Source organism: Streptomyces sp. TRM68367 (genome assembly GCF_014495685.1).
GTDB lineage: Bacteria > Actinomycetota > Actinomycetes > Streptomycetales > Streptomycetaceae > Streptomyces.
Genome location: NZ_JACTVI010000001.1, coordinates 1 through 100,053, shown reverse-complemented (window position 1 = coordinate 100,053; position 100,053 = coordinate 1). Strand labels below are relative to the sequence as shown.

The window sequence follows — 100,053 nt, the reverse complement described above, 5'->3', positions numbered from 1 at the left end:
TGATCCTGTACCTGTTCGGCACCCCCGGTCAGGACCGGTTCTGGTTCATGTGGGACGACCTGGTACGCGGCGCCATCGGCGCGGTGGTGCTCGTGGACACCCGGCGCCTGGCGGACTGCTTCCCGGCCGTGGACTACTTCGAGAACAGCGGCCTGCCCTTCGTCATCGCGCTGAACGGCTTCGACGGCCAGCAGCCGTACAACCCCGACGAGGTCCGCGAAGCCCTCCAGATCGGCCCGGACACCCCGATCATCACCACCGACGCCCGGCATCGGGCCGACGCGAAGTCCACGCTGATCACGCTGGTGGAGCACGCGCTCATGGCCCGCCTGCGGTAGTCGGCACCATCACCTTGCGGCCCTCGTTCCTCCTGTGGGAGGGATGAGGGCCGTGGTTTCTTGCGGGGAGAGGTACGGGGATGCGCGCGGAGGCAGCCGCCTTACGGCTGGGGACGACCGTGGCACGGGCGGCGGCCCGGGCATGGCTCGGCGGGAAACGGCGCGAGCAGGCACGCCACATGTCGATGGCCGAGCTGGTGCGGCTGCGGGTCTCCGGCCTGCGGCTCCAGCGGAGCGTGCAGCGGCCGTTCGAGGAGATCGCGGACGCCGTGTTCGGACGTGAACCCGGCGGAGGTCGTGCGCCGGGTGACGGGTTCGGTGCGAGCGCCGGCCGGACCGAGCGAGCACGTCCTTGGGCGCGGAGATCGCCGGGGATCCTGGAGCGGTTGCCGGACAGGTCGCTGTTCGCCCCCGAAGGCACCGACCGGGACGGGGAGTTCAGGCGGCGGTATCACCTCCCCGGCGCAGAGGTCACCATCCTCTGACCGCACGCAACGGCCCCGCCCTCCCGAACAACAGAGAGGAGCGGGGCCGTACGCGCCCTACAGAGCTCAGCGCCAGCTGTGCGGGGCCCGGAAGCCCGGCTCGCGCTCCAGGCGGCGCCAGCCGGCCTTCACGCGGCCGCGGTGGGCCGGAGTCGGGTCCGTGGGCTCGGCCGCCGCGCGCGCCAGCAGGATCGCCGTGATGGCGGCGACTTCCTCGGGCTCGGCGTGGCCCTTCTCGACGCGGATGTCAGAGTTGTCCATGGGTGTCAGTCTCCGTGAGAGAGGGGTCCGCGGGGTTGCCGCGATGGGTCCGCTCGGTTACTGGGGCGGGTTGCCGTGCTTGCGGGAGGGCAGGTCGGCGTGCTTGGTCTGGAGCATCGCCAGCGAGCGGGCGAGCGCCTCGCGGGTCTCGGCCGGGTCGATCACGTCGTCCACCAGACCGCGCTCGGCCGCGTAGTACGGGTGCATGAGCTCGGACTTGTACTCCTTGACCATCTTCTGCCGCATGGCCTCGGGATCCTCGGCCTCGGCGATCTGCCGGCGGAAGATGACGCCCGCCGCGCCCTCCGCACCCATCACCGCGATCTCGTTCGTCGGCCAGGCATAGGTCAGGTCGGCACCGATGGACTGGCTGTCCATGACGATGTAGGCACCGCCGTACGCCTTGCGCAGGATCAGCGAGATCCTCGGCACGGTCGCGTTGCAGTAGGCGTACAGCAGCTTCGCACCGTGCCGGATGATCCCGCCGTGCTCCTGATCCACTCCCGGCAGGAACCCAGGCACATCCAGGAACGTGACGATCGGGATGTTGAAAGCGTCGCACATCTGGACAAAGCGCGCAGCTTTTTCCGAAGCCTCAATGTCCAGGACCCCTGCCAGCACCTGCGGTTGGTTGGCGATGATGCCGACCACCTGGCCGTCGAGGCGGCCCAGCGCGCAGATGATGTTGCGCGCCCAGCGCTCGTGGACCTCGAGGTACTCGCCGTCGTCGACGATCTCCTCGATGACCTTGGCCATGTCGTACGGCCGGTTGCCGTCCGCGGGGACCAGGTCCAGCAGGACGTCGCTGCGGCGGTCGACCGCGTCGGACGACTCCACCCGGGGCGGGTTCTCGCGGTTGTTCTGCGGCAGCAACGACAGCAGGTAGCGCACCTCGGCGAGGCAGGTCTCCTCGTCGTCGTAGGCGAAGTGGCACACACCGCTCGTCTCGGCGTGCACGTCGGCGCCGCCCAGGCCGTTCTGGGTGATCTCCTCGCCGGTCACGGCCTTGACCACATCCGGGCCGGTGATGAACATCTGCGAGGTCTCGCGGACCATGAAGACGAAGTCCGTCAGGGCGGGGCTGTAGGCCGCGCCGCCCGCGCACGGGCCGAGCATCACCGAGATCTGCGGGATGACCCCGGAGGCCTTCGTGTTGCGCTGGAAGATGCCGCCGTACCCGGCGAGGGCGGAGACGCCCTCCTGGATGCGGGCGCCCGCGCCGTCGTTGAGCGAGACCAGGGGCGCCCCGGCCGCGATGGCCATGTCCATGATCTTGTGGATCTTGGTGGCGTGGGCCTCGCCCAGCGCGCCGCCGAAGATACGGAAGTCATGGGCGTAGACGAATACCGTCCGGCCCTCCACCGTGCCCCAGCCGGTGACCACACCGTCGGTGTACGGCTTCTTGGCCTCCAGGCCGAACCCGGTCGCCCGGTGCCGGCGCAGCTGCTCGACCTCCCGGAAGGAACCCGGGTCGAGGAGGAGCTCGATCCGCTCCCGCGCGGTCAGCTTGCCCTTGGCGTGCTGTGCCTCGGTCGCCTTCTCGCTGGGGCCCGCCTGGGCCTGGGCACGGATCTCGTGCAGCTCGGCCACTCGCCCGTGCGCGTCCGTCGGCTCACCCGGCGCCTCGTCCAAAACGGTCATGTAGCGACCTTACGAAGCAAGCCAAGGAAAGCGAGCCGTTGACTCCGTACAGTCTCCGGCCCGTTTTCCTGGTACCCCTGAACAGAACCCCGACGGCATGCAGCCTTTCCGACTGCTCAGAGGGCGTGCGGCTTGTAGGGGTCGCACAAAGCTGTCAGCTGAGAGTCACCTCACATTCATGGTCGGCACATGCCCTCCCCGGAGTGACACGCAGGTGCAGTCGGGGGGTGGTGGCGAGGACCTCGACGCTGTCGTCGGCGCGGACGACCCGGCGCACCGTGTGGTCCCAGGTGATCTCCAGCGGCTGGCCGGTGCGCGGCGGCTCGCTCACGCAGAGGCTAGCGGTGCGGCGCCGGCGGCGGAGCAGGAGGGCGGCGCCGCCGGAGGCGGACAGCGGGCCCGCCGCGCCGGCCTGCCAGAAGGCGGCGGCGGTCAGGCCGAGGGAGGGGATGTCGACGGCTTGGCGTGTGCGGTCGTTGGCGAGGACGGACAGCCAGTGGCGGTCGGCGGCGCGGCGGGCGACCGAGGTGCGGGAGGCGCCGGGCATGAGGACGTAGGCGTACGTGGCGTCGGCGGGGTCGGTGCCGTGGTCCAGCCAGAGGGTCTGCCAGCGGCGGGTGCGGCGCTCGTCCGTGCCGGAGGTGTTGATGTCGGACCAGGCTCCGGTGCGGTCCTCGCGCAGGGTCTTCAGGTCGCCGTCGAGGACGATCCAGCCGCCGTGGTCCGCCAGGTGGGCCCAGCCGGGGCCGCGGACGAAGGCGTGGGTGCCGGACTCGCCGAGGTTGCGGTTGTCCACGATCGTCTCGACGGGGACGCCGTCGGTGCAGGTGATGCCGGCACCGAGGCAGATCACCGCGTCCGCCGTGCAGAACCACGCCTTGCGGGCGTCCAGGGTCGAGCCCAGCCCCTTCAGGTGCTGTCCGAGCACCGCGTACTCGCCGTTGGTGACGCCGCCGACCCAGCGTACGTCGGGCCTGGGCTCGCCCCATTCGCCGCCCGCCCGGTCGGGGAGTCTCTTCGTCGACACGGTGGTGCCGGGCAGGCGGTACCAGTCGACGGTGGGCCAGTACCAGTCTGTGTACTGATCGGACCGATCAGACTGATCAGACTGATCGGACCGGTCACTGCGGGCCTCGGGCCACCAGTACGTCAGCCCGGCGCCGGTGTGCCAGCCGCGCGGGTTCTCACCGTTGCCGCACTCGTAGTGGGCGATGCGGTCGCTGGCCATGGCGAGGCTCACGGTGAAGCCGGGGCGGCGGTGCACGGCACGGTCCATGGCGGCGAACAGGCGGTGGCCGGTGGGTTCGGGCGCGGGCGCGACCGGGGCGGCGGCGACGGCGTGCAGCCGGGACAGGTCGGCCACGCCGAACTGAGGTGCCGTCAGGATCGGGGTGGCAGTGTCTGCGGAGTCTCGCTCGATCCAGCCCTTGACGCGGGCGTACCAGCGCTCGCGCTCCGCCGGGCTCGCGCTGTCCGCGAGGAGGGCGATGGCGGCGATGACCGCCTGGCCGTGGTAGTGGTCGCTGCGCATGACCTGCCGGTCGTCGGACTTGAGGCAACCCCGGCTGATCGCACGGCCGTTGACGGCGTCCATCATCAGCCCGTCGTGGATGAGGGGTGCGAAGGCGTGCTCGACGCTGTCCAGGATGATCTGCCGGCCGGGGTCGGTGACCTCCCAGTCGGATCCGGCGAGCAGTGCGAAGAGGCGGCCGAGGCCGTCGAGCAGGACCTGCCCGTACGTCCCGGAGTAGGCGACCCAGGTGTGCTGCACGTACGAGCCGTCGGCGTACAGGCCGTCGCCCTTGTCGACGTACGGGAAGACCGGGGAGAGCGCGTCGCGGGCGAGGGCGAGCTTGGCCGGGTTGCGGCCGAGGGCGCCGCGCAGGGCGACGCTGCGGCACAGGTCGACGCGGTTGGCGCCGGTCGACGTGCCGGAGTAGTCGCCGAGCGCGGCGTCGGGGATGAAGTGGTCCACGGCGGCGCAGGCGGCGGTGACGCGGGCGGCGCCGAGGTGGTCGTGCAGGGCGGCCGTGATGTCCATCAGGTGACGGGGGCTGCCGATCTGCCAGTCCCACCAGTTGCCGTACGGGGTGGTGGACGGGTTGTAGACCGTGTCGGAGACGTGGTCGAGGCCGCGCAGGATGTCCGCGAGGAGGGCGGGGTCGCCGGTGGAGCCGGTGCCCTGCTGGACGTACGCCTGGGTCATGGTCCACAGGCGGCCGTGGCTGAGGGTGGTGCCGGAGGACGCGGCGAAGGGGTGGCCCGGCCAGAGGGAGGTGGGTGTCGGGGCCATGGTGGCACGCAGGCCCCGGGCGAGGGCGCCGGTCTCCGCAAGGCGGGAGGCGTAGGGCTCGGCCGCCGGATCGTAGCCGGTGCCGAGGCAGAGGGTGAGCCAGCGGTGGCGGAGGGTGTCGTAGGGGTCGGCGGTGGGGCGGGGTGCGGTGGTCCCGGGGGCGGTGGTGCGGGGTCCGGGCGTTGCGCCGGTGGCCGCCGCGAGGGCCGCCGTGGCGAGCAGGAGGGCGCGGCGGGTGGGGGTGCGGAGGGCGAGGGCGCGGCGCTTGGAGGTCATGGGCATGCGCTCTATCACCGCGGGGGGCGGGTGGGAACCGTGTCGCCCCGGAGTTCCACCAGGTCGGCCGAAAGCCGCCCGCGCCAGGCGGGAGAAGCGACCTTGCCGATGTGAACGCCCTGGGGCCGGCCAGCCTAAGGCTGTATCCGATATGCGGCTCCGCGGCGTGGGCGCGACCAGCCACACAAAACCCGCAGCCGCCGCACGACAGGACCCCCGAGTCAGTAGCGCCATGCCGAACTCAGGACGCCGCGTCGCCCGAAGCGTCCGTCAGCCGAACCGGTTCAGCAGCCGCCGGTACACCGTGGGGGCCAGGCCGCGGACGCGGCCCGGGAGGGTGAGCCAGCCTGGTACGTACGCGTCGTCGCGGCCGTGTTCTACGGCCTCCCAGACCGCGCCGGCGACCAAGCCGGGGGACGTGGGGCGCGGGCGGGAGCGCTGGTAGGGCCGGCCGCGGCGGGCGAAGAACGGGGTGTCCACGGGGCCGGGTACGACGAGCGTCACGCCCACCCCGGTGCCGCGCAGTTCCTGCCGCAGGGCCTCGGCGAACGCGGCCACCCCGGCCTTCGCGGCGGAGTACACCGCCTCCTCCCGTACACCCACGCTGCCCGCGACCGAGCCGACGAGCACCACGCGCCCGCGGCCGGCCGCCACCATGGCGGGGACCACCGCCCGTACGAGGTGGAGCGTGGCGTTGAGGTCCACGGTCAGCACCCGGTCGATGTCGGCGTGCGGCATGGTGACGAACGGTCCGGCCCAGCCGATGCCCGCCCCGGCGACCAGGACGTCGATCCGGTCGGTCGCGCGCAGCGCGGCCTCGGCGAGCCGGCGCGGGCCGTCGGGGACGGCGAGGTCGGCGGGCAGCACCACGGCGGACGTACCGGCGGCCGTCTCCTCCAGGCGCCGCCGGTCCCGCCCGCTGAGCAGCAGGCGCCAGCCGCCGGTGGCGAAGCGGCGTGCCGTGGCGGCGCCGATGCCCGAGGAGGCCCCGGTGACGAGGGCGACGCGCCGGTCCGCGCGGGGCGGCTGCCGGTCCCTCCGCGCCACCGCGGACGGGGTGGGCGCTGCCGCGGGCCGGGGCGTGGTGCCCGCCCGGGGTTCGTAGGTGGAGCCGGAGCCGGTGTGTGTCACGAGTTCGGTCTCCCTGAGCTGTCGGTCCGGTCGTCGTGGTGCGGGCTGTCGTCCTGGGGCCGGTCTGGGGCCGGTCTGCCGGCTGTCGTCGCGCGGCTGTCCCGAAGGTGTCGTGAGGCGGTTGTCCCGTGAGGCGGCGTACGGCGGTCGTCGTGGTCGCCGCGAGCTGTGGTGGTGCGCGTGGGCGTACTGCGTCCGGGCGGATTCCCGTCTTCCAGGACACCGCCAACCCCGTCCGGTGCGCCAGTGGTGGACCCGTCCGTCCGGGGTGCGGCTCACCCGAACCGACGCGTGCCGTTCCGGCGCCGGGACGGGGGGTAGCCGACCTTTCGGTTCCGTACCCGACGCGGCAGGACCACCCCTGCGGGCCGCGCGGTGCCGCCAGGCGGCGGTACGGGCGGTGCGGGGCGAGGCCTGCCGGGATACGAAGGAGACTGCGTTCCGACCGGTCCGGCTTTCCGGCTCCCGTGGCGAGGTGACCATGCGCGTACTGCTCGTCCACCCCAGCGCCCTGATGTACTCCGAGATCTTCCTGCGGCTCGAACCACTGGGCCTGGAACGCGTGGCGGGCGCCGCCCGCGCCGCCGGGCACGAGGTGCGCGTCGTCGACCTCCAGGTGACCGCCCGGGACCGGCTGCGCCGCGAGGTGCGGTCCTTCCGGCCGGAGGCCCTCGGCATCTCGCTGAACTACCTGGCGAACATCCCGGAGGCGATCGACCTGGCCGCGGAGGTGAAGCGGGCCGTGCCGGGCTGCTTCGTGTTCCTCGGCGGGCACAGCGTGTCCTTCGTCGCCGAGGACGTGCTTGAGCAGGCGGAGGGCGCGGTGGACGCGGTGGTCCGCGGCGAGGGCGAACCGGCGGTCGGGCCGCTGCTGGCGGCGGTGCAGGGCGGCGGCGTCCAGGACGTGCCGGGGATCGTCACGGCCGCCGGGCGCGGACCCGCGCCGCTGATGCTGCACGGCATCGACACCCCGCTGCCGGCCCGCGACCTGATGCGGAACCGGCGTCGCTACTTCATCGGCGAGCTCGACCCGTGCGCGTCCATCGAGTTCACCCGCGGCTGCCCGTGGGACTGCTCGTTCTGCTCCGCGTGGACGTTCTACGGCCGCAGCTACCGCAAGGCGTCCCCGGAGGCGGCGGCCGAGGACCTGGCGCGCATCCGCGAGCCGAACGTGTTCATCGTCGACGACGTGGCCTTCATCCGGCCCGAGCACGGGGACGCGATCGCCGCGGAGGTCGAGCGGCGCCGCATCCGCAAGCACTACTACCTGGAGACCCGCAGCGATGTGCTGCTGCGTCACCCGGAGGTGTTCGAGCGCTGGGCACGGCTGGGCCTGCGCTACATGTTCCTCGGCATGGAGGCCATCGACGCGGAGGGCCTCGAGCTGTACCGCAAGCGGGTCAGCCCCGACGAGAACCTCCGCGCGCTGGAGACGGCCCGCAAGCTGGGCATCAAGGTCGCCATCAATCTCATCGTCGATCCCGCCTGGGACGAGGAACGCTTCCGGGTGGTGCGGGAGTTCGCGCTGGCCGTGCCGGAGATCGTGCACTTCACGGTGATGACGCCGTACCCGGGGACGGAGATCTGGCACACGGAGTCCCGCCGGCTCACCACCCGCGACTACCGCCTCTTCGACATCCAGCACGCGGTGGTCCCCACGACCCTGCCGCTGGAGCGCTTCTACGAGGAGCTGGTGCGCACCCAGGCCGTGATCAACCGCAAGCACCTGGGCGTGCGCACCGCGTTCGGCGCGGCCCGGGTCCTGGCCCGCAACCTGCTGCACGGGCAGACGAACTTCGCCCGCATGCTGTGGAAGTTCAACCAGGTCTACAACCCGCGCCGGCAGCTCGCCGACCACGCCCGGCCCGTGCGCTACGAACTCCCCCTGCCGCAGCACCTCGATGTCGGCGACCGCCGGCAGCTGTACGTCCACACACGGGGTGCCACGCAGGGTGCGCCGGGCCGCCGGACGGCCGACTGACGCATGCCGGTCGCCGTCCTGGCCTCGCTCGCGGCCGGCGTGTGCTTCGCCGTGGCCGGTGTGCTGCAGCAGTGGGCGGCGGCCGCGCGCCCGGACGCGGAGGCGCTGTCGCTGCGCCTGCTGACCCATCTGGTCCGGGACCGGCTGTGGCTGTGCGGCATCGGGCTGGCGGTGCTCGCGTACGGATTCCAGTCGCTGGCGCTGGCCTTCGGGCCGCTGAGCCTGGTGCAGCCGCTGATCGTCGCCGAACTGATCTTCGCCGTGCCGCTGTCGGCGCGGCTGCACCGGATGCGGCTGGGCCGCCGGGAGTGGTTCGGCACGCTCGCGGTGGCCGCGGGTCTCGCGCTGGCGCTGGCGTCGGCCCGCCCGCACGGGGGCCGGCCGGGGGCGGCGGGGGCGCTGTCCTGGCTGCTGCTCGTGGGCGCGGTGGCCGCGCTGGTGTGCGGTGCGCTGGCGGCGGCGCGGGCTCTGCCGGGTCCGTGGCGAGCGTCGGCGACGGCGCTGGCGGCCGGGGCGGTGATGGGCACGCAGTCCGTGCTGCTGGCCGCGACGGTGGACCGGCTCAGGCACGGGCTCGACGCGGCGCTGGCCGCGTGGCAGACGTACGCGTTGGTGGTGGCGAGCGTGGGCGGACTGCTGCTGATCCAGAGCGCCTTCCAGCAGGGCCCGCTGGCCGCGAGCATGACGGTACTCGACGCGACGGAGCCGGTGGTCGCCGTGACGGTGGGCATGGCGGTCTTCGGCGAGACGGTACACGCGGGCTGGCCGGTCAGCACGGTGACCGCCCTCGGGCTGGCGCTGGTGGGGGCGGGCATCGTGAGCCTGGACTCGTCGCCGGTGATCGCGGCGTTGCACGGACGCGGGGCCGGGGTGGGGCAGGCGGGAGCTGAGCGCGGTGAAGGAGAGGCCAAAGGGCGGACGGATGAAGGGCGGTGAGGCGGTGACGGGTGGGGCGGGCCGGGGCCGATCCGACCACCTCCACCCCCGCGCTCCCAAGCCCGCCCCATGCCACAGCGACCCGATGACGGGACCGGGTGAGCGGCGGACCGGTCACGGGCAACGGGCAGACACGGACGCGCGGCATGCCGGGGCAATCTGTCCACCCGGCAGGCCTCCCCGGCGCCGCACCCGCAGCCCCGTGTCACGCCGCTCGTGCGGGGTCGCGGCGGCGGGACGGGGACGGGAGCGACCAGATCGGGAGCAGGTCCTCGGTCAGGACGCGGTCCCAGGTGGGGTGGGTGTCCCGGGCCGTGGACAGTGCGCGGCGGCTCAGGGTCTGCCGCAGCCACGGTCGGTCGGCCAGTGCGCACAGGGCGTCCGCCCAGTCGCGGGGGTCGTCGCGGCGTACGACGATGCCGTCCACGCCGGGCGCGGCCAGCCACCCGGTGGTGAGCGCGCCCTCGGGCAGTACCACGGCGAGGCCCGAGGCCATGGCCTCGGCGACGACGTTGCCGCAGGTCTCCGTGCGGGACGGGAAGGCGAAGACGTCGCAGCCGGCGTACACGCGGGCGAGCCGTTCCTGCGGGAGCGGACCGAGCAGGGTGGCGTCCGGGCCGAGGGCCTGCCGTACGGCGTTCTCCTCGGCACCCGAGCCGGCCAGGACGAGGTGCGCGGCCCGGCCGCGGTCGCGCAGCAGCCGCATGCTCTCGGTCAGCAGCGGCACGCCCTTGGTGGCGTCCAGGCGGCCGGCGAGCAGCACCAGCGGGCGGTCTGCCGGGACGCCGTACTCGCGGACCAGGGCGGCTCGGGCGGTGGCGTCGGGCCGGAAGAGGCCGTGGTCGATGCCGCGGCGCAGCGGCCGGACCCGGTGCGGGCCCAGCGTGCGGGCGAGTTCCGCGCGGCCCGCCGGGGTCGGGACCAGAACGTGGTCGCAGCTGTCCAGCAGGCGGTCGCGCCGCCGGCGCAGCCGGGTCTCGGCGTGGTCCGCGAGGTACCTGCCGACCGCCGGGTGGGATCCGGGCAGCCACCGGTCGGCCAGGTAGCGGGCGTAGACCGAGGCCAGCAGCGGGACGTCGGTGTGCACGGAGGCCACGAGCCGGGGCGCGGGGGTGGACCGGCGGGCGAACCGTACGGCGGTGGCGGCGAAGGCGAAGCTGTGGGTCAGGTGCCAGACGTCGTGCCGGGGCAGCAGCGCGGCCAGGCCCGGATGGTACGGGGCGAGGTCGCAGAGGTCCTCCGCGCCGTCGGCCGACATCAGGGCGGAGGTGCTGAGCACCGGGCGGAGCATGACGAGCCGCACGTGCGGGGCGAGGGTCTCGGCGCGCTCCCGCTCGCCGAGGAAGTAGACGGTGAGATCGAGTCCGGCGGCGTCCGGCAGGCGGGCGGCGCTCTCCGCGAAGCGCTCCCAGCACTTGACGTGGCCTCCTGACGTGCCGCTGCGCAACAACTCGACCAGGACCGCGACCGAGTACATGATCACTGAGTACCACTCGGACCCGTGATCCAATCGCGGCACCTTGACGGCACCGACCCGGCACTGTCCACCGGACTTCTTCAAGGCGGACGAGTTCCCGGCCATGACCTTCCGCTCCACCTCGGCGCAGGCCCTGTGCGGCGACGGTGGCGGGCGGCCGCGCGGCCTGGTGGGCGTATCTCGTCCCGCTGCTCGGCAAGTTCTCGCTGGTGGCAGCCACGTTCCTGGAGGGCCGGGCGCGCTCTGCGGTGCCGCCCCTGGTGGGCCTGACCGTCCACTGCACGACCAGCGCGGTCCTGTTCACCGCGCTCGCCGTGGCCGCCCGGCCCCGGCGCGGGAGCGGGCGTGCGCGTGGCGTGCGCCTGGCGTGCGCAGGACACGCATGCCCGCAACCAGGACGACTGCGCGTGCCCGCGGCCACGGCGGCATGTGTGCGTTCAGAAGCCGCCGCCGAAGTCGCCGCCTCCGAAGCCGCCACCCCAGTCGCCACCGCCGAAGTCGCCGGAATCGAAGTCGGCGCCGGAGACGTCGCCGCCCTCGTAGCCGCCGAAGTCGCCGTAACCGGCGCCGTAGTCGGCGGCGTAGGCGGACGTGGCCATCATGTTGCCGAGCATCGTGCCGATGAGCAGGCCGGGCAGGATGCCGCCGCCGAAGTAGCCGCCCGCCCAGGGGCCGTAGGCCGGGCCCGCGTCCCAGTACGGGCGGCGGCCGCCGTCGGTGTCGACCTCGCGGATCATCGGGTCACGGCCGTCCGCCAGGCGTGCCTGGTCGGCCGCGCAGACCGGCACCTCGCGCCGGGCGCCGCCCGCCGGGGTCCACTCGGTGTCGGCCACCGACGGGCCGTGCCGCGGGTCGAAGAAGCACGGCGCGCGGCGTTCGGGCAGCGGGCGGCCCTCGCGGCGCGCGGCGAGCTTGGCGATCGCGAACCGGCCGTCCTCCAGGGCCTGGGTGACGCCCTTGACCTGCTCGGGCCGATCGGCCGCCGCCATCAGCGACTTCGCCTGCTCGTAGGCGTCCAGGGCGTGCTCGTAGTCCTCGCGCATCGCGTCGTCGGCGCCGGGCTCGCCGGGGTGGAAGTCGAGGCGGTCCAGCTCCTCGCCGTACGCGGTGATGTCCTCGTCGACGACCACGCGCAGCTTCTCCAGCGCGGCCCGCCGCTCCTCCTCGTGGCGCCGACGGTTGCGCCGCGCCAGCGTGTACGCGCCCGCGCCGCCTGCCGCCAGCAACGCGCCGACCGTGACCAGCCCGGTGACCGGCACGCCGGCGTCGCCCTCGCTCCAGCTGCTCGGCGCGGAGCCGCTCGCGCTGCGCAGCGCGGTGTCGACGAAGTCGTTCAGCTGGGCCCTGGCGTCCGTCTCGCCGCGCACGGCCGTGACCAGGTTGTTCACACCCTGGTTGCTCAGCACGGCCCTGTCGGCAGCCGCGTTGAACCGGTCACCGACGCGGATGCCGTACAAGCCGGTGATGCCGGTCTCGGTGCGCAGGTTCTTGAGGAGACCCTGGGTGGGTTGGTCGGACGGCAGGACCGCCACGAAGACGGGCTTGTCCGCTTCCTTGATCTTGTCCGCGAGCGCGTCGGCGTCGGCCTGCGAGAGCTGCTCGGAGGCGGCCGGGTCCACGTAGACGGGGCTCTCGCGCAGTTGCCCGGCGACCTTCGACAGGTCCGTGGCGGCATGGGCCCCCGGCGCGCCGGCCAGCAGCAACGCCAGTGCGGCGGCGACCGGCACGATCAGCAGGCGTACGAGGTGGTGCACCAACGCGGCCTTCATACATTCGAAGCTACCTGAACCGCCACCAAATGGGCATCGGTCCCGGCAGGGAATTCCCCGCCGGGACCGATGGTGGAGACGGGTGCGGTTCAGGCCGCCGACCGGTACGCCGCCGTCAGCTTCTCCACCGCCTTCCCGTACCGGCCGGTCAGCAGCAGATGGTCGGCCTGGGCGAAGGGCTTGGCGACCCGTTCGGTGATCCGGCCGGCCGCGCGCTGCTGGACGAGCAGCCGGGCCTTGCCGACGAGTGCGCGTCCTGCCTGGTCTGCGCCGGCCCGTTCGGCCGCCGTCGCCGCGGCGCCGAGCGCGCGCAGGGTCGTCACGCCGCCCTGCGGGGCCTTCGTCAGCGTGGTCAGGCCCCAGCCGGACGGGAACAGCGGGTCGTACGACGCGTCGCCTACGCTGATCGGCAGCTGCGCCCCGGACTTCGGCCAGGTCACCGGCAGCTGCCCGGTGAAGCGCCGCATGCCTGACTCCGGAGGCGTGCTGGCGGGCGTCTCGGGGGCACGCGTAGCGCATGGGGTGTGGTGGGGCGGAGACCGCGGGTGCATGGGGGTACTCGTGGCCTTCCGCGGCGCGGATCCAGCAACCAGGCAGCCCTACCCGAACGCCGGCTCAACGCCGGACCACGTGGCCCACCTCATGCGGCGCCCAAAGTTACCGCGCCGGCTGCACTCCCGCCCGCAGCAGGCCGTAGGCATACGCGTCCTCCAGGGCCTGCCAGGACGCGGCGATGACGTTGTCGGCGACACCCACCGTGGACCACTCCCCCGTGCCGTCGGTCGTGGAGATGAGGACCCGGGTGGTGGACTGGGTGCCGTGCTTGCCCTCCAGGATGCGGACCTTGTAGTCGACCAGGTCCAGCTTGGCGAGCTGCGGGTAGATCTTCTCCAGGGCGACGCGCAGCGTACGGTCGAGCGCGTTGACGGGACCGTTGCCCTCGGCCGTGGCGACGATGCGCTCGCCCTTGGCCCAGAGCTTGACGGTGGCCTCGTTGGCGTGGCTGCCGTCGGGGCGGTCCTCGGTGATCGCGCGCCAGGACTCGACCTCGAAGTAGGTGAGGGGCTTGCCCTCGGCTTCGGCTCGGAGGAGGAGTTCGAAGGAGGCGTCGGCCGCCTCGTACGTGTAGCCCTTCAGCTCCCTTTCCTTCACGCGTTCGACGACCCTGCCCACCAGTTCCCGGTCTCCGCCCAGGTCGATGCCGAGTTCCTTGCCCTTGAGCTCGATAGAGGCCCGGCCGGCCATGTCGGAGACCAGCATCCGCATGGTGTTGCCTACCTGCTCGGGGTCGATGTGCTGGTACAGGTCCGGGTCGACCTTGATCGCGGAGGCGTGCAGGCCCGCCTTGTGGGCGAAGGCCGAGACACCTACGTAGGGCTGGTGCGTGGAGGGGGTGAGGTTGACGACCTCCGCGATGGCGTGCGAGATGCGCGTCATTTCGCGGAGCCTGCCCTCGGGGAGGACCATCTTGCCGTACTTGAGTTCGAGGGCCGCCACGACCGGGAACAAGTTCGCGTTGCCCACCCGCTCGCCGTAGCCGTTCGCCGTGCACTGCACGTGGGTCGCGCCCGCGTCGACGGCGGCGAGGGTGTTGGCGACCGCGCAGCCCGTGTCGTCCTGGGCGTGGATGCCGAGGCGGGCGCCCGTGTCGGCCAGGACCGTGGCGACCACCGCCTGGACCTGTGCCGGGAGCATGCCGCCGTTGGTGTCGCACAGGACCACTACGTCCGCGCCTGCCTCCGAGGCCGTGCGGACCACGGATTTCGCGTACTCGGGGTTCGCCCGGTAGCCGTCGAAGAAGTGCTCGCAGTCGATGAAGACGCGGCGGCCCTGCTCCTTCAGGTACGACACCGTGTCCCCGATCATCGCCAGGTTCTCGTCCAGGGTCGTGCGCAGGGCGAGTTCGACGTGCCGGTCGTGGGACTTGGCGACCAGGGTGATCACCTGTGCGCCGGCGTCCAGGAGTGCCCTGACCTGGGGGTCCTCCGCGGCGGTCGCTCCGGCGCGGCGGGTGGAGCCGAACGCGACCAGCTGCGCGTGCCGGAAGCCGATCTCCTTCTGCGCGCGGGCGAAGAACTCGGTGTCCCTCGGATTCGCGCCGGGCCAGCCGCCCTCGATGTAGCCGACGCCGAAGTCGTCCAGATGCCGTGCGATGGCGAGCTTGTCCGCGACGGTGAGGTTGATGCCCTCCCGCTGGGCGCCGTCGCGCAGGGTGGTGTCGAAGACGTGGAACGAATCGTCGAGCTCGCTGGTTGCGGTCATGGTCGTAAGGCTCCTGTGTCGGATCTCGGTCTACCGGAATAACCGGCTCCACCGTCCCCCTATGATCCCTTGCGCTCTCTTTCCGGCTGTGGGTGGGCCAGAAATGCGAAAAACCTCTCGCGGGTGCGAGAGGTCTGCGCGCGGGTCGAGGACGACGGTGTCCGCCCGTACGTTGTGGTACGTGGCGGTCACTGCGGACCGGCGCGCCTGCTGCCAATAATCGTGGCGAACGAGAGCACGGAGGCAGTCTGGCACACGCTGTCCCCGTGCTCACCGTCCGTCTCAGGATGCGAACAGTGCGGTACGTCACAAGGCGCCGGAGAGCCCTCGTAGCGGAGCTACCAGGGCTTTTAGGTGGGCCGCATACGTACTGCTGCGGCCCACAGCGCCGCAGCAGTACGTGGCAGGGCCGCCGCGGACGCAGCGTCCGGGGTGGCCCTGACCATCAGCGGCGAAGGTCAGCCGAGCTTGTGCATCCACCCGTGCCGGTCCTCCGTCACCCCGCGCTGGATGCCCAGCAGGGCCTCGCGCAGCCGGAGGGTGACCGGGCCGGGCGTGCCGTCGCCGTGGGTCCAGGCGTCCGTCCTGGTCTTGACGTGGCCGATGGGCGTGACCACGGCGGCGGTGCCGCAGGCGAAGACCTCGGTGAGAGCGCCGGAGGCGGCGTCCTCGCGCCACTGCTGGAGCGTGACGACACCCTCCTCGGCGGTGTAGCCGAGGTCGCGGGCGACCTGGAGGAGGGAGTCGCGGGTGATGCCCTCCAGGATCGAGCCGGTCAGCTCCGGGGTGACGATCCGGTCGCCGTAGACGAAGGCGATGTTCATGCTGCCGCTCTCCTCGACCTTGGTGCGGGTCACCGCGTCGAGGTAGACGACCTGGTCGCAGCCCTGCGCGGCGGCCTCGGCCTGCGGCAGCAGCGAGGCGGCGTAGTTGCCGCCGGTCTTGGCGTCTCCCGTGCCGCCGGGGACCGCGCGGACGTAGTCCTCGGAGACCCAGATGGTGACCGGCTTGACGCCGCCGGCGAAGTAGGCGCCGGAGGGGGAGGCGATCAGCATGAAGAGGTACTCGTTCGCCGGGTGCACGCCGAGCGCGGCCTCCGTCGCGAACATGAACGGGCGCAGGTAGAGCGACGACTCACCACCGTGCGGCGGGACCCAGTCGGCGTCCTGCGCGAGCAGCGCGTCCAGGGCCGCGATGAACAGCTCCTCGGGCAGCTCCGCCATGGCCATGCGCCGGGCGGAGCCCCGGAACCGGCGGGCGTTGGCCTCGGGGCGGAAGACCGCGACCGAGCCGTCGGGCTGACGGTACGCCTTGAGGCCCTCGAAGATCTCCTGGCCGTAGTGGAGCACATGCGTGGAGGGATCGAGGGAGATCGGCCCGTACGGGACGAGCTCTGCGTCGTGCCAGCCCCGGCCCTCGGTCCACTTGATCGTCACCATGTGGTCGGTGAAGTGGCGGCCGAACCCGGGGTTGGCCAGGACCGCCTCGCGCTCTGCGTCGGAGAGCGGGCTGGCGGAGGGCTTGAGCTCGATCGTGGGCTGCGTCATCAGTAGCGTCCTTCGCTTCCTGGCGAACGGCTGGGCAGTGCCCGGTCGTTCGGCCGGGGGTCCGGGGATTGTCCCCCGGAAAATGCAGTACCGGTTGTGTGTGACGAGCCGCGCTCACGCCCGTACTGCCAGTGGCCAGTGCTAGGACGTCCGAGCATTCCCTCATTCCGCGGCTCCGCGTTCGATTATCGCAAGCGGGAACCGTGGAAGAAATCGGCGTGAATGCGGCCCGGAGGTAGATGGTCCCACCCGGCGGGGACAGGGGAAAGCCGCCGGGTACGAGATGACCCGGCGGCTTCGAGAGTTCGAGTGGCGCGGCGGGGTCAGCCGGCTACTCGTACGGCGAGCGCGTCGCCGATCTGCGACGTGCTGCGGGTGGGCTGGTCGCCGCGCTCCGCGAGGTCGGCCGAGACCGCGTCCTCGATGCGGACCGCCTCGGCGTCGTAGCCGAGGTGGCGCAGGAGGAGGGCGACGGACAGGACCGTGGCGGTGGGGTCGGCCTTGCCCTGGCCGGCGATGTCGGGCGCCGAACCGTGCACGGGCTCGAACATCGACGGGAACTCGCCAGACGGGTTGATGTTCCCGCTCGCCGCGACGCCGATGCCGCCGGAGACGGCCGCGGCGAGGTCGGTGATGATGTCACCGAAGAGGTTGTCGGTGACGATCACGTCGAACCGCTCGGGCTGCGTGACCAGGTAGATGGTCGCCGCGTCCACGTGCATGTACTCGGTGGTGACGTCGGGGAACTCCTCGGCCACCTGGTTGAAGATGTTGGTCCACAGGTGACCCGCGAAGGCCAGCACGTTGTTCTTGTGGATCAGCGCCAGCTTCTTGCGCGGGCGGGCCTGCGCGCGGGCGAAGGCGTCGCGGACGACGCGCTCGACTCCGTAGGCCGTGTTGACGGAGACCTCGGTGGCGACCTCGTGCGGCGTGCCCTTGCGGATTGTGCCGCCGTTGCCGGTGTACGGGCCCTCGGTGCCCTCGCGGACAACGATGAAGTCGATCTCGGGCTGGCCGGCCAGCGGCGTGGCGACACCCGGAAGGAGCTTCGACGGGCGCAGGTTCACGTGGTGGTCGAAGAGGAAGCGGAGCTTGAGCAGGAAACCGCGCTCCAGGACGCCGGACGGCACCGACGGGTCGCCGATCGCGCCGAGCAGGATGGCTTCGTGCTTCTTGAGCGCCTCGGCGTCGGCGTCGGTGAGGGTCTCACCGGTGGTGTGGTAACGCCGGGCGCCGAAGTCGTACTCCTTGGTCTCCAGCTTCACATCCTGCGGAAGGACGGCGGAGAGGACCTTCAGGCCTTCGGCCACGGCCTCCTGGCCGATGCCGTCACCGGGGATCACTGCGAGATTGATGCTGCGAGACATGCGGGCACCCTACTCTCCCGTCCCATGGGATGACACGGCGCGTCCGCGATACGGACGCCCGTGCGGGGGGACGACTCCGGTGCGACGGATTCCGTTCACCCGGATACACCCGGATGTGGAGCGGGTGTTGGCCTTCGCCGGGAACTTCACCGTCATGGAGATCCCCGACTTCGGCATCCCGCCCGGGCTCGCACAGCGGATGAGCCTGGCGGAACAGCACGAGTACCTGCGCAGTCGGCTGTCCCGGCGCCGCACACTGGTGACGGCGAGCGCGATGGCGGGCGGGCTGCTGACGGGCTGTTCCGGATCGGGCTCCGGCGGCAGCGCGACGAGTCCGGCGTCTGCCACCGGTCCGGCACCGGCCACGTCCAGGGCGCCCGGCGCGCTCATCACCCCGTTCGGCCGCCATCTCGCCTTCGGCGCCGACCCGAAGACGCAGATGCGCGTCTCCTGGCAGGTGCCGCTCGCGGTGCGGAAGCCGTACGTGCGGGTGGGGCTGCGGCCCGACGACCTGGGCCGCAGGGTGGAGGCGGAGCTGCGCGACCTGCGCACCCCGGCGCTCGACGGGGTACGCCCGGCCGTGGAGCAGTACTACGCGCACGCGGCCCTGGACGGCCTGCGCCCCGGCACGACGTACTACTACGGCGTCGGCCACGACGGCTTCGACCCGGCCTCGCCTGCCCACCGCCCGACCATCACCTCCTTCCGCACGGCGCCCGCGAGCCCGCCGCAGCGGTTCGTGTTCACCGCGTTCGGCGACCAGGGCGTGGGCGAGGAGGCCGTCGCCAACAACCGTGTGCTGCTGGACCAGAACCCGGCCTTCCATCTGCACGCCGGCGACATCTGCTACGCGGACCCGGTCGGCAAGGGCGAGGAGACGAAGGGATACGACGCCACGCAGTGGGACCGGTTCCTGCGGCAGACGGAGCCGGTGGCGCGGTCCGTGCCGTGGATGGTGACGACCGGCAACCACGACATGGAGGCCTGGTACTCGCCGGACGGCTACGGCGGACAGCTCGCCCGTTTCTCGCTCCCGGACAACGGCTTCGACCCGCGCACCGCGCCGGGCGTGTACGCGTTCCGTTACGGCAACGTCGGCGTGGTGGCGCTGGACGCGAACGACGTGTCGTACGAGATCCCCGCCAACCTGGGCTACACGGACGGGCGGCAGACGAAGTGGCTGGACCGGACACTCGGTGAGCTGCGGGCGTCCGCGGACGTGGACTTCGTGGTCGTCTTCTTCCACCACTGCGCGTACTCGACGTCCACGCACGCCTCCGACGGCGGAGTGCGCGCCGAGTGGGTGCCGCTGCTCGCCGAGCACCAGGTGGACCTGGTCGTCAACGGGCACAACCACGTGTACGAGCGGACCGACGCCATCAAGAACGGCGAGGTCGGCCGGCGGGTGCCGATCGGCGCGGCGACGGATCCCACGCGGGACGGGATCGTGTACGTCACGGCGGGCGGCGGCGGCAGGGAGCTGTACGGCTTTCCGGCGGGCGTCGAGGAGAGCTACGAGGGCAACGGCGCCGGCGAGCGCGAGTCGGTCGACAGCTTCCGCTGGACCAGGTCGCGGCACGCCAGGGCGGAGCGGGTGGCGTGGTCGCGGGTGCGCTACCGGGGGTTCTCGTTCCTCGCCGTGGCGGCGGAGAGCGGCAGCCGGCCGCGGCTCAGGGTGTCGGCGCTGGCCAACGACGGTGAGCGGATCGACCACTTCGAGGTGCGGCGCGGCGGCTGAGGCCACGCCGCACCTCGGGTGCGGGTGCGGCTCCCGGAGTCCGGGTCCGGCTCAAGGCCGGTGCGTGAGTGCGGCTCAGTGGCCGGTCGCGCCGCCGTTGTCGCGGCGGTCGAGGGCGCGCTGGAGGGCCGCGGCGGCGTTCTTGCGGTCGGACTCGCTCGTACGGGAGACGTGCCGGACTCGGCGGCGGACGGTCGTCTCGGCCATGGGAAATCGACTCCTTCGACACACCGGTGGTGCGGGAAAAGGGATACGAGACGCCGGATGGGGCGGGGAGCGTGGGCCGCAGGGATTGCCTGCGCGGGGCCCGGCTCACGACCGCCATTCGCTTGATCGAGCGAGACGTTCGGCTCCTACAAAGCTAAGGGAGGACGGAGCGTCTGTCTCCACAATTACTCGGACTTCCTACTATCTGAGACGGCGCCCCGACCCGGACCCCGCTGACCTGCGGTGATCTCCTACAGCACGTCTCCGTCCCGCCAGTCGAAAAGCAACCGGCCCCGGCGCCGGCCACGGTGGGCCACGCTCCGAGCCGCCTGGTGTCCGGGCGGGTGCAGGAGGACGATGGGAGGGTCCGGCTTCGGGAGGGAGACCCGATGGCGACGGCAGATGCGCGGATGCAGGTGGTGACCCAGCGCCGGTTCGGCGGACCGGGGGTGCTTCAGGTCGAGGACCGGCCGCGTCCCGGCGAGATCCTCCTGCGGGTCCGGGCGGCCGGCGTCAACCCGGTGGACCGGCTGGCGCGTTCGGGGACGGCGCCGATCTACGGCGAGCCGCCGTTCACGCTCGGCCGGGACGTGTCCGGGGTGGTGGCGGCCATCAACGCGGAGGTGACCGGCCTCCGGCCCGGCGACGAGGCGTTCGGCAAGATCGACCGCGGTCGCTACGCGACGTACGTCACCGCGCCCGCCGGCCACTTCGCCGCCAAGCCCGCGACGCTGGACCACGTCCACGCCGCGGCCGCCCCGACGGCGACGCTCACCGCCTGGCAGGCCCTGATCGACATCGCCCGGGTCGGACCGGGCACGCGCGTGCTGATCCACGGGGCCGCAGGCGGCGTCGGGCACGCGGCGGTGCAGCTGGCCAAGGCGGAGGGCGCGTACGTCGTCGGCACCGCCCGCGCCGACCGGCACGCGTTCCTGCGCGACCTGGGCGCCGACGAGCTGATCGACTACACGACCGCCGACTTCACCGCGACCGTGCACGGCATCGACGCCGCCCTGGACCTGATCGGCGGCGACTACGGCCCGCGCACGCTGGGCACCCTGCGCCCGAATGGCCTGCTGCTGTGCGCGATCCCCGGCGATCCGGGGCTGGCCCCGGAGGACGTGGAGGCGCACGGGATGCGGTTCGCGCTGGTGAGGGCGGAGCCCTCGGGCGAGCGGCTGGGCAGGATCGCCGGGCTGCTGGCCGACGGCCGGATCCGCGTCCATGTGGAGGCGGCCCTCCCGTTCACGGAGGCGGCCAAGGCGCACGCGCATGGTCACAGCGCGCCACCGAGCAAGCGCCGTAACGGCACGGGCCCTGCTGTCACAGCACCCCCGCGACGGCCTCCCGGAACGCTTTCGGATCCTCCACCCACGGCAGATGCCCGGCCTCCGGCAGGACCACCCGGGTCACGCGCGGCAGGGCCCGCTCCAGGGAGTCCACGGCGGAGCGCGGGCGGATGTCCCGCTCGCCGTCGACGATCAGCACGGGCAGGTCGAGCGACCGGCAGGCGGCGTACAGCTCCGGTGTTCCCCAGGTGCGCTTCCGCTCGGCGCCCAGGGCCTTGTTGCACTCGGTGTTGATGCCGAACCACGGCTCGGCCATGCGCGCGGCGCGCTCCGGCGCCCGCTCGCGGTCCGCGAACTCGACGGACCACTGCAGGACCGCGCGCTCCCGCTCCTCCTCGTCGGACAGCTGCGGGCGGTCCGTCAGCTCCCGCCAGCGGGCGAGCCGTCCGGGATCCTCGCCGAGCCGGTCGCGCAGGTTCGCCTCGTACGCGCCGTGCCAGTCGGCCTCCGGACCGATGCCGGTGCCGGCCACATAGATCAGCGCGCTGACCCGCTCGGGGTGGGCCAGCGTGTACGACAGGGCGAGCTGCGCTCCCCAGGAGTGGCCGAGCAGGGCCGTCCGCTCCAGCCCGAAGTGCCGCCGTACGGCGTCCAGATCGGCCACGAACCGCTCGCTCGTCCACGGCCCGGCGCACCGCTCGGACCGCCCGCACCCGCGCTGGTCCCAGCGGATCACCGTGGCGAGATCACCCACCAGCCCCGCCACGTCGTCGAACATGTCCCACAGTCCGGGCCCGCCGTGGCACAGCACCAGCGGCTGCCCGCCGCGTCCCGACCGGCTCGCCCACAGCCGCACCCCGTCGTCGGCGGGCACGGTCACCGTCTCCCTCTCCGCCCAGGTCATGACGGAAATTCTGCCCGCCGCACAGGCGTGCGGGCCAGGGCGCCCCTCCTGGGACGGTGCCCTGGCCCGCGCGTGTGCCGGGGGTCAGCCCATGTGCGGGTAGGTGTAGTCGGTCGGCGGGACCAGCGCTTCCTTGATGGAGCGGGTCAGCGTCCAGCGCAGCAGGTTCTGCGGGGCGCCGGCCTTGTCGTTGGTGCCCGAGGCACGGCCGCCGCCGAAGGGCTGCTGGCCGACGACCGCGCCGGTCGACTTGTCGTTGATGTAGAAGTTGCCGGCCGCGTAGCGCAGCCTCTGAGCCGTGTACGCCGCCGCCGCGCGGTCGCCGGAGATGACCGAGCCCGTCAGGGCGTAGTCGGTCACGGCATCCATCTGCGTCAGCATCTCGTCGTACTTCTCGTCCTCGTAGACGTGCACCGCGATGACCGGACCGAAGTACTCCGTGCGGAAGACCTCGTTCTCCGGATCGGTGCACTCGATGACGGTCGGGCGGACGAAGTAGCCGACCGAGTCGTCGTAGGAGCCGCCCGCGACGATCGTGCAGGCCGGGTCCTCCTTGGCGCGGTCGATCGCGGCCTTGTTCTTGGCGAAGGCGCGCTCGTCGATGACGGCGCCGATGAAGTTCGACAGGTCGGTGACGTCACCCTGGGCGATGCCGTCGACCTCGGCGGCGAACTCCTCCTTGAAGCCGGAGTTCCAGATGGACGCCGGGACGTACGCGCGGGAGGTGGCGCTGCACTTCTGCCCCTGGTACTCGAAGGCGCCGCGGGTCAGCGCGGTCTTCAGCACGGCGCGGTCGGCGCTCGGGTGGGCGACGAGGAAGTCCTTGCCGCCGGTCTCGCCGACGATGCGCGGGTAGGAGCGGTACTTCTCGATGTTGTTGCCGACGGTCTTCCACAGGTACTTGAAGGTCTTCGTCGAGCCGGTGAAGTGGATGCCGGCCAGGTCGCGGTGCTCCAGGGCGACCTTGGAGACCTCGATGCCGTCGCCGGTGAGCAGGTTGATGACGCCCTTGGGCAGCCCGGCCTCCTCCAGCAGCTGCATGAGCAGCACTGCGGCGAGGGTCTGGGTCGGGGACGGCTTCCAGATCACGACGTTGCCCATGAGGGCGGGCGCGGTGGGCAGGTTGCCGGCGATCGCCGTGAAGTTGAACGGCGTGACCGCGTAGACGAAGCCCTCCAGCGGGCGGTGGTCGAGGCGGTTCCAGACGCCCGGGGAGTTGGCGACCGGCTGCTCGGCCAGGATCTGGCGGGCGTAGTGGACGTTGAACCGCCAGAAGTCGATCAGCTCGCAGGGGGTGTCGATCTCGGCCTGCTGGGCGGTCTTGGACTGGCCGAGCATGGTGGCGGCGGCGAGCGTCTCGCGGTAGGGGCCGGCCAGCAGCTCGGCGGCGCGCAGGATGATCGCCGCGCGGTCGTCGAAGGACAGCGCCCGCCAGGCGGGAGCGGCGGCCAGGGCCGCGTCGACGGCGTCCTGCGCGTCCTGCTGGGTGGCGTTGCGGAAGGTGCCGAGGACGGATTTGTGGTTGTGCGGCTGCACGACCTGGAAGGGCTCACCGCCGCCCATCCGCTTCTCGCCGCCGATGGTGCAGGGCAGGTCGACGGGGTTCTCGGCCAGCTCCTTGAGCTTGGCCTCCAGACGGACCCGCTCGGGTGAGCCGGGGGCATAGCCGTGCACCGGCTCGTTGACGGGGGTGGGGACCTGGGTCACAGCGTCCATGGTGTTCCGTACTCCTTGTCTTGAGCGGTGTTCTTGCGGGCTCAGCCCTTGGTCATCATGCTGCGGGCGAAGAACTGCAGGTTGGCGGGCTTCTCCGCCAGGCGCCGCATGAAGTAGCCGTACCAGTCGGTGCCGTAGGCGGTGTACACGCGCACGCGGTGCCCCTCGGCGGCCAGCCGGAGCTGCTCGTCGGACCGGATGCCGTACAGCATCTGGAACTCGTACTCGTCGAGCTTGCGCCCGGCACGCCGGGCCAGCTCCTGGGTGAGGGCGATCAGACGCGGGTCGTGGGACCCGATCATCGGGTACCCCTCTCCTTCCATCAACGCCCTCAGGATGCGAACGTATGCCCGATCGGTGTCGTGCTTGTCCTGGTACGCGACGGACGCGGGCTCCTTGTACGCGCCCTTGACCAGCCGGACCCGGCTGCCGTTCGCGGCGAGGCGGCGGGCGTCGGCCTCGGTGCGGAAGAGGTAGGCCTGGATGACACAGCCGGTGTCCGGGACGTCCTTCCGCAGCTCCTCGTGGATGGCGAACATCGAGTCGAGGGTGGTGTGGTCCTCCGCGTCCAGGGTGACCGTGGTGCCGATCCCGGCGGCGGCCTCGACGACCGCGCGGACGTTCTTCAGCGCCAGTTCGTGGCCGTCGGGGAGGGCTTGCCCGAACATCGACAGCTTCACCGACATCTCGGCGCGCGTGCCGAGATCCAGCGGTTTGAGCCGGTCGATCAGCTCCAGGTAGGCGTCCCGGGCGGCGGCGGCATGTGCGGGGGTGGTGATGTCCTCGCCGACGACGTCCATCGTCAGCTCCAGGCCGCGGTCGGTGAGGTCCGCGACGACGGGGACAATCTCGTCGACGGTCTCCCCGGGGATGAAGCGATCGACCACCTGCCTGGTCACGGGAGCCGCCGTCACCAGGCGTCGCATCCGGTCGCTGCGCGACGCGGCGAGAATCACGGGACCCAGCACGGGGCACCTCCACAGAACAATGGCAGAAGGCCGCCACCCGACGTAGCGGGTACGGCACGGAGAACCACCGTGAAACCTAAGGATCCCTCCGATCCGGGGCCATCGACAGCTGTCACGCATCCGTGCCGCAGATCTCAGACAGATGTATGAACGTGCCGGGAACATGCGGGAGAATGTCCCGGTGACGTCCGAATACAGGGGTGACTACCAGGAGCTGGTGGACGAGCTGTCGGAGCTGCTCGGCGCACCGGCGACGCTGGAGAACCGCGACTTCGAGCTGATCGCCTTCGGTGCGTATGACAGTGAGGGCGACCTCGATCCGTCGGCTCTGGACCCGGTGCGCACCCGCTCGATCCTCACCCGGCGCTCGACGTCCGCCGTCCGCGCCTGGTTCGAGGGCTTCGGCATCACCCGCGCGACCGGCCCCGTGCGCATCCCGCGCACCCCGGAGGCCGGCGTGTACCGGGGACGCATCTGCCTGCCGGTACGCCATCGGGGTGTCGTCCTCGGCTACGTCTGGCTCCTGGACGACGATCCGGGGCCGAGCGAGCGGCAGCTGGCGGCGGCCATGGAGGTCACCTCGCGCATCGGCGCGCTGCTCGCGGACGAGGTGCAGCACGGGGCGGACCTCAGCCGTGAGTTGCGCGCGGTGCTCACGGCGGACCGGGACTGGCAGCGGGACATGGCCGTCGCCGAGCTCCGCACCGCCCTCGGCACCCGCGCGGACGGCCTCCACACGGTGGTCTGCGTGGCCCCCTGGCCCTCGGCCGACCCCGACGACGCCCCCTCGGTTCGCACGGTCCCGGGCGCCACTGCCCTGTGCACCCTCCCCTGGGGGCCGACGGGCCAGTGCCTGTCCCTCCTGGTGCGACTCCGCTCGACGGACGTCCTGACCCCGGCGACCGCGGCAGCGGGACGGCTGCTGCAACTGGGGCGGGGGGCGGCGGGGGTGGAGGCCAAGGGTGGGGGCGGAGCAGGGGGTGGTGAGAGAGCGGGGGGCGGGGGTAGGGGCGCGGATGCCGGGGCCGGGAGCAGAGGGGCGGAAACCGCAGGCAGGAGCGCGGGCGCAGGAGCCGGGACCGGAAGCGGAAACGTCGGGGCCGGGAGCGGCGGGGCCGGAGATTCGGGCACTGGCGCCGAGATCGCCGCCGGTATCGCCGTGCCGCGGGTCGGGCTCGCCGAGCTGGGGGCGGCCTGGCGGGAGGCGTCGGCGGCGGCGCGGGCGGCGCTGGCCGAGCCCCGGTTCGGGCCGGTCGCCGAGTGGACCGACATCGGGCCGTTCCGGCTGCTCACCGCGCTGTCCCCGGACGCGGCCCGCGACCCCGTCGTAGGGTCCCTGCTCTCCCCCGCCCAACACGAGCTGGCCCGCACCGCCGAGGTCTACCTCGACTGCGCGGGCCAGGCCGGCCGCACGGCTGCCGAGCTGGGCATCCACCGCCAGACCCTGTACTACCGCCTCTCCCGCGTCGAACAGCTCACGGGCCTGGACCTCGACGACGGCGAGGACCGCCTGCTGCTGCACATGACCCTCAAGGCACACCGGCTGTGACGGACGTGCCGGTCTCGGCGTGAGCCCTTCGCACGCTCGGCCGGGGAGGCATGGTGAAGATTATTGAAAATGATTACCATCATGCTAATCTGCGACCGCTTGACCGTCCCTTTACCCAGCCATCGCTGGACAGCCCCCATCCGGAGAGTCCCGTGCGCCGCGTCCCCGCCCGCCGTCTGATACCCGCCACCGCCCTCACCGCGGCCTGCGCCCTCCTCACCGGCTGCTTCTCCGGCGGCGAGTCCGCCGCGGACGGCGCCGGAGGGGACGGCAAGCGCGTCCGCATCGCGATGATGCAGCCGCCCCGCTCGGGGCTGTCGCCGCTGTCCGACGACGCGTTCAAGCTGTCCCGCTGGTCGACGGCGCAGACCCTGGTGAAGCTGGACGCGGACGGCGACGCCCAGCCCGCGCTCGCCACCGAGTGGGCGCAGTCCGGCAGGACCTGGACCTTCACCCTCCGCGACGGCGTCACCTTCCACGACGGCACGAAGCTCACCGCGCAGACGGCCGTCAACTCCCTCACGAAGGCGACCCAGGCCTCCCCCAAGCCCCGCATCCTGGACGGCGTCGACCTGACCGCGAAGGCCGAGGGCTCCGGCACGGTCACCATCACCACCGCCACCGAGGACCCCCTGGTCCCGCAGCGGCTCAGCTCCCCGCAGCTGTCGATCCTGGCCGCCAAGGCATACAAGGGGAAGACGGTCGATCCTGTCGGCGCCGGCACCGGCCCCTTCGAGCTGACCAAGGTCAACGGCACCTCTTCCGCGATCCTGGACCGCTACGACGGCTACTGGGGCAGGAAGGCCAAGGCCCCCGGCATCGACGTGAAGTTCGTGCCGGACGGCACCGCCCGTGCCGCCGCCCTGCGCAGCGGCGAGGCCGACATCGTCGAGGCGGTCCCGGTGTCGCAGGCCGCGCTGCTCGACGAGAAGCTGATCACCGAGGTGCCCATGCCGCGCACCAACACGCTGTACCTGAACACCGGGAACGGCGCCTTCAAGGACGCCTCGCTGCGCGCCGCCGCCCGCGAGGCGATCGACGCCGAGTCGATCGTGAAGGGCGTGTACGAGGGCCGCGCCGACGTCGCCCAGGGGCTGCTGGGGCCTGCGCTGCCGTGGGCCGGCGAACTGCGCAAGCCCGTCCAGCGCGCCAGGGCCGGTGACCCCAACGGCAAGTCCATCACCATCGGCACCTTCACCGATCGCGCCGAGCTGCCCGAGGTCGCCGCCGCGCTGCAACAGCAGCTCCAGAAGGCCGGGTTCAAGGTGAAGCTGGACGTGCGCGAGTACGCCAACATCGAGTCCGACGCCCTCGCGGGCGCCTTCGACGCGTTCGTCCTCTCCCGCGCCACCGTCCTCGACTCCGGTGACCCGGCCGCCTACCTCTACAGCGACTTCGCCTCCGACGGCTCCTTCAACATCTCCCAGCTCGCCAACGACGGCGTGGACAAGGCACTGCGGAAGGCCGGCGAGACCAGGACCGGTGAGCCGCGCCGCCAGGCCATCATCGAGGCCGAGGCCGCCGTGCTCGGCACCGACGCGGCCGTGCCGATGCTCCACGAGCGGGTCATCCAGGGCGACGCCGAGGGCGTGACCGGCGCGGCCCACGACCCGCGCGAGCGGGAGCTGGTCACCGCGGACACCTACGTCAAGTGAGCGCACGTATACGCCGGCCGGCGGGCGCCGCCGGGCTGACCCGCCTGCTGTGCCTGGTCGCCGTGGTGGCCGCCGTCGGCCTGCTGCCCTGGCTCTCCGGCCGGGACCCGGCGCTGACCGTGCTGCGGGCCCGGTCCGCCGAGCAGGAGCCGACGAAGGAGGCCCTGGACGCCGTACGGCGCGACCTCGGTCTGGACGCCGGTCCCCTGTCCCTGCTCGGGGACTGGGCCGGCGGGCTGGTGCGCGGTGACTTCGGGACCTCGTGGGTGTCGGGCACCGAGGTGCTGCCGTCGGTGCTCTCCGGGCTCCAGGTGTCACTGGCGCTGATGGGTGCCGCGCTCGCCGTGGCGGTGCTGCTGGCCTGCGCGCTCGTCGCGCCCGTGCTGGTGCGGGGGCGGGCGTCGGCCGGGGCGTTCGCCGCGATGCTGGCCGCCGTACCGGAGTTCCTGCTGGCCACGCTCGTGCTGCTGGCGTTCGGGGTGTGGCTGGGATGGCTGCCGACCTCGGGCTGGGTGGGACCGCAGTACATGGTGCTGCCCGCCCTCGCCCTCGCCGTCCCGGCGGGCGGTCTGCTCGGCCGGCTGGTCGCGGACGCGCTGCCCGCCGTGCTGGAGGAGCGGTGGGCTGAGCTGTGGCGCGGCGCAGGAGTCAGCCGAGCCCGGATCTCGGCGGCCGCGCTGCGCCGCGTCCTGCCGCCGCTGGTCCCGCAGTTCGGGATGGTCGCCGTCGGACTGACCGGCGGCGCGGTCGCCGTGGAGACCGTGTTCGCGGTGCCGGGCATCGGCCGTACGGCGCTCGGCGCGGCCAAGTCGCAGGACCTGCCGCTGCTCCAGGGCGCCGTCCTCGCCCTGCTCGCCCTCGGCCTGCTGGCGGGCGCCCTGGCCGCGCTGGTCCGGCGCCGCCTGCTGGGCCCGGCGCTGCGGGACGCGGGGCTCGCCCTGCCGCCGTTGCGCCCGGTGCGCACGCCCGCGGCGATCCCGGTGACGCTGTTCGCCGGCCTCGCCGTGACCATCGGCTGGGGTCTGCTGCGCGACCCGTACGCGGTCAACACGACCGCCCGCCTCGCCGCGCCTTCCTGGGCGCACCCGCTGGGCACCGACGGCCTCGGCCGGGACGTGCTCGCCCGGCTCGGGCACGGCGCCGCCTCGACGGTCGGCACGGCGGCGGCCGTATGCCTGCTGAGCCTGCTGGTCGGGCTGGCGCTGGGCTTCCTGCCCGGGGTCGCGGCGGGCGCGGCCGACCTCGCCAACGCGCTGCCTCCGGTGATCGTCGGCATCCTGGTCGCGGCGGCGGCCGGTCCCGGCACCGGCGGCGCGGCCCTCGCGGTCGCGCTGATCTCCTGGCCGCCGCTGGCCGCGCACGCGGCGGCGCTGGTGCAGGAGGTGCGGGCGTCGTCGTTCCTGACCGCGCAGCGCGCCATCGGCGCACCGCCGGTGTGGATCCTGACCCGGCACGTCCTGCCGTCGGTGGCCGCCCCGGTCGCCCGGCACGCGCTGCTGCGGCTGCCCGGCATCGCGCTGGCCCTGGCCGCGCTGGGCTTCCTGGGCCTGGGCGCCCAGCCGCCCGCCCCCGAGTGGGGCCTGCTGCTGGACGAGTCCCGCGCCTATGTGGAACGCGCCCCCTGGGCCGCCCTCGCCCCGGCCGTCGCCCTCGCCCTGCTGGCCGGGCTCGCGGTGTCGGGGGCGTCGTACGCGCAGGGCCGGGGCATGCGGAAGGAGCGGCGAGGCAGCCGTGTCACCCGTCCGGTGAGGAAGGAGGCCCCCGTTGGAGCCGGAGTCTGAGGCGCTGCTGTCGGTTCGCGAGCTGCGGATCGCCTTCGACGGGGTGGAGGCCGTGCGCGGCGTGTCCTTCGACGTCCGCCCGCGTGAGGTGTTCGCGATCGTCGGCGAGTCGGGCGCGGGCAAGTCCCTGACGGCGCGGGCGCTGCTGGGGATGGTGCCGCGCGAGGCGACCGTGAGCGGGAGCGTCCTGCTGCGCGGCGACAGCGACCTGGCCGCACAACGCGGCCGCCGTATCGCGCTCGTCCCGCAGGACGCGCTGTCGGCGCTCTCCCCCGTGCACCCCGTGGGCGACCAGCTCACCGCCGCCGTACGGTCAGTGGCCCGCGTCTCCCGCAGCCAGGCCCGCACCAGGGCGGTCGCCGCGCTCGACCGGGTCGGCATCCCGGACGCCGCCCGCAAGGCTCGGGCGTACCCGCACGAGTTCTCCGGCGGCATGCGGCAGCGCGCCGTCATCGCCATGGCGACGATCAACGACCCGGATGTCGTCGTCGCCGACGAGCCGACCACCGCGCTGGACGAGGAACGCCGGGACCAGGTGCTGCGGGTGCTCGCCGAGCAGCGCGAGGCGGTGGGCGCGGCGCTCGTCCTCGTCACGCACGACATGGACGTCGTCGCGGGCCACGCGGACCGCGTGCTGGTCATGTACGCCGGGCGGCTGGCCGAACTCGGCCCGGCGGGGACGGTGTTGGACCGCCCCCGGGCTCCCTACACGGCCGGTCTGCTGGCCTCGCTCCCGCAGCACGCGCCGCCGGGCCGCCGCCTGCCCGCCCTGCGCGGCACCCCGCCCGCCCCGGGCGCGCTCCCGGCGGGCTGCGCCTTCGCCCCGCGCTGCCCGCTCGCGGACGACGCATGCCGGCACACGGAGCCGGAGCCGTCGGCCGCCGACGGCCGGCTGGTGGCCTGCCACCACTGGGCCGACCTCCCGCACCCGGCGACCGAGTTGTTCCACCAGGAGGAGCGGCAGCCCGCATGAGTGATCCCCTGCTCGACGTCCGTGACCTGGTCGTCCGCTACGGCCAGGTCACCGCCGTGGCCGGCGTCTCCTTCGCCTTGGCCGCCGGCGAGACCCTAGCCCTGAACGGCCCCTCCGGCTGCGGCAAGTCCACCACGGCCCTCGCGGTGCTCCAGCTGCGCCGCCCTGACAGCGGCGAAGTCCGCTTCGAGGGCCGCGAGTTGACCACCCTGCCGGAACGCGACCTGCGCCCGCTGCGCCCCCGCATGCAGCCCGTCTTCCAGGACGCGTACGGGTCGCTGAGCCCCCGGCACCGCATCCGCGACGCCGTGGCCGAACCCCTGAAGGTCCAGGGCCGCTGGGACCCGGCCACGGGCCCAGCCCGCGTCGCCGAACTCCTCGACCGGGTCGGCCTGGATCCCGCCTACGGCGCCCGCCACCCGCACGAGCTGTCCGGCGGCCAGTGCCAACGCGCCGGAATCGCCCGCGCGTTGGCGTCCGAGCCGCGCCTGCTGATCCTCGACGAACCGGTCTCCGCCCTCGACCCGTCGGTCCGGGCCGGCGTCCTGAACCTGCTCGTCGACCTCCAGGACGACCTGGGCCTCGGCTACCTGTTCATCTGCCACGACCGGGCGGTCGTACGGCACTTCGCGGACCGGGTGGCCGAGATGCGCGACGGACGCGTCATCGCCGCGTAGCGGCCTCGATCACCTGACGGAGTCCCTCGGTGAGCTGCTCACCGCCGGGCGCGGTCTTCGGATCGAAGGTCCACTGTGCGATGAGGCCGGTCATCAGGGTGATGTAGAACATGCCGAGGGTGTCCGCGCTCTCGTCCGACACGTCCTCCTCCCGCCCGCCCATGAGCAGCGGGATCAGTCCGCGCCCGGCCTCCCGCTGGGCCCGCGCCAGCTCGTCCCGGACGGCGGGCAGCTGGTCGCCCAGGGTGATGACCTCCATGCTGAGGCGCCACATCGGCTCGCGCAGGGTGCCGATGATGTTCGACCACACCTCCTGGAACCGCTCGACCGACCCGGGCTCGGTCGAACTCTCGGCGGTCCCGTCACCCTCGAAGGCGTCGCCCATCTCCGCTACCAGCGCCACGTACGCCTGGGCCAGCAACGCGTCCTTCGAGCCGTAGTGGTAGCCGATCGACGCCAGGTTGGTCCCCGACTCCTTGACGATGTCGCGCGCGGTCGTGCGTACGAAGCCCTTGGCCAGCAGGCAGCGCTTGGCGCCCTCCAGCAGATCCTCACGGTGTCCCATGCGGCCACCCTACCCTGATCCATACAACCGTCCTATACAACTGAATTAGACGATCGTACTAGACAATCGTTTAAGACGTTCGTACAGTCCTCGGCATGACGACGAACCCGAACCCTCCGGCCCGGGCAGGGCGCCGCGAGTGGACCGCGCTCTGCGTGCTGATGCTGCCGCTGCTGCTGGTCTCGATGGACGTCTCGGTCCTCTACTTCGCGATCCCCGCGATCGGTGCCGACCTGGAGCCGACCGGCACCCAGCAGCTGTGGATCTTCGACATGTACGGCTTCGTCCTGGCCGGTCTGCTGATGACCATGGGCTCGGTCGGTGACCGCATCGGCCGGCGCAAACTCCTGATGATCGGCGCGGCGGCCTTCGGCGCGGCCTCTCTGGCGGCGGCGTACGCGAGCAACGCCGAGATGCTGATCGCGGCCCGCGCGGTGCTCGGCATCGGCGGCGCGACGCTGATGCCGTCGACGATGGCCCTGGTCCGCACGATGTTCACCGACCACGGCCAGCGTGCCAAGGCGATCGGCATCTGGTCCGGCGTGATGACGGGCGGGGTGGCACTCGGCTCGGTGCTGAGCGGGGTGCTGGTCGAGCACTTCTGGTGGGGCTCGGTCTTCCTGGTCAACCTGCCCGCGATGGTGATGCTGCTGGTCCTCGCCCCGGTGCTGCTCCCGGAGTCGCGCGATCCCGCGCCCGGCCGCTTCGACTGGCCGAGCGTGCCGCTGTCGATGGCGGCGGTACTCCCCGTGATCTACGGCCTGAAGGAGATCCCGTCGGACGGCTGGAACGTCCGGTACGTCCTGTCGATCACCGTGGGCCTGCTCTTCGCGGCCCTGTTCGTCCACCGCCAGCGCACGACGGCGTCCCCCCTGATCTCCCCCACACTGTTCCGCGTACGCGGCCTCGCCCCCGCCGTTGTCCTGAACCTCGTCGCGCTGTTCGGGATGATGGGCTCGGCGATCTTCACCACGCAGTATCTGCAGTCGGTGCTCGGCAAGAGCGCGCTGGAGGCGGCGCTGTGGGGACTGCTTCCGTCGGTGGCGATCGGCGCGCTGGCACCGGTCTCGGCGCAGCTGGTCCAGAAGGGCGTACCGCGGGCCGCCGTCGTCACGGCGGGCTTCGTCATGGCGGCGGGCGGCTACGCGCTGCTGGCCCTCGCCGGCCCGGACTCCCTGTGGCTGGTGCTGACGGCCTGCGGTGTCCTCGCCGGCGGAGTCATCACGGCGACGACCCAGATAGCGGACCTCATGATGACCGCCGCCCCGGTGGAACGGGCGGGCACCGCGTCCTCCCTCTTCGAGACCGGCGCCGAGTTCGGCGGCGCCCTCGGCATGGCGGTCCTCGGCTCCATCGGTACGGCGATCTACCGCCACGAGATGCCGGCGACGGTCCCCGCCCCGGCCCGCGAAACCCTGGGCGGCGCACTCGCCGTGGCCCAGCAGTTGCCGGGGCGCGCGGGGGACGCCCTGACGACGGCCGCGCGGGAGGCCTTCACCCACGGCATGCAGGGTGCGGCGATTGCGGCGGCCGGGGTGTTGGCGGGGGCGGCGGCGCTGGCGGCGGTGACGTTGCGGAGGGTACGGGTGCGGGAGGAGGAGACGGAGGAGCGGGAGAAAGCGCTGGCCTGACACACCAGAACGCCGGACGAGCTGATCACCTCAGCTCGTCCGGCGTTCCCACAACCTCAGACCAGGTTCACCGATCGAGCAGACGTCGCCCCGATCTCGGTGGCGACCTCGGCCAGCACCCCGGGGGACACCGTGTCGTCGACCGTGAGGATGGCCAGCGCCTCCCCACCTGCCACCGACCGCGACACCTGCATACCGGCGATGTTGATCCCCGCCTCGCCGAAGATCCGGCCCACCGTGCCCACGACACCCGGCCGGTCCTCGTACCGCAGCACCACCATGTGGTCGGCGAGCGCGAGATCGACGTCGTAGTCACCGACCGCGACGATCTTCTGCAGGTTCTTCGGGCCGGCCAGCGTGCCGGACACCGACACCTCCTCGCCGTCCCCGAGCGTCCCGCGCACGGTCACGACGTTGCGGTGGTCGGTCGCCTCGGAGCTGGTCGTCAGCCGCACCTCGACACCCCGCTCCTGCGCGAACAGCGGTGCGTTGACGTACGACACCGTCTCGTCGACGACGTCCTCGAAGACACCCTTCAGCGCGGACAGCTCCAGCACCTTCACATCGTGCTGGGTGATCTCGCCGTACACCTCGACGTCCAGCCGCACGGCCACCTCGCCCGCGAGCGCGGTGAAGATCCGGCCCAGGCGCTCGGCGAGCGGCAGCCCCGGCCTGACGTCCTCGGCGATGACGCCGCCCTGGACGTTCACCGCGTCCGGGACCAGCTCACCGGCGAGCGCGAGGCGCACCGACCTGGCCACCGCGATGCCGGCCTTCTCCTGCGCCTCGTCGGTCGACGCACCGAGGTGCGGCGTGCACACCACCTGGTCGAACTCGAACAGCGGCGAGTCCGTGCACGGCTCCTTCGCGTACACGTCGAGACCGGCACCGGCGACCCGGCCCTCCTTGAGGGCGGAGTACAGCGCCTCCTCGTCGACGATCCCGCCGCGCGCGGCGTTGACGATGCGCACGCTCGGCTTGACCTTGCGCAGCGCCTCGTCGCCGATCAGACCGAGCGTCTCGGGCGTCTTGGGCAGGTGCACGGTGATGAAGTCGGCGACCTCGAGCAGCTCGTCCAGCGACAGCACCTTCACGCCCATCTGCGCGGCCCGCGCGGGCTGCACGTACGGGTCGTAGGCAACGACCTTCATGCCGAACGCGGACATCCGCTGCGCGACGAGGGCACCGATCCGGCCCAGACCCACGACACCCAGGGTCTTCTCGGCCAGCTCGACGCCCGTGTACTTGCTGCGCTTCCACTCGCCGTTCTTCAGCGCGGCGTTGGCCTGCGGGATGTTCCGGGCCGTGGCGACGATCAGGCCGCAGGCCAGCTCGGCGGCGGTCACGATGTTCGAGGTCGGGGCGTTGACGACCATCACGCCGGCCTTGGTGGCGGCGGAGACGTCGACGTTGTCCAGGCCGACGCCGGCGCGCGCGACGACCTTGAGCTTGTTCGCGGCGGCGACGGCCTCGGCGTCGACCTTCGTCGCGGAACGGATCAGGATGGCGTCGACCTCGGCGATGGCCGGGAGCAGCTCGGCTCGGTCGGCTCCGTTGCAGTGCCGGATCTCGAAGTCCGGCCCGAGCGCCTCCACGGTGGCGGGCGACAGCTCTTCAGCGATGAGTACGACGGGTTTCGAGCTCACGTGAGTCCTCACAAATCCAATGCTGCGGACGGCCGTCCCGACGGCCGCAGGCGGTGGAGGGTGGTGGCCGCGTGGAAGACGCACGACGCTGTGGGCCTGACGCGTATGTAGTACCGCAGTGTAGTGGTGCGACGGGGGTCGTCTTACGTCTGTGCGGAAGGATCACCCGGACGTGAAAGGTCCGGCCGCGGCATCGGTGCCGCGGCCGGACCGGGGGCTCACGCCTCCTCGTCGACCCAGCTCATGAGCTTGCGCAGCTCCTTGCCGGTGGTCTCCAGGAGGTGCTCGGAATCCTGCTGCTTGTACTCGTTGTACTTCTTCAGGCCGCCGTGGTACTCGTCCATCCACTTCTGGGCGAACGAGCCGTCCTGGATCTCGGCGAGGACCTGCTTCATCTCGGCCTTGGTGGCGTCGGTGATGATCCGCGGGCCGGTGACGTAGTCGCCCCACTCGGCGGTCTCGGAGATCGACCAGCGCATCTTCTCCAGGCCGCCCTCGTACATGAGGTCGACGATCAGCTTCAGCTCGTGCAGGCACTCGAAGTAGGCGATCTCCGGCTGGTAGCCCGCCTCGGTCAGGGTCTCGAAGCCCGCCTTGACCAGCGCGGCCGTACCACCGCAGAGGACGGCCTGCTCGCCGAACAGGTCGGTCTCGGTCTCCTCGGTGAAGGTCGTCTTGATGACGCCGGCGCGGGTGCCGCCGATGCCCTTGGCGTACGACAGGGCGAGCTCGAAGGCGTTGCCGCTCGCGTCCTGCTCGACGGCCGCGATGCACGGAACGCCGCGGCCCTCCTCGTACTGGCGGCGCACCAGGTGGCCCGGGCCCTTCGGGGCGACCATGCACACGTCGACGCCGGCCGGGGGCTTGATGAAGCCGTAGCGGATGTTCAGGCCGTGGCCGAAGAACAGGGCGTCGCCGTCGTTCAGGTTCGGGGCGATGTGCTCCTCGTAGACCTGGGCCTGGATCGGGTCCGGCACGAGGATCATGATGACGTCGGCCTCGGCGGCGGCCTCCGACGGGGTCACCACGCGCAGGCCCTGCTCCTCGGCCTTGGCCTTGGACTTGGAGCCCTCGTGCAGACCGACGCGGACATCGACACCCGAGTCACGCAGCGACAGGGCGTGCGCGTGGCCCTGGCTGCCGTAACCGATGACCGCGACCTTGCGGCCCTGGATGATGGACAGGTCGGCGTCGGCGTCGTAGAACAGCTCGGCCACTTTGGGTTCTCTCCTCGGGAGTGCAGGTGTTGCGTCCCACCGTATGACGGCGGGGGGACGGGAAGTTCCGGGGTCTCGGAATACGGGCGGTCGGCGCGCGCCGACCGCCCGTATGGAGTCTTATGCCGACCGGTCGAGGGCGCGCAGCGAGCGGTCCGTGATCGAACGGGCGCCGCGGCCGATCGCGATCGTGCCGGACTGGACCAGTTCCTTGATGCCGTACGGCTCCAGCATCTTGAGCATCGCGGACAGCTTCTCGCTGGATCCGGTGGCCTCGATGGTGACGGCCTCCGGGGAGACGTCGACGGTCTTGGCGCGGAACAGTTGGACGATCTCGACGATCTGGGAGCGCGTCTCGTTGTCGGCGCGCACCTTCACGAGAACGAGTTCGCGCTGAACGGCCGAACCCGGCTCCAGCTCGACGATCTTCAGCACGTTGACGAGCTTGTTGAGCTGCTTGGTGACCTGCTCCAGCGGCAGGTCCTCGACGCCCACGACGATGGTGATGCGGGAGATGTCGGGGTGCTCGGTGACGCCGACGGCGAGCGAGTCGATGTTGAAGCCGCGGCGGGAGAACAGGGCGGCGATCCGGGCCAGGATGCCCGGCGTGTTCTCCACCAGGACGGAGAGCGTGTGCTTGGACATGTCTCTTGGTCTCTCTCGCTCAGTCGTCTTCGTTGTCGCCGAAGTCGGGGCGGACGTCCCGGGCGGCCATGATCTCGTCGTTGGAGGTGCCGGCGGCGACCATCGGCCACACCATCGCGTCCTCGTGGACGACGAAGTCGACGACGACCGGGCGGTCGTTGATGGAGTTCGCCTCCTCGATGACCTTGTCGAGGTCGGCCGGGTCCTCGCAGCGGATCGCGTAGCAGCCCATGGCCTCCGACAGCTTCACGAAGTCGGGGACGCGGGTGCCGCGGGCGTCCGGGTTGACGTCGTCGGGCCCGGAGTGCAGCACGGTGTTGGAGTACCGCTGGTTGTAGAAGAGGGTCTGCCACTGGCGGACCATCCCGAGGGCGCCGTTGTTGATGACGGCCACCTTGATCGGGATGTTGTTCAGGGCGCAGGTGGTGAGCTCCTGATTGGTCATCTGGAAGCAGCCGTCGCCGTCGATCGCCCAGACGGTCCGGTCGGGCGCGGCGGCCTTGGCGCCCATGGCGGCGGGGACCGCGTAGCCCATGGTTCCGGCGCCGCCGGAGTTCAGCCAGGTGGCGGGCTTGTCGTACTCGATGAAGTGCGCGGCCCACATCTGGTGCTGGCCGACGCCCGCCGCGAAGATCGTGCCCTCGGGGGCGAGCTGGCCGATGCGCTCGATGACCTGCTGTGGGGACAGGGAGCCGTCGTCGGGCTGGTCGTAGCCGAGCGGGTAGGTCTCGCGCCAGCGGTTCAGGTCGGTCCACCAGGCCGCGTACTTCGGCCCGGCGGCCTCGCCCGGGTTGCCCTCACTGTGCTCCTTCTGCACGGCCTGGACCAGGTCGGCGATGACCTCGCGGGCGTCCCCGACGATCGGCACGTCGGCGGCGCGGTTCTTGCCGATCTCGGCCGGGTCGATGTCGGCGTGGACGATCTTGGCGTGCGGCGCGAAGCTGTCCAGCTTGCCGGTGACGCGGTCGTCGAAGCGGGCGCCGAGGGCGACGATCAGGTCGGCCTTCTGCAGCGCGGTGACGGCGGCCACGGAGCCGTGCATGCCGGGCATGCCCAGGTGCTGCGGGTGGCTGTCGGGGAACGCGCCGAGCGCCATCAGGGTGGTGGTGACGGGCGCGCCGGTCAGCTCGGCGAGGACCTTCAGCTCGGCCGTGGCCCGGGCCTTGATCACGCCGCCGCCGACGTACAGGACGGGCCGCTGGGCCTGGGTGATCAGCTTGGCGGCCTCGCGGATCTGCTTGGCGTGCGGCTTGGTCACCGGGCGGTAGCCGGGCAGGTCCATGGCCGGCGGCCAGGAGAAGGTGGTCCTGGACTGCAGGGCGTCCTTGGCGATGTCGACCAGGACCGGGCCGGGGCGGCCGGTGGAGGCGATGTGGAAGGCCTGCGCGATCACCCGGGGGATGTCCTCGGCCTTGGTGACGAGGAAGTTGTGCTTGGTGATCGGCATGGTGATGCCGACGATGTCCGCCTCCTGGAAGGCGTCCGTGCCGATCGACTTGGAGGCGACCTGCCCGGTGATCGCGACCAGCGGCACCGAGTCCATGTGGGCGTCGGCGATCGGCGTGACCAGGTTGGTGGCACCGGGGCCCGAGGTGGCCATGCAGACGCCGACCTTGCCGGTGGCCTGCGCGTAGCCGGTGGCGGCGTGGCCGGCTCCCTGCTCGTGACGGACCAGGACGTGGCGCACCCTGGTGGAGTCCATCATCGGGTCGTACGCGGGAAGGATCGCACCGCCGGGAATGCCGAATACCGTCTCGGCCCCGACTTCCTCGAGAGAGCGGATGAGGGACTGCGCACCCGTGATCTGCTCGGGCGCGGACGGCTGTCCAGAGGGACGGGGCCGCGGCTGCGGATGGTGGGCCCCGGAGGCCTGCTCGGTCATCGGCGATCTCTTCTCGATGCTGAGGGTTTATGCGAAGTTTGTACGACGTTGGACTCGTGTACGGGCTACGTACGGCTCGTGCCCATGCAACAAAAAACCCCTCGTGCCGTAGGGCAAGCGAGGGGAGCGCGCCGGTGAGGTCGCTGGGGTTTCCGGATCTTCTCCGGTGTGACCCAGCTCAACCGACGCGCTGTCCAAGTACGAGAATTCGGGTGCGCATGGCACTGACCTTCTCCCCGGCGCACACTCACTGTCAAGTGGGTGGGACGGGGGTCTCATTATGTGAGCGGAGGGTGGTACCACCGCCGAGGACGGCGGGCACGCTGCTGGTGTATACCCTCGGGCCCCTTTCCATGGCTCGTTCACCTCCCACACCGCCCGCGAACGCGGGCTCGGCCGGTCCGTGCGGCACCGGATAGTGGCCGGTACTGAGCGCCCGGCGCAACCGGTACTCGTCCAGCGGCCCGGAGAAGGCCACGCCCTGCCCGTGCGTGCAGCCCATCGCGCGCAGGGCGACCACCTGCTCGGGCAGGTCGGCCCCTTCGGCCACGGAATGCAGCCCGAGGTCGGTGGCGATCCGGAGCAGGCCACTGGTGATCTTGTGCAGTCGCGCGGACTCGACGATGCCCTCGACCAGGCTGCGGTCGAGCTTGAGCAAGTCGACGGGGAGCCGGCGCAGCGCCGTGATCGCCGCGTGGCCGCTGCCGAAGCCGTCCAGCGCGATCCGTACGCCGACCCGCCTGAGGGCACCCAGGCGGCGCTCCAGCTCGTCCAGGCCGACCCGGGGGTCGGTGTCGGCCAGCTCGATGACGAGCGCCCCGGACGGTAGCCCGTGCCGGGTCAGCAGGGCCTCCACCGAGCCGAGCGGCAGGGAGCGGTCCAGCAGCCGGCGTGCGCTCATCCGGACCGCCACAGGCACGGACAGGCCCGTCGCAGCCCGCTCGGCGGCCTGCTCGACGGCTTCCTGGAGCATCCAGCGGTCCAGCTCGGCGGTCTTCTCGCTGTCCTCGGACACCCGCAGGAAGTCGGCGGGGGTGAACAGCACCCCCCGCGAGGAGCGCCAGCGCACCTGGGCGGAGACCGAGGTGATCCGGCCGTCCGCCAGGCACACCACCGGCTGGTGCAGCAGCGCGAACTCGCCGTCGTGCAGCGCGGCGCGCAACCGCGTGGCCAGCTCCGCCTTGCGTACGACGTCCTGCTGCATCTGCGGCTTGTACAGTTCGACGCGGCCCTTGCCGCCCGCCTTGGCCCGGTACATGGCGAGGTCGGCATTGCGCAGGATCTCGCCCACGCCGAGGCCCGGCTCGGCGAAGGCGACGCCGATGGAGGCGTTGACCCGGACATCGTTGCCGTCGATGGCGTACTGCTGCGACAGCGTCGCCCTGAGACGGTCGGCGAGCTCCAGGATGTGCCGTTCACGGGCCGTGCGGTCGGGGGTGCCGTCGCCGACGATCAGAGCCGCGAACTCGTCGCCGCCCAGCCGGGAGGCCGTGTCCCCCTGCCGGACCGAGTCCTGGAGCCGGCGTGCGGCCTGGACGAGCAGTTCGTCCCCGGCCTGGTGCCCGATCGTGTCGTTGACGGCCTTGAAACCGTCGAGATCGATGAAGAGCACGGCCGTGCCCCGGTCGGTGGAGCGGCGGCCGGACAGGGCCTGCTGCACGCGCTTGGTGAACAGGGCGCGGTTGGGCAGGTCGGTGAGCGGGTCGTGCTCGGCGTTGTGCTGCAACTGCGCCTGCAGACGCACTCTTTCGGTCACGTCCCGGCTGTTGAAGATGAGGCCCCCGTGGTGGCGGTTGACGGTCGACTCGACGTTGAGCCAGCCGCCGTCGCCGGACCGGAAACGGCACTCGATGCGCGTAGTGGGTTCCTCGACCGGGTCGGCGGCGAGGAAACGGCGCACCTCGTGCACGACACAGCCCAGATCCTCGGGGTGGATGAGACCCGCCAGTTCCGTGCCGACCAGGTCCTCCGCCGGGCGGCCGTACACCCCCGCGGCGGCCGGGGAGACGTACCGGAGGACGCCGCCGGGCGTGGCGATCATGATGACGTCGCTCGATCCCTGCACCAAGGAGCGGAAGTGGTTCTCCTTCTGCGCCAGTTCCTGTGTGAGAGTGATGTTGTTGAGCAGCATGATGCCCTGGCGGACGACGAGCGCGAGCACGACCGTGCCGCCGGTGATGAGTACCACGCGGTCGACGCTGCGGCCGTTGAGGACGTTGTAGAGGATCCCCAGCGTGCACACGGCGGCCGCGAGGTACGGCGTGAGGGCGGCGAGGGAGCCCGCGAGGGGCCGGGCGGCCGGATACCGGCCGTGCTCGGCTTCCGGTGCGGGCGGGTGGTGCGCGCCGCCGCGCTGGCCGGGCAGGTGCTCGTGGACCACGCGCGTGTGCCCGTCCGTGTAGTGCCTGTCCGTGGGGTGTCTCGTGGGGTGTCTCGTGGGGTCCGGCTGGGCGGGCCGGGGCGCGGCCCAGGGGGCGTACGCCAGCAGCAGCGAGCCGGCGAACCAGCCCGCGTCGAGCAGCTGGCCGGATTGGTAGTTGTTGTGCATCAGCGGTGAGGTGAACAGGGCGTCGCACATCACGGTCAGCGCGAGCGCGCCGATCGCGGTGTTGACCGCGGTGCGGTTCACCGCGGAACGCCTGAAGTGCAGCGCCAGCAGCATGCTCACCAGGGCGATGTCGAGCAGCGGGTAAGCCAGCGACAGCGCGGTGTGCGCCACGTCGGGCCCCTCCGTCTTCGCCGCCTGGGCGAGCGCGAGGCTCCACGCCAGGGTGAGCAGCGAGCCGCCGATCAGCCAGGCGTCCAGCGCGAGGCAGCCCCAACCCGCCTTCGTGACCGGCCGTTTGGCGAGCACGAGCAGTCCGACGATGGCCGGCGGTGCGAAGCACAAGAAGAACAGGTCCGCGTAACTGGGGCTGGGCACGGGCCGGTCGAGCACGACCTCGTACCACCCCCAGACCGCGTTGCCGAGGGCCGCCATCGCCGAGGAGAGGGCGAACAGCAGCCAGGCGGGGCGAAAGCGGACACGGCGACTGCGGGCGTAGAGGAAGCAGGACACGGCGGCCGCCACCGCGGCGCCGGCCAGCCCGAAGTCGCCCATGATCAGCGCGAGGTGGGTCGATCCCCAGCCGAACGCGGAACCGAGGGCGTATCCCGCGCAGACCAGGGCCAGGACGATCTGCGGCAGCAGGGCCCGCCCGTTGCCGGAGCCCGGCGTGCGAGGCAGCGGCGATGTCCCCGGCGTGGGCTGTGCCCGCAGCCCCGCGTCGAGGGTGGTCGTGGAAGTCGGCGCGCTCACCGGTCCCTCCCGGTCCGCGCCGCTCCCCGGTCCCGCTGGTCCCGGTGCGCTGGGTGGGCCTGGCGCCTGCGGCTGCCGTGTCGTCGCTGGTGAGGACTGTGGTTGATGTGGTAGCCGCCGCGCCGACGGTGGCTGTGACTGCCGTGGTGGCCGCGTCTGCACGCGGCTGTGCACCAGGGTCGCCGTCGGCTGCCCTGCCGCGTCGGATCGCTGGTCCATAGGCCGTGCATCGCCCGTCGCCCCCCTCGCAGTCTGAAATGTCCATCCCCGGCGCCGATCGGTGCGCGGCGCTGCCCCTGTCTGGACGATACACCAGTCTCGTCACTCAGGGACATAGGTTCTCTACGCTCCGTAACGATCAACAGATGCATAAACACCCACCGCGTCCGGAAGGTTGCGGACGGTACCCGAGCGGATGCCGTCCTGGTGCGCTCCCGCGGATCAGACGCCGGTGGCGCCTGTCGTAAGGATCACGTTGCGCAGGGGCTCCCGGTTCACATAGCGGCTCAACTGGTCGACGAGCAGGCGCCGGGCGCGCGGCAGGAAGGCGGAGGTGGGGCCGCCCACATGCGGGCTGATCAGCACGCCGGGCGCACGCCACAGGGGGTGTTCACGGGGCAGCGGCTCGGGGTCGGTGACGTCGAGGGCGGCGGTGATGCGGCCGGTCTCCAGCTCGGCGAGCAGCGCCTTGGTGTCGACGACGGGTCCGCGGGCGACGTTGACGAGCAGGGCGCCATCCTTCATCCGGGCGAGGAAACCGGAGTTGACCAGGCCCTTCGTGGCCTCGGTGAGCGGGGTGGCGAGGACCACGACGTCCGCTTCCGGGAGCAGGGCGGGCAGTTCGGTGAGCGGATGCACCGGACCGCGCGCCGTGGTGCGCGCGGAGCGCGCGACGCGCGCCACCCGCGCCACCTCGAAGGGAACGAGCCGGTCCTCGATCGCGGCGCCGATCGAGCCGTATCCCACGATGAGGACGTTCCTGTCGGCCAGCGCCGGGCGGAACCCGCCGAGCCACTCCCCCTTGTCCTGGGCCCGTACGAAGTCGGGGATGCCGCGCAGCGACGCCAGGATCAGCGTGAGTGTCAGCTCCCCGGTGCTGGCCTCGTGCACGCCACGCGCGTTGCACAGCCGCACGCCCGGACGCAGCTGCTTCAGCCCGGGCTCCACGTGGTCGATGCCCGCGGACAGCGTCTGCACGACCTCCACGGCGCCCATCTGGGGCAGCGGCCGCTGCCCCACCTCCGGCGCCTTCATGTAGGGCACCACGTAGAACACGCAGTCGGCCGGGTCGGCGGGGAACTCCTCCTCACCGTCCCAGAAGCGGTACGTGGGCCCCTCGGGGAGGCCGTCGATGTCGTCCGGGGAGAGGGGCAGCCACACGTCAGCACTCATGCTCTGGAGGCTATGTCAGGAGCGTGAAGGCGCAGAGGTTAGGTTGGGGTGGCCAGGAGAGGGAGGGTCACGAGCAGGTGGAGCGCAGGACGATCGGCGCGGCGGCGCTCGCGGTGGGGGCCGTCGGACTCGGGTGCATGCCGATGAGCTGGGCGTACAGCGCGTCGCAGCAGCGCGGCGACGAGTCGCTCAGGGCGGTGCACCGGGCGCTGGATCTGGGGTCGACGCTGCTGGACACGGCCGACATGTACGGCCCGTTCACCAACGAGCTGCTGGTGGGGCGGGTGTTGAAGGAGCGGCGCGCGGACGCCTTCGTGTCGACGAAGGCCGGCCTGCTGGTGGGCGAGCAGCACATCGTGGCCAACGGCCGCCCGGGGTACGTGAAGCGGGCCTGCGACGCGAGTCTGCGCCGCCTGCAGACCGACGTGATCGACCTCTACCAGCTGCACCGCGCCGACCCCGAGGTCCCGGTCGAGGAGACGTGGGGCGCGATGGCGGAACTCGTACAGGCCGGGAAGGTACGGGCGCTGGGGCTGTGCGCGGTGGGTGCGCGGGCCGGCCGCCGGCCCGGAACGCGGCTGCACGACACGACGATCCGGCAGCTGGAGCGGGTCCAGCAGGTCTTCCCGGTGAGCGCGGTGGAGGCGGAGCTGTCGGTGTGGTCGCCGGAGGCCCTGGAGGCGCTGCTGCCGTGGTGCGAGGCGCGCGGCGTCGGCTTCCTCGCCGCGATGCCGCTCGGCAACGGCTTCCTGACCGGCACGCTGACGCCCGGCGAGGGCTTCGAGTCGGACGACATGCGCGCCCGGCACCCGCGCTTCACGGCCGAGATGATGGCCGCGAACCAGCCGATCGTGGCCGGCCTGCGCCGCGTCGCGGCCCGCCACGGCGACGAGGTCACGCCCGCCCAGGTGGCCCTGGCCTGGGTACTGGCCCAGGGCCGGCACGTGGTCCCGGTCCCCGGCAGCAAGCGGGAGCGCTGGGTGACGGAGAACACGGGGGCGGCGGCGTTGCGGCTGACGGCGGAGGATCTGGCGGAGGTGGCGCAGCTGCCGGCGGCGCAGGGGTCGTGGGACTGAGGCGGGGCGGGTTCGCGGGCTGACGAGCCGCGAGCAGTGGGACGGAGGTGGCGGCCATGGGGTACGGCCGTACGGTGACCGGAAACCGATCCTGTACGGCGTGAACCGTGCGCTCGGATGAGACGGGACGGTTCAACATTCACTGATCGGGAACCTGTGGGGCGCGAGCGGTGTAAGACAAGTAGGAACCGCCGCGTCGAAGGGACCATGATCGTGCGACGTCGAGCCGTGACGGCCTTGCTGGCCGCCTCCGTGCTCCTGCTGACCGCCGGCTGCTCCTCCGACGGCGGAGGGTCGCCGGGCGGCGAGGAGAGCGCCTCCCCCAGTGGTACGGCATCGCGGCCCTCGCCCACGCGGCAGGCCGCCGGACAGACCCCGCCGGCGCAGGGCTCGGTGAAGGTGGTGCGCACGGTCGCCACCGGTCTCGACAGCCCCTGGGGCCTGGCCCCGCTGCCCGACGGCGACCTGCTGGTCTCCTCGCGGGACGACAGGACGATCACGCGGGTCGACGTGGAGACGGGCCGCAAGACCGAGCTGGGCGAGGTGCCGGGCGTCGCCCCGGAGGGCGAGGGCGGCCTCCTCGGCATCGCCCTCTCCCCGGACTACGCCTCCGACCACATGGTCTACGCCTACTTCACCTCGGCCTCGGACAACCGCATCGTCCGCATGCTGTACGACGCGCAGAAGCCGTCCGGCGAGCAGCTGGGCGCGCCCGACGTCGTCTTCCGCGGCATCCCCAAGGGCTTCGTGCACAACGGCGGCCGGATCGAGTTCGGCCCGGACAAGATGCTGTACGCGGGCACGGGCGAGAGCGGGGACACGGGGCTGTCCCAGGACCGGGACTCCACGGGCGGCAAGATCCTGCGCCTGACCCCGGAGGGCGAGCCGGCCCCGGGCAACCCGTTCCCGGACTCGCCGGTGTACTCGTACGGCCACCGCAATGTGCAGGGCCTGGCCTGGGACGACCAACAGCGTCTGTTCGCGGCGGAGTTCGGCCAGAACACCTGGGACGAGCTGAACGCGATCAAGCCGGGCGACAACTACGGCTGGCCGAAGGCCGAGGGCCGGTCCGACGACCCCGAGTTCCACAACCCGATCGCCCAGTGGGGCACGGACGAGGCCTCCCCCAGCGGCATCGCCCACGCCGAGGGCTCCATCTGGATGGCGGGTCTGCAGGGCGAGCGCCTGTGGCGCATCCCGCTGAAGGGCACGGAGGCCGCGGCGGACCCGCAGGCCTTCCTGGAGGGCGAGTACGGCCGCCTGCGCACGGTGGTCCAGGTCGGCAGCGACAGGCTGTGGCTCACGACCAGCAACACGGACGGCCGGGGCAACCCGAAGGAGGGCGACGACCGGATCCTGGAGCTGCAGGTGAAGTAGTGGTTCGGGCGGGGTGGCGGTTCCGGCGGAGTGGTACCCCCTCACGCGTCCTCGTCGCTGTCACCCCCGCCCCGCGCGCCGGGATCCTGCGCGGGCGGCCGTACGACGACCTTCCCGGACGCCAGATCTATGGGCCCGCGGCCGGGGTCGTTGTCGCCGACGTCCTCGCGGGTCAGTTCCAGGCGTTTCTGCTCATCGCGGGTGTGTTTGCGACCGGGCGCGAACAGTTCTTCGAACGCGTTGAACACGGAGCCTCCCTCGGCCGGCGTCCCTTACAGCGTAAATGTCACCCTGCCGTCGGCGAGGTGAGCGTTTCGGCCGGGAACAGCCCCAGCCGGTGCGCCACCGCCGCAGCCTCGCCCCGGCCCGCGACGCCGAGCTTGGCGAGGATGTTGGAGACGTGGACGCTGGCCGTCTTCGGGGAGATGAAGAGTTCCCCGGCTATCTGGCGGTTGGTGCGGCCGGCGGAGACCAGGCGCAGGACGTCGCGTTCCCGGCTGGTGAGCCCGAGGTCCCCGGCGGGGTCGGGGGACGGCCGGGCGGTGCGGCTCAGGGTGAGGCGGGCGCGCTGGGCGAGCAGGGTGACGGCGTCGAGGAGCGGGCGGGCGCCGAGGTGGTCGGCGACGGCGCGGGCGAGGCGGAGCAGCTCGGTGGCGCGGGCGCGTTCGTCGTCGCCTCCGGCGGAGCCCAGCAGTGCCTCGGCGAGTCGGTGGCGGACGCGGGCGAGGTCGTAGGGGCGCTCCAGGGGTTCCAGCGCGGCGACGGTGGCGGACCACTCCCCGGGCTCGGACTTGCCGTCCGCGCACAGCAGTTCGGCGCGCAGCCACAGGGCGTGGGCCTCCCATACGGGCGCCCCGGTGGCCAGCGTCTTCGCGGCGCCGCGGATGCGGTCGAGGATCTCGGGGCGGCCGGATGCGGCGGGCGCGAGACCGTGGGCGTCGGCCTCGGCGCCGGCGGCGGCGATCAGCAGCGGCCAGCCATAGCGCTGGGTGCCGGGCGGGAAACCGGCGTCCAGGACGGCCAGCAGTTCGGTGCGGGCGTCCGGCAGTCGGCCCTCGGCGGCGGCGATCAGCAGCGGCCAGCCATAGCGCTGGGTGCCGGGCGGGAAACCGGCGTCCAGGACGGCCAGCAGTTCGGTGCGGGCGTCCGGCAGTCGGCCCTCGGCGGCGGCGATGCCGATCGCGATGTGGCTCATCGGCAGGGAGTACTGCGGCATGAGGTCGTGCGTGCCGAAGTATTCGCGGGCGGCGCGCAGATGGCCGGTGGCTGTGGTCAAGTCGCCCCGGACGAGGGCCAGATGGGCCAGCCGCATGGAGCCGCCGGTGCGCGGCTTGGCGCTCTGTCCCTCCCGCTGGGCGTTGGCGGCGGCCTCGGCGGCCTCGTCCCAGTGGCCGAGGGAGTGCAGGGACTCGGCGAGATTGCCCCACACCCAGCCCTCGGAGTCGAGCAGGCCGAGTTCGCGCGTGATGCGCACCCCCTCCCGGAGGAGCCCGACGGCCTCCTTGGAGCGGCCGAGGCCCTCCAGCACGGACGGCAGGTTCACATGGCTGCGGACCCGCACACTGATCGCGCCCAGCTTGGCTGCCTGCTCCTTCACCTCGTACATCTCGGCGAGCCCGACCTCGATCTGGCCCGCGTCGGCCTGGAGGCCGGCCAGGGTGAGCCTGGCGTTGAGCTCGATGTCCCGGGCGCCCACCATGCGCGCGTACTCGACGGCGCGTTCGGCGGCCGTCATCGCTTCGGGGCCCGGCTCGTGGAGCATGGACCAGCCCGCGACCATGGCCAGCACTTCGGCGTGCACCTCGGAGGGTGGCAGTCCGCGCACCAGGTCCTGCGCAGTGGCGAGTTCCTTCCAGCCGTCGCCGCGGGCCAGGGCCTGGGTCAGCCGGGCGCGCTGCGCCCAGAACCAGGCGGCGCGCAGCGGGTCCGGCTCCTCGTCCAGCAGTCGCAGCGCCCGCTTGGCGATCTTCAGGGCGCGTTCCCGCTCCCCGCACAGCCGGCCGGCGACGGCCGCCTCGGCCATCAGGTCGAGGTAGCGCAACGGAGCCGTGGTCGGGCCGCCGCCGCTGGGGGTCCCCCCACGCCGTTCTGGCAGTGGGGGAGGGTATACCTCGGCGTAGTCGGCGGGGCGCTGGGCGGCGCGTACGTCCTCGGGGACGGTGTCCCACAGCTCCATCGCCCGCTCCAGCAGCCGCAGTTGCTCGGAGTAGGCGTGCCGGCGGCGGGCCTCCACGGAGGCGTCGAGGACGGCGGGCAGGGCCCTGGCGGCGTCGTGGGCGTGGTACCAGTAGCTGGCCAGGCGCATGACGCGCTGGTGGGCGGGGACGAGCGTCGGGTCGGTCTGGAGGGCTTCGGCGTAGCGGCGGTTGAGGCGGGAGCGTTCGCCGGGCAGCAGGTCGTCGCTGACGGCCTCGCGGACCAGGGAGTGGCGGAAGCGGTAGCCGTCCTCGCCGGGCGCGGGGGTGAGGATGCCGGCGTTCACGGCGGACCTGAGCGCCTCGATCAGGTCGTCCTCGGCGAGCCGGGCGACGGCGGCGAGCAGCCGGTACTCGACGGTGGAGCCGCCCTCGGCGACGATCCGGGCGACCCGCTGGGCTGCCTCGGGCAGGCCTTCGACGCGGACGAGGAGCAGATCGCGCAGGGAGTCGGGCAGGCCCGTACGCGCGCCCTCGCGGGCGGCGACGGCGAGTTCCTCGACGAAGAAGGCGTTGCCGTCGGAGCGGGCGAAGATCTCGTCGGTCTGGGCCGGGTCGGGTTCCCGCGCGAGGATGCCGGCGATCTGGCGGCTGACTTCCTCGCGGTTGAAACGGCCGAGTTCGAGGCGGCGGACCGTGCGGAGGCGGTCGAGTTCGGCGAGCAGGGGGCGCAGTGGGTGGCGACGGTGGATGTCGTCGGAGCGGTAGGTGGCGAGGACCACCAGGCGGCCGGTGCGCAGGGTGCGGAAGAGGTAGGTGAGCAGGTGGCGGGTGGAGGCGTCGGACCAGTGCAGGTCCTCCAGGGCGAGGACGACGGTGTGGTCGGCGGCGATGCGCTCCAGCAGGCGGGCGGTGAGCTCGAAGAGGCGGGCCATGCCCTCCTCACCGGGGCGGTCGGCCTCGCGGGCGGCCACCGTGCCGAGTTCGGGCAGCAGCCGGGCGAGTTCGTCCTCCTGTCCGGCGGCCGCGGCGGCGAGCCGGTCGGGCAGTTCGCGGTGCAGGGTGCGCAGGGCGGTGGAGAAGGGGGCGAAGGGCAGGCCGTCGGCGCCGATCTCGACGCAGCCGCCGAGTGCGACGACAGCGGCCCGGCGGCGGGCGGCGGTGGCGAACTCCTCGACGAGGCGGGTTTTGCCGACACCGGCCTCGCCGCCGATCAGTAACGCCTGCGGGTTGCCTGCGGCGGCGTCGGCGAGGACGGTGTTCAGTGTGTCCAGTTCGTCGCCGCGGCCGACGAAGACGGGACTGACGGACCTGGTCTCCACGAGGCTGAGCATTGCACGGGGGTCTGACAATGCGGCACCGGTTTTCTGGCGGCGGAGGGGGCGGGAGGCGTGCGGTGTTGGTGCTGGCCGGGGGTGGGTGCGCTCGCCGCGCTGGTGGGGTGCCGCTACGCCCACCCCTGCCGCCCCAGCGGCACGACCGCCCGCGGCTATGTCGGCGTGGGGTGCATCGCCTGTGCACGCCGGTGGGGCCCCGTCGTCACGCCGCGCGGGTGAAGCGGCGGTAGCGGGAGTCGTGGGTATGGGGCTCGGTTCCCGAGGTGCCGTGCGTCGCCTTGCGGCGGGCGGTGCGGCGGGCTCGGAGGGCCTCGCGGACCAGGCGCTGGTGGTCGGCGCGGCGGAGCAGGTCGGCGGAGCGGTACTGGTGGAGCTCGTACTCGTACATGGTGTGTCCCCACTGGGTCGGTGGTCGGCTTCGCTTGGTGCGATGCCTCCACCTTCGTCTCCGAGGGGGGCCGGCCACATCGGGAGAGTTCCGCATCTTCGGGGGACGGTCCCGGGTCCGGGCACGCGTAAGGGGCCTCAGGTCCGCCGTAAGTACCCTGCGGAGGACCTAAGACCCCTGATGGCGCGCGCGGCTCAGCTGCTCGTCGAGGGCAGGCCGAGCAGGACGTCGGTGTACTTGAGGACGGCCAGGAACAGGCCGATGACGCCGAGCGCGACGCCCGCCCAGGAGACCGACTTGATCCAGGGGGCCTGCGACTTCCCGGGCGCACCGAAGGCGGGGCGGGCCAGCACGACCACGCCGACGACCAGGGCGGCCAGCGCGAACACGCCGGCCCACAGCGCGGTGGTCTGCCAGGCGTCGCCGTAGACCTCCTTGACCTGCGCCGCCACGCCCGCGTTCGCCGCGGTATGCAGCTGCCCGATGAGCTGCTCGCGCGCGGAGGCGACGGTGCCGAGCCAGCCGCCGGTGAGCGACACGAGGCCGAGCGCGACGGAGACGACCGCCCCCGCGCCCTGTCCGACACCGGACGGGCCCTCTTCCTGCTTCGCCTGGAACTCCTCGTCCTGCTCGTCGCCGTCCTCGGCGTCGGGCGTCTCGTCCGAGGCGTCCTGCACGGCCTCGCCGTCGGCCTCCGTCCCTTCGTCGGGCTTGGTGACGTCCACCGCCTCCTCGTCGTGCTTGGCCTCGGCGGCCTCGGTCTCATCCACTGTCTTGGTTCCCATGCCTCGCACCGTACGGACGCTCTCTGAGAGGTTGCTTAATGATCGTTGTGAGCTATGGAACGGGGTGAGCGGCACGCGTCGCGTGCGGCGCGCCACTCGGGCGCGAGCACGGACCACACTTCGAGGTCGTGCCGTACGCCGTGATGGAGATGGGCCTCGCGGCGCACCCCGTCCCGGGTCATGCCCAAGCGCCGGGCGACGTTGAGGCTGGACTGGTTGCCCGACGCGGCGACCCACTCGACCCGGTGAATGCCGCGTTCCTCGATCGCCCAGTCTAGGAGCACCCGCATCGCGCGCGTGACAAGGCCCCGTCCCGTCGCGGCGGGCTCCAGCCAGCAGCCGACCTCGCAGCGGCCCTGCTCCGCCTCGAAGTTCAGGAACAGCACCCCGCCCACGAGCTTGCCCTGCAGCCACAGGCCGTGCAGGGAGGCGGAGTCGGCGGCGCGCAGGTCGGCGTACCGCTGGAGCATGGCCCGCGCGGAGTCGACGTCGGTCTCCTTCGACCCGAAGTCGATGAACCGCCCGATGAACTCCCTGCCCCGCTCCAGGTGCGCGAAGAACTCCTCGGCGTGCCACGGCTCCAGGGGCCGCAGTTCCGTTTCGTCGTCACCCAGTCGTATCGCGTACATCCCGCTGCCGTGCCTCCTCCTCCGCCAGGACGTCCGCCACCTCGGCGTCCGTCGCGGCGGCCAGCCTCTCATGGGCGGCACGGCACTCGGGCGGCTCGATGCTGATGCGCGGCATGCACCTGTCGAGCCAGCGCGGCAGCCACCAGTTGGCGCCGCCGAGCATGTGCATCAGGGCCGGTACGAGGAGGGTGCGCAGGACGAAGGCGTCGAGGGCGACGGCGGCGGCGAGCGCGATGCCGAACATGGCGATCACCCGGTCGCCGCTGAGCACGAAGGCGAGGAAGACCGAGATCATGATGACCGCGGCGGAGTTGATCACTCTGCTGGTCTCGGCCAGGCCGACGCGGACAGCGCGCCGGTTGTCGCCGGTCTCCAGCCACTCCTCGTACATCCGGCTGACCAGGAAGACCTGGTAGTCCATGGAGAGGCCGAAGAGGACCGACACCATGATCACGGGGAGGAACGGTTCTATGGGCCCGGCCCGGCCGAGGCCGAGCAGTTCGCTGCCCCAGCCCCACTGGAAGATCGCGACGACCACACCGAAGGCGGCGGCGACCGCGGCGACGTTCATCGCGGCGGCCTTCAGCGGGATGCCGACGGACCGGAAGGCCAGCAGGAGCAGCAGACAGCCCAGGCCGATGACGACGCCGACGAAGAGGGGCAGCTTGTCGACGATGACCGCGGCGAAGTCGTCGTAGCCGGCCGTGACGCCGCCGACCTGTACATCGAGCGAGGTGCCGGTCTCGGCGCGCGGCAGCACGTCGTCGCGCAGCCGGTCGACGAGGTCGCTGGTCTGCTGCGACTGCGGCGAGGACTCCGGTACGACGGTCAGGTAGGCGGTGTGGCCGCCCTCGTCGTACGTCACCGGGGTCACCGCGGCGACGCCCTCGGTGCCGCGCAGGGTGCTGTCGAGGTTGTCCAGGGCGAGCTGGTCGGCGGCGCCGCCGACCTTCGTGACGAGGGTGAGGGGGCCGTTGACGCCGGGGCCGAAGCCGTCGGCGAGCAGGTCGTAGGCCTGGCGGGTGGTCGAGCCCTGGGGGTCGTTGCCCTGGTCGGAGGTGCCCAGGTGCAGGCCGAGGGTGGGCAGGGCGAGGACGGCCATGACGACCAGGGCGACGGCGCCGAGCACCTTGGGGTGGCGCTCCACGAACGCCGACCAGCGGGCGGCGAACCCGGTCGGCAGCTCCGGTTCCGGTCCGTGCTCGGCCAGCCGGCGCCGCTCGCGGCGGCTGAGCGCGCGCATGCCGATGAAGGACAGCAGGGCGGGCAGCAGGGTCACGGAGGCCGCGACGGTCAGGACCACGGTCAACGAGGCGGCGATGGCCACGCCGTTGAGGAAGCTGAGCCGGAGGATCAGCATCCCCAGCAGGGCTATGCAAACGGTGGCACCTGCGAAGACGACCGCCCGTCCGGTGGTCGCGACGGCGTTGGTGGCCGCCTCGGTGACGGACAGCCCGCGCTTCAGCCCGCGCCGGTGTCTGGTCACGATGAACAGCGCGTAGTCGATGCCGACGCCGAGCCCGATCAGCATGCCCAGCATGGGTGCGAAGTCGGCGACGGTCATGGCGTGCCCGAGCAGCGCGATCCCGGAGTAGGCGGTGCCGACGCCGACCAGCGCGGTGGCGATCGGCAGCAGTGAGGCGGCGAGCGAGCCGAAGGCCAGGAACAGCACGACGGCGGCGACTACCACGCCCACGATCTCGGCGAGATGCCCGCCGGACGACTCGGTGAGCCCGACGGCGCTGCCGCCCAGCGCCACCTGCAGCCCGTCGGACTCGGCGGACTCGGCGGTGTCGACGACGGACTGCGCCTCGGCCTTGCCGACGTCCTGCGCCTGGTCGTCGAAGGTGACGGTCGCGTACGCCGTACGGCCGTCCGGGCTGATCCGGCCGGCGCCGTGCTCGTCGTACGGGCTGGTCACGGAAGCCACCCCGGGCAGGTCCCCGACGCGTTCCAGGGTGCGGGTCATGGTCTGCTCGACGTCGCTGGCGCGGACCGTGCCGGAGTCGGTGTGCCAGACGATCCGGTCGCTGTCGCCGCCGAGGTCGGGGAAGCCGTCGTGCAGCAGCTGGGTGGCGCGGCCCGACTCGGTGCCGGGGACCTTGTAGTCGTTGGAGTACGCGGTGCCGGCGACGACGGCGCCCGCGGTGACCCCGCCGAAGGCGAGGAGCCAGAGCAGTACGGCTACGAGGCGGCGCTGGATGCACCAGCGTGCGAGTGCTGCCACGAAACGTGCTCCCGGGGGGACGATGTGGGGGGATCTTTGACCGGGAACAGTCGTCCATGGGATGAACGGCCCGCAAAGAACGCATGAGCAATGCGGAAGCCACTCTTACAGCTCGTGGAGATCGTTTGACGAATTCGTGGGCTTACTCACAAGAGTGGGAGACAGCTCACAGGACAGTCCGATGAACTCTGTCGCCCGGCGACTGAAGCCGCTCACATCAGTCGGACTGGTCCCCGAACGCCATGACCATCACGCCGGCGACCAGCAGCCACAGCGCCCGCCGGGTGCGGCCCTGCGAGCCCACAAACGCCGCGAGCGCGCACACGGCCGCCCCGACGGCGTAGGCGGCCGGGACGAGCGCGGGCGCGGATCCGGTGGCCCGCAGTGCCGCGGCGGCCAAGCCCGCGAGGGCCAGCAGCGCCCCGGTTCCGGCCGCCGCCCAGCGGGCCCGCCGCACCTCGTGCGTCGGGTCGTCCTCTTCCACCGGGTCTTCCCCTTGCGTCGGGTCCTCTTCTTGCGCCGGGTCCGGTGCCTCGTCTGCCGGGTCTTCCTCCTGCGCCGGTTCCGAGACGTCCTGACCTACCGGACCCGAGACGTCCTGACGCTCGGACATCTCGGAATCACCACGTCCGTTCATGCCGGGCGAGCGTAGCGCCTCCCGCTGAGAAACCCGGATGCGGGCGGCATGCCCCGGTGCTAGCCTCCGGGCCGTCCGCAGGCCCCGCCGGCACCCCGCCGCCGACCGAAGCAGGTGCATTGAATGACGGTCCGACCGAGCTCCGACGCACCCCTGTTCTCCATCAAGGACTCAAGGAGCCCGTTCACCGATGACCGACATCACATCGAGCACCTCGACCGACGAGCGGGCTAGGCGCCTGACGCACGACAGCTACCCGCGCGGCAGCGCCTACGACGCCCGCTGGATCATCGACAACCAGATGGGCCCGCACCCGCTGTGGCTGCTGGAGTGGCTGGCCCCCGCCCTCGGCCTCGACGCGCTGCGCCCCGGCGCCCGCGTCCTCGACCTGGGCTGCGGCCGCGCCCTGACGTCCGTGTTCCTGGCCAAGGAGTACGGCGTCCAGGTCACCGCCGCCGACCTGTGGATCAAGCCCGACGAGAACGCCGCGCGCATCGCCGAGGCCGGTGTCGCCGACCTCGTGCAGCCGGTGTTCGCCGAGGCGCACGATCTGCCCTTCGGCGCGGAGACCTTCGACGCGATCGTCTCCATCGACGCGTACCAGTACTTCGGCACCAACGACCTGTATCTGTCCGAGCTGGCCCGGCTGCTCAGGCCGGGCGGGCGGATCGGTGTCGTCGTCCCGGCGCTGCGCGAGGAGCCGGACGGCGTCGAGCCGCCCGAGCAGCTGAAGCCGTGGTGGGAGCCGGACTTCTGGTGCTTCCACACCCCCGCCTGGTGGCGCCGCCACTGGACCCGCAGCGGGGCCGTCGACGTGGAGGCGGCCGACTGGCTGCCGGACGGCTGGCGGGACTGGCTGCGGTGGTGCGAGATCACCGTCGAGGAGAGCCCGGAGGAGTTCCACGTGCGGATGGCCGGCCAGTGCGCGGAGATGCTGCGCGCGGACGAGGGCCGCGCGCTGGGCTTCGCACGGGTCGTGGGACGCCGTATCTGAGAAATGCCGAGGGGGATGCATCGGGCCGATGCATCCCCCTCGGGGACTTCGCGTCCGTCCTCGGGGACTCCGCGTCCCCGCGAAGACTCGCGGGCGTCAGCCCCCGCTTCGGGGGACCCGCGGGGCGTCAGCCCTCGCTGACACCCAGCTTCTCCAGGATCAGTTCCTTCACCCGGGCCGCGTCCGCCTGCCCGCGCGTGGTCTTCATGACCGCGCCGACCAGGGCGCCGGCCGCGGCCACCTTGCCGCGGCGGATCTTGTCCGCGATGGCCGGGTTGCCGGCGATGGCCTCGTCGACGGCGGCGGTGAGCGCGCCCTCGTCGGAGACGACCTTCAGACCGCGCTTGCCGACGACCTCGTCCGGGGTGCCTTCGCCCGCGAGGACGCCTTCGAGACACAAGCGGGCCAGCTTGTCGTTCAGATCCCCGGCGGCCACCAGCTCGGTGACCCGCGCGACCTGCTCCGGCGTGATCGCCAGCTCGTCCAGCGCCTTGCCCGACTCGTTGGCGGCGCGGGCCAGCTCGCCCATCCACCACTTGCGGGCGGAGGCCGCGTCGGCACCGGCGTCGATGGTGGCGACGATCGGGTCCAGCGCGCCGGCGTTGAGGATCGCCTGCATGTCGGTGGCCGAGATGCCCCACTCCTCGCGGAGCCGGTTGCGGCGCACCAGCGGCAACTCGGGAAGATCCGCCCGCAGATCCTCGACCCACTCGCGGGTCGGGGCGACCGGCACCAGGTCGGGCTCCGGGAAGTACCGGTAGTCCTCGGCCTCCTCCTTCACGCGGCCCGAGGTCGTGGACCCGGTGTCCTCGTGGAAGTGCCGGGTCTCCTGGACGATCGTCCCGCCACCGCTCAGCACGGCGGCGTGGCGCTGGATCTCGTAGCGGCAGGCGCGCTCGACGGACCGCAGCGAGTTGACGTTCTTGGTCTCGCTGCGGGTGCCGAACTTGTCGGAGGCCTTCGGCATCAGCGACAGGTTGACGTCGCAGCGCATCTGGCCCATCTCCATCCGGGCCTCGGACACGCCGAGCGCCCGGATGAGCTCGCGCAGCTCACGCACGTACGCCTTCGCCACCTCCGGCGCACGCTCGCCCGCCCCGACGATCGGCTTGGTGACGATCTCGATGAGCGGGATGCCGGCGCGGTTGTAGTCGAGGAGCGAGTGCGAGGCGCCGTGGATCCGGCCCGTCGCGCCGCCCACGTGCGTGGACTTGCCGGTGTCCTCCTCCATGTGGGCGCGCTCGATCTCCACGCGGAAGGTCTCGCCGTCCTCCAGCTGCACGTCGAGGTAGCCGTTGAAGGCGATCGGCTCGTCGTACTGGGAGGTCTGGAAGTTCTTCGGCATGTCCGGATAGAAGTAGTTCTTCCGGGCGAAGCGGCACCACTCGGCGATCTCGCAGTTCAGCGCGAGACCGATCTTGATTGCTGACTCGACGCCGGTCGCGTTGACGACCGGGAGCGAGCCGGGCAGGCCGAGGCAGGTGGGGCAGGTCTGGGTGTTCGGCTCGGCGCCGAGCGCGGTCGAACAGCCGCAGAACATCTTGGTCTTGGTGCCGAGTTCGACATGGACCTCGAGGCCCATGACGGGGTCGTACGACGCGAGCGCGTCCTCGTACGACACCAGGTCGGTCGTGGTGGTCACGGTGAAACTTCCCTCTCAGCCCAGCAGGACGTCGTCGTCGCCCAGCCGCTTCAGCTCGCGGTAGAGGATGGCGAGGCCGGTGACGATGGCGGCGGCGGACACGGTGGCGTCGATCAGGACCAGCGTGTCCTTCTCCGCGCGGGCCTTCTTCAGCCGCTTGGCGACACCGATCGCGCCGAACGCCGTGGTGGCGATGGACAGGTACGTACCGGACTTGGACTTCTTGAAGCCCTTGGCCTTGGTCAGTGCACTCACAGCGACGGTGCCTCCTCCAGCAGCGGGTGACCCCACTTTTCCACGAACGCGGCCTCGACGGCGGCACCCACCTTGTACAGCCGGTCGTCCTTCATCACCGGCGCGATGATCTGCAGCCCGACCGGGAGGTTGTCCTCCGGGGCGAGGCCGCAGGGCAGTGACATGGCCGCGTTTCCGGCCAGGTTGGTCGGGATGGTGCACAGGTCGGCGAGGTACATCGCCATCGGGTCGTCGGCGCGCTCGCCGATCGCGAAGGCGGTGGTGGGGGTCGTCGGGGAGACGATCACATCCACCTGCTCGAACGCCTTGTCGAAGTCCTGCTTGATGAGCGTACGGACCTTCTGGGCGCTGCCGTAGTATGCGTCGTAGTAGCCGGAGCTCAGGGCGTACGTGCCGAGCATGATGCGGCGCTTGACCTCGGGGCCGAAGCCCTCCTCGCGGGTGAGGGAGGTGACCTCCTCGGCCGAGTGGCCGCCGTCGTCGCCGGTGCGCAGGCCGTAGCGCAGGCCGTCGAAGCGGGCGAGGTTGGAGGAGCACTCGCTCGGGGCGATCAGGTAGTACGCCGACAGGGCCAGGTCGAACGACGGGCAGTCCAGCTCGACGATCTCGGCGCCCAGGTCGTTCAGCAGGGCCACGGACTCGTCGAACCGCTGGATAACGCCGGCCTGATAGCCCTCGCCGCGGAACTGCTTGACGACGCCGACCCGCATGCCCGCGACGCTGCCGCCCCGGGCGGCCTCGACGACCGGCGGGACCGGGGCGTCGATGGAGGTGGAGTCGAGCGGGTCGTGCCCGGCGATCACCTCGTGCAGCAGGGCCGCGTCCAGGACCGTGCGGGCGCAGGGCCCGCCCTGGTCGAGGGAGGACGAGAAGGCGACCATGCCGTAGCGGGACACGCCCCCGTACGTCGGCTTCACACCGACCGTGCCGGTCACGGCGGCCGGCTGGCGGATCGAACCGCCGGTGTCGGTGCCGATGGCGAGGGGCGCCTGGAAGGAGGCGAGCGCGGCGCTCGACCCGCCGCCGGAACCGCCGGGGATCCTGGTCAGGTCCCAGGGGTTGCCGGTCGGCCCGAACGCGCTGTTCTCGGTGCTGGACCCCATGGCGAACTCGTCCATGTTGGTCTTGCCGAGAATGACGACGTCGGCGGCCTTGAGCCGCTGGGTGACGGTGGCGTCGTACGGCGGGAGCCAGCCCTCGAGGATCTTCGAACCGACGGTCGTCGGGACGCCCTCGGTGGTGAAGATGTCCTTGAGCGCGAGGGGAACACCGGCCAGCGGCCCGAGCTTCTCACCGCGCGCCCGCTTCTCGTCCACGGCACGGGCCTGGGCGAGGGCGCCCTCCCGGTCGACGTGCAGGAAGGCGTGCACCTTCTCGTCGATGGCCTCGATTCGGGCGAGGTGGGCCTCGGCGACCTCGACGGCCGTGAGCTCACCGGAAGCGATCTTCGCGGCGGTCTCGGCGGCCGTGAGCTTGATGATGGTGTCCGTCATGACGGCTTACTCCTCCCCCAGGATCTGCGGCACCTTGAAACGCTGCTGCTCCTGGGCCGGGGCGCCGGACAGCGCCTGCTCGGGGGTGAGCGACGGGCGGACCTCGTCCGGGCGCATGACGTTCGTCAGCGGGAGCGGGTGCGAGGTCGGCGGTACGTCTTGGTCGGCGACCTCGCTGACGCGGGCGACCGCGCCGATGATGTCGTCCAGCTGGCCGGCGAAGTGATCAAGCTCTTCGGGCTTCAGCTCCAGACGCGCCAGCCGGGCGAGGTGGGCGACCTCCTCGCGCGTGATGCCAGGCATGCAGCGATCCTCTGGGGTGAGAGTGTGTGGTTTGGCCCAATCCTATGGGGCGGAACCCACTGCCCGTGAAACGGTTTCCCATCCACCCCACCCGCAGCCGCCAACGACGCGCACCCCCGACGGCAAACGCCCACCTTCCAGCTGACCCGCACGGGCGGGCAGGCGGGTGGGAAAACTACTCGTCCCCGGCGGCCGCGGGCAACGCCGCCGGCGCCCGCGCCCCGCGCGCCCGCAACCACGCCGTCGTCTCCTCCGCCGGCATCGCGGCAGCCACCAGCCACCCCTGCACGGCGTCACACCCAAGATCCCGCAGCCGCTCCCACGTCTCGTCGTCCTCCACACCCTCGGCCACTACCAGCAGCCCCAGGGAATGCGCGAGATCCACCGTGCACCGCACGATCTCCGCATCCTCCGTGTCGACCGCCAGCCGCGCCACGAACGACCGGTCGATCTTCAGCTCACTGACCGGCAGCCGCCGCAGATGCACCAGCGAGGAGTAGCCCGTACCGAAGTCGTCCAGGGACATCTTCACGCCGTGACCCGTGAGCGCGTGCAGCGTGTCCGCGGCCCGCTGCGGGTCCTCCAGGAGCACGTGTTCCGTTATCTCCAGCTGGAGTGCCCCCGCTGGAACCCCGTGCCGGGCCAGCCGCGCGGCCACCGAGCCCGCGAACCCGGGGATGTGGACATCGCGCGGGGAGACGTTCACCGCGACCGGCACGAACAGCCCCTGCGAGCGCCACTCGGCGACCTGCCCGAGCGCCGTCTCCAGCACGTACTCCGTGAGATGGGGCATCAGCCCCGACGACTCGGCGATCGCTATGAACTCGTCCGGCGGCACCCTGCCGCGCTCGGGATGCACCCACCTCACCAGCGCCTCGAGCCCGGCGACGTGGCCGTCGAAGCGGACCTTGGGCTGGTAGTGCAGCTGCACCTCGTGCGCGTCCAGGGCCCGGCGCAGATCGCCCAGCAGCCCGAGCCGGTCGGGGGTGTTCGAGTCCCGCTTGGACTCGTAGACCTCGACGCCCGTACGGTCCCGCTTCGCCTGGTACATCGCCACGTCCGCCCGCCGCAGCATCCCCTCGGCGTCCAGCGCGTGGTCGGGGAAGACGGCGACCCCGGCGCTGGCCTCCAGGACGAGGGTGAGGCCGTCGAGGTCGAGCGGGGAGCTGAGTGCCGCGACCAGGTTGCGGGCGACCCGGGTCGCGGACGTCGTGGAGTCGGCGACCGGCAGTAACACGGCGAACTCGTCGCCGCCGAGCCGCGCGGCCTCCGCTCCGCGCGGCAGCGCCAGCCGCAGCCGGTCGGCTATCTGCAACAGCAGCCGGTCACCGGCCAGATGACCGAGGGTGTCGTTGACCGACCGGAACCGGTCGAGGTCGATCAGCATCAGAGCGGCGCGGGCGCCGATGCGTTCGGCGTCGTCCAGCGCGGTCCAGATGCGCTCCAGCAGCCACTGCCGGTTGGGCAGTCCGGTCAGCGGGTCGCGCAGCTGCTCCTCCGCCCGGGCACGGGCTATCCACAGCGTGGAGTCGAGGGCGATCAGCGGGATGGCGAACAGCGGCAGCAGCACCGGCTGCGCGATGGCGACCACACAGATCAGCGGCGCGATGCCGAGCAGCGCGACCGCGACCAGGCCCTGTCTGACCAGGGCGGTGCGGGCGGCGGTGGGCAGGCCGCCGCGCGGCGCGTGCAGATACCACAGCAGGGTGCGGGTGACAGCGAGGTAGGCGACGGCGACCAGCGCCACCTCAAGCGCGGTGTACACCGTCCAGGTGTCCGGATCCCACGGGTGTTCGACGGACGGCACGGCGCCGAAGGCGCCCAGAAGCAGAGCGCCCGCCCCGATGCCGAGGATGTCCACCGCGCCGTGCAGCACGCCCTGCCGCCAGCGGCCGCGCCGGGCTACGCCGACCAGGACGACGACGGTGAGGCTGACCATGCCGGCCGCGACCCAGCCGTACAGCAGAAGTACGGCGAGGGTGAGGGCGGCGCCCGAGCCGGTGCCGCCCCACCAGCGGGCGCGGCCGAGCATGACGAGGTGGCCGACGATGATGCCGGTCAGCACGGCCAGCGCCCAGCCGGCCGTGCCGGACGGGAAGAGCCCGCGGCTGCCGGTGAAGCCCCGGTAGAAGCCGGTGCCCAGCACGAAGGAGGCCGCCGCGACGACCGCCGCGGGCAATGCGGGCCAGGACAGGTGCCGTTCGGTGTCGCCTCCCGGCAGCGCGGGGGCGTGCCCGGAGGTGGGGGGCGCGCCCCCGCGGCCGTTCACCGAGGCCGGCGCTCCGGCGCGCCCCTGCGCACCCGCACGCTCCAGGGCTCGCCCTGCCCACCGGCCGGCGCGCCATGCGTCCGCCATGCGGCGCAGGCGCAGCCGTGAGGCCGATGCGGCGCTCTCGGTCGGTTCCATTCCCGTCCCTCTCACAGCCGGCGGTGCCCACGCCACGCGGCCCGATGCCCGACGACCATCAACGGCTCCGCGTTGGAAAGCCCTTGCCCCTGCTCTTCAGAAGCCCTTCAAGAACAAGGGATGCCCCAACCGCAGCTGGGCACGGCAGGCGCACATCTCAACAGTAGGCCGCAGAAGGCCCCCACGGGCAGCGGTCGTAGACGGTTGCCCGAATGCGCCCCAGCCACCCGTATGCATCTGGTATGCGCCGATCGGGTGGCCTTCAACCGCTACTCCTCGGCCGAAAGAGCGACGTCGGCCGCCGCGTCGGGGCCTTGTTCCAGCAGGACGTTGAACCCGTCCTCGTTCAGAACAGGCACCTTCAGCTGCATCGCCTTGTCGTATTTCGAGCCGGGACTGTCACCCACAACGACGAACGCCGTCTTCTTCGAAACCGAACCGGTCACCTTGGCTCCCTGGCTCTGCAGCGCCTCCTTGGCGCCGTCCCGCGTGAAGTGTTCGAGGGTGCCGGTGACGACGACGGTGAGCCCTTCCAGCGGACGCGGGCCCTCCTCCTCGCCGGTGCTCTCCGCCTCCATGCGGACGCCGGCGGCCTTCCACTTGCGGATGATCTCGCGGTGCCAGTCCTCGGCGAACCACTCCTTGACGGAGCGCGCCACGATCTCGCCCACCCCGTCGGTGTTCTTCAGCTCTTCCTCGCTCGCCTCGTCGATGCGGTCGACCGAGCGGAAGGCGCGGGCGAGGGCCTCGGCGGCGACCGGCCCGACATGACGGATCGACAGACCGGTGAGGACGCGCGCGAGCGGGCGCTGCTTGGCGGCCTGGATGTTCTCCAGCATGGCCAGCGCGTTCTTCTTCGGCTTGCCCTCCTGGTTGGCGAAGACCGTGGCGATCTTCTCCTCGCCGGTCTTCGGGTCGCGCTTGGGCAGGCCGCTGTCCTGGTCGAGGACGTACGCCTTGATGGGCAGCAACTGCTCGACGGTGAGGTCGAACAGGCCGCTCTCGTCCTTCAGCGGCGGCTCCTCGGGCTCCAGCGGCCCGGTGAGCGCGGCGGCGGCGACATAGCCGAAGTGCTCGATGTCCAGCGCCTTGCGGCCGGCCAGGTAGAACAGGCGCTCACGCAACTGGGCGGGGCAGGTGCGGGCGTTCGGGCAGCGCAGGTCGACGTCGCCCTCCTTCATCGGCCTGAGCGCCGTACCGCACTCGGGGCACTCGGACGGCATGACGAACTCCCGCTCGCTGCCGTCGCGCAGGTCGGCGACCGGGCCGAGGATCTCCGGGATGACGTCACCGGCCTTGCGCAGCACGACCGTGTCGCCGATGAGGACGCCCTTGGCCTTGACCACGTCCTGGTTGTGCAGCGTGGCGAACTCGACCTCCGAGCCGGCCACCGTCACCGGCTCGACCTGGGCGTACGGCGTGACCCGGCCCGTGCGGCCCACGCCCACGCGGATGTTGACGAGCTTGGTGTTGACCTCCTCCGGCGCGTACTTGTACGCGATGGCCCAGCGCGGCGCACGCGCCGTGGAGCCGAGGCGGCCCTGGAGGCGGATCTCGTCGAGCTTGACGACGACTCCGTCGATCTCGTGCTCCACGGAGTGCCGGTTCTCGCCGAAGTAGGCGATGAACTCCCGAACGCCCTCCAGGTCGTCCACCACCTTGTTGTGCCTGGCGGTGGGCAGACCCCAGGTCTTCAGCAGGTCGTAGGCCTCGGAGAGGCGGCTCATGCCGTCGAAGCCCTCCAGGGCGCCGATGCCGTGCACCACCATGTACAGCGGGCGGGTGGCGGTGACGCGCGGGTCCTTCTGGCGCAGTGAACCGGCCGCCGCGTTGCGCGGGTTGGCGAACGGCTTGTCGCCGGCTTCGACCAGGCGGGCGTTGAGCTCCTGGAACTTCTCCATCGGAAAGTAGACCTCGCCGCGGATCTCCACGAGATCCGGGATGCGGTCACCCTTCAGACGGTCCGGAACGCCCGCGATCGTCCGGACATTGGGGGTGATGTCCTCGCCGGTGCGGCCGTCGCCGCGGGTCGCCGCGCGCGTGAGGCGGCCGTGCTCGTAGGTGAGGTTGACGGCGAGGCCGTCGACCTTCAGCTCGCACAGGAAGTGGTAGTTCTGCTCGCCCAGCTCCTTGGCGATGCGCTCGGCCCAGGCGGCGAGTTCCTCGTCGTTGAAAGTGTTGTCCAGGGACAACATGCGCTGGCGGTGCTCGACGGCGGTGAAGTCCGTCTCGTAGGACCCGGCGACCTTCTGGGTCGGCGAGTCGGGGGTGCGCAGCTCCGGATACTCGTCCTCCAGCGCCTCCAGGGAGCGCAGGAGCTGGTCGAACTCGGCGTCGCTGATGACGGGAGCGTCCTTCACGTAGTACCGGAAGCGGTGCTCCTCGACCTGCTCCGCGAGCTGCGCGTGCTTCTCCCGTGCCTCGGCGGGCACCGCCGTCTCCGCTTGCTTGTCGCCGGCCACCGTGTTTCCTCCCGTTACTCTGGGTTGTCCGCGAGGGATCTCGCCGCCCGGACGCAGTGGGCGAGCGCCCGGCGGGCGTACTCGGGGGAAGCGCCCGCGAGTCCGCACGCCGGAGTGACCGTGACCGCCTCCGCGAGAAGCCCCGGTGACAGCCCCAGCCTGCGCCACAGCGTCCTGACACCCATGACGCTACCGGCAGGGTCTGACAATGGGCCGTCCGCGGCCGGCACGACACCGGTGAAGAGCCGGGTACCCCCTTCCACGGCTTCGCCCAACGCGCCGTCGTCACGCTCGGTGAGGAGCGAGAAGTCGAAGGAGACGGCCGCCGCGCCCGCCCGGCGCAGCAGGGCGAAGGGGACGTCCGGTGCGCACGAGTGGACCACGACGGGGCCGTCGCCGTGAACTCCGATGACGTCCCGGAGCGTGGCCTCGGCGACCTGCCGGTCGACGGCCCGGTGGGTGCGGTAGCCGCTGGCCGTCCTCACCTGTCCGCGCAGGACGGCGGTGAGGGACGGCTCGTCGAGCTGGAGGAGGAGCCGGGCGCCGGGGATGCGGCGCTGTGTCTCGGCGAGGTGGAGGCGCAGGCCCTCGGCGAGGGAGGCGGCGAGGTCGCGGCAGGCGCCGGGGTCGGAGAGGGCGGCCTCGCCGTTCCTCAGCTCCAGGGCGGTGGCCAGGGTCCAGGGACCGACGGCCTGCACCTTGAGCGGGCCGTCGTAGTCCTGGGTGAACTCCTCCAGCGCGTCGAGGTCCTCGCCGAGCCACGCGCGGGCCCGCCTGGTGTCCCGTCCTGGCCGGTCGCCGAGCCGCCATCCGCTGGGCTCCACGCGCGCGTACAGCTCGACGAGCATTCCGGCGGTCCGCCCGATCATGTCCGCGCCGGGCCCCCGGGCGGGCAGCTCGGGCAGGAAGGGGAAGTCCTCGAACGTGCCGGTGACGGTCTTGGCGGCCTCTCGGGCGTCGCCCCCGGGCATGGACCCCACGCCGGTGGCGGCACCGAACCTGAACTGGCTGTTTTCGCTCACCGGAGCAGCCTACGGAACGGCTCGCCCGAGGTCGTCTCCCCGGGCGCGGGTCAGCGCCCGGGACGCACCGTCACATCGTTGATCTCCGCGTCCCTCGGCAGGTCCAGGGCCGTGAGGATGGTCGTCGCCACGGACTCGGGGTCGATCCACTTCGCGGGGTCGTACTCCTTGCCCTCCTGCCGGTGGACCTTGGCCTGCATGGGGCTGGCGGTGCGGCCCGGGTAGACCGAGGTGACGCGGACGCCGTTCGCGTGCTCCTCGGCGCGCAGGGAGTCGGCCAGCGCCTTCAGGCCGTGCTTGGAGGCGGCGTACGCGGACCAGTCGGCGTGCGCGGTCAGTCCGGCGCCCGAGTTCACGAACACGACGTGGCCCCGGGCGGCGCGCAGCTGCGACAGGAAGTGGCGGGTCAGCTCGGCGGGTGCGATCAGGTTGACGTCGATCTGGTGGCGCCAGGTCTTCGGGGTCAGCTCGCCGACCGGCCCGAGGTCGACCACGCCCGCGACGTGCAGCAGGGAGTCGACGCGGTCGGGCAGCGACTGGTGCGAGAACGCCCAGCTGATCCTGTCCGGGTTCGCGAGGTCGCCGACCAGGGTCCGCGCCCCAGGGAACCCGGCCGCCAGTTCCTTCGCCCGGCCCGCGTCGCGCGCGTGCAGCACCAGGTCGTCCCCGCGCGCGTGCAGCCGGCGGGCGACGGCCGCGCCGATGCCGGAGCCGGCGCCGGTGATCACATGTGTAGCCATGCCCGCCATGCTCGCATCACCCTGTCACGGGGTACCGAGCGACTCCTCCAGGAAGGCCATGGCCCCCACCGGCTCCTCCGCGAAGAACACCAGGTCGGTCAGCGGCCTGGGCAGGAAACCCTCGTCCTCCATGCGCCGGAACTGCTCCTTCAGGCCGTCGTAGAAGCCCGCCGTGTTGAGCAGCACCACCGGCTTGTCGGTGTGCCCGTGCTTCTTCAGCTCCAGGATCTCGGTGGCCTCGTCCAGGGTGCCGGTGCCGCCGACCATGATGACCACGGCGTCGGCCTTCTCCAGGAGCAGCTTCTTGCGCTCGGCGAGGTCCTGCGCGATCACCATCTCGTCGGCGCCCGGGCGGGCCTTGGCCGCGAGGAAACCGACCGACACGCCGCAGATCCGGCCGCCGGCCTCCTGCACGCCGTCCGCGACCACCTTCATCAGCCCCACGTCCGAACCGCCCCACACCAGGGTGTGGCCGCCCTTTCCGATCAGCTTCGCGAAGTCGCGCGCGGGGCGCGTGTAACGGTCGTCGAGGTCGGCGGCGGAGAGGAAGACGCAGATTCGCATGGGGCCACCGTACGCGGGAAGAACCCGGGCCCCGCGGGCGCTGTTCGGATATGGCCGAAGGACACACGATCAGGATCGAAAAGACCGACGCACACGTGCGCGTGATGCACGGAGAGCAGGTGCTCGCGGACAGCACACGCCCGCTGGAGCTGTGCGAGACCGGCTGTCCCGTGCGCTACTACATCCCGGCCGAGGACGTACGGCTGGACCTTCTCACCCCCTCCGACACCCACACGTACTGCCCCTTCAAGGGAACGGCCTCGTACTGGTCGCTGCCGGACGCGGCGGACCTGGTCTGGGCGTACCCGGACCCGAAACCGGACGTGGCCGAGATCAAGGACCACCTCTGCTTCTACGAAGTCGAAGTGTCCTGACGTCGAAGTGTCATGACCGATTAGTTCGCCGGCCGATGGCAGTCTGCACTGGCATGGACAAGCAGATCCTTTCGCGCGACGGCACGCCGCTGGCGTACCGGAGCGCCGGGCAGGGCCCCGCGGTCATCCTCGTCAGCGGCGCGATGTCGACGGGCGCAACCGTGGCGCCGCTGACGGTCCCCCTCTCGTCGCGGTTCCAGGTCATCGCGTACGACCGCCGCGGCCGCGGCGAGAGCGGCGACACGCCGCCGTACGCGGTGGAGCGGGAGATCGAGGACCTCGCGGCACTGATCGAGGCGGCGGGCGGCGAGGCCTCGCTGTACGGCATCTCGTCGGGCGGCGCGCTGGCCCTGCGGGCGGCGGCCAGCGGGCTGCCGGTCCGCCGGGTCGCCGTCTACGAGGTGCCGTTCGCGGTGTCCGAGGGCGGAGCCAGGGAGCGCGCCGAGTACACCGAGCGCCTGACCGAGGCGCTGGCGCAGGGCCGGCGCGGGGACGCGGTCGAGCTGTTCCTCCGGCTCGCCGGCATGGCCGAGGAGATGATCCGGGGCGCCCGCCAGTCCCCCATGTGGCCCGGCATGGAGGCGATCGCCCCGACCCTCGCGTACGACGACGCCGTCATGGGCGACAGCCTGGTCCCCCGCACCCTGCTGGCCTCGCTCACCGCGCCCGTCCTCGCCGTCGCGGGCACCCTGAGCCCATCGTGGATGCGCGAGGCCGCCCAGTCCATCGCCGAGTCCGCACCCCACGGCACGTACCGGACCCTGAAGGACCAGTCCCACATGGTGGACCCGAACGTCCTTGGTCCGGTACTGGCGGAGTTCTTCGCGGGGTGACCACCGACCAGGGGCCGACTGAACAACCGCCGCGCGGGACTGGGCAGGTGCGGCGGGGCTCTCAGCCCACCGCACCCCGCCAAAGCTCCCGCTCGGCTTCCGCGAAACGCCGCTCCAAGTCGTCGAAGTCCGTCAGGACCGCCCGCATTGCCTGCCGGAACCGTGCACCGTGACCGGAGGTCCGCAGATGGGCGAGTTCGTGGACGAGAACGAAGTCGATGAGGGCAGGCGGCAACTGCAGAAGCGCCCAGTGCAGCGTGATGCGTCCCTCGGCGTCACAGGCACCCCAGTGTTCCCCCAGTTCACGTGCCTCAACCCGGCGAGGAGTCACCCCGGCTCGCGCAGCCAGCGGCACCGCTCGGGCCGCCAGCCATCGGGTGCCCTTCGCGGCATACCAGTCGCAGATGAGCCGGGCCCTGTCCTGCCGGGTGGCCGCCCGTGGCAGTTCCAGCCAGCCGTGGCGGAGTCGTACCCTGCCCGATGCATGGGCCGGGAGAGCCCGCAGCCGGTACCGTCGCCCCAGATAGGCGAAGCTCGCCCCGTCGACCAGCTCCTTGACGGGCCGACCGGCGCGGGGAACCCGTCTGCGGACCTCGGCCGCAAGCCGGGGCAGTCGTGTGCGCACAGCCTCGGCCACGGCGGTCGGCTCGGCGTCGGCGGGGACGGCGAAGTGCACGGCGCCGTCCTCCGTGATCTCGATGCCGAGGGCCGGAAGCCCTGGAGGGAGTTGCGCATGCCCTCACCGATGCCCTTGAGGTTCTTCCACGGCCTTGAGTCCCTTGCCGGACTTCATGAGGTTCGCACCGGCCTTCCCCAGCTTCAACCCCTTGAAGGCCCGCACACCGCAGAACAGGCCCGCCGCATCCCAGGCCAGGGTCTGCCAGCTCACTCCGTCCGCGCCACCGGCCCAGGCGAGGAGGTGGGCCCCGAGCGCCCCACCGGCGACGATGAGTCCCAGCCAGCCCAGACCGGGAACGCCGAGCAGCGCCAGGACGCCGACAACCATGGCCGCATCGGCGAGAAATCACCAACAAGCTTCCAAAAGTTCGGATCCGTGATCGTGTCCCAGGCGTCCGAGAAGAACTCCCCGATGCCGTCCACCAGTTCGTCGAACCAGCCAGGCTCAGGAGGAGCGTCATCGGCCGCGTCCTTGATCCGACGCGACGTGTCGCCTGCGGCGGCGGTGAACTCGACGTGCAGGGTGCGGGCACGGCCTCGAACGGCCTCAAGCTCGTTGTTGGCAGAGTCGTACGCGCGCTGGCGGTCCTTCTTGTCTTTCTCGTGGTCGTCCTTCTCCGTGTCGGACATCCCGGAGGTGTCTTTGGTCAACCCGTCAAGGTTCTGCTTGGCCGTGCTGGCCTTGCGGGCGGCCTCTGCGGCTTCCTCCTCCAACTTGCGGGCCCGCGCCTGGAAACCGCCCAGGGAGGTCTCCCAGGACGACAGGGCGCGATGCGCCGAATCCAGCGAACCCAGCGCCTTCTTCAGATAAGGCGGAATGACAGACACGGAGTCCGCGAAGGTGTTCGCGGACTTACCGGCCCACACGCCCTCTGACGTGCCCACTTTGCCCAGTTCGGTCTGTGCTTGGCCGCTGCCTTCAATGACCGCACCCACCGCGGAGACCAGCAGCTTCACTGTCTCCAGGTCTCCTGGTGCGGGATCGAAGCCCAAATCGGATACTTCGACACGCTCATCGCATTTATCCCCCGATGAACAGCAGCGTCTACAGCCCGTGAACTTCACCGACGTCACGATGATATGAAGTCACTCTTGAGACGTGTGTGCTTCCAGCCACCACCGTACGGAGTCATGGCTGTGAATCGGACCACGGAAGGTCGATGAGATTCTCAAGGCCTACGTCCGGGGGCGGTAATCGGATCGGCCCGCCATGAGCACTGAGGACACACGGGGAGGGGTCGGCTGTCCGGTCCCGTGCTACACGTCCCCTTCATCCAGAATGGCGTCCTGGCGGTCGAAGACGTTCAGGTACTGATCATCACAAACTACTGGAACACGACGTACTCACGGAGGATGTCCTGCGTAAGCCGGATATGCCGGGTATTGCCTCTCATCGGGATCGACTTCTCGTGATCAGGATGCTCGGCCAGCACGGAGACCGCCCGCTCGAACGCCTTACGGCGCTCGGGGGTCAGTACGTCGCGTTTGACCGCAGCTCCTCACCGTAGCGAATCGTGTAGCTCACGGCGTTTTCCCTTCTGTGCAGCCCCCGATCATGCCGTATCCGATGCGCCGGCCAGGACTGTGCGGCCGTCGGCTTTCCCGGCCCGCTGAAGGCAGCAAGCCACACGCTGGTACCGACTGCCACGAGAGGAACGAGGCGGTCACGCAGCGTTCCCGCCCCGCAGGTATTCGTGTACGCGACTCGCAAGGTCGGGCGGCCCGTCGAAGAGGCAAGGCCCCAGCCCTCGACCGCGTCACCGACAGCCCCCTCGGGGATGACGAGGTTTCCCGCCGCCCATTCGATGGCCAGCGCCTCGGGGCGCCGAGGAGTTGGCTTCCTGCTACTGGGAGAGATGGGAGGCGGAGACCGGGATCGACCAGCTCAAGACCCACCTGCGCGGTCCCGGGAAGATCCTGCGCTCGAGCCGCCCGGACCTGTCTACCAGGAGATATGGGCCTACCTGCTCACCCACTGGGCGCTGTGCGCACTGATGTGCCGGGCCGCGACCAACGCCGGGATCGATCCCGACCGGATCAAGTTCCTCGGCACCGTCCGAATCGTGCGCCGCTCGGTCACCGACCGAGCGGCCTTTCCCCTCTGAGGATCACGAAGCCCTCCTGGCACACACGCTCGAACGCGGCGCCCATCGCCGCAACCTCAACCCCCGCCGACGACACCGTACTTACCCTCGCTCCATCAAACGCCCCCGCCCCTCCAGCCACCGCGAACGACGCCGCTCCGATCGAGGCGTTCGCCACCCCGGCCCGCCCACCGTCAAGCTCCTGCCCTCCAGCACCCGAGGTCAACCGAAGCCAAACTAAACGGCATTGGGGAGGGGCGGTGAGACCAGTGTTGTCAAGGTCGACGCGATGCGCGGAGTCCGCACGGAGCGGACAGTCGCTGCCGACGCCCTGGGCGGCGGGGAGCTGGGATCGCGCCGCGTCGAGTACGTCGTCCCCGTCCCGGGCGATCACGGCCGCTGGTTCGGCGTCGTCTTCTCCACTCTCGGAGCGGGCGACCCCAAGGACGAAATTGCCGACCTCTTTGTGGAACTGTTCGACGCGATGATGAGTACGTTCCGTTGGAGGCGCTCATGAGCTGGCCGTACGTTGGACTACGACACCGACCTGTGGATGAAGGTCCCGGACTCCTGGGAAGGGACCCCGTGGAAGGGGCCGAAGCAGTGGAGTCGCTACGTGTCCGAAGCATGGTGGGGCGACAGCGACTTCGAGCCGAGCCGCAAGGAACTCAAAGGCTTGGCCGCCACCTTGCAAGCCTGCGCCGAGCAGTTCCCGCGGAGTCACCCCCGGCTTCGACGTCTACCTCTCCTGCCGGACCCGCGCTTCATGCCGCTGCCCGTGTACGTGGCCGCTGTCGAGGCGAACGGTGACCGCGAGGAGACCCTGCGGGAACTGGTCACCACGGACGACCCGGACCTTGTTGAGAAGCCGATAGTGGAGGACTTCACCACCGAGGCGCTCGGCACCGGCTTGCGCTCCTTGCGTTACACGCAGACGGGGGAGGATCGCACCATTGTCGCGGGCGTGCGGTACGCCTGGCGCAGCGAAGAGGCCGGCTGCGACGTGCTGGTCATCGCCACGGCCCCGGACCCGCGTCGGGTCCTCGGCGCCATGGACGACATCGACGCCTTCGTCGGGCGGATCAGGGTGTCGGCCGGGTCGGGCTGACTGTCCGTCCAGTCCGACTCTCATGGGACTGGCGGCGCCCTACGGCTCAGACGATTCCCGGATCGGTGCGGTGGACCGGCCACGCGTCCCGCAGCTGCCATTCCTTTGCCTCCGGCAGCCCTTCGGTGTCCACGGCCAGGGTTCGGGAACCACAGTCGATACGCAGCGTCTTCCCGTACGGGCCCGTCGACCGCTCCCGGTAGCCGCCGGGAGCGGGGTCCGTCAAAAGCGTCCACGACCTGGTGTAAGGGTCCAGGACCAACCCAACGGGAATCCCGGCGGTGGCGTACGCCCTCGGTTTGATCACGTAGTCGTTTTCCACGGACGACGGAGACACGATCTCCACGACCAGCTCGATCGCCTCCGCATCGTAGGGGGCGTCCTCCTCCTCGTCGCCGTGCCACACGATCATGTCCGGCGTCAGCCGACGGTCCCACGCCGGATGGGCGAACTCGATCTCGCCGAGAACCGAGTCACCCGCCTGATCACGAAGCTGCCGGTCAATCTGTTGCTGGGTGCGGTAGTGGGCCGGTGCGACCGGCGACATCATCACAACGCCGTCGACAACGCTGACGTCCATGCCCTCAAACTCCTTTTCAACATCCCGTGCGACGTCCAGCAGGTGAGGGAGGTTCCGCGCGATGTGTTGCTCGGTCACCGGTGGGGCTCCTTCGGCGGTGGCAAGGGTTCACCCCCACGGTATCCGGGATGGACGGGTTCTAGGCGGCTCGGCGGAACACCCGTCCCGGTGTCGACCGCCTCGTCGGTTGAAGGCAGCAAGCAGGTCGCTGGTGCGGGCCACCACAGAAGGCACAAGCGCGTCATGCAGCACTCCCGCCTCGCAGATACTCGTGCACGCGACTCGCGAGATCGGACCGGGCGGGGGCCAGCCCCGGTGATCACCGGGTGGACACCGTGACCTCCCGTGTCGTGGACGCGATCGTCGCCGAGCCCACCACGCGTGTGCCGTCGTACAGGACGATCGCCTGGCCGGGGGCCACACCGCGGACCGGGCCGGTGAAGTGGACCCGGAGTTCGCCGTCGACGAGTTCGGCCGTCACCTCCGTTTCGCCGCCGTGGGCGCGGAGCTGGGCCGTGTAGGTGCCGGGGCCGGCGGGGGCGGTGCCGCACCAGCGGGGCTTGATCGCGGTCAGGGAGTTGACGTCGAGGGCGGCGGCGGGGCCGACCGTCACCGTGTTGTTCACGGGTGAGATGTCGAGGACGTAGCGCGGCTTGCCGTCAGGGGCGGGGGTGCCGATGCGCAGGCCCTTGCGCTGGCCGATGGTGAAACCGTACGCGCCCTCGTGGGTGCCCAGCTTCGCCCCGGACTCGTCGACGATGTCGCCCTCCGCGCGGCCCAGCCGGTTCGCCAGGAAGCCCTGGGTGTCGCCGTCGGCGATGAAGCAGATGTCGTGGGAGTCCGGCTTCTTGGCCACGGCGAGGCCCCTGCGCTCGGCCTCCGCGCGGATCTCGTCCTTCGTGGTGAGCGTGTCGCCGAGCGGGAACATCGCGTGCGCGAGCTGCTGCTCGTCCAGGACCCCGAGGACGTACGACTGGTCCTTGGCCATGTCGGAGGCGCGGTGCAGCTCGCGGCTGCCGTCGGGCAGCGTCGCGATCTTGGCGTAGTGGCCGGTGCACACCGCGTCGAAGCCCAGGGCGAGGGCCTTGTCGAGCAGAGCGGCGAACTTGATCTTCTCGTTGCAGCGCAGGCAGGGGTTCGGGGTGCGGCCGGCCTCGTACTCGGCGACGAAGTCCTCGACGACGTCCTCGCGGAAGCGGTCGGCGAGGTCCCAGACGTAGAACGGGATGCCGATGACGTCCGCGGCGCGGCGGGCGTCGCGCGAGTCCTCGATGGTGCAACAGCCCCGCGCGCCGGTACGGAACGATTGAGGGTTCGCGGAGAGCGCGAGGTGGACGCCGGTCACGTCGTGGCCCGCCTCGGCCGCTCGGGCGGCGGCGACGGCGGAGTCGACGCCGCCCGACATGGCGGCGAGGACGCGGAGGGGTCGGGTGCGCTGCGAGGTGTGAGTCATAACTCTTCCAGGGTACGGGGGCGTGGGAACCCGGGCCCGCGAGTATCCGTTGACGATCACATGGGGGCGAGAAGAGCATCCAGGGACAGGGCATCCGGGGACACGGACCGGCGGATCGGGCGGCGTGCCCTGCTGATCGGCGGGACGGCGGCCGCCGTGGGCACGGCCGTGCTGGCCCGTGACGAGCTGGGCCGCCTGTGGTGGCGCGCGCCCGGCGTGGAGAAGCCGCGCAAGCCGGGCGAGGTCGACTACCGGGGCGCCCAGTGGCTGGCGGCGTCGGATGCGAACTGGCGGCGCGCGGACCGGCCGGACGACTTCGGCATCGACATGGTGATCATCCATGTCACCCAGGGCAGCTTCGACAGCGCGGTGAAGGCCTTCCAGGACCCGGGCCACCAGGCCGCGGCCCACTACATCGTCGGCCAGGACGGGCGCATCGCGCAGATGATCCGCGAGCTGGACGTGGCGTACCACGCGGGCAACCGCGACTACAACGAGCGGAGCGTCGGCATCGAGCACGAGGGCTTCGTGGACCGTCCCGAGGACCTCACGGACGAGATGTACGAGGCATCGGCGCGGCTGACGGCCCGGATATGCGCGCGGTACGACATCCCCGTCGACCGAGAGCACATCATCGGCCATGTAGAGGTGCCGGGCACGGACCACACCGACCCTGGCCCGCACTGGGACTGGCACCGGTACATGCGCCTGGTGCGCGAGGCGAGCAGGACCTCCGCGTCACCGGCCACGACGCCTCGGTCCACGTCGGCCTGACCGGCGGTGCGCCGGTCCTCTGCGTCGGCCGCCGCCTTACGTCAGCCCCGCCGCCCGCGCCCGTTCCACCGCCGGCCCGATCGCCTTCGCGAGGGCCTCGATGTCGGCCGTTGAGGAGGTGTGGCCGAGGGAGAAGCGGAGGGTGCCGCGGGCCAGGTCCGGTGGGGTGCCGGTGGCCAGGAGGACGTGGCTGGGCTGGGCGATGCCGGCGGTGCAGGCGGAGCCGGTGGAGCACTCGATGCCCTGGGCGTCCAGGAGGAGGAGAAGGGAGTCGCCCTCGCAGCCGGGGAAGGTGAAGTGCGCGTTGGCCGGGAGGCGGCCTTCGGGTGCCGGGTCGCCGCCGAGGATCGCGTCGGGGACCGCCGTACGGACCGCCTCGATCAGGTCGTCGCGCAGGGCGCCGATCTCCCGTGCGAACCACTCGCGCCGCTCGGCGGCCAGCCGGCCGGCGACCGCGAAGGAGGCGATGGCGGGGACGGCGAGGGTGCCGGAGCGCACATGCCGTTCCTGGCCGCCGCCGTGCAGGACGGGTACGGGTGTGTACTCGCGGCCGAGGAGCAGCGCGCCGATGCCGTACGGGCCGCCGATCTTGTGGCCGGAAACCGTCATCGCGGCGAGGCCGGAGGCGGCGAAGTCGACCGGGAGCTGGCCGACGGCCTGGACCGCGTCGGCGTGCAGCGGGATGCCGAACTCGCTTGCCACGTTCGCCAGTTCGCGGACCGGCATGATCGTGCCGATCTCGTTGTTCGCCCACATGACCGTGGCCAGGGCGACATCGTCGGGGTTGCGCGTTATCGCCTCGCGCAGCACCTCGGGCTGGACTCGGCCGCAGGAGTCGACCGGGAGGTACTCGACGGTGGCGCCCTCGTGCTCGCCGAGCCAGTGGACCGCGTCCAGGACGGCGTGGTGCTCGACGGGGCTGGCCAGGACCCGGGTGCGGGCCGGGTCGGCGTTGCGGCGGGCCCAGAACAGACCCTTGACGGCGAGGTTGTCGGCCTCGGTGCCGCCGGAGGTGAGGACGACCTCGCTGGGGCGGGCGCCGAGGGCTTCGGCGAGGGTTTCGCGGGCTTCCTCGACCGTGCGGCGGGCCTTGCGGCCGGATGCGTGGAGGGAGGAGGCGTTGCCGGTGATCCCGAGCTGGGCGGTGAGTGCCTCTGCCGCCTCCGGGAGCATCGGGGTCGTCGCGGCGTGGTCGAGGTATGCCATGGTGAGGCCGATTCTACGGCGACCGGTCGACGAACCTCAGACCGGCTGGCCGGGGTTGCCGCCGTCGTCCGGCCTGCGCTCAGAAGCTCCAGGAGATCGAGTGGTCCGCCTGCATGAACGCGGCCAGGACCAGAAGGTCGGCGACGCCCAGGCCCAGGCCCAGGTAGGCGCGGCCCTTGCGGGCCGTCCCCCGCCACAGCGCCAGGCTCGCGAGGGTGATGGCGATGGGGCCGAGGAAGACGTTGAGGACCAGCAGGCCCAGCAGGCCCAGGACGAAGGACGCGACGGCCATTCCGTCGGTGTCGCGCAGGCCGGTGCGGCGGCGTGCCGGTGCGGTGAGTTGCATGGTGATCGGCTCCCGAGGGTCAGTGGGCGGACGTACCGCGGTGGCGGCCGTGCCGCTCGCGGAGGGCGAAAATGCCGAGCCAGACGGCGATGACGGCGCCGGTGGCGACGGAGAAGGCGAGCGGTGCGTGGGCCACGGTGCCCATGACGACGCCCAGCAGCAGGAGCGCTGCGACGAGGAACAGCATCGGATGAAACCTCTCAGTCAAGTCTCGGTGAACGGTTGTTGTTACAGCTGTTCACTGACTACTTAGTCTAGCGCGCCGCACGACTTTCCAATTCCAGAGAACAGTTGTTAACTGCATGGTATGAGTCACACCCTCGGCATCCGGCAGACCCAGAAGCAGAGGACCCGGCAGGCGCTCCTGGACGCGGCACTGGGCCTGCTGGAGGAGCAGAGCCTGAGCAGTCTGGGCCTGCGCGAGGTCACCCGTGCCGTCGGCGTCGCGCCGACGGCCTTCTACCGGCACTTCCGTTCCACGGCCGATCTCGGCGTGGCGCTCGTGGAGGAGGCGCTGGGCAGCCTGCACCCGATGATCCGGACGACGGTGTCCACGACCGGCGACAGCGAGCGGCGCATCGCGCGCGCCATCGAACTGATCGCCGGTCATGTGGACGCGCACCCCGCACATGTCCGGTTTATCGCCCGTGAACGACATGGCGGGGTTCAGCCGGTACGGGAGGCCATACGGTCCCAACTCGCGCGGTTCGCCGAGGAGGTCAAGGCCGAGCTGGCCAAGGACCCGGTGTCCGCGGGCTGGACCGACGACGACCTGCACATGCTCGCGCACCTGTACGTCGACCAGATGCTGATCACGGCCTCGCTGTTCCTGGAGACGCTGGAGTCTCCGGCGCAGGAGCGGGAGCGGGTCACCCGGCTGGCGACCCGTCAGCTACGGCTGATCAGCATCGGCCGGCATCACTGGCGGGACTGAGGAGGGCACCCGCCCGCGTCGCTGCTTCCCGGAGCCGCCGTTTCCGCCGGTCATCGAGGAGGACGACGAGTCACTCGAGCCGCAGGCGGCCAGGGCTGAGGGGGTTCTGAGGCGGGCACTCAACCAACATCGCTCAGGGGAGAGTTGTAGGCGACCTGCCGCGGGCCTGTGCGCGCGGCAAAGCGGCCGCAAGGGTGGCGGTCCGGCCTGGGCTGCTATCCCTGGGGGCGTTGCCGCGGCTGGTACAGGTCCGTGACGGACGCCGCCGCCCGGGCCAGTTCGTCGCGTACCTCGGGCGGGGCGAGGACCTCCACCTGGTCGGCGAACATCAGCAGTTGGCGGGACTCGCCGACGAGGCCGAACGCCAGGTGGGCGGTCACCCACTCGCCGTCGCCGTCATCATGCGGCGGCGCGACCAGCCAGGAGGCGAGCAGGCGGCGGAACAGGTCGAGGCGGTCGCGGTGGACGCGTACGGTGACGTCCAGGCCGCCGGGGCGTTCCTCCACCTGGCGGCGGAGCGCCTCCCAGACATCGGCGAGTTCGACGCCCGGCCGGCGTCGTACGGGGTCGTCGAGGAGCTGTGCGGAGTGCACGCGGTCGGCGCGGAAGAGGCGGGGTGTGCCGCGCCGGTCGGCGACGAGGTACCAGACGCCGGCCTTGGAGACCAGGCCGTACGGGTCGACCGTGTACGTCCGTGCCTGCGGGGTGTCGCTGTGCCGGTAGCGCAGGCGCAGGCGGCGGTCGGTGAAGACCGCGTCCTGGAGGGTGTCCAGGTCTGCGGCTGGCTGGGGGCCGCCCTTCCAGCGGGTGGCGTCGACCAGGATGCGGCGGGAGGTGACCTCGGCGGCCGGGCGGTGCGGGGCCGGCAGTGCGGCCATCACCTTGCGCAGGGCGGAGGCGATGGCTGTGTCCAGGCCGAGGGCGGCGTGGGCGCCCTGTGCGGCGAGGACGAACAGTGCGCGGGACTCGTCGGCGGTGAGGCCGGTGACGTCGGTGCGGAAGCCGGCGAGCAGTTCGATGCCGCCGTGCCGACCGCGTTCGGCGTAGACCGGGACACCGGCGGTGGACAGGGCCTCGATGTCCCGGTAGATCGTGCGGACCGATACCTCGAGCCGGTCGGCGAGTTCGTGGGCCGGGACGCGGCCGCGGGTCTGCAGGAGCAGGAGGATCGAGAGGAGGCGGTCGGACTTCACGGCACCAGGGTCCCGTGTGGGCTTGTTGCCGGCCGGGGGTGGGGGCGCTTGCCGGCCGTCGACGGGGTGCCGTGAGTTGACTGCGTCGGCTGGACCCGCTCGCCGGGCACCCCGCGTTGCGGCTGGCCCGGGCATGGGCGTGCAGCCCGGCCTGGACGGGACACCGCGCGTCGACCACGCCAACCGGACCCCGCTCGCCAGGCACCCCGCGTAGGTGCGGGCCCGGGCATGGGCGTGCAGCCCGGCCTGGACGGGACACCGCACGTCGACCACGCCAACCGGACCCCGCTCGCCAGGCGCCCCGCGTAGGTGTGGGCCGGGGGTGGGTTTCGCTCGCCCGCGCCGGCGGGGCGCCGCTGCGCCCAGCCGTGCCGCCCTGGGGGTGCCTCCCAGGCCCCTTGAGGCACTGGGGGGCACGACTGCCCGCAGCTACGGCGGATGCGGCGGCCCACAGCTACGACGGCTGCGCGGGCCCGCGGTTACGGATGCGGTTGCGCGTCGGCTGCGCGGGCGGTGGGCTGCTTGCCGATGGGGCCCGTCGCCATGTGTGGGTGCGGCATGCGCGCGCCCGCAGTTACGGCAGATCGGCCCGCCAGCTACGCACCGCCGCCCGCGGCTGCGTCACGTCAGGCGCACCCTCGCCAGTTGCCGCGACTGAGCGACCAGCCGGTCCCTGCTGTCCCAGACCTCCGCGTCCTCCTCCAGGAAGCCGCCGGCCAGGTTGCGGGTGGTGATGGAGACGCGCAGGGGGCCCGGGGCTGGGTGGGAGCGGATGTGGGCGGTGAGTTCTACCGTGGGTACCCAGCCGGAGATGCCCAGGTCGAAGGCGGTCGGCGGTAGGGCGTCCACCGCGAGCAGGAGTGAGAAGGGGTCGGCGTCTCGGCCGTCCGCGAGGCCGAACCAGGCGCGCGTCTCGCCCTTGCCGGAGGGCTGACCGAGGGCCCAACCCAGCGTGGCGGGGTCGAGTTTGATCATCAGGCGGTCGACGAGGGCCGAGCTGCCGGAGACAGAGACCGGTCCGTCGTCGGGGCCGAGGCACTGGTTCAGCGGCGGGATCGCGGGCGGCTTCGCCGTCGTACGGACGTCGTCCGGCAACGCCGACAGGTCGCCGTACGAGGCGAGGACGCGGATACGCTCGACCTCGCGGCCCTGCTCGTCGTACTGGAAGAGGGAGGCCTGGCCGGTGGACAGGGTCCGGCCCGTGCGGGCGACGTCGGTGCGGACGACCGCGGGGCCCGGCCGGGACGCGGTGAGGTAGTGCGCCGAGATCGTGAACGGGTCGGGGTGCGGCAGCGTGTCCGCCAGGGCGCGGCCTAGGACGGCCAGCAGGTAGCCGCCGTTGACGGCGTTGATGATCGTCCAGCCGGCGGACAGGTCGATGTCATAGACGCCGGGCTCGCGCAGCGTCACCGCCGTGTCACGGTCGAACTCGCTGTCGCCGATGGCAACCGGCAGGGTAGCTGCTTCGGACATGCGTGAACGGTACAACAGGAAACTACTAAGCGGTAGCTTTGAGAGAAGTGAGACCCGGGCAATTTCCCGGTAAGTGTCCGCACTCGCCAGAAACCCGAGGTGCCTCTCCACCCTCTGTAGGGACATGAGCCTCACCGGGACTCCGTTCCTCTACACGTTGATGGTGCTGTCCGTCGTCGCCCTGGTGCTGCCGCTGGCCCTGTGGTCGCGGGTCCGGGGACCCCAGGCGCTGCGGGCCGCGGCCCGGACGCTGATGCTGCTGTTCGCCCAGGGCACGGCCGTGGCCCTCGTGTTCGTGCTGGTCAACAACCAGAACAACCTGTACGACAACTGGGCCGACCTGCTCGGCACGGGCAACCATGTGCAACAGGCCGCGAACCTGGGGGCCAACGGCACGGGCGGCATCTCGCTGAAGAAGCTGCCCAAGGTCCGGCAGACGTTCAGGCCGGCCAGCGGGCCGGGCATGCGGGCCGACGACGGAGTGCGCGTCACCCAGCTCAAGGGCCGGGTGTCGGGTGTGAACGCCGAGGTCTACGTGTGGCTGCCGCCGCAGTACCACGAGCCCGCCTACCGCCACCACAGGTTCCCGGTGGTGGAACTGCTGTCGGGCTACCCCGGCTCGGCGAAGGCCTGGTTCGGCTCACTGCATGTACACGAGCAGTTGCAGCGGCTGATGCGCAGGGGGCAGATCGCGCCGTTCATCCTGGTGGCGCCGCGCACCAATCTGCTGGCCGGCGTGGACCCCGGCTGCGCCAACATCCCGGGCACGGTGAACGCCGACACCTGGCTGAGCATCGACGTCCCGATGATGGTCATGGACAACTTCCGCGCGGAGCGCGCCCCGCAGGGCTGGGCGGCCGCCGGGTACTCGGCGGGCGGGCACTGCGCGACCAAGCTCGCCGTTGCCCACCCCGATCGCTACCGGGCCGCCATCAGCATGTCCGGATACAACGACCCGATCATCGAACGCACCTCGCTCGCCGCGCAGAGCCCGGCCCTGCGCGCCGCGAACAACCCGTACGTGCTGCTCCGGAAGGCGCACACGCCACCTCCGATCGCGCTCTACATCTCCGGCCAGCCGCACGACGGCTACGAGGCGGGCTTGGGCCTGGAGCAGATCGCGAAGGCGCCGACGACCGTGCACGTGGTGTACATCCCGAAGAGCGCGGGCGGGCACACCATGGCGCTGTGGCGGCCGCAGGTGGTCCCGGCGTTCCGCTGGCTGACCGAGGAGATGGGCATCGGCCACCTCACGAGGGGCTCTGTTCCTCGCGCACCGTCGACCGGCGGTTCCACGCCCGCGGAGCTCGCCAGTGGAACCGCAGCGCGAGCAGGCGCAGGACGAAGGCGGTGAGCGCGGCGAGGCCGCTGGTGAACGGGTTCAGCACGTCGTAGCGGATGCACAGCGCGACCAGCGTGGCGCCGACCATCGCCGGGACCGCGTACAGGTCCCGGTCCCAGCGCAGCAGCGACGGCACCTCGTTGGCCAGCACATCCCGCAGCACGCCCCCGCCGACCGCGGTCGCCAGGCCCAGGCAGGCGGAGGCGGTCAGGCTGAGGCCGTACTCGTACGCCTTGGTCGTCCCGGCCACGCAGAACAGGCCGAGGCCGGCCGCGTCGAAGACGTTGACGCCGGCCTGGATGCGCTCCACCTGGGGGTGCAGGAAGAAGACCAGGAGGGCGGCGAACAGCGGGGTGAGGAAGTAGCCCAGGTCCGTGAAAGCGGCCGGGGGCACGGCCCCGATGATCACGTCGCGGAACAGTCCGCCGCCCAGCGCGGTGACCTCGGCGAGGACGGCGATACCGAAGACGTCGAAGTTCTTGCGCACGGCCAGCAGCGCGCCGGAGATGGCGAAGACGAAGATGCCGGCCAGGTCGAGCGTGTGCTGGACGGACGGGCTGAACAGTTGCTGAAGCACCCGGACATTCTTACGCAACATCGGGCCCCCGCCTTACAAACCAAGGCAGAGGCCCGATCGGACTTACTTGTCCTCGCCCTCCGTGGTGTCGGAGGTGTCCTTGGTGGCCTCCGCCGCAACAGCCGCCGAGGTCTCCGCCGACTCCGCCAGCACCTCGTCGGCCACCAGCTCCGCCGCCTCCTTGGCCGCGGTCAGCAGCACGGTGTCCTGCGGCTGCTGGTCCGCGAAGTTCTCCGGGTGGTGGCAGGCCACCTGCTGCGCCGGGCGCAGCTCCACCAGCGGGGGCTCGGTGGTCCGGCAGATCTCCGTGGCCTTCCAGCACCGGGTGTGGAAGCGGCAGCCGCTCGGCGGGGAGATCGGCGAGGGCACGTCGCCCTTGAGCAGGATGCGCTCGCTCCTGGCCGACCTGCGCCGCGGGTCCGGTATCGGCACCGCGGACAGCAGGGCCTTGGAGTACGGGTGCATCGGCGCCTTGTACAGCTGGTCGCGGTCGGCCAGCTCGACGATCTTGCCGAGGTACATCACCGCGATCCGGTCCGAGACGTGCCGGACCACCGAGAGGTCGTGCGCGATGATCACGTACGTCAGGCCCAGCTCCTGCTGGAGGTCGTCCAGCAGGTTCACCACCTGCGCCTGGATGGAGACGTCCAGCGCGGAGACCGGCTCGTCGGCCACGACCAGCTGGGGGCTGAGCGCGAGCGCGCGGGCGATGCCGATGCGCTGGCGCTGGCCGCCGGAGAACTCGTGCGGATAGCGGTTGTAGTGCTCGGGGTTGAGCCCCACGACCTCCAGGATCCGCTGCACTTCCTTCTTGATGCCGCCCTCGGGCTCGACGCCCTGGAGCCGGAAGGGAGCGCCGACGATCGTGCCGATGGTGTGGCGCGGGTTCAGCGACGAGTACGGGTCCTGGAAGATCATCTGCACGTCGCGGCGCAGCGGGCGCATGCCGCCGACGCCGAGGTGGGTGATGTCCCGGCCCTGGAACTCGACCGTTCCGGCGGTCGGTTCCAGCAGGCGGGTGATCAGCCGGCCCATGGTCGACTTGCCGCAGCCCGACTCACCCACGACGCCCAGCGTCTCGCCGGACCGCACCTCGAAGTCGATGCCGTCGACCGCGCGCACCGCGCCGACCTGCCGCTGGAGCAGGCCCTTGCGGATCGGGAAGTGCTTCTGCAGGCCGGTCACCTTCAGCAGAACCTCGCCGGGGGCGGTCTCCTTGGTGAGGGTGGCCGCGCCCGCCGTACCCGGCTCGGCGCCGTCGCTCTTCGCGGGAGTGGTCACGGCCGTGTCCTTGGGGTCCTCAGGCGTCTCGCTCACAGCTTCGGCGCAATCTCTTCGGTCCAGATCCGCTCCCGCTGCTCCCGGGTCAGATGGCAGGCGGCCCAGTGCCGGCTGCCGACCTCGGCCAGCTCGGGGCGGACCGTGCGGGTGACGTTGTCCTTCGGCAGGTCCGCGTACGGGCAGCGCGGGTTGAAGGCACAGCCGGACGGCACGTTGATCAGGGAGGGCGGGGAGCCCTTGACCGGGATGAGCCGGTCCTGCTGATCGCGGTCGAGGCGCGGCATCGAGCCGAGCAGGCCCCAGGTGTAGGGGTGGCGGGGCTCGTAGAACACCGTCTCGGCCGGGCCCCGTTCGACGCAGCGGCCGCCGTACATCACAAGGATGTCGTCGGCCAGTTCGGCGACGACGCCCAGGTCGTGAGTGATGACGATGACCGCGGAGCCGAACTCCTTCTGCAGGTCGCGGATGAGGTCGAGGATCTGCGCCTGGACGGTGACGTCGAGGGCGGTGGTCGGCTCGTCCGCGATGAGCAGTTCGGGGTTGTTGACCAGCGACATGGCGATCATGGCGCGCTGGCGCATGCCGCCGGAGAACTCGTGCGGGTAGCTGTCGACCCGCTTGTCCGGCTGCGGGATGCCCACCCGGTCGAGCATCTCGACCGCCCGGCGGCGGGCGGTCTTCTTGTCGACGTCGTGGTGGATGCGGTACGCCTCCACGATCTGCGCGCCGATCGTGTAGTACGGGTGCAGCGCGGACAGCGGGTCCTGGAAGATCATCGCCATCTCGCGGCCGCGCAGCTTGCGCACGTGGTCGGGGTCGGCGGTGAGCAACTCGGTGCCGTCCAGCCAGATCTCGCCGGAGATCTGCGCCTTGCGCTTGCCGTACTGGCCGGCGGTGTGCAGCCCCATGATGCCGAGCGAGGTCACCGACTTGCCGGAGCCCGACTCGCCCACGATGCCGAGGGTCCTGCCCTTCTCCAGCTGGAAGCTGAGTCCGTCGACGGACTTGACCAGGCCGTCGTCGGTCGGGAAGTGCACCTTCAGGTCGCGCACTGCCAGGAAGGCGGTCGGGGCCGGCGAGGTGCCCGTGGGTTCTCCCACGGCCGCTCCGGTCTTGCTGAGTTCGGTCATGCGAGCCTCACTCGGGGGTCGATCACGGCGTACAGGACGTCCACCACGAGGTTGGCGAGGAGCACCGCGAGGGAGGTGATCAGGGTGACGCCCAGGATGATGGGCAGGTCCTGGTTCTTGATCGCGTTCAGTACGGCCTGGCCGAGGCCCGGCAGGCTGAACGTGGTCTCGGTCAGGATCGCGCCGCCCATCAGGGCGCCGATGTCCATGCCCAGCATGGTCAGAATGGGCGTCATCGTCGAGCGCATGGCGTGCTTGCGGATGACGACCTGTTCGCGCAGGCCCTTGGCGCGGGCGGTGCGGATGTAGTCCTCGCCGAGGATCTCCAGCATGGTGGCGCGGGTGATCCGGGCGTACATCGCGGCGTACAGGAACGCCAGCGTGATCCACGGCAGGATCATGCCGCCGAGCCAGCCGGTGAAACTCTCCTCCAGGGGCACGTACTCCCCGTCGATCCAGCCGAGGCCGTAGGAGAAGACCGCCAGGCTCAGCAGGCCGGTGAAGTAGATGGGCAGGGAGACGCCGGACAGGGCGACGACCATCGCGCTGCGGTCCCACAGGCTGCCCCGCTTGAGCGCGGAGAGCACACCCGCCGCCAGGCCGAAGATCAGCCACAGCACGGCGGCGCCGAGCGCGAGCCCCAGGGTCACCGGGAAGCGGTCGGTCAGCACCGGCCAGATGGCCTGTTCGCTGCGGAAGGAGTAACCGAAGCACGGCGCGGCGCAGTTGGTGACATCACCGCCGGCCGCGTAGGTGCGGCCCACGAAGATGCCCTTGAAGAACTCCCAGGCCTGGACGTAGATCGGGTCGCCGAGGCTCAGCTTCTGCCGCACGGCCTCCACGGCGTCGGGGCCGGCCTGCTTGCCCACGAAGGCTCCGGCGATGTCGACGCCCGCCCACTTGGGGACGAGGAAGAAGATGCCGAAGACGACGATGACGACGACCACGAGCATCACTGCGGCGGCGAGCAGCCGCCTGATGAGGTAAGCGAGCACAAGTCTCGGCCCGCCGCGGACCGCGGGCCACCGGATGTTGTCCGATGGCCCGCGCTCACGCCGCGCCGGCCTTCACCTGCCTTTCGTGCCGTACGGCGGGTGTGCCGGGTTCACTTCCCGGACTTCAGACCGAGGTTGACGAAGTCGTACATGCCGCTGTACGCGTCCGTCGTGTAGACGTTGGCCAGTCGGTCCGAGCGCCAGTTGATGAACTTCTCGAAGACGAAGGGCAGGTAGTAGCCGCCCTCCATCACCTTGTGGTTGATCTCGGTGGCGATCTTGGCCTTGCCCGCGTCGTCCAGCGTCTTGACGTACTGGTCGAACAGGCCGTCGATCGTCTTGTCCTTGATCATGGCGAAGTTGTTGTTGCCGCTCTGCAGGATGTAGCTGCTGTCCCACAGCGGCAGACCGTAGCCCTGGACGGTCGGGAAGTCCGGGCCCCAGCCCATGATGATGATGCCGTAGCCCTTCTTCTGCACGTTCGAGGGGCTGCCGATGATGCCGGTGGTCTGCGAGCCGTCGTACTGGTCGATCTCGGCCTGGATGCCGACCTTCTTCAGCGAGGCCTGCATGGACTCGGCGGTGGCCACCTCGACCGGCTTGTTGTTGCGGACCGCGATGCGGGTCTTGAAGCCGCCCGGCTTGCCGCAGGCCTTCAGCTCTTCCTTGGCCTTGGCGACGTTGCCGTTCTTGTTGGCGGTGGCGAGCTGGTACGGGTCGTACTTCTGGCCCTCGGAGCCCGGCACGGACGGCGGCAGCATGTTGGTACCGATGTCACCGCCGGCGATGGGACCGCCGCGCGCGTTCTGCAGCGACACGTGGTCGGCGCCGTAGATGACGGCCTTGCGGCAGTGGATGTTGTCGAACGGCTTCACCGTCTGCGGGAAGACCGCGTAACGGATGTAGCCGGAGACCGGGTTGTCCAGGTTGGCCTTGTGCTCCTTCAGGGCAGTGGTGCGGCCCTGCGAGGACATGCCGGTCTGGTTCAGGTCCAGGTCGTAGTCGCCCGCGATGAGGCGCGCGTCCATGTCGTTGGCGTTGGTGAAGAACTTGATCGAGATCTTGTCCGGGTACGCCTTGCGGATCGGGTCCGAGGACTGCTTCCAGTTGGTGTTGCGGACCAGGACCAGGTCCTTGCCCGGGTTGTACGACTGGAACTTGTACGGGCCGGAGGAGAAGGGGTGCAGGGCGTACTTGGACTTGGTGTCCTTGTCCTGGCGGACCGGGGAGGCGGAGATCAGGGCCAGCATCTCCTCGAAGTCCGAGTTGGCCTCGGGCAGCTTGAAGACGATGGTCTTGTCGTCCGGGGTCTCGATGGCCTTCAGACCCAGCTTGTCCGGGGACGGGTCCTTGTACGGGCCCGGGTACTCGCCCTTCGGGTCGAGCACGTCCTTCAGGTAGACCGGGCCGCCGGACAGCACGTCCTGCGCCCAGACGCGCTCGATGCCGTACTTGACGTCCTTGGAGGTGATCGGCTTGCCGTCCTCCCAGGTGATGCCGTCACGCAGGGTGTATGTGTAGGTCTTGCCGTCGTCGGAGATCTTGGCGAGCCCGGTGGCGAGGTCCGGGGTCAGCTCGGCGCCCTTGCTGCCGGGCTCGGCCTTGTTCGTGACGAGCTGACGGCTGTAGTAGCGCGCGAAGTTCCACATCATGCCGTAGTAGCCACGCGTGGTGTCCCACGAGTCGGCGTCCTGCGTGGCCGCGAACTTCAGCTCGCCGCCCTTCTTGACCTGGTCGGCCTGGGCGACCTTGTTGTTCGCGGCGTCGTAGCCGGCCGCGCCGCCACCGTCGCCGTCGCTGTCGTTGCCGCCGCCGCACGCCGCCGTGGCCAGCAGCGCGGTGACCACTGCGGCAGCGGCCATGGCCTGTTTGCGCCGCCCTGAGGTGCGTTGGGTAGTCACGATCTCGGATCCTCCGAATTGATGAGAGACACCGTGCGGTGTGCCACGGGTCGCTTGGGGTACGGCAGGTCAGCGGGTTCCCTTCGGGTCCAGCGCGTCGCGCACGCCGTCGCCGAAGAGGTTGAAGGCAAGAACGGTGATGAAGATCGCCACGCCCGGGATCACCATGTACGTGGGATCCGATTCGTAGTAGTCGATCGCGCTCGAAAGCATCTGGCCCCAGGAGGCCGTGGGCGGCTTGACGCCCACACCCAGGAAGCTGAGTGCCGCTTCGGTGAGGATGTTGGTGGGGATCATCATCGTCGTGTAGACGATGATGGGCGCGACGAGGTTGGGCAGCAGTTCCTTGAAGAGGATGTAGAACCGCCCGGCGCCGAGCGACCTGGCCGCCTCGACGTACTCGCGCTCGCGCAGCGAGAGCGTCTGGCCGCGCACCACGCGCCCGATGTAGGGCCAGCCGAAGAAGCCGATGACGGTGATCATCATGAACAGGCGTACGCCCGTACCGCTCAGTCCCAGCATGTTGTCCGGCATGACCGAGACGAGCGCGATGATGAACAGCAGCTGCGGGAAGGCCAGCAGGCCGTCCATGACGCGGCTGATGGCGGCGTCGACCCAGCCGCCGAAGAAACCGGCCAGGACTCCGAGGACGGTGCCGATCGCGACGGCGACCATCGCGGACAGGAAGCCGACCAGAAGCGAGATCCGGGCGCCGTAGACGATGCGGGCGAAGATGTCGCGGCCGTTGACCGGCTCGACGCCCAGCAGGTGCTCGCCGCTGATCCCGCCGAACGAGCCCGTGGGGGTGCCGAACAGAGGGTCGATCAGGTCCTCGTGGTAAGTGTTGGGATCCTGCCCGACCAGGTTGGTGATCAGGGGAGCGAGCACGGCGACCACGATCAGGAAGAGCACGACGGCGCCGCCCGCCAGGGCGAGTCTGTCCCGTTTCAGGCGCTCCCACGCGATCCGTCCCAGGGATCGGCCCTGCACGGCCTTCGCACCGGCGCCTACTGCCGCCGCTTCCTCGGCCGCACTGGGTGCCGCCTCCGCGGTCGGCTCGTGCAATGGTGCCGTCATCTGACAGGGACCCCTCTCACCGGCGGTGGCCGGCCCGCACTTGCCGCTGTAGCGGCGTGATCAGTCTGTTGTGCACAGGGGTGAACACCCCTGGTGCGGGAGTCTTCAACGCTTCGCCGATCCGTTGCCAGACTTGGCGATGAAAGGATGCGTAAACGTGATGCTGTCTGACGGGATCCGTTATCCGGACAGTGGGTAACGGGGGCCGGACAGGGACACGTTGGGGCATGTGTGACACGACGGGACGTTTCCTCTGCCTCTACGCGCGAAGACGTGTGCACGGTGTGTGCATCGTCCACGGGCGGCGTGGTGTTACCGGTCAGTCGCTCGTGCTGTTACCGGACGGTCAGTACCGGCCCTGGGCGGGCGGGTAGCCGTAGCCCGTCGCGGGGGCCTGGGCGGGGGCCGCGTGGGCCTCGCGGTCGTAGAAGGGGCGGGCGTTGGCACGCAGCCACATGGCGACCGGGTCGTGTTCGTCGGAGAGCGCGACGGTCGACACGGGCAGCCCGTCCGGGACGGCGCCGAGGGACTGCTGCATCATCGCGCGCACGGAGTCCACGGAGGTGGGGCCGGCGTCGTACACGTCGAGCCCGATGGCGAGGTACGGCGCGCCGAGCGCGGGCTGCACCCAGGCGCGGCGCAAGGAGCGGACGGCCGGGGTGCGGTGGGCGTTCTGCGCGAGCAGGGCGTAGAACTGCGGGATCTCGATCGCCGGCTCGGACAGGCGCAGCGGGCCGGCGGGCTGCCGGTCCAGGCCGGTGGCGATGCGGCGCAGGTCGAGCCAGGGGATGCCGAGGCCGCCACCCGGGGCGTGCGGGTTGAGCCAGAGGCCGTAGTGGTCGGGGTAGAGCGCGCGGGCCACGTCGACTCCGTCGACGACTTCGTAAGAGCGGTTCCAGCCGCTGGCCGAAAGCTCCTGGGCCGAGGTGACGCACGGGGCGTAGCCGTAGCCGTCGACCTCCATGTTGCCGTACTGGGCGTCGGGGGAGCCGGCCTGACCGTGCCACAGGAGCATCCAGATCTGGCCGGAATTCGGGGTCGCGAGCGCGCGGAGGAGTGCCTCGTAGGCGTCGTAACGTCCGGGCGTGACCTGGCGAAGCATGTGTTCGACCTGCCCGGCCGCGGCCGCGGCGCTAGCGCTCACCTTTTGTCGCCCCTTCTTTTGGCGGACCTCGACCGAGCCGTGCGCCTAGCTTAATGGCGCCCACGAGTTCGGGGGGTGCTCTGGTTTCGCGGGTGCGGGTTGTGTGTGGTTGTTCGCGCCCACGCGGCGGAGCCGCATGTCGATTCTGCCCCGCGCCCCTTTTGGGTTGGACTACTGACCCTGTGTGTAGAAGGGCCGTATCCTCTCGCGCATCCAGTCACCCACCGGGTCCTGGGCCACGTCCAGGAGGACGAGGTTGACGGGCCATTGGACCGGGACCTTGCCGAGGGCCTTGCCCAGGGCCTCCAGTGGGAGAGCGCGCAGGTCGCCCTCCCACTGGGAGAGTTCGACGCCGATGAACATCACCGGGGCGGCGGTCTCGATGGCGGCCAGGCAGCGGCGGGCGGTCAGGACGACGCCGGTGGCCGTGAACTCGGCCGCGGCCGCGGCGAGGAAGTCGACCGGGTCGTCCTGCCAGTCCGGCTCCAACAGGCGGACCCGGCCGCCGCTCGCGGGCCCGTCCAGCGGGGTGCGTCCGGCCCGGCACAGCTCGGCGACCGCGGGCGGCGGGAGCGGGATGCCGACCACGCCCTCCGGGTTCACGGCGATGCCCACCTGCGGGGGCAGGCCGCGGGCGAACTCCACGGCAGGGGCGATGGCGTACGACATGTGCGAGCCGGCGACCTGGTGGAACTGCTCCTCGGAGCTGAACACCGGCACATAGGCCTGGCCGTCCAGCTCCAGCGTGGGCAGGTCGAGCGGAACGCTGTGCCGGCCGCCGCCGTTCGGCAGTGGCACCCAGACGAAGCTCCGGCCCAGCACCTCGACGATCCGGCCGGCGGCCGACGGGATGCCGAGGGAGGCGGAGAGCACCTCCTCCAGTTCGTTGCCGGGCCAACCGCCGTGCGGGTGGGGGTGCGCCTGTGCCGGGAAGTCCGCCGGGAAATCCATCTGCCTACCGCCTGCCTGGAACCACATGCTGTGGTTGAAAGGCTAGCGGCTGTCCCGGGCGGCCGAGTCCCCTCACCCGGTGAAACCGATCCTCCGCAGGGTGTTCGCGGCGTCCCGGTCGAGGAGCACGGCCGAGCCGCAGCCGGCCGGCAGGTCGCCCCGCTCCACGGAGCGCAGCAGGCGGGTGGTGGCCGTGCGGTGCCGCAGGAACGCGTACCGCGAGACACCGCGGCCGCGCTCGCGCTGGCCGGCCAGGGCCTTTTCGGCGCCGACGTCGAGCAGCACCAGGTGCAGGGTGCCGCCCCGGCGGCGGGCGTCGCGGGCCAGCCAGCGGCGCACCCAGGCCTGCGTGCCGCAGTCGTGCACGGCGACGCCCTCGCCCGAGCGCAGGGCGCGGCGCAGCCCGGCGTAGTGGGCGAGGCGGACCAACGGGCGGTAGACGGCGTACGGGAGGAAGCGGGGTACGCGGGCGTCCCAACGGTCCCGGGCGTCCTGGGAGTCGATGCGCGCGCCCTTGACCGCCCGCCGCATCAGCGTGGACTTGCCGCTGCCGGGCAGGCCGGTGACCACGACCAGGTCCCGGGGGCCGAAGAGCAGCGCGCGCGGGCTGTGGCCGGCGCGGTCGCGCAGATCGCGGACGACCGGTGCCGGCAGCGGGCCGCAGGCCTCCCGGGCCGGGCCAGCGGGCTGCTTGGGCAGCGCGACGCCCGAGGTCGTGGCGTAGGCCGTGGTCCTGTTCACCGTGATCGTCCTCCCCTGGGGCCAGGTGTGGAGTCCCATCCCCGTCGAGTGTAAAGAGAAGGTAATGCGGGACGTCTCTCGTTTGCGTCCGCTTCCCGCCACAAGCCGGTCACAGATCCGGGCCTGCCGCGCAGGGGGAGGCGTGCAATGATGTGCGCGCCAACTGCATACTGGCCGTTTGAATCCGCGCGGGAGAGTTCCCAGCAGCCGTGCCGCTGGGGCGCCGAAGGAGCAAGTCCCTCCCTTGAATCTCTCAGGCCCCGTTACCGCGCGGGCGAGGCACATCTGAAAAGCGGGCTGCCCCTTGATCGACGGGCGGTCCCACCCAAGGTGCAAGCCATGACCTGTTACCCATGACGGTCAGGGCGAACCTCTCAGGTTCCGATGACAGATGGGAGGACTTCACGAGATGTCCTCGCCGTCATGCCCTGGGAGACCGAACCCATGAGCAGTACCGAACTCCGCCGTACCGCGCTCGACGCCGTGCACCGCTCGCTCGGCGCCACGATGACCGACTTCGCCGGCTGGGACATGCCCCTGCGCTACGGTTCCGAACGCGACGAGCACAACGCCGTGCGCACGAGGGCCGGACTCTTCGACCTCTCCCACATGGGCGAGATCACCGTCACCGGCCCGCAGGCCGCCGCGCTGCTGGACTACGCGCTGGTCGGCGACATCGGCGGCGTCAAGGTGGGCCGCGCCCGCTACACCATGATCTGCCGGGCCGACGGCGGCATCCTCGACGACCTGATCGTCTACCGGCTCGCCGAGACCGAGGCCGCGTCTTCTGAATACCTGATCGTGGCCAACGCCTCCAACGCCCAGGTCGTGCTGGACGCGCTGACCGAGCGCTCCGCCGGCTTCGACGCCGAGGTGCGCGACGACCGGGACGCCTACGCGCTGCTCGCCGTACAGGGCCCCGAGTCGCCCGGGATCCTCGCCTCGCTGACGGACGCCGACCTCGACGGGCTGAAGTACTACGCCGGTCTGCCCGGCACGGTCGCGGGTGTCCCGGCGCTGGTCGCCCGCACCGGCTACACCGGCGAGGACGGCTTCGAGCTGTTCGTGCAGCCGGAGCACGCCGTGGAGCTGTGGCAGGCGCTGACCGAGGCGGGCTACGGGGCGGGCCTCGTTGCCTGCGGGCTGTCCTGCCGGGACACGCTGCGCCTGGAGGCGGGCATGCCGCTGTACGGGCACGAGCTGTCGACCTCCCTGACGCCCTTCGACGCCGGGCTCGGCCGGGTGGTGAAGTTCGACAAGGAGGGCGACTTCGTGGGGCGCGCCGCTCTGCGGGAGGCCGCTGAGCGCGCCGCCTCGCAGCCTCCGCGCGTTCTCGTCGGACTGGTCGCCGAGGGCCGCCGGATCCCGCGCGCCGGGTACGCGGTCGTCGCCGGCGGCGAGGTGATCGGCGAGGTCACCTCCGGTGCGCCCGCACCCACGCTCGGCAAGCCGATCGCCATGGCGTACGTCGACGCGGCGCACGCGGCGCCGGGCACGCCCGGGGTGGGCGTGGACATCCGGGGCAGCCATGAGCCGTACGAGGTCGTGGCGCTGCCGTTCTACAAGCGCCAGAAGTAGACACTGGGCGTCCGGCGTGAGGTCGCGCACTTTTCCGCTGCTCACTCACGTTTCCAGTAGTCCTCCATTCACCAGCACTCACCCGCGTACAGGAGAATCCAGGCCATGAGCAACCCCCAGCAGCTGCGCTACAGCAAGGAGCACGAGTGGCTGTCGGCCGCCGAGGACGGCGTCTCGACGGTCGGCATCACGGAGCACGCGGCAGGCGCGCTCGGCGATGTCGTCTTCGTCCAGCTCCCGGAGATCGGTGCCACCGTGACCGCGGGCGAGACCTGCGGCGAGCTGGAGTCGACCAAGTCGGTCAGCGACCTGTACTCCCCCGTCTCGGGTGAGGTCACCGAGGTCAACGAGGACGTGGTGAACGACCCGTCGCTGGTGAACTCGGCCCCCTTCGAGGGCGGCTGGCTGTTCAAGGTACGCGTCACGGACGAGCCGGCCGACCTGCTCTCCGCCGACGAGTACGACGCCCACATCGCCGGCTGAGGAGTCGTAGCCGTATGTCTGTCCTGAACACGCCCCTGCACGAGCTCGACCCGGACGTGGCCGCCGCGGTCGACGCCGAGCTGCACCGCCAGCAGTCCACGCTGGAAATGATCGCCTCGGAGAACTTCGCGCCGGTCGCGGTCATGGAGGCGCAGGGCTCGGTCCTGACCAACAAGTACGCCGAGGGCTACCCGGGCCGCCGCTACTACGGCGGCTGCGAGCACGTCGACGTGGTCGAGCAGATCGCGATCGACCGCATCAAGGAGCTCTTCGGCGCCGAACACGCCAACGTGCAGCCGCACTCGGGCGCGCAGGCCAACGCGGCCGCGATGTTCGCGCTGCTCAAGCCCGGCGACACGATCATGGGTCTGAACCTCGCGCACGGCGGGCACCTGACCCACGGCATGAAGATCAACTTCTCCGGCAAGCTGTACGACGTGGTCGCGTACCACGTGGACGACTCGGGTGTCGTCGACATGGCCGACGTGGAGCGGCTGGCGAAGGAGGCCGGGCCGAAGCTGATCGTCGCGGGCTGGTCGGCGTACCCGCGGCAGCTGGACTTCGCCGCGTTCCGCCGGATCGCCGACGAGGTCGGCGCGTACCTGATGGTCGACATGGCGCACTTCGCGGGTCTGGTGGCCGCCGGGCTGCACCCGAACCCGGTCCCGCACGCGCACGTGGTGACGACCACGACCCACAAGACGCTGGGCGGTCCCCGGGGCGGTGTGATCCTGTCCACGGCCGAGCTGGCCAAGAAGATCAACTCCGCGGTCTTCCCCGGCCAGCAGGGCGGCCCGCTGGAGCATGTGATCGCGGCGAAGGCGGTCGCGTTCAAGGTGGCGGCTTCGGAGGACTTCAAGGAGCGGCAGCGCCGTACGCTTCAGGGCGCGCGGATCCTGGCCGAGCGTCTGGTGCAGGACGACGTCAGGGCCGTCGGCGTCGACGTCCTGTCCGGCGGTACGGACGTGCACCTGGTCCTGGTCGACCTGCGGAACTCCGAGCTGGACGGGCAGCAGGCCGAGGACCGTCTCCACGAGGTCGGCATCACGGTCAACCGCAACGCGGTCCCGAACGACCCGCGCCCGCCGATGGTCACCTCGGGCCTGCGCATCGGCACGCCCGCGCTGGCCACCCGCGGCTTCACGGCCGAGGACTTCGCCGAGGTCGCGGACGTCGTCGCCGAGGCGCTGAAGGCGCCTTCTCCCTTCGGGGAGGCCGACGCGGAGGCGCTCAGGGCACGGGTCGAGGCCCTGGCGGACAAGCACCCGCTGTACCCCGGCCTGAACAGTTAAGTCCCAGGCGGGGCACCCGGTCCGCGTGACGTCGGGTGCCCCCGCCGACCCTGTAGTGAGGAGTCCCCGTGGCCATCTCGGTCTTCGACCTGTTCTCGATCGGCATCGGCCCGTCCAGCTCCCACACGGTGGGCCCGATGCGGGCGGCGCGCTTGTTCGCCCGCCGGCTGCGGGGCGAGGGCGTGCTCGACTCCGTCGCATCGGTGCGGGCCGAGCTGTACGGCTCCCTCGGCGCGACCGGCCACGGCCACGGCACGCCCAAGGCGGTGCTGCTCGGCCTGGAGGGCGACTCGCCGCGCACGGTGGAGGTGGAGACGGCGGACGAGCGCGTGGCGGCGATCAGGGCGGAGCGCCGTCTGAGGCTCCTCGGCGAGCAGGAGATCGCGTTCGACTTCGACGCGGACCTGAAACTGCACCGCCGCAAAACCCTCCCCTACCACGCCAACGGCATGACCCTGTGGGCCTACGACGCCACAGGGACCGAACTACTGTCGAAGACGTACTACTCGGTGGGCGGCGGCTTCGTCGTCGACGAGGACGCGGTCGGCGCCGACCGCGTCAAGCTGGACGACACCGTCCTGAAGTACCCCTTCCGCACCGGCGACGAACTGCTGCGCCGCGCGGAAGAGACCGGCCTGTCGATCTCCTCCCTGATGCTGGAGAACGAACGGGCCTGGCGCACCGAGGACGAGATCCGCGCCGGCCTGCTGGAGATCTGGCACGTGATGCGCGAGTGCGTCAGCCGCGGCATGACCCGCGAGGGCATCCTGCCCGGCGGCCTGAAAGTACGCCGCCGCGCCGCCATGACCGCCCGTCAACTACGCGCCGAGGGCGACCCGCAGGCACTCGCCATGGAGTGGATCACCCTGTACGCCATGGCGGTGAACGAGGAGAACGCCGCCGGCGGCCGCGTGGTGACCGCCCCCACGAACGGGGCCGCGGGCATCATCCCGGCGGTCCTGCACTACTACCTCGACTTCGTCCCCGGCGCCGACGAGGACGGAGTCGTCCGCTTCCTGCTCGCCGCCGGCGCCATCGGCATGCTCTTCAAGGAGAACGCCTCCATCTCCGGCGCCGAGGTCGGCTGCCAGGGCGAGGTCGGCTCCGCCTGCTCCATGGCCGCCGGCGCCCTGGCCGAAGTCCTCGGCGGCACCCCCGAACAGGTCGAGAACGCCGCCGAGATCGGCATGGAACACAACCTCGGCCTGACCTGCGACCCGGTCGGCGGCCTGGTCCAGATCCCCTGCATCGAACGCAACGGCATGGCCGCCGTCAAGGCCGTCACCGCCGCCCGCATGGCCATGCGCGGCGACGGCTCCCACAAGGTGTCCCTGGACAAGGCGATCAAGACCATGAAGGACACCGGCGCCGACATGTCCGTCAAGTACAAGGAGACCGCTCGCGGCGGACTCGCGGTCAACATCATCGAATGCTGAGCGGGGCGTAAGACCCGGCAGTCCCCGGGACGTCCCAGGGAGCCCGGGTGAGCGCGGGCGCGTCAGCTCAGGCTGTCCGGGTCCCGCAGCTGCCGGTCCAGGGCCTCCTCGGCGGGGGTCAGGGGGAGGTCCGGGCGGACACGTTCCAGGAGGTGCGGGGGCGTCGGGCCGGGACGTTCGCCGGGGAGGTAGAGCCACATCTGGCCGTAGGCGACCAGTGAACGGTAGGCCTCGCCCAAAAAGCGGGTGACCCAGAGCGCCAGGAGACGCGTCATCGGGGGCTCCTCTCGGTGCGCTCGGCCGCGTGCGGCGGGGGACTCGATGGTTCCGGGTGCCACTGAACGGGGGTTTGGGCCTTACCGGAGCCGTAGCTTCGGCGTCTCGTTCGTTCGGCTCCGGAAATTCACTCTCCACAGGATGGAATTCGGCAATCGCTGATCCGGAGTCGGGCCGCCGGACAAGGCCTGCCAAAGTGTTCGGCGGCGGCCTGCACACCCCGTCCGGGCGTGAGAACTCACCCCCACGGGTGATGCCACCACTGTCTGTAGCACCGCCGGACCACAGAATTCCGGCCATGGGGCACCACGCACCGCACCTCGCACAGACCCAGCCCCAAGCCGCTCGACACGTCCAAGACTTCCAAGGGAAAGGTTCCCCTTGATCAACGAGATCTTCATGTCCGGCAGGTCAGGGGGAGGCGGCCGGTCCCGAGGCGGGGTCCAGTACGCTGAACTCCTCTTCCGAATCGGCTACTTGGCGCCACTCGGGCGAGAACCGGGAGCACGCGGCCCCGTGGTCGGGGCGCGCACCGCCGAGTGCCTGTGACGAGGTGGCCGAGGCCGAAACACCCCGCCCGCATCATCGGTGATTGAACCTCCCGAACAGGCCCACGCGTTACCAAGATTGAGCCGGGTATAACCAACCCCCGTTCCCCCGACTCACACCTCCGGGAGTCCCCACATGCTCCGCGGCATCGATGTCAGCGCTTACCAGTCCTCCTCCTACAGCACCGCGGGTCTGTCCTTTGTCTTCATCAAGGCCACGGAGGGCCGTTCGTACGTCAACCCCAAACTCGCCGCCCAGACGAAGCGCGCCCGCGACGCCGGCCTGGTCGTCGGCTTCTACCACTTCCTCTGGCCCGGCAACCTCGCCGCCCAGGCCAACTACTTCGTCACCAAGGCCCCGGAGAAGGCCGGCGACATCCTCGCCGTCGACTGGGAGACGACGAGCGAGGGCACGCATGCGAGCAACGCCGAGAAGGACCTGTTCATCCGGAAACTGACCGATCTGCGGCCGAACAACCGGGTCATCCTGTATGCGAACCGGCACTACTGGTTGACCGTCGATACGACCTCCTACGCGGGCGACGGCTTGTGGATCGCCGACTATGTCACCGCGGGCAAGCCCCGCATCACTGCGAGATGGCGCTTCCACCAGTACACCGACAACCCGCTGGACAAGAACGTCGCCGACTTCGACAGCAAGGCGGCCCTGCGCAAGTGGGCCGCGGGCGACTGACGCACGGGCTCACCTCACCCTGCGGCACGTGCGGCTGCCGCCAGCAGGCGGCGCATTCCCGCTGCGTGGAAGCCTGTGCTGATGACAAGGGCGCGGTAGACGGTGCCCGGGCGGCCCGGGAAGGCCGCTCGGGTTTCGGCGCGCAGGTGGGTGCGGCCGGGGGCGGTCGGGGGCCGCGTGCACCTCGACCGCCCAAGCGATCGCCCATGCCGGGCGTACGGACGAGGGGCGCCCGCCTGACCCGCGGGCGCCCCTCGCTCGGCTCACTTGTTCAGATACGACCAGAACTCGTCGAACGACATCATCTTGTCGCCGTTGGAGTCCCGCGACTTGATGACGGCCTCGGCGACCGACTCCGTGACGTTCCAGTCGCCGCCCTGCGCCAGGGCGGTCTTGAACTCGGCGGCGGTGATGAGCCCGTCTCCGTCCGCGTCGATCCGGTCGAACTGCTTGCGTGCTTCCTCGATGTCCGCCACCGATCCGCCCCTTCGTACTACGTCGTGCCAGGTTGACGCAGGTCAGATTAACCGCCCACCTCAGCACACGGCGCGGCGGCCACCCGAGCGAACCAGCTGACGGCGCGTGGACCAGCCTAAGGAGCCGGCGGAGCGCCCACTCTCAGTGCCACGGCTTGTAGTAGGGGTTGCTCTCGCACTCGCTCATGATCTCGGCCTTGGTCCGCTCGTCGACCCGGCAGACCCCGATGATGTACTGCCGCGCCACACCGCCGGGGAAGGCGACCTCGCGCTCTCCGGCGTACTGGTGGTTGTTGCCGATGGTCTTGTTGACGTCGATGCCGACCGGGGCGTCGATGTAGTAGTTCCAGTCGGCGCCCCAGTTCTTGTACAGGTCGTGGTCGTACGTCGTGGACACGTACGGGGAGGGGTGGTTGGCGAGAACGTACTGCTCCAGGTCGTACTGGCCGCCCACGACGTCCCTGGGCCGGAAGCCCTCCTGGAAGATGGTCGACGGTCCGCGGCTGTCGGCGCGGTAGAGGGTCTCGCAGGTGGTCCGCCAGACCGGGTCGGGGGTGATGCGGCCGATGTCCACGCGGCGGTCGGCGGCGGCCTTGGCCTTGTCGGCGAACTGGGGACAGGCGGGGGCGGCGGCGAGCGTGGCCGTCGCGGGGGCCTCGGAGGGTACGGCGGCCGTGGTGGTGAGGACGGCGGCGAGGGAGAGGGCGGCGGCAGCGGCGCGCCGCCGCAGGCGAGTTGTGATCATGGGATGCACTGTCTCGGTTCTGCGGCGGCGGACCGTGGACCGTCACCTGTCCGGCGGCGTGTCAACTGACCCGGGGTCACCGGAAGATGCCGGTGTGGCCAAGCGAGTAGCGGCCCGGCTGCGGATAGACGGCGAGGCCGTGCGGGCCGCTGCCGACGGGGATGCGGGCGAGCTGGGTGCCGGTGCGGGTGTCGATGGCGTACACCTCGGCGTCGTAGCGGCCGGACAGCCACAGGACCTTGCCGTCGGCGGAGACGCCGCCCATGTCGGGGCTGCCGCCGTCGGGCAGCTGCCACTTCTTGGTGAGCTTGTTCTGGGTGAAGTCGAAGACGGAGATGCTGCCCTCGCCGCGGTTGGAGACGTACATCTCGCGGGAGTCGCGGCTGACGTACAGGCCGTGGCAGCCCTTGCCGGTGGGGAGCAGCTCGGGCTCGTCGAACTTGTCGCCGTCCAGGACCCACATGCCGTGGGCCATCATGTCGGCGACGTAGAACTTCTTTCCGTCGGGCGAGACCTTGACGTCCTGCGGCATGGCGCCGTCGAAGGGGAGCTTCTGCTGCCCGACGACCTTCATCTTCTCGGTGTCGACCTTGAGCAGTTCGCCGCTGAACTCGCAGGAGACGATGAAGTAGCGGCCGTCGAGGGAGAAGTCGGCGTGGTTGACGCCGTAGCAGCTGACCGGGACGGTCTTCTTCCGCTTCATGGTGTGCGGATCGCGGAAGACCAGTTCGCGGTCGAGGGAGGCCATGACGACCGCGTACCTGCCGTTGGGCGTGAAGTAGAGGTTGTACGGGTCGTGCACCTCGACCGGCTCGCCCGCCTTGCCGGTCTTCGGGTCGATGGGGGTGAGGGTGTGGCCGCGGTTGTTGTTGACCCACAGGGTCTTCAGGTCCCAGGACGGGACGACGTGCTGGGGCTGTCGGCCGACCCGGATGGTGTCGGTGATCTCGTACGTCTTCGGGTCGATGACCGAGACGGTGTCGGACTCGGTGTTGGGGACGTAGACCCGGGAGGGGAAGTCCTTGACGACCGGGGACAGCCGGTTGGGGCGGTCGGCGGCGTAGACGTCCTCCGGGTCGAGGACCGGGGGCATGCCCGGGAGGCCCCGGACCTGCTTCTTCTCCGGTGGGGCGGGGATGGCGGCCTTGGTGCCGCGCGCCTGGTTCGTCTGGTCCTTGGTCTCCGTGCCGCAGGCGGCGAGGGCGACGAGCGCGGCGCCGGCGATCAGGGCGCGGCTGAGGATGGTCCGGTGCATGGGCTGAGCGGCTCCGTGGTGGTCAGAGGGGTCACCTGCACCATCTAAAGGGAGTTACGGGAGAATTCGGGTGATTGGGCCGTTCGGCGGCTGGCCCAGGCCGAAGACGTACGGTTGTCAGCGCTCCGCCACGCGCATCTCGAACCAGGTCGTCTTGCCGCGCGGGAGCAGGTCGACGCCCCAGCGGTCGGAGAGCCGGTCGACCAGGAACAGGCCGCGCCCGCTGAGGTCCATCTCCTGCACCGGCATCAGACAGGGCAGGCCGCGGGAGGGGTCGCGGACCTCGACGCGGATCCAGCCGCGGCGGCGGCGCATGCGCAGGCCGAAGATGCGGGCGCCAGTGTGGCGTACGGCGTTGCCGACGAGCTCGGAGACCAGTAGAACGGCGTCCTCGGTGAGCTTGGGGGGCAGGCCCCACTGGCGCAGGACCACCACCTGGGTCAGGCGGCGCGCGGTGGCCGCGGACTCGGGACGGGACGGCAGCGACACCTCTGCCTCGGTCGGGTTGCCGAACAACTCCAGCGCCTTCAACGCGCGTTCGTCCTCGACCATCGGCGACCAGCGCGCCGCGGTCACATGTGCCTGCCCCCGCGGCTGTTCCATACCCTCCAGCCCCGTCATGCCCCCATCATGGCCGCCCAGAGCGCCCTCCGGGGGCGTTCCGGGGGAATACGCCCCCCGGAAGCCACCACTCCGCAAGATCCGACCGGCATGTGTCACAGGCGGTTCGGGATCGGCCACGGACCCTCTGACCTGCGGCGACGGCTTACCTGGGGACAATCGCCGGACTCCCTCGACGAGACACCCTCATGGTTGCCTTGAGGCTGCTGTAAACCGCCCCATCGGGGGACCCGGATCAGACACAGCGTCAATTGCAAGACGTCCGGCGGGGATTCGCCGGTGGAGGTTCAGCCGAACTCAGCGGAACTTGGCCTTCCCGGGGCCCTCCTCCACGAAGCTGCGCATGCCGCGCTCGCGGTCCTCCGTGGCGAACAGGCCGGCGAACCAGTTACGTTCGACGGCGAGGCCGGTCTCGATGAATCGCCCCGGGTTTGATGGAGACATCGAAGACCCGGAAGGATGCCGATCATGGCTGCTCCCCGCAAGTACCCCGACGAACTGCGC

86 protein-coding genes, 4 pseudogenes and 1 riboswitch are annotated in these 100,053 nt (G+C 71.2%); of the genes and pseudogenes, 28 read left to right on the top strand and 62 right to left on the bottom strand.

Annotation, left to right across the window (positions count from 1 at the left end; all coding sequences use genetic code 11):
* Both H8R17_RS00440 and H8R17_RS00435 read left to right on the top strand, forming a co-directional pair.
* Positions 1-338, top strand: a 338-nt coding sequence (locus H8R17_RS00440) for an ATP/GTP-binding protein (protein ID WP_187821065.1), incomplete at its 5' end; no start/stop codon positions are given.
* A gap of 80 nt (positions 339-418) precedes the next feature.
* Positions 419-823 (top strand): hypothetical protein, encoded by a 405-nt coding sequence (locus tag H8R17_RS00435; protein WP_187821064.1) that lies wholly within the window; start codon positions 419-421, stop codon positions 821-823.
* A 66-nt stretch (positions 824-889) separates the two neighbouring features.
* Here H8R17_RS00435 and H8R17_RS00430 read toward each other — a convergent pair whose 3' ends face one another.
* The 4 genes from H8R17_RS00430 to H8R17_RS00415 form a co-directional block, all read right to left on the bottom strand.
* Complete coding sequence (locus tag H8R17_RS00430) at positions 890-1,084, bottom strand: acyl-CoA carboxylase subunit epsilon (RefSeq protein WP_187821063.1); 195 nt, start codon at positions 1,082-1,084, stop codon at positions 890-892.
* A gap of 57 nt (positions 1,085-1,141) precedes the next feature.
* A complete protein-coding gene (locus H8R17_RS00425) occupies positions 1,142-2,725 on the bottom strand; it encodes an acyl-CoA carboxylase subunit beta (RefSeq protein ID WP_187821062.1) in 1,584 nt (527 codons plus the stop codon).
* A gap of 154 nt (positions 2,726-2,879) precedes the next feature.
* Positions 2,880-5,300 carry a polysaccharide lyase 8 family protein gene (locus H8R17_RS00420; protein WP_262504894.1) on the bottom strand — a complete coding sequence of 807 codons (2,421 nt, stop codon included), beginning with the start codon at positions 5,298-5,300 and terminating at the stop codon, positions 2,880-2,882.
* A 264-nt stretch (positions 5,301-5,564) separates the two neighbouring features.
* Positions 5,565-6,425: an SDR family oxidoreductase gene (locus H8R17_RS00415; RefSeq protein ID WP_187821061.1), complete on the bottom strand. Its 861-nt coding sequence runs from the start codon at positions 6,423-6,425 to the stop codon at positions 5,565-5,567.
* A 481-nt stretch (positions 6,426-6,906) separates the two neighbouring features.
* Here H8R17_RS00415 and hpnR point away from each other — a divergent pair, with 481 nt between their 5' ends.
* Positions 6,907-8,406, top strand: coding sequence for a hopanoid C-3 methylase HpnR (gene hpnR, locus H8R17_RS00410; RefSeq protein ID WP_187821209.1), 1,500 nt, complete (start codon positions 6,907-6,909; stop codon positions 8,404-8,406).
* A 3-nt stretch (positions 8,407-8,409) separates the two neighbouring features.
* A complete protein-coding gene (locus H8R17_RS00405; RefSeq protein WP_187821060.1) occupies positions 8,410-9,342 on the top strand; it encodes a DMT family transporter in 933 nt (310 codons plus the stop codon).
* Positions 9,343-9,547: 205 nt separating this feature from the next.
* Here H8R17_RS00405 and H8R17_RS00400 read toward each other — a convergent pair whose 3' ends face one another.
* A complete protein-coding gene (locus tag H8R17_RS00400) occupies positions 9,548-10,819 on the bottom strand; it encodes a glycosyltransferase (RefSeq protein WP_187821059.1) in 1,272 nt (423 codons plus the stop codon).
* A gap of 137 nt (positions 10,820-10,956) precedes the next feature.
* Between H8R17_RS00400 and H8R17_RS46155 the strand changes: the two are divergent.
* Positions 10,957-11,148: pseudogene (locus H8R17_RS46155) on the top strand (EamA family transporter); the annotation flags it as partial.
* Positions 11,149-11,256: 108 nt separating this feature from the next.
* Here H8R17_RS46155 and H8R17_RS00395 read toward each other — a convergent pair.
* The 5 genes and pseudogenes from H8R17_RS00395 to H8R17_RS00375 all read right to left on the bottom strand — a co-directional run bounded on the left by H8R17_RS00395 (position 11,257) and on the right by H8R17_RS00375 (position 17,764).
* On the bottom strand, positions 11,257-12,588 hold the full coding sequence (locus H8R17_RS00395) for a hypothetical protein (protein ID WP_187821058.1): 1,332 nt from the start codon (positions 12,586-12,588) through the stop codon (positions 11,257-11,259).
* Positions 12,589-12,677: 89 nt separating this feature from the next.
* Positions 12,678-13,058: pseudogene (locus H8R17_RS00390) on the bottom strand (glycosyl hydrolase); the annotation flags it as partial.
* A gap of 187 nt (positions 13,059-13,245) precedes the next feature.
* On the bottom strand, positions 13,246-14,850 hold the full coding sequence (cimA, locus tag H8R17_RS00385; protein WP_187821057.1) for a citramalate synthase: 1,605 nt from the start codon (positions 14,848-14,850) through the stop codon (positions 13,246-13,248).
* Between the two features lie 458 nt (positions 14,851-15,308).
* Positions 15,309-16,397 carry a branched-chain amino acid aminotransferase gene (locus tag H8R17_RS00380; protein WP_187821056.1) on the bottom strand — a complete coding sequence of 363 codons (1,089 nt, stop codon included), beginning with the start codon at positions 16,395-16,397 and terminating at the stop codon, positions 15,309-15,311.
* Between the two features lie 323 nt (positions 16,398-16,720).
* Positions 16,721-17,764 (bottom strand): 3-isopropylmalate dehydrogenase, encoded by a 1,044-nt coding sequence (locus tag H8R17_RS00375; protein ID WP_187821055.1) that lies wholly within the window; start codon positions 17,762-17,764, stop codon positions 16,721-16,723.
* Between the two features lie 154 nt (positions 17,765-17,918).
* On the opposite strand from H8R17_RS00375, the gene H8R17_RS00370 reads away from it, so the two are divergent.
* The gene (locus H8R17_RS00370; RefSeq protein ID WP_187821208.1) at positions 17,919-19,502 is read left to right on the top strand and encodes a metallophosphoesterase family protein; all 1,584 of its coding nucleotides are present in this window, start codon (positions 17,919-17,921) and stop codon (positions 19,500-19,502) included.
* Between the two features lie 75 nt (positions 19,503-19,577).
* Here H8R17_RS00370 and H8R17_RS46150 read toward each other — a convergent pair whose 3' ends face one another.
* Positions 19,578-19,709 carry a hypothetical protein gene (locus tag H8R17_RS46150; protein ID WP_103782913.1) on the bottom strand — a complete coding sequence of 44 codons (132 nt, stop codon included), beginning with the start codon at positions 19,707-19,709 and terminating at the stop codon, positions 19,578-19,580.
* Between the two features lie 389 nt (positions 19,710-20,098).
* Here H8R17_RS46150 and H8R17_RS00365 point away from each other — a divergent pair.
* Positions 20,099-20,923: pseudogene (locus H8R17_RS00365) on the top strand (NADP-dependent oxidoreductase); the annotation flags it as partial.
* A 109-nt stretch (positions 20,924-21,032) separates the two neighbouring features.
* Here H8R17_RS00365 and H8R17_RS00360 read toward each other — a convergent pair.
* The 3 genes from H8R17_RS00360 to H8R17_RS00350 all read right to left on the bottom strand — a co-directional run bounded on the left by H8R17_RS00360 (position 21,033) and on the right by H8R17_RS00350 (position 24,586).
* Positions 21,033-21,902 carry an alpha/beta fold hydrolase gene (locus H8R17_RS00360; RefSeq protein ID WP_187821054.1) on the bottom strand — a complete coding sequence of 290 codons (870 nt, stop codon included), beginning with the start codon at positions 21,900-21,902 and terminating at the stop codon, positions 21,033-21,035.
* A gap of 84 nt (positions 21,903-21,986) precedes the next feature.
* Positions 21,987-23,618: an L-glutamate gamma-semialdehyde dehydrogenase gene (gene pruA / locus H8R17_RS00355; protein WP_187821053.1), complete on the bottom strand. Its 1,632-nt coding sequence runs from the start codon at positions 23,616-23,618 to the stop codon at positions 21,987-21,989.
* A gap of 41 nt (positions 23,619-23,659) precedes the next feature.
* Positions 23,660-24,586 (bottom strand): proline dehydrogenase family protein, encoded by a 927-nt coding sequence (locus tag H8R17_RS00350; RefSeq protein ID WP_187821052.1) that lies wholly within the window; start codon positions 24,584-24,586, stop codon positions 23,660-23,662.
* Positions 24,587-24,749: 163 nt separating this feature from the next.
* Here H8R17_RS00350 and H8R17_RS00345 point away from each other — a divergent pair, with 163 nt between their 5' ends.
* The 5 genes from H8R17_RS00345 to H8R17_RS00325 all read left to right on the top strand — a co-directional run bounded on the left by H8R17_RS00345 (position 24,750) and on the right by H8R17_RS00325 (position 31,221).
* The gene (locus H8R17_RS00345; RefSeq protein WP_223124467.1) at positions 24,750-26,135 is read left to right on the top strand and encodes a CdaR family transcriptional regulator; all 1,386 of its coding nucleotides are present in this window, start codon (positions 24,750-24,752) and stop codon (positions 26,133-26,135) included.
* Positions 26,136-26,287: 152 nt separating this feature from the next.
* Complete coding sequence (locus tag H8R17_RS00340; RefSeq protein ID WP_316959257.1) at positions 26,288-27,790, top strand: ABC transporter substrate-binding protein; 1,503 nt, start codon at positions 26,288-26,290, stop codon at positions 27,788-27,790.
* The gene (locus tag H8R17_RS00335; protein ID WP_316959256.1) at positions 27,787-29,571 is read left to right on the top strand and encodes an ABC transporter permease subunit; all 1,785 of its coding nucleotides are present in this window, start codon (positions 27,787-27,789) and stop codon (positions 29,569-29,571) included. The genes H8R17_RS00340 and H8R17_RS00335 overlap by 4 nt, the downstream gene beginning before the upstream one ends.
* Complete coding sequence (locus tag H8R17_RS00330) at positions 29,555-30,544, top strand: ABC transporter ATP-binding protein (protein ID WP_187821049.1); 990 nt, start codon at positions 29,555-29,557, stop codon at positions 30,542-30,544. The genes H8R17_RS00335 and H8R17_RS00330 overlap by 17 nt, the downstream gene beginning before the upstream one ends.
* Positions 30,541-31,221, top strand: coding sequence for a dipeptide/oligopeptide/nickel ABC transporter ATP-binding protein (locus tag H8R17_RS00325; protein WP_187821048.1), 681 nt, complete (start codon positions 30,541-30,543; stop codon positions 31,219-31,221). Before H8R17_RS00330 ends, H8R17_RS00325 begins: the two co-directional genes overlap by 4 nt.
* Here H8R17_RS00325 and H8R17_RS00320 read toward each other — a convergent pair.
* Positions 31,208-31,786: a TetR/AcrR family transcriptional regulator gene (locus H8R17_RS00320; RefSeq protein ID WP_187821047.1), complete on the bottom strand. Its 579-nt coding sequence runs from the start codon at positions 31,784-31,786 to the stop codon at positions 31,208-31,210. The two genes, H8R17_RS00325 and H8R17_RS00320, sit on opposite strands and share 14 nt — an antisense overlap.
* A gap of 95 nt (positions 31,787-31,881) precedes the next feature.
* Here H8R17_RS00320 and H8R17_RS00315 point away from each other — a divergent pair, with 95 nt between their 5' ends.
* The gene (locus H8R17_RS00315; protein ID WP_187821046.1) at positions 31,882-33,417 is read left to right on the top strand and encodes an MFS transporter; all 1,536 of its coding nucleotides are present in this window, start codon (positions 31,882-31,884) and stop codon (positions 33,415-33,417) included.
* 56 nt (positions 33,418-33,473) lie between these two features.
* On the opposite strand, the gene serA is transcribed toward H8R17_RS00315, so the two are convergent.
* The 6 genes from serA to H8R17_RS00285 all read right to left on the bottom strand — a co-directional run bounded on the left by serA (position 33,474) and on the right by H8R17_RS00285 (position 43,497).
* Positions 33,474-35,063 (bottom strand): phosphoglycerate dehydrogenase, encoded by a 1,590-nt coding sequence (gene serA, locus H8R17_RS00310; RefSeq protein WP_187821045.1) that lies wholly within the window; start codon positions 35,061-35,063, stop codon positions 33,474-33,476.
* Positions 35,064-35,281: 218 nt separating this feature from the next.
* On the bottom strand, positions 35,282-36,280 hold the full coding sequence (gene ilvC / locus H8R17_RS00305) for a ketol-acid reductoisomerase (protein ID WP_187821044.1): 999 nt from the start codon (positions 36,278-36,280) through the stop codon (positions 35,282-35,284).
* 120 nt (positions 36,281-36,400) lie between these two features.
* Complete coding sequence (ilvN, locus tag H8R17_RS00300) at positions 36,401-36,925, bottom strand: acetolactate synthase small subunit (protein ID WP_187821043.1); 525 nt, start codon at positions 36,923-36,925, stop codon at positions 36,401-36,403.
* A gap of 19 nt (positions 36,926-36,944) precedes the next feature.
* Positions 36,945-38,807 carry an acetolactate synthase large subunit gene (locus H8R17_RS00295; protein WP_187821042.1) on the bottom strand — a complete coding sequence of 621 codons (1,863 nt, stop codon included), beginning with the start codon at positions 38,805-38,807 and terminating at the stop codon, positions 36,945-36,947.
* 253 nt (positions 38,808-39,060) lie between these two features.
* Positions 39,061-42,105 carry a bifunctional diguanylate cyclase/phosphodiesterase gene (locus tag H8R17_RS00290; RefSeq protein WP_187821041.1) on the bottom strand — a complete coding sequence of 1,015 codons (3,045 nt, stop codon included), beginning with the start codon at positions 42,103-42,105 and terminating at the stop codon, positions 39,061-39,063.
* Between the two features lie 441 nt (positions 42,106-42,546).
* Complete coding sequence (locus H8R17_RS00285) at positions 42,547-43,497, bottom strand: 2-hydroxyacid dehydrogenase (RefSeq protein ID WP_187821040.1); 951 nt, start codon at positions 43,495-43,497, stop codon at positions 42,547-42,549.
* Between the two features lie 77 nt (positions 43,498-43,574).
* Between H8R17_RS00285 and H8R17_RS00280 the strand changes: the two genes are divergently transcribed.
* Together H8R17_RS00280 and H8R17_RS00275 are read left to right on the top strand one after the other, a co-directional pair.
* On the top strand, positions 43,575-44,573 hold the full coding sequence (locus H8R17_RS00280; RefSeq protein WP_187821039.1) for an aldo/keto reductase: 999 nt from the start codon (positions 43,575-43,577) through the stop codon (positions 44,571-44,573).
* A gap of 207 nt (positions 44,574-44,780) precedes the next feature.
* Positions 44,781-45,950 carry a sorbosone dehydrogenase family protein gene (locus H8R17_RS00275; protein WP_187821038.1) on the top strand — a complete coding sequence of 390 codons (1,170 nt, stop codon included), beginning with the start codon at positions 44,781-44,783 and terminating at the stop codon, positions 45,948-45,950.
* A gap of 41 nt (positions 45,951-45,991) precedes the next feature.
* Here H8R17_RS00275 and H8R17_RS00270 read toward each other — a convergent pair whose 3' ends face one another.
* From H8R17_RS00270 to H8R17_RS00240, 7 genes are all read right to left on the bottom strand, one after another.
* Positions 45,992-46,198 (bottom strand): DUF6191 domain-containing protein, encoded by a 207-nt coding sequence (locus H8R17_RS00270; protein ID WP_187821037.1) that lies wholly within the window; start codon positions 46,196-46,198, stop codon positions 45,992-45,994.
* 38 nt (positions 46,199-46,236) lie between these two features.
* Positions 46,237-49,419, bottom strand: coding sequence for an AAA family ATPase (locus tag H8R17_RS48500; protein WP_187821036.1), 3,183 nt, complete (start codon positions 49,417-49,419; stop codon positions 46,237-46,239).
* 205 nt (positions 49,420-49,624) lie between these two features.
* On the bottom strand, positions 49,625-49,810 hold the full coding sequence (locus H8R17_RS00260) for a hypothetical protein (RefSeq protein WP_187821035.1): 186 nt from the start codon (positions 49,808-49,810) through the stop codon (positions 49,625-49,627).
* Positions 49,811-50,004: 194 nt separating this feature from the next.
* Positions 50,005-50,604, bottom strand: coding sequence for a hypothetical protein (locus H8R17_RS00255; protein WP_399476056.1), 600 nt, complete (start codon positions 50,602-50,604; stop codon positions 50,005-50,007).
* A gap of 26 nt (positions 50,605-50,630) precedes the next feature.
* Positions 50,631-51,224: a GNAT family N-acetyltransferase gene (locus H8R17_RS00250; RefSeq protein ID WP_187821033.1), complete on the bottom strand. Its 594-nt coding sequence runs from the start codon at positions 51,222-51,224 to the stop codon at positions 50,631-50,633.
* Positions 51,202-53,451 (bottom strand): MMPL family transporter, encoded by a 2,250-nt coding sequence (locus tag H8R17_RS00245; protein ID WP_187821032.1) that lies wholly within the window; start codon positions 53,449-53,451, stop codon positions 51,202-51,204. The genes H8R17_RS00250 and H8R17_RS00245 overlap by 23 nt, the downstream gene beginning before the upstream one ends.
* A gap of 217 nt (positions 53,452-53,668) precedes the next feature.
* Complete coding sequence (locus H8R17_RS00240) at positions 53,669-54,064, bottom strand: hypothetical protein (RefSeq protein ID WP_262504890.1); 396 nt, start codon at positions 54,062-54,064, stop codon at positions 53,669-53,671.
* 214 nt (positions 54,065-54,278) lie between these two features.
* On the opposite strand from H8R17_RS00240, the gene H8R17_RS00235 reads away from it, so the two are divergent.
* Positions 54,279-55,082 carry a cyclopropane-fatty-acyl-phospholipid synthase family protein gene (locus H8R17_RS00235; RefSeq protein WP_187821031.1) on the top strand — a complete coding sequence of 268 codons (804 nt, stop codon included), beginning with the start codon at positions 54,279-54,281 and terminating at the stop codon, positions 55,080-55,082.
* Positions 55,083-55,209: 127 nt separating this feature from the next.
* On the opposite strand, the gene gatB is transcribed toward H8R17_RS00235, so the two are convergent.
* The 9 genes from gatB to H8R17_RS00190 form a co-directional block, all read right to left on the bottom strand.
* Complete coding sequence (gatB, locus tag H8R17_RS00230) at positions 55,210-56,724, bottom strand: Asp-tRNA(Asn)/Glu-tRNA(Gln) amidotransferase subunit GatB (protein WP_187821030.1); 1,515 nt, start codon at positions 56,722-56,724, stop codon at positions 55,210-55,212.
* 15 nt (positions 56,725-56,739) lie between these two features.
* Positions 56,740-56,979: a hypothetical protein gene (locus tag H8R17_RS00225; RefSeq protein ID WP_187821029.1), complete on the bottom strand. Its 240-nt coding sequence runs from the start codon at positions 56,977-56,979 to the stop codon at positions 56,740-56,742.
* Positions 56,976-58,472 (bottom strand): Asp-tRNA(Asn)/Glu-tRNA(Gln) amidotransferase subunit GatA, encoded by a 1,497-nt coding sequence (gene gatA / locus H8R17_RS00220; protein WP_187821028.1) that lies wholly within the window; start codon positions 58,470-58,472, stop codon positions 56,976-56,978. Before gatA ends, H8R17_RS00225 begins: the two co-directional genes overlap by 4 nt.
* A gap of 6 nt (positions 58,473-58,478) precedes the next feature.
* Positions 58,479-58,775: an Asp-tRNA(Asn)/Glu-tRNA(Gln) amidotransferase subunit GatC gene (gene gatC / locus H8R17_RS00215; protein ID WP_004925108.1), complete on the bottom strand. Its 297-nt coding sequence runs from the start codon at positions 58,773-58,775 to the stop codon at positions 58,479-58,481.
* A gap of 175 nt (positions 58,776-58,950) precedes the next feature.
* Positions 58,951-61,182, bottom strand: a complete 2,232-nt coding sequence (locus tag H8R17_RS00210; protein ID WP_187821027.1) for a bifunctional diguanylate cyclase/phosphodiesterase — start codon at positions 61,180-61,182, stop codon at positions 58,951-58,953.
* Positions 61,183-61,451: 269 nt separating this feature from the next.
* Entirely contained in the window at positions 61,452-63,644 is a 2,193-nt protein-coding gene (ligA, locus tag H8R17_RS00205; RefSeq protein ID WP_187821026.1) for an NAD-dependent DNA ligase LigA, read from the bottom strand.
* 14 nt (positions 63,645-63,658) lie between these two features.
* Positions 63,659-64,666 carry a methionine synthase gene (locus tag H8R17_RS00200; protein WP_187821025.1) on the bottom strand — a complete coding sequence of 336 codons (1,008 nt, stop codon included), beginning with the start codon at positions 64,664-64,666 and terminating at the stop codon, positions 63,659-63,661.
* A 50-nt stretch (positions 64,667-64,716) separates the two neighbouring features.
* On the bottom strand, positions 64,717-65,415 hold the full coding sequence (locus H8R17_RS00195; protein WP_187821024.1) for an SDR family oxidoreductase: 699 nt from the start codon (positions 65,413-65,415) through the stop codon (positions 64,717-64,719).
* A 15-nt stretch (positions 65,416-65,430) separates the two neighbouring features.
* A complete protein-coding gene (locus H8R17_RS00190) occupies positions 65,431-65,970 on the bottom strand; it encodes a TIGR00730 family Rossman fold protein (RefSeq protein WP_187821023.1) in 540 nt (179 codons plus the stop codon).
* A 50-nt stretch (positions 65,971-66,020) separates the two neighbouring features.
* Here H8R17_RS00190 and H8R17_RS00185 point away from each other — a divergent pair, with 50 nt between their 5' ends.
* Positions 66,021-66,344, top strand: a complete 324-nt coding sequence (locus H8R17_RS00185; RefSeq protein WP_187821022.1) for a DUF427 domain-containing protein — start codon at positions 66,021-66,023, stop codon at positions 66,342-66,344.
* A gap of 53 nt (positions 66,345-66,397) precedes the next feature.
* Positions 66,398-67,177 carry an alpha/beta fold hydrolase gene (locus H8R17_RS00180; RefSeq protein WP_187821021.1) on the top strand — a complete coding sequence of 260 codons (780 nt, stop codon included), beginning with the start codon at positions 66,398-66,400 and terminating at the stop codon, positions 67,175-67,177.
* 61 nt (positions 67,178-67,238) lie between these two features.
* On the opposite strand, the gene H8R17_RS00175 is transcribed toward H8R17_RS00180, so the two are convergent.
* The 3 genes from H8R17_RS00175 to H8R17_RS00165 are packed head-to-tail and all read right to left on the bottom strand — an operon-like array spanning position 67,239 to position 68,812.
* Positions 67,239-67,871, bottom strand: a complete 633-nt coding sequence (locus tag H8R17_RS00175; RefSeq protein WP_316959271.1) for a YgjP-like metallopeptidase domain-containing protein — start codon at positions 67,869-67,871, stop codon at positions 67,239-67,241.
* 45 nt (positions 67,872-67,916) lie between these two features.
* Complete coding sequence (locus tag H8R17_RS00170; protein WP_187821020.1) at positions 67,917-68,066, bottom strand: hypothetical protein; 150 nt, start codon at positions 68,064-68,066, stop codon at positions 67,917-67,919.
* A complete protein-coding gene (locus H8R17_RS00165; protein WP_187821019.1) occupies positions 68,063-68,812 on the bottom strand; it encodes a putative T7SS-secreted protein in 750 nt (249 codons plus the stop codon). The genes H8R17_RS00170 and H8R17_RS00165 overlap by 4 nt, the downstream gene beginning before the upstream one ends.
* A 1,416-nt stretch (positions 68,813-70,228) precedes the next feature.
* Here H8R17_RS00165 and H8R17_RS00160 point away from each other — a divergent pair.
* Positions 70,229-70,456, top strand: a complete 228-nt coding sequence (locus H8R17_RS00160) for a hypothetical protein (protein WP_187821018.1) — start codon at positions 70,229-70,231, stop codon at positions 70,454-70,456.
* A 12-nt stretch (positions 70,457-70,468) separates the two neighbouring features.
* Positions 70,469-71,047: a hypothetical protein gene (locus H8R17_RS00155; protein WP_187821017.1), complete on the top strand. Its 579-nt coding sequence runs from the start codon at positions 70,469-70,471 to the stop codon at positions 71,045-71,047.
* Between the two features lie 46 nt (positions 71,048-71,093).
* On the opposite strand, the gene H8R17_RS00150 is transcribed toward H8R17_RS00155, so the two are convergent.
* Positions 71,094-71,705 carry a Uma2 family endonuclease gene (locus H8R17_RS00150; protein WP_223124466.1) on the bottom strand — a complete coding sequence of 204 codons (612 nt, stop codon included), beginning with the start codon at positions 71,703-71,705 and terminating at the stop codon, positions 71,094-71,096.
* Between the two features lie 241 nt (positions 71,706-71,946).
* On the bottom strand, positions 71,947-73,080 hold the full coding sequence (gene mnmA, locus H8R17_RS00145) for a tRNA 2-thiouridine(34) synthase MnmA (protein WP_187821015.1): 1,134 nt from the start codon (positions 73,078-73,080) through the stop codon (positions 71,947-71,949).
* Between the two features lie 60 nt (positions 73,081-73,140).
* Between mnmA and H8R17_RS00140 the strand changes: the two genes are divergently transcribed.
* Positions 73,141-73,854 carry an N-acetylmuramoyl-L-alanine amidase gene (locus H8R17_RS00140; RefSeq protein WP_187821014.1) on the top strand — a complete coding sequence of 238 codons (714 nt, stop codon included), beginning with the start codon at positions 73,141-73,143 and terminating at the stop codon, positions 73,852-73,854.
* A gap of 36 nt (positions 73,855-73,890) precedes the next feature.
* Here H8R17_RS00140 and H8R17_RS00135 read toward each other — a convergent pair whose 3' ends face one another.
* The 3 genes from H8R17_RS00135 to H8R17_RS00125 all read right to left on the bottom strand — a co-directional run bounded on the left by H8R17_RS00135 (position 73,891) and on the right by H8R17_RS00125 (position 75,593).
* Positions 73,891-75,060 (bottom strand): cysteine desulfurase family protein, encoded by a 1,170-nt coding sequence (locus H8R17_RS00135; protein WP_187821013.1) that lies wholly within the window; start codon positions 75,058-75,060, stop codon positions 73,891-73,893.
* A 79-nt stretch (positions 75,061-75,139) separates the two neighbouring features.
* Positions 75,140-75,406, bottom strand: a complete 267-nt coding sequence (locus H8R17_RS00130) for a DUF4190 domain-containing protein (protein ID WP_187821012.1) — start codon at positions 75,404-75,406, stop codon at positions 75,140-75,142.
* 19 nt (positions 75,407-75,425) lie between these two features.
* A complete protein-coding gene (locus H8R17_RS00125; protein WP_187821011.1) occupies positions 75,426-75,593 on the bottom strand; it encodes a hypothetical protein in 168 nt (55 codons plus the stop codon).
* A 120-nt stretch (positions 75,594-75,713) separates the two neighbouring features.
* Between H8R17_RS00125 and H8R17_RS00120 the strand changes: the two genes are divergently transcribed.
* Positions 75,714-76,340, top strand: a complete 627-nt coding sequence (locus H8R17_RS00120; RefSeq protein ID WP_187821010.1) for a TetR family transcriptional regulator — start codon at positions 75,714-75,716, stop codon at positions 76,338-76,340.
* Between the two features lie 215 nt (positions 76,341-76,555).
* Here H8R17_RS00120 and H8R17_RS00115 read toward each other — a convergent pair whose 3' ends face one another.
* Positions 76,556-77,533, bottom strand: a complete 978-nt coding sequence (locus H8R17_RS00115) for a YafY family protein (RefSeq protein ID WP_187821009.1) — start codon at positions 77,531-77,533, stop codon at positions 76,556-76,558.
* Between the two features lie 621 nt (positions 77,534-78,154).
* On the bottom strand, positions 78,155-79,006 hold the full coding sequence (locus tag H8R17_RS00110; RefSeq protein ID WP_187821008.1) for a thioesterase family protein: 852 nt from the start codon (positions 79,004-79,006) through the stop codon (positions 78,155-78,157).
* A 124-nt stretch (positions 79,007-79,130) separates the two neighbouring features.
* On the opposite strand from H8R17_RS00110, the gene H8R17_RS00105 reads away from it, so the two are divergent.
* Complete coding sequence (locus tag H8R17_RS00105; RefSeq protein WP_187821007.1) at positions 79,131-80,360, top strand: esterase family protein; 1,230 nt, start codon at positions 79,131-79,133, stop codon at positions 80,358-80,360.
* Here H8R17_RS00105 and H8R17_RS00100 read toward each other — a convergent pair.
* The 9 genes from H8R17_RS00100 to H8R17_RS00060 form a co-directional block, all read right to left on the bottom strand.
* Entirely contained in the window at positions 80,257-80,925 is a 669-nt protein-coding gene (locus H8R17_RS00100) for a trimeric intracellular cation channel family protein (protein ID WP_187821006.1), read from the bottom strand. The two genes, H8R17_RS00105 and H8R17_RS00100, sit on opposite strands and share 104 nt — an antisense overlap.
* A 63-nt stretch (positions 80,926-80,988) precedes the next feature.
* On the bottom strand, positions 80,989-82,206 hold the full coding sequence (locus H8R17_RS00095; protein ID WP_187821005.1) for an ABC transporter ATP-binding protein: 1,218 nt from the start codon (positions 82,204-82,206) through the stop codon (positions 80,989-80,991).
* Between the two features lie 32 nt (positions 82,207-82,238).
* On the bottom strand, positions 82,239-83,336 hold the full coding sequence (locus tag H8R17_RS00090; protein WP_187821004.1) for an ABC transporter ATP-binding protein: 1,098 nt from the start codon (positions 83,334-83,336) through the stop codon (positions 82,239-82,241).
* Entirely contained in the window at positions 83,333-84,331 is a 999-nt protein-coding gene (locus tag H8R17_RS00085; RefSeq protein ID WP_187821003.1) for an ABC transporter permease, read from the bottom strand. The genes H8R17_RS00090 and H8R17_RS00085 overlap by 4 nt, the downstream gene beginning before the upstream one ends.
* Before the next feature lie 110 nt (positions 84,332-84,441).
* Entirely contained in the window at positions 84,442-86,232 is a 1,791-nt protein-coding gene (locus H8R17_RS00080; RefSeq protein ID WP_187821002.1) for an ABC transporter substrate-binding protein, read from the bottom strand.
* Between the two features lie 69 nt (positions 86,233-86,301).
* Complete coding sequence (locus H8R17_RS00075) at positions 86,302-87,309, bottom strand: ABC transporter permease (RefSeq protein WP_187821001.1); 1,008 nt, start codon at positions 87,307-87,309, stop codon at positions 86,302-86,304.
* 346 nt (positions 87,310-87,655) lie between these two features.
* Positions 87,656-88,411: an enhanced serine sensitivity protein SseB C-terminal domain-containing protein gene (locus H8R17_RS00070; RefSeq protein WP_187821204.1), complete on the bottom strand. Its 756-nt coding sequence runs from the start codon at positions 88,409-88,411 to the stop codon at positions 87,656-87,658.
* Between the two features lie 213 nt (positions 88,412-88,624).
* Complete coding sequence (locus H8R17_RS00065; protein WP_187821000.1) at positions 88,625-89,404, bottom strand: enhanced serine sensitivity protein SseB; 780 nt, start codon at positions 89,402-89,404, stop codon at positions 88,625-88,627.
* Between the two features lie 72 nt (positions 89,405-89,476).
* Entirely contained in the window at positions 89,477-90,145 is a 669-nt protein-coding gene (locus tag H8R17_RS00060; protein ID WP_187820999.1) for an AAA family ATPase, read from the bottom strand.
* A 179-nt stretch (positions 90,146-90,324) separates the two neighbouring features.
* A riboswitch (glycine riboswitch) is annotated at positions 90,325-90,424 on the top strand.
* 165 nt (positions 90,425-90,589) lie between these two features.
* Here H8R17_RS00060 and gcvT point away from each other — a divergent pair.
* From gcvT to H8R17_RS00040, 4 genes are all read left to right on the top strand, one after another.
* Positions 90,590-91,723, top strand: coding sequence for a glycine cleavage system aminomethyltransferase GcvT (gene gcvT, locus H8R17_RS00055; protein WP_187820998.1), 1,134 nt, complete (start codon positions 90,590-90,592; stop codon positions 91,721-91,723).
* 105 nt (positions 91,724-91,828) lie between these two features.
* A complete protein-coding gene (gene gcvH / locus H8R17_RS00050; RefSeq protein WP_187820997.1) occupies positions 91,829-92,206 on the top strand; it encodes a glycine cleavage system protein GcvH in 378 nt (125 codons plus the stop codon).
* A 14-nt stretch (positions 92,207-92,220) separates the two neighbouring features.
* On the top strand, positions 92,221-93,498 hold the full coding sequence (gene glyA, locus H8R17_RS00045) for a serine hydroxymethyltransferase (RefSeq protein WP_187820996.1): 1,278 nt from the start codon (positions 92,221-92,223) through the stop codon (positions 93,496-93,498).
* A gap of 68 nt (positions 93,499-93,566) precedes the next feature.
* Entirely contained in the window at positions 93,567-94,934 is a 1,368-nt protein-coding gene (locus tag H8R17_RS00040; protein ID WP_187820995.1) for an L-serine ammonia-lyase, read from the top strand.
* 62 nt (positions 94,935-94,996) lie between these two features.
* Here the strand turns inward: H8R17_RS00040 and H8R17_RS00035 are convergent, their stop codons facing one another.
* Positions 94,997-95,209 carry a DUF6059 family protein gene (locus tag H8R17_RS00035; protein WP_187820994.1) on the bottom strand — a complete coding sequence of 71 codons (213 nt, stop codon included), beginning with the start codon at positions 95,207-95,209 and terminating at the stop codon, positions 94,997-94,999.
* 685 nt (positions 95,210-95,894) lie between these two features.
* Here H8R17_RS00035 and H8R17_RS00030 point away from each other — a divergent pair.
* On the top strand, positions 95,895-96,452 hold the full coding sequence (locus tag H8R17_RS00030) for a GH25 family lysozyme (RefSeq protein ID WP_187820993.1): 558 nt from the start codon (positions 95,895-95,897) through the stop codon (positions 96,450-96,452).
* A 263-nt stretch (positions 96,453-96,715) separates the two neighbouring features.
* Here H8R17_RS00030 and H8R17_RS00025 read toward each other — a convergent pair whose 3' ends face one another.
* From H8R17_RS00025 to H8R17_RS46135, 5 genes and pseudogenes are all read right to left on the bottom strand, one after another.
* Complete coding sequence (locus H8R17_RS00025; protein WP_187820992.1) at positions 96,716-96,928, bottom strand: EF-hand domain-containing protein; 213 nt, start codon at positions 96,926-96,928, stop codon at positions 96,716-96,718.
* Positions 96,929-97,070: 142 nt separating this feature from the next.
* On the bottom strand, positions 97,071-97,673 hold the full coding sequence (locus H8R17_RS00020) for an ADP-ribosyltransferase (RefSeq protein WP_187820991.1): 603 nt from the start codon (positions 97,671-97,673) through the stop codon (positions 97,071-97,073).
* A gap of 76 nt (positions 97,674-97,749) precedes the next feature.
* Positions 97,750-98,928 carry a YncE family protein gene (locus tag H8R17_RS00015; protein WP_187820990.1) on the bottom strand — a complete coding sequence of 393 codons (1,179 nt, stop codon included), beginning with the start codon at positions 98,926-98,928 and terminating at the stop codon, positions 97,750-97,752.
* A gap of 117 nt (positions 98,929-99,045) precedes the next feature.
* Positions 99,046-99,549 (bottom strand): ATP-binding protein, encoded by a 504-nt coding sequence (locus tag H8R17_RS00010; protein WP_399476045.1) that lies wholly within the window; start codon positions 99,547-99,549, stop codon positions 99,046-99,048.
* 297 nt (positions 99,550-99,846) lie between these two features.
* Positions 99,847-100,053 (bottom strand): annotated as a pseudogene (locus tag H8R17_RS46135) (hypothetical protein); the annotation flags it as partial.

Excerpts from the sequence above, each read along its gene's own strand:
- H8R17_RS00435 (WP_187821064.1), top strand. The coding sequence starts at position 419 with ATGCGCGCGGAGGCAGCCGCCTTACGGCTGGGGACGACCGTGGCACGG.
- H8R17_RS00430 (WP_187821063.1), bottom strand. The coding sequence starts at position 1,084 with ATGGACAACTCTGACATCCGCGTCGAGAAGGGCCACGCCGAGCCCGAG.
- H8R17_RS00425 (WP_187821062.1), bottom strand. The coding sequence starts at position 2,725 with ATGACCGTTTTGGACGAGGCGCCGGGTGAGCCGACGGACGCGCACGGG.
- H8R17_RS00420 (WP_262504894.1), bottom strand. The coding sequence starts at position 5,300 with ATGCCCATGACCTCCAAGCGCCGCGCCCTCGCCCTCCGCACCCCCACC.
- hpnR (WP_187821209.1), top strand. The coding sequence starts at position 6,907 with ATGCGCGTACTGCTCGTCCACCCCAGCGCCCTGATGTACTCCGAGATC.
- H8R17_RS00405 (WP_187821060.1), top strand. The coding sequence starts at position 8,410 with ATGCCGGTCGCCGTCCTGGCCTCGCTCGCGGCCGGCGTGTGCTTCGCC.
- H8R17_RS00400 (WP_187821059.1), bottom strand. The coding sequence starts at position 10,819 with ATGTACTCGGTCGCGGTCCTGGTCGAGTTGTTGCGCAGCGGCACGTCA.
- H8R17_RS00395 (WP_187821058.1), bottom strand. The coding sequence starts at position 12,588 with ATGAAGGCCGCGTTGGTGCACCACCTCGTACGCCTGCTGATCGTGCCG.
- cimA (WP_187821057.1), bottom strand. The coding sequence starts at position 14,850 with ATGACCGCAACCAGCGAGCTCGACGATTCGTTCCACGTCTTCGACACC.
- H8R17_RS00380 (WP_187821056.1), bottom strand. The coding sequence starts at position 16,397 with ATGACGCAGCCCACGATCGAGCTCAAGCCCTCCGCCAGCCCGCTCTCC.
- H8R17_RS00375 (WP_187821055.1), bottom strand. The coding sequence starts at position 17,764 with ATGTCTCGCAGCATCAATCTCGCAGTGATCCCCGGTGACGGCATCGGC.
- H8R17_RS00370 (WP_187821208.1), top strand. The coding sequence starts at position 17,919 with ATGGAGATCCCCGACTTCGGCATCCCGCCCGGGCTCGCACAGCGGATG.
- H8R17_RS46150 (WP_103782913.1), bottom strand. The coding sequence starts at position 19,709 with ATGGCCGAGACGACCGTCCGCCGCCGAGTCCGGCACGTCTCCCGTACG.
- H8R17_RS00360 (WP_187821054.1), bottom strand. The coding sequence starts at position 21,902 with ATGACCTGGGCGGAGAGGGAGACGGTGACCGTGCCCGCCGACGACGGG.
- pruA (WP_187821053.1), bottom strand. The coding sequence starts at position 23,618 with ATGGACGCTGTGACCCAGGTCCCCACCCCCGTCAACGAGCCGGTGCAC.
- H8R17_RS00345 (WP_223124467.1), top strand. The coding sequence starts at position 24,750 with ATGCGGGAGAATGTCCCGGTGACGTCCGAATACAGGGGTGACTACCAG.
- H8R17_RS00325 (WP_187821048.1), top strand. The coding sequence starts at position 30,541 with ATGAGTGATCCCCTGCTCGACGTCCGTGACCTGGTCGTCCGCTACGGC.
- H8R17_RS00320 (WP_187821047.1), bottom strand. The coding sequence starts at position 31,786 with ATGGGACACCGTGAGGATCTGCTGGAGGGCGCCAAGCGCTGCCTGCTG.
- H8R17_RS00315 (WP_187821046.1), top strand. The coding sequence starts at position 31,882 with ATGACGACGAACCCGAACCCTCCGGCCCGGGCAGGGCGCCGCGAGTGG.
- ilvN (WP_187821043.1), bottom strand. The coding sequence starts at position 36,925 with ATGTCCAAGCACACGCTCTCCGTCCTGGTGGAGAACACGCCGGGCATC.
- H8R17_RS00295 (WP_187821042.1), bottom strand. The coding sequence starts at position 38,807 with ATGACCGAGCAGGCCTCCGGGGCCCACCATCCGCAGCCGCGGCCCCGT.
- H8R17_RS00285 (WP_187821040.1), bottom strand. The coding sequence starts at position 43,497 with ATGAGTGCTGACGTGTGGCTGCCCCTCTCCCCGGACGACATCGACGGC.
- H8R17_RS00275 (WP_187821038.1), top strand. The coding sequence starts at position 44,781 with ATGATCGTGCGACGTCGAGCCGTGACGGCCTTGCTGGCCGCCTCCGTG.
- H8R17_RS48500 (WP_187821036.1), bottom strand. The coding sequence starts at position 49,419 with ATGCTCAGCCTCGTGGAGACCAGGTCCGTCAGTCCCGTCTTCGTCGGC.
- H8R17_RS00260 (WP_187821035.1), bottom strand. The coding sequence starts at position 49,810 with ATGTACGAGTACGAGCTCCACCAGTACCGCTCCGCCGACCTGCTCCGC.
- H8R17_RS00250 (WP_187821033.1), bottom strand. The coding sequence starts at position 51,224 with ATGTACGCGATACGACTGGGTGACGACGAAACGGAACTGCGGCCCCTG.
- H8R17_RS00240 (WP_262504890.1), bottom strand. The coding sequence starts at position 54,064 with ATGTCCGAGCGTCAGGACGTCTCGGGTCCGGTAGGTCAGGACGTCTCG.
- H8R17_RS00235 (WP_187821031.1), top strand. The coding sequence starts at position 54,279 with ATGACCGACATCACATCGAGCACCTCGACCGACGAGCGGGCTAGGCGC.
- gatA (WP_187821028.1), bottom strand. The coding sequence starts at position 58,472 with ATGACGGACACCATCATCAAGCTCACGGCCGCCGAGACCGCCGCGAAG.
- gatC (WP_004925108.1), bottom strand. The coding sequence starts at position 58,775 with ATGCCTGGCATCACGCGCGAGGAGGTCGCCCACCTCGCCCGGCTGGCG.
- H8R17_RS00210 (WP_187821027.1), bottom strand. The coding sequence starts at position 61,182 with ATGGAACCGACCGAGAGCGCCGCATCGGCCTCACGGCTGCGCCTGCGC.
- H8R17_RS00195 (WP_187821024.1), bottom strand. The coding sequence starts at position 65,415 with ATGGCGGGCATGGCTACACATGTGATCACCGGCGCCGGCTCCGGCATC.
- H8R17_RS00190 (WP_187821023.1), bottom strand. The coding sequence starts at position 65,970 with ATGCGAATCTGCGTCTTCCTCTCCGCCGCCGACCTCGACGACCGTTAC.
- H8R17_RS00185 (WP_187821022.1), top strand. The coding sequence starts at position 66,021 with ATGGCCGAAGGACACACGATCAGGATCGAAAAGACCGACGCACACGTG.
- H8R17_RS00180 (WP_187821021.1), top strand. The coding sequence starts at position 66,398 with ATGGACAAGCAGATCCTTTCGCGCGACGGCACGCCGCTGGCGTACCGG.
- H8R17_RS00160 (WP_187821018.1), top strand. The coding sequence starts at position 70,229 with ATGCGCGGAGTCCGCACGGAGCGGACAGTCGCTGCCGACGCCCTGGGC.
- mnmA (WP_187821015.1), bottom strand. The coding sequence starts at position 73,080 with ATGACTCACACCTCGCAGCGCACCCGACCCCTCCGCGTCCTCGCCGCC.
- H8R17_RS00140 (WP_187821014.1), top strand. The coding sequence starts at position 73,141 with ATGGGGGCGAGAAGAGCATCCAGGGACAGGGCATCCGGGGACACGGAC.
- H8R17_RS00135 (WP_187821013.1), bottom strand. The coding sequence starts at position 75,060 with ATGGCATACCTCGACCACGCCGCGACGACCCCGATGCTCCCGGAGGCG.
- H8R17_RS00130 (WP_187821012.1), bottom strand. The coding sequence starts at position 75,406 with ATGCAACTCACCGCACCGGCACGCCGCCGCACCGGCCTGCGCGACACC.
- H8R17_RS00125 (WP_187821011.1), bottom strand. The coding sequence starts at position 75,593 with ATGCTGTTCCTCGTCGCAGCGCTCCTGCTGCTGGGCGTCGTCATGGGC.
- H8R17_RS00120 (WP_187821010.1), top strand. The coding sequence starts at position 75,714 with ATGAGTCACACCCTCGGCATCCGGCAGACCCAGAAGCAGAGGACCCGG.
- H8R17_RS00110 (WP_187821008.1), bottom strand. The coding sequence starts at position 79,006 with ATGTCCGAAGCAGCTACCCTGCCGGTTGCCATCGGCGACAGCGAGTTC.
- H8R17_RS00105 (WP_187821007.1), top strand. The coding sequence starts at position 79,131 with ATGAGCCTCACCGGGACTCCGTTCCTCTACACGTTGATGGTGCTGTCC.
- H8R17_RS00090 (WP_187821004.1), bottom strand. The coding sequence starts at position 83,336 with ATGACCGAACTCAGCAAGACCGGAGCGGCCGTGGGAGAACCCACGGGC.
- H8R17_RS00075 (WP_187821001.1), bottom strand. The coding sequence starts at position 87,309 with ATGACGGCACCATTGCACGAGCCGACCGCGGAGGCGGCACCCAGTGCG.
- H8R17_RS00070 (WP_187821204.1), bottom strand. The coding sequence starts at position 88,411 with ATGCTTCGCCAGGTCACGCCCGGACGTTACGACGCCTACGAGGCACTC.
- H8R17_RS00065 (WP_187821000.1), bottom strand. The coding sequence starts at position 89,404 with ATGGATTTCCCGGCGGACTTCCCGGCACAGGCGCACCCCCACCCGCAC.
- gcvT (WP_187820998.1), top strand. The coding sequence starts at position 90,590 with ATGAGCAGTACCGAACTCCGCCGTACCGCGCTCGACGCCGTGCACCGC.
- gcvH (WP_187820997.1), top strand. The coding sequence starts at position 91,829 with ATGAGCAACCCCCAGCAGCTGCGCTACAGCAAGGAGCACGAGTGGCTG.
- glyA (WP_187820996.1), top strand. The coding sequence starts at position 92,221 with ATGTCTGTCCTGAACACGCCCCTGCACGAGCTCGACCCGGACGTGGCC.
- H8R17_RS00035 (WP_187820994.1), bottom strand. The coding sequence starts at position 95,209 with ATGACGCGTCTCCTGGCGCTCTGGGTCACCCGCTTTTTGGGCGAGGCC.
- H8R17_RS00030 (WP_187820993.1), top strand. The coding sequence starts at position 95,895 with ATGCTCCGCGGCATCGATGTCAGCGCTTACCAGTCCTCCTCCTACAGC.
- H8R17_RS00020 (WP_187820991.1), bottom strand. The coding sequence starts at position 97,673 with ATGATCACAACTCGCCTGCGGCGGCGCGCCGCTGCCGCCGCCCTCTCC.
- H8R17_RS00015 (WP_187820990.1), bottom strand. The coding sequence starts at position 98,928 with ATGCACCGGACCATCCTCAGCCGCGCCCTGATCGCCGGCGCCGCGCTC.
- H8R17_RS00010 (WP_399476045.1), bottom strand. The coding sequence starts at position 99,549 with ATGACGGGGCTGGAGGGTATGGAACAGCCGCGGGGGCAGGCACATGTG.